General features: G+C 71.5%; 87 protein-coding genes and 3 rRNA genes (2 of these 90 cut by a window edge). 61 read left to right on the top strand and 29 right to left on the bottom strand.

Annotation, left to right across the window (positions count from 1 at the left end; genetic code table 11):
• Positions 1-1379, top strand: the 3' portion of a protein-coding gene (locus DXZ73_RS18710) for an IS1380 family transposase (protein ID WP_116211950.1). Its footprint begins 13 nt before the window's first position; 1379 of the gene's 1392 nt are visible here — the last part of the coding sequence; its start codon lies beyond the left edge, outside the window; its stop codon occupies positions 1377-1379.
• 139 nt (positions 1380-1518) lie between these two features.
• Here the strand turns inward: DXZ73_RS18710 and DXZ73_RS18705 are convergent, their stop codons facing one another.
• The gene (locus DXZ73_RS18705; RefSeq protein ID WP_425315848.1) at positions 1519-2340 is read right to left on the bottom strand and encodes a helix-turn-helix domain-containing protein; all 822 of its coding nucleotides are present in this window, start codon (positions 2338-2340) and stop codon (positions 1519-1521) included.
• Positions 2341-2754: 414 nt separating this feature from the next.
• Between DXZ73_RS18705 and DXZ73_RS38235 the strand changes: the two genes are divergently transcribed.
• The 7 genes from DXZ73_RS38235 (at position 2755) to DXZ73_RS38230 (ending at position 6221) form a co-directional block, all read left to right on the top strand.
• Entirely contained in the window at positions 2755-2910 is a 156-nt protein-coding gene (locus DXZ73_RS38235; RefSeq protein WP_162890249.1) for a hypothetical protein, read from the top strand.
• A 147-nt stretch (positions 2911-3057) separates the two neighbouring features.
• Positions 3058-3297, top strand: coding sequence for a hypothetical protein (locus DXZ73_RS18695; protein ID WP_116212126.1), 240 nt, complete (start codon positions 3058-3060; stop codon positions 3295-3297).
• Positions 3272-3796 carry a DUF6879 family protein gene (locus tag DXZ73_RS18690; RefSeq protein WP_116212125.1) on the top strand — a complete coding sequence of 175 codons (525 nt, stop codon included), beginning with the start codon at positions 3272-3274 and terminating at the stop codon, positions 3794-3796. Before DXZ73_RS18695 ends, DXZ73_RS18690 begins: the two co-directional genes overlap by 26 nt.
• 27 nt (positions 3797-3823) lie before the next feature.
• Positions 3824-4672 carry a helix-turn-helix domain-containing protein gene (locus DXZ73_RS18685; RefSeq protein ID WP_116212124.1) on the top strand — a complete coding sequence of 283 codons (849 nt, stop codon included), beginning with the start codon at positions 3824-3826 and terminating at the stop codon, positions 4670-4672.
• Positions 4673-4779: 107 nt separating this feature from the next.
• A complete protein-coding gene (locus DXZ73_RS40090; protein WP_275898583.1) occupies positions 4780-4911 on the top strand; it encodes a hypothetical protein in 132 nt (43 codons plus the stop codon).
• Between the two features lie 3 nt (positions 4912-4914).
• On the top strand, positions 4915-5103 hold the full coding sequence (locus DXZ73_RS18680) for a hypothetical protein (RefSeq protein WP_116212123.1): 189 nt from the start codon (positions 4915-4917) through the stop codon (positions 5101-5103).
• 317 nt (positions 5104-5420) lie between these two features.
• A complete protein-coding gene (locus DXZ73_RS38230; RefSeq protein WP_162890248.1) occupies positions 5421-6221 on the top strand; it encodes a helix-turn-helix domain-containing protein in 801 nt (266 codons plus the stop codon).
• A 115-nt stretch (positions 6222-6336) separates the two neighbouring features.
• Here the strand turns inward: DXZ73_RS38230 and DXZ73_RS18670 are convergent, their stop codons facing one another.
• Complete coding sequence (locus DXZ73_RS18670) at positions 6337-7869, bottom strand: peptide MFS transporter (protein WP_116212121.1); 1533 nt, start codon at positions 7867-7869, stop codon at positions 6337-6339.
• Between the two features lie 469 nt (positions 7870-8338).
• Here DXZ73_RS18670 and DXZ73_RS18665 point away from each other — a divergent pair, with 469 nt between their 5' ends.
• Together DXZ73_RS18665 and DXZ73_RS18660 are read left to right on the top strand one after the other, a co-directional pair.
• Positions 8339-9019, top strand: a complete 681-nt coding sequence (locus DXZ73_RS18665; RefSeq protein WP_116212120.1) for a response regulator transcription factor — start codon at positions 8339-8341, stop codon at positions 9017-9019.
• Between the two features lie 60 nt (positions 9020-9079).
• Positions 9080-10339 carry an ATP-binding protein gene (locus tag DXZ73_RS18660; protein ID WP_116212119.1) on the top strand — a complete coding sequence of 420 codons (1260 nt, stop codon included), beginning with the start codon at positions 9080-9082 and terminating at the stop codon, positions 10337-10339.
• A 4-nt stretch (positions 10340-10343) separates the two neighbouring features.
• Here the strand turns inward: DXZ73_RS18660 and DXZ73_RS18655 are convergent, their stop codons facing one another.
• Positions 10344-10850: a GtrA family protein gene (locus DXZ73_RS18655; protein ID WP_116212118.1), complete on the bottom strand. Its 507-nt coding sequence runs from the start codon at positions 10848-10850 to the stop codon at positions 10344-10346.
• 204 nt (positions 10851-11054) lie between these two features.
• On the opposite strand from DXZ73_RS18655, the gene DXZ73_RS18650 reads away from it, so the two are divergent.
• From DXZ73_RS18650 to DXZ73_RS18640, 3 genes are read left to right on the top strand one after another with little or no spacing between them, the layout of a single operon-like run.
• Positions 11055-12230 carry a 5-(carboxyamino)imidazole ribonucleotide synthase gene (locus DXZ73_RS18650; protein ID WP_116212117.1) on the top strand — a complete coding sequence of 392 codons (1176 nt, stop codon included), beginning with the start codon at positions 11055-11057 and terminating at the stop codon, positions 12228-12230.
• Positions 12227-12757 (top strand): 5-(carboxyamino)imidazole ribonucleotide mutase, encoded by a 531-nt coding sequence (gene purE / locus DXZ73_RS18645; protein WP_116212116.1) that lies wholly within the window; start codon positions 12227-12229, stop codon positions 12755-12757. Before DXZ73_RS18650 ends, purE begins: the two co-directional genes overlap by 4 nt.
• A 5-nt stretch (positions 12758-12762) precedes the next feature.
• Positions 12763-13947, top strand: a complete 1185-nt coding sequence (locus DXZ73_RS18640) for a dipeptidase (protein ID WP_116215695.1) — start codon at positions 12763-12765, stop codon at positions 13945-13947.
• A 336-nt stretch (positions 13948-14283) separates the two neighbouring features.
• Here the strand turns inward: DXZ73_RS18640 and DXZ73_RS18635 are convergent, their stop codons facing one another.
• Entirely contained in the window at positions 14284-15624 is a 1341-nt protein-coding gene (locus tag DXZ73_RS18635; RefSeq protein WP_116212115.1) for a UDP-glucose dehydrogenase family protein, read from the bottom strand.
• A gap of 206 nt (positions 15625-15830) precedes the next feature.
• Between DXZ73_RS18635 and DXZ73_RS18630 the strand changes: the two genes are divergently transcribed.
• Positions 15831-16991, top strand: coding sequence for an acyl-CoA dehydrogenase (locus tag DXZ73_RS18630; protein ID WP_116212114.1), 1161 nt, complete (start codon positions 15831-15833; stop codon positions 16989-16991).
• A gap of 195 nt (positions 16992-17186) precedes the next feature.
• A complete protein-coding gene (locus DXZ73_RS18625) occupies positions 17187-17975 on the top strand; it encodes a VOC family protein (RefSeq protein ID WP_116215694.1) in 789 nt (262 codons plus the stop codon).
• A gap of 18 nt (positions 17976-17993) precedes the next feature.
• On the opposite strand, the gene DXZ73_RS18620 is transcribed toward DXZ73_RS18625, so the two are convergent.
• A complete protein-coding gene (locus tag DXZ73_RS18620) occupies positions 17994-19286 on the bottom strand; it encodes an LCP family protein (protein WP_116212113.1) in 1293 nt (430 codons plus the stop codon).
• Between the two features lie 119 nt (positions 19287-19405).
• Between DXZ73_RS18620 and DXZ73_RS18615 the strand changes: the two genes are divergently transcribed.
• A complete protein-coding gene (locus DXZ73_RS18615; RefSeq protein ID WP_116215693.1) occupies positions 19406-19954 on the top strand; it encodes an acyl-CoA thioesterase in 549 nt (182 codons plus the stop codon).
• A 42-nt stretch (positions 19955-19996) separates the two neighbouring features.
• Here the strand turns inward: DXZ73_RS18615 and DXZ73_RS18610 are convergent, their stop codons facing one another.
• Positions 19997-21463, bottom strand: coding sequence for an LCP family protein (locus tag DXZ73_RS18610; RefSeq protein ID WP_116212112.1), 1467 nt, complete (start codon positions 21461-21463; stop codon positions 19997-19999).
• 222 nt (positions 21464-21685) lie between these two features.
• Here DXZ73_RS18610 and DXZ73_RS18605 point away from each other — a divergent pair, with 222 nt between their 5' ends.
• Positions 21686-22702 carry a glycosyltransferase family 2 protein gene (locus DXZ73_RS18605; protein WP_116212111.1) on the top strand — a complete coding sequence of 339 codons (1017 nt, stop codon included), beginning with the start codon at positions 21686-21688 and terminating at the stop codon, positions 22700-22702.
• A 54-nt stretch (positions 22703-22756) separates the two neighbouring features.
• On the opposite strand, the gene DXZ73_RS18600 is transcribed toward DXZ73_RS18605, so the two are convergent.
• The 7 genes from DXZ73_RS18600 to DXZ73_RS18570 form a co-directional block, all read right to left on the bottom strand.
• Complete coding sequence (locus DXZ73_RS18600) at positions 22757-23083, bottom strand: DUF4288 domain-containing protein (RefSeq protein ID WP_116212110.1); 327 nt, start codon at positions 23081-23083, stop codon at positions 22757-22759.
• Between the two features lie 9 nt (positions 23084-23092).
• Complete coding sequence (locus DXZ73_RS18595; protein ID WP_162890247.1) at positions 23093-23437, bottom strand: hypothetical protein; 345 nt, start codon at positions 23435-23437, stop codon at positions 23093-23095.
• A gap of 4 nt (positions 23438-23441) precedes the next feature.
• Positions 23442-23903, bottom strand: a complete 462-nt coding sequence (locus DXZ73_RS18590; protein ID WP_116212108.1) for a hypothetical protein — start codon at positions 23901-23903, stop codon at positions 23442-23444.
• Between the two features lie 105 nt (positions 23904-24008).
• Complete coding sequence (locus DXZ73_RS18585; RefSeq protein ID WP_116212107.1) at positions 24009-25727, bottom strand: LCP family protein; 1719 nt, start codon at positions 25725-25727, stop codon at positions 24009-24011.
• A gap of 153 nt (positions 25728-25880) precedes the next feature.
• Positions 25881-27701 carry an LCP family protein gene (locus DXZ73_RS18580; protein ID WP_116212106.1) on the bottom strand — a complete coding sequence of 607 codons (1821 nt, stop codon included), beginning with the start codon at positions 27699-27701 and terminating at the stop codon, positions 25881-25883.
• A 227-nt stretch (positions 27702-27928) separates the two neighbouring features.
• Positions 27929-29215, bottom strand: a complete 1287-nt coding sequence (locus DXZ73_RS18575; RefSeq protein WP_240351405.1) for an LCP family protein — start codon at positions 29213-29215, stop codon at positions 27929-27931.
• Between the two features lie 122 nt (positions 29216-29337).
• The gene (locus DXZ73_RS18570; protein ID WP_116212105.1) at positions 29338-30090 is read right to left on the bottom strand and encodes a TIGR03089 family protein; all 753 of its coding nucleotides are present in this window, start codon (positions 30088-30090) and stop codon (positions 29338-29340) included.
• A gap of 138 nt (positions 30091-30228) precedes the next feature.
• Between DXZ73_RS18570 and DXZ73_RS18565 the strand changes: the two genes are divergently transcribed.
• The 3 genes from DXZ73_RS18565 (at position 30229) to DXZ73_RS18555 (ending at position 33931) form a co-directional block, all read left to right on the top strand.
• Positions 30229-31734 (top strand): peptidoglycan recognition protein family protein, encoded by a 1506-nt coding sequence (locus DXZ73_RS18565; RefSeq protein ID WP_240351404.1) that lies wholly within the window; start codon positions 30229-30231, stop codon positions 31732-31734.
• An 83-nt stretch (positions 31735-31817) separates the two neighbouring features.
• Positions 31818-32900, top strand: a complete 1083-nt coding sequence (locus DXZ73_RS18560; RefSeq protein ID WP_116212103.1) for a nucleotidyltransferase family protein — start codon at positions 31818-31820, stop codon at positions 32898-32900.
• A 128-nt stretch (positions 32901-33028) separates the two neighbouring features.
• Positions 33029-33931 carry a DNA-3-methyladenine glycosylase family protein gene (locus DXZ73_RS18555; RefSeq protein WP_116212102.1) on the top strand — a complete coding sequence of 301 codons (903 nt, stop codon included), beginning with the start codon at positions 33029-33031 and terminating at the stop codon, positions 33929-33931.
• Positions 33932-34098: 167 nt separating this feature from the next.
• Here DXZ73_RS18555 and DXZ73_RS18550 read toward each other — a convergent pair whose 3' ends face one another.
• The 3 genes from DXZ73_RS18550 to DXZ73_RS18540 all read right to left on the bottom strand — a co-directional run bounded on the left by DXZ73_RS18550 (position 34099) and on the right by DXZ73_RS18540 (position 37045).
• Entirely contained in the window at positions 34099-35454 is a 1356-nt protein-coding gene (locus tag DXZ73_RS18550) for a coenzyme F420-0:L-glutamate ligase (protein WP_240351403.1), read from the bottom strand.
• Positions 35451-36419, bottom strand: coding sequence for a 2-phospho-L-lactate transferase (gene cofD / locus DXZ73_RS18545; RefSeq protein ID WP_116212101.1), 969 nt, complete (start codon positions 36417-36419; stop codon positions 35451-35453). The genes DXZ73_RS18550 and cofD overlap by 4 nt, the downstream gene beginning before the upstream one ends.
• A 98-nt stretch (positions 36420-36517) precedes the next feature.
• The gene (locus tag DXZ73_RS18540; RefSeq protein WP_116212100.1) at positions 36518-37045 is read right to left on the bottom strand and encodes a cysteine dioxygenase; all 528 of its coding nucleotides are present in this window, start codon (positions 37043-37045) and stop codon (positions 36518-36520) included.
• Positions 37046-37729: 684 nt separating this feature from the next.
• On the opposite strand from DXZ73_RS18540, the gene DXZ73_RS18530 reads away from it, so the two are divergent.
• From DXZ73_RS18530 to DXZ73_RS18520, 3 genes are all read left to right on the top strand, one after another.
• Positions 37730-37993, top strand: coding sequence for a WhiB family transcriptional regulator (locus tag DXZ73_RS18530; RefSeq protein WP_004952403.1), 264 nt, complete (start codon positions 37730-37732; stop codon positions 37991-37993).
• A 392-nt stretch (positions 37994-38385) separates the two neighbouring features.
• On the top strand, positions 38386-42102 hold the full coding sequence (locus tag DXZ73_RS18525; RefSeq protein ID WP_116212099.1) for a glycosyltransferase family 2 protein: 3717 nt from the start codon (positions 38386-38388) through the stop codon (positions 42100-42102).
• On the top strand, positions 42099-43643 hold the full coding sequence (locus DXZ73_RS18520; RefSeq protein WP_116212098.1) for a DUF5719 family protein: 1545 nt from the start codon (positions 42099-42101) through the stop codon (positions 43641-43643). Before DXZ73_RS18525 ends, DXZ73_RS18520 begins: the two co-directional genes overlap by 4 nt.
• 119 nt (positions 43644-43762) lie before the next feature.
• Here DXZ73_RS18520 and DXZ73_RS18515 read toward each other — a convergent pair whose 3' ends face one another.
• The gene (locus DXZ73_RS18515) at positions 43763-44281 is read right to left on the bottom strand and encodes a metallopeptidase family protein (protein ID WP_116212097.1); all 519 of its coding nucleotides are present in this window, start codon (positions 44279-44281) and stop codon (positions 43763-43765) included.
• Between the two features lie 272 nt (positions 44282-44553).
• Here DXZ73_RS18515 and DXZ73_RS18510 point away from each other — a divergent pair, with 272 nt between their 5' ends.
• The 6 genes from DXZ73_RS18510 to DXZ73_RS18485 all read left to right on the top strand — a co-directional run bounded on the left by DXZ73_RS18510 (position 44554) and on the right by DXZ73_RS18485 (position 50403).
• Complete coding sequence (locus DXZ73_RS18510) at positions 44554-44994, top strand: DUF3499 domain-containing protein (RefSeq protein ID WP_116212096.1); 441 nt, start codon at positions 44554-44556, stop codon at positions 44992-44994.
• A gap of 136 nt (positions 44995-45130) precedes the next feature.
• Entirely contained in the window at positions 45131-46489 is a 1359-nt protein-coding gene (locus DXZ73_RS18505) for a phosphomannomutase/phosphoglucomutase (RefSeq protein ID WP_116212095.1), read from the top strand.
• 153 nt (positions 46490-46642) lie between these two features.
• Positions 46643-46819: a Trm112 family protein gene (locus DXZ73_RS18500; protein ID WP_116212094.1), complete on the top strand. Its 177-nt coding sequence runs from the start codon at positions 46643-46645 to the stop codon at positions 46817-46819.
• Between the two features lie 65 nt (positions 46820-46884).
• The gene (locus DXZ73_RS18495) at positions 46885-48042 is read left to right on the top strand and encodes an SIS domain-containing protein (protein ID WP_116212093.1); all 1158 of its coding nucleotides are present in this window, start codon (positions 46885-46887) and stop codon (positions 48040-48042) included.
• Positions 48043-48142: 100 nt separating this feature from the next.
• Positions 48143-49348 (top strand): mannose-6-phosphate isomerase, class I, encoded by a 1206-nt coding sequence (gene manA, locus DXZ73_RS18490; RefSeq protein ID WP_116212092.1) that lies wholly within the window; start codon positions 48143-48145, stop codon positions 49346-49348.
• Between the two features lie 86 nt (positions 49349-49434).
• Positions 49435-50403 (top strand): cation diffusion facilitator family transporter, encoded by a 969-nt coding sequence (locus DXZ73_RS18485; protein ID WP_116212091.1) that lies wholly within the window; start codon positions 49435-49437, stop codon positions 50401-50403.
• 43 nt (positions 50404-50446) lie between these two features.
• Here the strand turns inward: DXZ73_RS18485 and DXZ73_RS18480 are convergent, their stop codons facing one another.
• The gene (locus DXZ73_RS18480; RefSeq protein WP_116212090.1) at positions 50447-52417 is read right to left on the bottom strand and encodes a fructose-specific PTS transporter subunit EIIC; all 1971 of its coding nucleotides are present in this window, start codon (positions 52415-52417) and stop codon (positions 50447-50449) included.
• Between the two features lie 385 nt (positions 52418-52802).
• Between DXZ73_RS18480 and ahcY the strand changes: the two genes are divergently transcribed.
• The 5 genes from ahcY (at position 52803) to rrf (ending at position 60746) form a co-directional block, all read left to right on the top strand.
• Complete coding sequence (gene ahcY / locus DXZ73_RS18475) at positions 52803-54260, top strand: adenosylhomocysteinase (RefSeq protein ID WP_116212089.1); 1458 nt, start codon at positions 52803-52805, stop codon at positions 54258-54260.
• A 102-nt stretch (positions 54261-54362) separates the two neighbouring features.
• The gene (locus DXZ73_RS18470) at positions 54363-54977 is read left to right on the top strand and encodes a hypothetical protein (protein WP_116212088.1); all 615 of its coding nucleotides are present in this window, start codon (positions 54363-54365) and stop codon (positions 54975-54977) included.
• A 648-nt stretch (positions 54978-55625) separates the two neighbouring features.
• Positions 55626-57149, top strand: a 16S ribosomal RNA gene (locus tag DXZ73_RS18460).
• A gap of 282 nt (positions 57150-57431) precedes the next feature.
• Positions 57432-60556, top strand: a 23S ribosomal RNA gene (locus DXZ73_RS18450).
• Positions 60557-60629: 73 nt separating this feature from the next.
• Positions 60630-60746: ribosomal RNA gene (gene rrf / locus DXZ73_RS18445) — 5S ribosomal RNA — on the top strand.
• Together the 16S, 23S and 5S rRNA genes form the textbook arrangement of a ribosomal RNA operon.
• 137 nt (positions 60747-60883) lie before the next feature.
• Here the strand turns inward: rrf and DXZ73_RS18440 are convergent.
• Positions 60884-62134 (bottom strand): DUF7544 domain-containing protein, encoded by a 1251-nt coding sequence (locus DXZ73_RS18440; RefSeq protein WP_116212086.1) that lies wholly within the window; start codon positions 62132-62134, stop codon positions 60884-60886.
• A 187-nt stretch (positions 62135-62321) separates the two neighbouring features.
• Between DXZ73_RS18440 and mtnA the strand changes: the two genes are divergently transcribed.
• The 7 genes from mtnA (at position 62322) to DXZ73_RS18405 (ending at position 70998) form a co-directional block, all read left to right on the top strand.
• Positions 62322-63479 carry an S-methyl-5-thioribose-1-phosphate isomerase gene (gene mtnA / locus DXZ73_RS18435; RefSeq protein ID WP_116212085.1) on the top strand — a complete coding sequence of 386 codons (1158 nt, stop codon included), beginning with the start codon at positions 62322-62324 and terminating at the stop codon, positions 63477-63479.
• 142 nt (positions 63480-63621) lie between these two features.
• Positions 63622-64299 carry a two-component system response regulator MtrA gene (gene mtrA / locus DXZ73_RS18430; protein WP_003968748.1) on the top strand — a complete coding sequence of 226 codons (678 nt, stop codon included), beginning with the start codon at positions 63622-63624 and terminating at the stop codon, positions 64297-64299.
• Position 64300: 1 nt separating this feature from the next.
• The gene (mtrB, locus tag DXZ73_RS18425) at positions 64301-66364 is read left to right on the top strand and encodes an MtrAB system histidine kinase MtrB (RefSeq protein WP_116212084.1); all 2064 of its coding nucleotides are present in this window, start codon (positions 64301-64303) and stop codon (positions 66362-66364) included.
• Complete coding sequence (locus DXZ73_RS18420; RefSeq protein ID WP_240351402.1) at positions 66354-68174, top strand: LpqB family beta-propeller domain-containing protein; 1821 nt, start codon at positions 66354-66356, stop codon at positions 68172-68174. Before mtrB ends, DXZ73_RS18420 begins: the two co-directional genes overlap by 11 nt.
• 78 nt (positions 68175-68252) lie before the next feature.
• Entirely contained in the window at positions 68253-69068 is an 816-nt protein-coding gene (locus DXZ73_RS18415; RefSeq protein WP_116212083.1) for a ComF family protein, read from the top strand.
• Positions 69069-69317: 249 nt separating this feature from the next.
• Complete coding sequence (gene hpf / locus DXZ73_RS18410) at positions 69318-70007, top strand: ribosome hibernation-promoting factor, HPF/YfiA family (protein ID WP_205519181.1); 690 nt, start codon at positions 69318-69320, stop codon at positions 70005-70007.
• Positions 70008-70254: 247 nt separating this feature from the next.
• Positions 70255-70998, top strand: a complete 744-nt coding sequence (locus DXZ73_RS18405) for a response regulator (protein WP_116212082.1) — start codon at positions 70255-70257, stop codon at positions 70996-70998.
• 178 nt (positions 70999-71176) lie between these two features.
• Here the strand turns inward: DXZ73_RS18405 and DXZ73_RS18400 are convergent, their stop codons facing one another.
• Both DXZ73_RS18400 and DXZ73_RS18395 read right to left on the bottom strand, forming a co-directional pair.
• A complete protein-coding gene (locus DXZ73_RS18400; protein WP_116215688.1) occupies positions 71177-72388 on the bottom strand; it encodes a winged helix-turn-helix domain-containing protein in 1212 nt (403 codons plus the stop codon).
• A 55-nt stretch (positions 72389-72443) separates the two neighbouring features.
• Entirely contained in the window at positions 72444-73034 is a 591-nt protein-coding gene (locus tag DXZ73_RS18395; protein ID WP_116212081.1) for a GNAT family N-acetyltransferase, read from the bottom strand.
• A 281-nt stretch (positions 73035-73315) separates the two neighbouring features.
• Between DXZ73_RS18395 and secA the strand changes: the two genes are divergently transcribed.
• Positions 73316-76141, top strand: coding sequence for a preprotein translocase subunit SecA (gene secA / locus DXZ73_RS18390; protein ID WP_116212080.1), 2826 nt, complete (start codon positions 73316-73318; stop codon positions 76139-76141).
• Between the two features lie 89 nt (positions 76142-76230).
• On the opposite strand, the gene DXZ73_RS18385 is transcribed toward secA, so the two are convergent.
• Positions 76231-76686: an Rv3235 family protein gene (locus tag DXZ73_RS18385; RefSeq protein ID WP_205519180.1), complete on the bottom strand. Its 456-nt coding sequence runs from the start codon at positions 76684-76686 to the stop codon at positions 76231-76233.
• Between the two features lie 325 nt (positions 76687-77011).
• Here DXZ73_RS18385 and DXZ73_RS18380 point away from each other — a divergent pair, with 325 nt between their 5' ends.
• From DXZ73_RS18380 to DXZ73_RS18365, 4 genes are all read left to right on the top strand, one after another.
• The gene (locus tag DXZ73_RS18380) at positions 77012-77515 is read left to right on the top strand and encodes a DUF6912 family protein (RefSeq protein WP_116212079.1); all 504 of its coding nucleotides are present in this window, start codon (positions 77012-77014) and stop codon (positions 77513-77515) included.
• A gap of 73 nt (positions 77516-77588) precedes the next feature.
• The gene (locus DXZ73_RS18375; RefSeq protein ID WP_116212078.1) at positions 77589-78260 is read left to right on the top strand and encodes an HAD family hydrolase; all 672 of its coding nucleotides are present in this window, start codon (positions 77589-77591) and stop codon (positions 78258-78260) included.
• 408 nt (positions 78261-78668) lie between these two features.
• Positions 78669-83696 (top strand): NAD-glutamate dehydrogenase, encoded by a 5028-nt coding sequence (locus DXZ73_RS18370; RefSeq protein WP_116212077.1) that lies wholly within the window; start codon positions 78669-78671, stop codon positions 83694-83696.
• Between the two features lie 84 nt (positions 83697-83780).
• Positions 83781-84971, top strand: a complete 1191-nt coding sequence (locus tag DXZ73_RS18365; RefSeq protein ID WP_162890246.1) for a hypothetical protein — start codon at positions 83781-83783, stop codon at positions 84969-84971.
• Here DXZ73_RS18365 and DXZ73_RS18360 read toward each other — a convergent pair.
• Positions 84899-85411, bottom strand: a complete 513-nt coding sequence (locus DXZ73_RS18360) for a GtrA family protein (RefSeq protein WP_240351750.1) — start codon at positions 85409-85411, stop codon at positions 84899-84901. The two genes, DXZ73_RS18365 and DXZ73_RS18360, sit on opposite strands and share 73 nt — an antisense overlap.
• 223 nt (positions 85412-85634) lie before the next feature.
• Here DXZ73_RS18360 and DXZ73_RS18355 point away from each other — a divergent pair, with 223 nt between their 5' ends.
• The 6 genes from DXZ73_RS18355 to DXZ73_RS18330 are packed head-to-tail and all read left to right on the top strand — an operon-like array spanning position 85635 to position 94344.
• Entirely contained in the window at positions 85635-86714 is a 1080-nt protein-coding gene (locus tag DXZ73_RS18355; RefSeq protein ID WP_116212074.1) for a sugar phosphate nucleotidyltransferase, read from the top strand.
• A gap of 38 nt (positions 86715-86752) precedes the next feature.
• Positions 86753-87559 carry a polyprenol monophosphomannose synthase gene (locus DXZ73_RS18350; protein WP_116212073.1) on the top strand — a complete coding sequence of 269 codons (807 nt, stop codon included), beginning with the start codon at positions 86753-86755 and terminating at the stop codon, positions 87557-87559.
• A 4-nt stretch (positions 87560-87563) separates the two neighbouring features.
• Complete coding sequence (locus DXZ73_RS18345) at positions 87564-89081, top strand: hypothetical protein (RefSeq protein ID WP_162890245.1); 1518 nt, start codon at positions 87564-87566, stop codon at positions 89079-89081.
• On the top strand, positions 89078-90346 hold the full coding sequence (locus DXZ73_RS18340; protein WP_116212072.1) for a glycosyltransferase family 87 protein: 1269 nt from the start codon (positions 89078-89080) through the stop codon (positions 90344-90346). Before DXZ73_RS18345 ends, DXZ73_RS18340 begins: the two co-directional genes overlap by 4 nt.
• Before the next feature lie 3 nt (positions 90347-90349).
• Positions 90350-93205 carry a bifunctional glycosyltransferase/CDP-glycerol:glycerophosphate glycerophosphotransferase gene (locus DXZ73_RS18335; protein ID WP_116215685.1) on the top strand — a complete coding sequence of 952 codons (2856 nt, stop codon included), beginning with the start codon at positions 90350-90352 and terminating at the stop codon, positions 93203-93205.
• Positions 93202-94344: a glycosyltransferase gene (locus DXZ73_RS18330; RefSeq protein ID WP_116212071.1), complete on the top strand. Its 1143-nt coding sequence runs from the start codon at positions 93202-93204 to the stop codon at positions 94342-94344. The genes DXZ73_RS18335 and DXZ73_RS18330 overlap by 4 nt, the downstream gene beginning before the upstream one ends.
• Positions 94345-94391: 47 nt before the next feature.
• On the opposite strand, the gene DXZ73_RS18325 is transcribed toward DXZ73_RS18330, so the two are convergent.
• Positions 94392-96197: a glycosyltransferase family 2 protein gene (locus DXZ73_RS18325; protein WP_116212070.1), complete on the bottom strand. Its 1806-nt coding sequence runs from the start codon at positions 96195-96197 to the stop codon at positions 94392-94394.
• Positions 96198-96271: 74 nt separating this feature from the next.
• Between DXZ73_RS18325 and DXZ73_RS18320 the strand changes: the two genes are divergently transcribed.
• The gene (locus DXZ73_RS18320; RefSeq protein ID WP_240351400.1) at positions 96272-97813 is read left to right on the top strand and encodes a glycosyltransferase family 39 protein; all 1542 of its coding nucleotides are present in this window, start codon (positions 96272-96274) and stop codon (positions 97811-97813) included.
• A 15-nt stretch (positions 97814-97828) separates the two neighbouring features.
• Here the strand turns inward: DXZ73_RS18320 and DXZ73_RS18315 are convergent, their stop codons facing one another.
• From DXZ73_RS18315 to DXZ73_RS18300, 4 genes are all read right to left on the bottom strand, one after another.
• Complete coding sequence (locus tag DXZ73_RS18315; protein WP_116212069.1) at positions 97829-98710, bottom strand: carbohydrate ABC transporter permease; 882 nt, start codon at positions 98708-98710, stop codon at positions 97829-97831.
• Positions 98707-100053, bottom strand: coding sequence for a carbohydrate ABC transporter permease (locus tag DXZ73_RS18310; protein ID WP_116212068.1), 1347 nt, complete (start codon positions 100051-100053; stop codon positions 98707-98709). The genes DXZ73_RS18315 and DXZ73_RS18310 overlap by 4 nt, the downstream gene beginning before the upstream one ends.
• 10 nt (positions 100054-100063) lie before the next feature.
• A complete protein-coding gene (locus DXZ73_RS18305) occupies positions 100064-101455 on the bottom strand; it encodes an ABC transporter substrate-binding protein (RefSeq protein WP_116212067.1) in 1392 nt (463 codons plus the stop codon).
• Between the two features lie 382 nt (positions 101456-101837).
• Positions 101838-105173, bottom strand: coding sequence for an FtsK/SpoIIIE domain-containing protein (locus tag DXZ73_RS18300; RefSeq protein WP_116212066.1), 3336 nt, complete (start codon positions 105171-105173; stop codon positions 101838-101840).
• A 584-nt stretch (positions 105174-105757) separates the two neighbouring features.
• On the opposite strand from DXZ73_RS18300, the gene DXZ73_RS18295 reads away from it, so the two are divergent.
• From DXZ73_RS18295 to DXZ73_RS38220, 4 genes are all read left to right on the top strand, one after another.
• Entirely contained in the window at positions 105758-107518 is a 1761-nt protein-coding gene (locus DXZ73_RS18295) for a serine/threonine-protein kinase (RefSeq protein ID WP_116212065.1), read from the top strand.
• Positions 107519-107713: 195 nt separating this feature from the next.
• Positions 107714-109057 (top strand): serine/threonine-protein kinase, encoded by a 1344-nt coding sequence (locus DXZ73_RS18290; protein ID WP_116212064.1) that lies wholly within the window; start codon positions 107714-107716, stop codon positions 109055-109057.
• Positions 109058-109335: 278 nt separating this feature from the next.
• On the top strand, positions 109336-110442 hold the full coding sequence (prfB, locus tag DXZ73_RS18285; protein WP_116212063.1) for a peptide chain release factor 2: 1107 nt from the start codon (positions 109336-109338) through the stop codon (positions 110440-110442).
• A gap of 224 nt (positions 110443-110666) precedes the next feature.
• Positions 110667-111779 carry an LPXTG cell wall anchor domain-containing protein gene (locus DXZ73_RS38220; protein WP_162890244.1) on the top strand — a complete coding sequence of 371 codons (1113 nt, stop codon included), beginning with the start codon at positions 110667-110669 and terminating at the stop codon, positions 111777-111779.
• A 102-nt stretch (positions 111780-111881) separates the two neighbouring features.
• On the opposite strand, the gene DXZ73_RS18270 is transcribed toward DXZ73_RS38220, so the two are convergent.
• Positions 111882-112076 (bottom strand): hypothetical protein, encoded by a 195-nt coding sequence (locus DXZ73_RS18270; RefSeq protein ID WP_116212061.1) that lies wholly within the window; start codon positions 112074-112076, stop codon positions 111882-111884.
• A gap of 276 nt (positions 112077-112352) precedes the next feature.
• On the opposite strand from DXZ73_RS18270, the gene ftsE reads away from it, so the two are divergent.
• The 4 genes from ftsE to smpB all read left to right on the top strand — a co-directional run.
• Entirely contained in the window at positions 112353-113042 is a 690-nt protein-coding gene (gene ftsE / locus DXZ73_RS18265) for a cell division ATP-binding protein FtsE (protein WP_116212060.1), read from the top strand.
• Positions 113043-113051: 9 nt separating this feature from the next.
• A complete protein-coding gene (gene ftsX / locus DXZ73_RS18260; RefSeq protein WP_116212059.1) occupies positions 113052-113969 on the top strand; it encodes a permease-like cell division protein FtsX in 918 nt (305 codons plus the stop codon).
• Between the two features lie 67 nt (positions 113970-114036).
• Positions 114037-115305: a S41 family peptidase gene (locus DXZ73_RS18255; RefSeq protein ID WP_116212058.1), complete on the top strand. Its 1269-nt coding sequence runs from the start codon at positions 114037-114039 to the stop codon at positions 115303-115305.
• Positions 115306-115323: 18 nt separating this feature from the next.
• A protein-coding gene (smpB, locus tag DXZ73_RS18250) for an SsrA-binding protein SmpB (protein WP_116212057.1) crosses the window boundary here: on the top strand, positions 115324-115343 show its start. The gene runs 493 nt beyond the window's last position; only the first 20 of its 513 coding nucleotides appear in the window; its start codon is at positions 115324-115326; its stop codon lies off the right edge, out of view.

The following is a 115343-nucleotide window of genomic DNA, read 5'->3' as shown; positions in this document are numbered from 1 at the left end:
ACACGCCAGCGGCGGTCTCCGCCGTGTTCGATGACCCGAATCTGATCGCGCATGCCGGGCTGGTCCCGGTGATGCGACTGGCCGGGCGGTGCGGTCTGCCCCGGCTGGTGACGGAGAAGGTGAGGCTGACCGGGGCGAAGAACGGCGCGGGTGCGGCGGCGGACGCCAAGGTCACCAGCATCGTGGCCGGCATGGCCGCAGGGGCCGACAGCATCGACGACCTGGGCGCGCTGCGCCACGGCGCGATGCCGACCGTGTTCCGAGGGATCCGTGCCCCGTCCACCCTGGGCACCTTCCTCCGCTCCTTCACCCATGGCCATGCCCTCCAACTCCACGCTGTCCACCGCAGGTTCCTCGCGGAACTGGCCGCGCACACCCCGCTGCTGCCCGGCTCCGACGAGAAGGCATTCATCGATGTCGATTCCACCCACAAACGCGTCTACGGCCGGGCCAAGCAGGGTGCCGAGTACGGCCGGTTCAAAGGCATCCGCACCCTGCACCCCCTGCTCGCCACGATCTGCACCCCCGCCTCCCGGCCGGTGATCGCCACCGTGCGGATGCGCCGCGGCAAAGCCGCCGACTCCCGCGGCGCCCCGAAACTCGTCAGCGAGGCCCTGGCCACCGCCGTCGAGGCCGGCTGCACCGGCATGCGCATCCTGCGCGCGGACTCGCAGTTCTACAACGCCGGTGTCATCGCCGCCTGCCGCCGGGCCGGCGCCCACTTCTCGGTCACCACCGGCATGAACCCCTCCATCAAACGGGCCATCCACAGCATCCCCGACACCGCCTGGCAGCAGATCACCTACCCGACCGCAGTGCCCGACCCGGAGACCGGCGACCTCATCTCGGACGCCGAAGTCGCCGAGATACCCGTCTACGCCGCCTTCGTCAGCCGCAGGAAAGCCTCGCGGGTCACGGCCCGGCTGATCGTGCGCCGGGTCCGTGACCTCGCCAAACCCGCCACCGTGGGCGAGCAGGGCGAGTTGTTCCCCGTCTGGCGCTACCACCCGTTCTTCACCGACAATCCCGCCCGGACCCTCCAGGCCGAGCAAGAACACCGCCACCACGCCGTCGTCGAACAGGTCATCGCCGACAGCAAAGCCTCCGCCCTGGCCCACCTGCCCTCGGGACACTTCCATGCCAACTCCGCCTGGCTGACCCTGTGGGCGATGACCTGCAACCTGCTGCGGGCGGCCGGCGCACTGGCCTCCGCCTTCCACGCCAAGGCCACCACCGCCACTCTCCGCACCCACCTGGTCCAGGTTCCGGCCCGGATCGCCCGCTCCGCACGACGCATCACCCTGCACCTGCCGCACAACTGGCCCTGGCAGCATGCCTGGACACACCTCTTCGACACCGTCCACGGCCCACCCGGCTGACACGACCAGCCCCTACCCGACCCGCCCACCGCCAGGGCCCAACCGGAACCGAACCCGTGGAAAAGCTGGGCAGACCAGCGACTACAACCTGCCCATGCCCAACCACCGACCTCAAACCGGCTCGAAACCGGTCACAAGATCACTCCCCAAACCACGTCGGTGGATCAGGGCTTAGGAGATCGTAGGCACGGTCACGAGTGGTGAAGTCCGAAGCGTCCTCGAGCAGGGTCCCGGTCGAGATGGACTCCTCGTAGGCCACCTGCGTTCCGTCGCGCAGGGTCATGAGCGTCAGCGTTCCGCCCATCAGGGCGTGACCCCCATGGGCGAAGGGCAGGATTTGCAAGGTGGTGGTGGCTGTGACGGTAAGCCCTGCCAGACGGTCGAGTTGGGCTCGCATGACCGCCGGGCCGCCGACAGTGCGCCGGATCACGGCCTCATCGAGGATGAAGGAGATATCCGGCTCCGGGTCGGCCCGCAACAGAGCTTGCCGCGTCAGTCGAGCCGTCACCAGTTCCTCGATCTCGTGCGGTGTCGCCCGGGGGTTGTACGTCTCGAACAGAGCCCTTGCGTACTCCTCTGTCTGCGCCAGCCCTGGCGCGATCTGCCCGGTGTAGTGCTGGATCAGCCGCGCTCGCGTCTCCAGCTCCATTCGGCGCCGGAACTGATCGGGGTGGATTTCCCGGCGAGCGAGTTTGTACAGCTCCTCGAAAATCCCATCCGTACCGAATGCGTCGTCCAGCTTGCCCGGTAGGTCAGGCGGTGGCATGGCCTCGGCTGTCTCAATGCGGGACAGATGGGACTTGCCGATGGCCACCACGGATGCCAGCCCCTCAAGAGTTATCCCCGCCCGGTCACGCTGCGCACGCATCTTCGCGCCGAACAAGTCGCGGGCGGAGCGGTCCGGTGTCAGCTGGCGCGGTCTTGCCGGCACGTGTGCAACCCCCATCTCCCCAATCGCCATTGGGGACATCGATCTCTAGTGGTCACGCGGAACGGTCGACAACTCTAGGGCTCCATACAGGAGTTGCCCGGCCGTAATGGTCGGGACACGCGGAGGCGGAGCCGATATGAACAGGCGATCGATGAGTCTGGGTGGGTTGGTCGAGGGGCAGGTGGTACGGCATGGGCCCGAGTCGGGCGGAACTGTGGAATGGGGAGCGGCCACAGCTATGGCGCACCCCTTCACATCGCTGCTGGTCGAGTTCGTTGGCCCGTCCGCGACCGTCCACGGCGACCCCAGGACGTGCCCCGAGTGTGTTCGCCTCGACGCGGCGCGCACCCGGGCGTGGGCCAGGCGGGACCCGGTGGCGGAGGCTGCTTGCGGTGAGCGGGTCCTCGGCCACCTCGTGGATGCGCACCGGGTGGTGAGCCCGCGATGATCGACATCAGGACCGTCACTGGCTCAACCCGCTGCCTGGAGTGCTCGAAGATCATTCTGGCGCGGGCGACCGCGCGGCGCGAAGGCCGGTTCAGGGCGGCGGAATCCCTGGACCAGGTCCTCGGACGGCACGCGAAGTCGGCGCACTCCTGATGCCCCGCCGGGGGAGAGGCCGGGTTACCCGGCGTCGCTGTCGTCCCCCGACGTTCTGCAATTCCGTGCACGCCTCCTTGACCGGGTCGGTACGGAAGACCGATGGTCATGCAACCGACCGCAACAGTCTCGACACGGGAGGCAGTTATGGCGCTACGGTTCATCGCGAAAGATCCCCACACCGACGGCAAGGACTGCCCGACAGCTTGGGTGGACGACGAGGCCGAAGAGATCCTCTTCCAAGGCTGGAAGGCCGGGGAGGAGACATTGGCCAAATGCCGGGAGACGGGCCCGATCCCGGAGACCGAGGCGGTGGTGAGGATTCCGTTCCGGATGATCCCCGCCATCAGGGAGGCTTGTGATGTCGCTGAAGGTGTTCGACTTTGACGAGCTGATCAACTCGTCGGAGCGCTCGGCGGTGCACCTGGAGATGCGGGACGCCTATGGCGTGGCCGAGGAGAACGCCGACTTCGCAGCCTGGAAGGCCGGTGACCGCAGCAGTCGGTACGACCGTATGGGACGCCGACGCGAATGGCTGGAGCTCGTAGCTCGCACTCTCGCCCGTGGCGTGGTCATGCGCCGTGCGCGGATCGTCTCCGAGCCGGTGAGTGACTACATCCGGTTCGAGCACGAGGGAACGCAGCTCAACATCGAGGCCGGGGAACAGGTCCGCTGGCTGCCGCGCCGACAAGCATCCGACATCGCGCTTCCGGGTAACGACTTCTGGTTGTTCGACGACCGAGTTGTACGGTTCGGCTACTTCTCCGGAAACGGTCAGTACGTCGGGGAGGACTTCACCGACACCCCCGCCGTGGCGAAGCTGTGCGCCTCCGCGTTCGAGGCGGTGTGGGAGCGCGGTATCCCGCACGAGAGGTTCAAGGTCTGACGGCGGGCGCCAACGGACTGCCGGCTCATGACCGCCTCCCCGTCCTCCAGCGTCCAGGAGGCCCGCAAGTCCATCGCGGAACGCTTGCGGGAGATCCGTCTTGACGCCGGGCTGACCGGACGTGAGCTGGCTTTCCGGTGCGGCTGGCATCCGTCCAAGTCGTCACGGATCGAGAACGTGAAGACTCTGCCGTCGGATGCCGACCTCCGGGCCTGGTGCCTCGCCTGCGGAGCCGAGGACCAGGCCACCGACCTCATCGCCGCTTCGCGTACGGCCAGTTCCATGTACATGGAGTGGCGCCGGTTGCAGCGCACGGGACTTCGCAGGCTCCAGGAGTCGTACGTCCCTCTCTACGAACGGACCAAGCTCTTCCGGGTCTACTGCTCCCACGTCGTTCCGGGTCTGCTCCAGACACCCACATACGCCACGGCGCTCCTGTCCGCCATCACGGACTTCCGCCGTATCCCCAACGACGTCGAGGATGCCGTCAGCGCCAGGATGGCCCGCTCGCATGTCATCCGCGAGGGCGACCACCGGTTCGCCGTCCTGCTGGAGGAGGGCGTCCTACGGCATCGAATCGGGGACGCCGAGACGATGGCCGGGCAGCTCGGACATCTCCTCACGGTCATGTCCCTGCCTCGTGTGTCCCTCGGCATCATCCCGTTCACGGCGGAGCGCCGGATGTGGGTGATCGAGCCGTTCACGATCTTCGACGACGCACAGGCCGGGGTCGAGCTGCTGTCCGCCGACGTGACGCTCACGGCACCCAACGACACGCATCTGTACACCCGGGCCTTCTCCGAGCTGCAACGACTGGCCGTGTACGGCGCTCGGGCCAGGCCACTCATCGCTGCCGCGATCAACGCTCTCGGGTAACTCGCCTGCAATCGCCCGCAACTTCGTGGCCGTCGGCGTTCCTCGGTTCCTAGCGTCTTCGCCACGGCGGCGTGACAACGCGGCCTTGGACCGGAAGGAGCGTGAACATGGGTAAGAAGGACGACGAGTGGGACCCGAACGAGAACAGGGACCAGGTCACCGACCCCGATACGCAGGTGTCCCAGAACGGTAGCGTCTACAGCAGCATGGCCGACGACGAGGAGCGTGAAGGGAAGTAGCGCATGATCCACGGCGAGCACCTGGCGAAGGATCTGCGGCGCGACCATGGGTTCGTGCACATCGGGCGCACCAAGGACGGCAACGCCGTGATCATGCGCAAGGGCGACCGATGGACCGTCGTGCCGCTTAGGTGGCTCACGAGTGACGCCGTGGACACCATCAAGGCCCAGGCCGGAGTCGACCTCGTCTGAGCCGTCCCACAACAGCCCCGCCCGTACGCGCGGACGGGGCTTCTGCTTGTGATGCAAGGGGGATCGGGCCGGCGCCGGATCGACGTTTCCAGGACCCGGTTCGCCGTCAACCGGCAATCCCCGACGTCCCGTTAAAGAAATGGGGGAAAGAACCGAACCACTCCATACCGCACACGTCACCCTATCGGGTGACAAGGTGGCAGGCATGGGCACCGGCGCGGTACGTTCGCGCCACAACTCCCATACAGACGACGGCCCCCGCCGGGACTGGCATCCCGGACGAGGGCCTGATCATCAAGGAAGTCAGACCCTTCCCCATGACTGAAGCGCAGTTTAGCGCGCATACATCTGCGCGCGGAGTGGTCCACGTCCGGCACCGCCACGACGCCAACTTCACCGTCGTCGGCAATCACCTCGCCCAGCACCCCCACCTCTCCGCCGTGGCGATCGGCATCGGGGTGTACATCCAGTCCCTCCCCGACGGGGCGACCATCGGCATCAAGGATCTGACCCGCCGCTTCCGCGAAGGCGAGATCGTGCTGGCACGCGCACTGCGGGAGCTGGAGGCGGCCGGGTATCTGGAGCGGCGGCGGGTGCGGTGCGAGGGCGGGCGGATGGTGACGCGCACCAACTGGTACGAGCATCCCGGCTGCCGCGACGGCAGCGTGCCCCAGCCCCGCCCCCGCCGCCGGGTGGTCGACTTGATCAAGCGAAGGCGGCGGGACGACACACCCCACCCACCCGCCGATGAGCCCGTCGATCAGCCCGCCGCCGACCTCCTCGCGGGCCTGCGCCGCCGCGACCCGCGGCTGATCCTCTCCGAGCGGGACGTGAGGACGCTCGCCCCGGGCGTACGCGCATGGCTCGACCGCGGCGTGGGTCCCACCCAGCTCGCCCGTACGCTCAGCGGCGAGCTCCCCATGGGTGTGATCGCCCGCCCGGCCCGCCTCCTCGGCTACCGCCTGAAGGCGTGGCTGCCGCCCGTACTCCCCGCGCAGCCTCCGGAGCCCTCGGAGCGGCGCGACCGGCCCCTGCCCCTGCGTACCTGTGACGGCTGTGAACGGGCCTTCCGCGCCGCTGCCCCCGGCAGGTGCCGCGACTGCCGCACGGCGGCTTGAACAGCTTGAACAGGCGGAGGGGGCGCGAAGGCGCCCCCTCTACATCCGCCGCAACGCAAAGCGCCCCCGGCGCGTCATCGCGCCGGGGGCACCAAGTGTCACGAAGAGTGACGGGTCAGCGGACGTCGCCCATCAGACCCTCGATCTTCTTGCGGTACATCCACACCGCGAGACCGGCCAGCGTCGCGGCCGCGGCCTGGCCGAGGATCACGCCGTTGCCGTTGAGGTCGACACCGCCCTCGGTCAGCAGGGTCATCGTGCAGTCACCCGCGGTCACCGCGAGGAACCAGACACCCATCATCTGGCTCGCGTACTTCTGCGGCGCCATCTTCGTGGTGAGGGACAGGCCGACCGGGGAGAGGCACAGCTCGCCCATGGTCTGGATCATGTAGATCATCAGCAGCCAGGCCGGGCTGACCTTCGTGCCGTCGGAGGCCATGCCCATCGGGATGGCGAAGACGAAGAACGAGGCACCGATGATGACCATGGCCATCGAGAACTTCACCGTGGTGCTGGGCTCGCTGTTGCGGCGGGACAGCCACAGCCACATCGAGGCGAAGATCGGGGCGATCGCCATGACCCACAGGGGGTTGACCGACTGGAACCAGGTCGACGGGAAGTCGATGCCGAAGACGTTGTCCGCGGTCTTCTTCTCGGCGAAGGTCGACATCGTCGAGCCGGCCTGGTCGAAGATCATCCAGAACACGGCGGCGGCGACGAAGAACCAGATGTAGCCGCTGACCTTGGTCTGCTCGGTCGCGGACAGTTCCTTGTCGCGCTTGATCCGGGTCAGCACCGTGATCGGGATGGCCACGCCGAGCAGGGCGAGCGGGACGGTGGCCCACGACTGCGTGAAGTGGCCGGTGCCCGCGACGACGCCGTAGAAGGCGGCGGCGATGGCGAACCACATCAGGGCCTTCAGGAGCACCGACTTGCGCTCCTCGGCCGACAGCGGCTTCGGGACGACGCTGCTCTTCGGGTCCAGGTGGCGGGTGCCCAGCAGGAAGATGATCAGGCCGAGGCCCATGCCGACCGCGGCGATCGAGAAGCCCAGGTGCCAGTTGACCTTCTGGCCGACCGTGCCGATGACGAGCGGCGCGGCGAAGGCACCGACGTTGACGCCGATGTAGAAGATCGTGAAGCCGCCGTCACGGCGCGGGTCCTGCGGACCGTCGTAGAGGTGGCCGACCATCGTGGAGATGTTGGCCTTCAGCAGACCCGAGCCGATCGCGACCAGCGCGAGACCGGCGAAGAAGGTCGGCTTGCCCGGGACGGCCAGGGCCAGGTGACCGGCCATGATGACGCCCGCCGCGATGGCGACCGTCTTGCGCGGGCCCCAGACGCGGTCGCCGAACCAGCCGCCGGGCATGGCGAGGAGGTAGACCATCCCCACGTAGGCGGAGTAGATGGCCACCGAGCTGGCCTCGGGCATGGCCAGGCCGCCGCCCTGGCTGTCGGGCTTCGCGTCCGGGCCGCCTGCGATCAGGTAGACGACGAGAAGGGCACGCATGCCGTAGTAGCTGAAGCGCTCCCACATCTCCGTAAGGAAGAGGGGGGCCAGGCCACGGGGGTGGCCGAAGAAGGTCTTGCCGCCGGCAGCAGGAGTGGTCTCCTGAGGAGCAGCACCCTTCGTCAGGCTGGACGCCATGGTCGATCCTTGTGTGCTCGGGACGCGCGGTGGAGCTGCTGCGCGCCCGGGTGGGGGTTGGCCGGCACCGGCTACTGCACTGCCCGCCCCCACGCCCTAGGGGTTCGGCCCCTCTGACGAGGGCCCGGCAGGACAGCCGTACGCCGGGATCCACGCCCCCGCGCACCTTCGCGCGGCGGACCCGGCCGACAGGTCATTCACTGTTTTCCAAGGCTGCGGGGGCAGCCCCGTGCACAACAGGGACCTTCGACGCGGTGTTGTTCTGCCGAAGGTCCCCCGATGGTGCTACAGACGTCTGGTCACCATACGTCACACCCCGCCCGCATAAGGAAGGAGTTGAGACATGGATCACAGGTGACGCCGGAACCATTCGCATACGTTCGAAGGTGAGTTTGCTCTTGGAGAAGTGTTGCCCTCGGTAGCTCTGAGTGCACCTCTGACGTGCGCCCGAGCGGACTACCATCAGTCCATGACCCGAGTACTGCTCGCCGAGGATGACGCGTCCATCTCGGAACCGCTCGCACGCGCCCTGCGCCGCGAGGGTTATGAGGTGGAGGTGCGCGAAGACGGTCCCACGGCGCTCGACGCCGGCCTCAAGGGAGGGGTGGACCTGCTCGTCCTCGACCTCGGGCTGCCCGGCATGGACGGCCTGGAGGTCTGTCGGCGGCTTCGCACCGAAGGCCATGGCTTCCCCGTGCTGGTCCTCACGGCCCGCGCCGACGAGGTGGACACCGTGGTCGGCCTGGACGCCGGCGCCGACGACTACGTCACCAAGCCCTTCCGGCTCGCCGAGCTGCTGGCGCGCGTACGGGCCCTGCTGCGCCGCGGCACGGTCGAGTCCCACCAGCAGCCGCCCGCCACCCACGGCGTGCGGATCGACGTCGAGTCGCACCGCGCCTGGATGGGCGACGAGGAACTCCAGCTCACCGCCAAGGAATTCGACCTGCTCCGGGTGCTGGTGCGGGACGCGGGCCGGGTCGTCACCCGTGACCAGCTGATGCGCGAGGTCTGGGACACCACCTGGTGGTCCTCCACCAAGACCCTCGACATGCACATCTCCTGGCTCCGCAAGAAGCTCGGGGACGACGCCGCCAATCCGCGCTACATCGCCACCGTCCGCGGCGTGGGATTCCGCTTCGAGAAGAGCTGAGCCGACCGGCCCAGGGCCCCACTGCCGGGCTGCTTACGTACCACCCGCCCGGAGGGCACAGTGCGCCGCCGACTGATCAATTCCACGCTCGCCGTCGTGCTCGTCGTGATCGCCGTCTTCGGCATCTCGCTCGTCATCGTCGAGACCCGCACGATCGAGAACAGCGCCCAGGAGAGCGTGCAGTCCGAGGCGGTGCGCCTGGAGAGCATCGTCGACAGCCGGCTGGTCGGCGGCGAGCGGGTGGAGTCGGGGATCCTCAGTGAGCAGATCACGCCCGAGCGCTACGCCCGGATCGAGATCCCCGGCCGGCCGGTCATCGAGCTCGGCACCCGGCCCAAGGGCGGCATCATCTCCGCGCAGCTCAAGGGCGGGCAGGGCGAGAGCGTACGGGTCGAGGCGTCCCGCTCCACGGTCAGCCGCGAGGTCGGCCGCACCCTGCTGGTGATCCTGGCGGTGGCCCTGCTGGCCGTGGTGGCAGCCGTCTTCCTGGCCGTACGGCAGGCGAACCGGCTCACCGCGCCGCTGATCGACCTCGCCGAGACCGCCGAGCGCCTCGGCTCCGGCGACCCCCGCCCCCGGCACCGCCGCTACGGCGTGCCCGAACTGGACCGGGTGGCGGACGTCCTGGACTCCAGCGCCGAGCGGATCGCCCGGATGCTCACCGCCGAGCGCAGGCTCGCCGCCGACGCCTCGCACCAGCTCCGCACGCCGCTGACGGCCCTGTCGATGCGGCTGGAGGAGATCACGCTCACCGATGACCCGGACACGGTCAAGGAGGAGGCGACGATCGCCCTCACCCAGGTGGAGCGGCTCACCGATGTCGTCCAGCGGCTGCTCACCAACTCCCGCGACCCCAAGTCCAGCTCGGCCGTCACCTTCGACCTGGACGAGGTCGTCAAGCAGCAGATCGAGGAGTGGCGCCCCGCCTCGCGCAGCGAGGGGCGGGCCATCGTGCGCTCCGGCAAGCAGGGGCTGCGGGCCGTCGGCACCCCGGGCGCGGTGTCGCAGGTGCTCGCGACGCTCATCGAGAACTCGCTGATGCACGGGGACGGCACGGTCGCCCTGCGCACCCGTGTCACCGGCAACCAGGCGGTCGTGGAGGTCACCGACGAGGGGCCGGGCGTTCCGCCGGACCTGGGCGCGCGGGTCTTCGAGCGGACGGTCAGCGGCCGCAACTCCACGGGTCTCGGACTGGCGGTCGCCCGCGATCTGGCGGAGGCGGACGGCGGCCGCCTGGAGCTCCTCCAGGCGAACCCGCCGGTCTTCGCGCTGTTCCTCGGCCGGGAGGCCGACCAGACGGACGGTGGCGGCTCGGCCTGAGCCGCTACTTCGCGTCGATCCGCGCCGGAGAGGTGTCGGTCAGGAAGGACTCCGCCGTCTCCACCGCCTCGCGGGCCGGCAGGGCGCGGAAGACCCAGGTGCGGTAGGACCAGAAGCGGAAGACCGTGCCGATGCCGAGGCCGACGACATTCTTGGCGATGTTGTCCGCGAGCGGGGAGGTCAGGCCGAAGCCGTAGTGGGAGAGCGCCAGGATGCCGTTCTCGATCACCAGGCCGATGCCGCTGAACAGCAGGAACAGGGACAGCTCACGGCTGCGCCGGCTGGTGTCGGCGTCGCGGTACGTCCAGTAGCGGTTGCCGACGTAGTTCGTCGCGATGGCGACGGCCGTCGCGATCACGCCCGAGCGCACCACGGCGAGGTGGAACCCGTGGACGCAGATGTTGAAGACGATGAGATTGACCACGAACCCGATGGCCCCGACCGCGCCGAACTTCGCTATCTCGCGGGCCAGCCTCCGCAGCCGGGAACGCATGGTGTGCCGTTGACTCATAAAGATCGTCAGGCTCCGTCGTGTGGGGCTGTCCGGGACATGGGGCAGCTTTCATGCTATCCAGCGCCTCCGGGCGCCGAGAGACGGAGTCGGTGAACGTGCGGCGAACGCACGCCATATCGGCCATCATGCGAGACACTCGCTCTTCGGATGATCCTCCAAGTGGGTTCGGGAGTGGTTCGCGCGTACGGATACCCTGGGGGCGTGACGTTCCCGGTAGTCGGCATGGTCGGCGGCGGTCAGCTCGCCCGTATGACCCACGAGGCGGGTATCCCCCTCGGCATCAAGTTCAAGCTGCTCAGTGACACCCCGCAGGACTCGGCGGCCCAGGCGGTCAGCGACGTCGTCATCGGCGACTACCGCGACCTGGAAACCCTTCGTGCTTTCGCACAAGGCTGCGATGTGATCACCTTCGATCACGAGCACGTTCCGACCGAGCACCTCCGGGCCCTGGAGGCGGACGGGATCCCCGTCCGCCCGGGGCCCGACGCGTTGGTGCACGCCCAGGACAAGGGTGTGATGCGGGCGAAGCTCGACGCGATCGGGGTGCCCTGCCCCCGGCACCGGATCGTCGAGGACCCCGCGGACGTCGAGCGCTTCGCCGCGGAGCTGGGGGCACCCCCAGCGGTAGCTGGGGGAGGCTTCCCCGTCGTCCTCAAGACGGTCCGCGGCGGTTACGACGGAAAGGGGGTTTGGATCGTCCGCAACGCAGAAGAGGCGGGTGAACCCTTCCGCGCCGGAGTGCCCGTGCTCGCCGAGGAGAAGGTCGCCTTCGTCCGCGAGCTCGCCGCCAACGTCGTCCGCTCCCCGCACGGCCAGGCCGTCTCCTACCCCGTCGTCGAGTCCATCCAGGTCGACGGCGTCTGCGACACCGTCATCGCCCCCGCGCCCGGCCTCTCCGAGCAGCTCTCCGCGCACGCGCAGCAGCTCGCCCTGAAGGTGGCCAAGGAGCTGGACGTCGTCGGCCACCTCGCCGTCGAGCTCTTCGAGATCCGGGACGAGGACGGCAACCCCGCGGTCCTCGTCAACGAGCTGGCCATGCGCCCGCACAACTCCGGCCACTGGACCCAGGACGGCGCGATCACCTCGCAGTTCGCCAACCATGTGCGCGCCGTGCTCGACCTCCCGCTCGGCGACCCGCGCCCGCGGGCCAAGTGGACCGTCATGGCCAACGTCCTCGGCGGCGACTACCCCGACATGTACTCCGCCTACCTCCATTGCATGGCGCGGGACCCCGGCCTGAAGATCCACATGTACGGCAAGGACGTGAAGCCCGGCCGCAAGGTCGGCCACGTCAACACCTACGGCGACGACCTGGCCGACGTGCGCGAGCGCGCCGCCCACGCCGCCGGATACCTGCGAGGAACGATCACCGAATGAGCCACCGCTCCCCCCTGGTCGGCATCGTCATGGGCTCCGACTCCGACTGGCCCGTCATGGAGGCCGCCGCCAAGGCCCTCGACGAATTCGACGTCCCCTACGAGGTCGACGTCGTCTCCGCGCACCGGATGCCGCGCGAGATGATCGCGTACGGGGAGCAGGCCGCCGGCCGCGGGCTCAAGGCGGTCATCGCCGGCGCCGGGGGAGCGGCCCACCTCCCCGGGATGCTGGCCTCGGTCACCCCGCTGCCGGTCATCGGCGTGCCCGTGCCGCTGAAGTACCTCGACGGCATGGACTCCCTGCTCTCCATCGTGCAGATGCCCGCCGGGGTCCCCGTCGCCACCGTCTCCGTCGCGGGCGCCCGCAACGCCGGGCTGCTCGCCGTCCGCATGCTCGCCGCCCACGACGACGAACTGCTGGCCCGCATGCGCCGGTTCCAGGACGAGCTCAACGAGCAGGCGACCGAGAAGGGCCGCCGCCTGCGGGCCAAGGCCACGGGCAACGACGGCTTCGGCTTCGGGAAGTGACCACCGTGAACGACCACCTCGCCCGCGCCCGGGAACTGCTCGCCGCGCACCCCGTCGTCGACGGCCACAACGACCTCCCCTGGGCCCTGCGCCAGCAGGTCCGCTACGACCTCGACCGGCGCGACATCGCCACCGACCAGAGCGCCGACCTCCACACCGACCTGCCCCGGCTGCGGGCGGGCGGCGTCGGGGCACAGTTCTGGTCCGTGTACGTACGGACCGACATGGCCGGTGACGACGCCGTCAGCGCCACGCTCGAACAGATCGACGTCGTGCGCCAGCTGGTCGCCCGCCACCCCGCGGACCTGCGCCTCGCCTTCACCGCGGACGACATGGAGGCGGCGCGCGCGGATGGCCGGATCGCGTCCCTCATGGGCGCCGAGGGCGGCCACAGCATCAACAACTCCCTCGCCACGCTCCGCGCCCTGCACCGGCTCGGCGTGCGCTATATGACGCTGACCCACAACGACAACGTCCCGTGGGCCGACTCCGCCACCGACGCGCCCGTCGCGGGCGGGCTGACCCGCTTCGGCGAGGAGGTCGTGCGGGAGATGAACCGCGTCGGCATGCTCGTCGACCTCTCGCACGTCTCCGCCGACACGATGCGCTGTGCCCTGCGGGTCAGCACCGCGCCGGTGATCTTCTCGCACTCCTCGGCGCGGGCGGTGTGCGACCACCCGCGCAACGTCCCCGACGACGTGCTGGCCTCGCTCGCCGCGAACGGCGGCGTGGCCATGGCCACCTTCGTCCCGAAGTTCATCCTGCCGGAGGCCGTCGCCTGGACCCGGGCCGCCGACGAGAACATGCGCGCCCACGGCCTGCACCACCTCGACACCACGGCCGAGGCGATGGCCGTCCACCGCGCCTTCGAGGCGACCAACCCGCGCCCTCTCGCGACGGCGTCGACGGTCGCCGACCACCTGGACCACATGCGCGAGGTCGCGGGCATCGACCACATCGGCATCGGCGGCGACTTCGACGGCACGGCGTTCACGCCGGCGGATCTGGCGGATGTCGCGGGCTATCCGAACTTGATCGCGGAGTTGCTGCGACGGGGTTGGTCGGAGGGCGACTTGGCGAAGCTGACGTGGGGGAACGCGGTGCGGGTGCTTCGCGCGGCGGAGGATACGGCCCGCTCCCTGGCGGATACGCCCCCGTCGAACGCGACGCGCGAGTCCTTGGACGGCTAGTTCTTCCCCAGCCCCGCCCCTTCCCGAAACCGGGGGAGACCCCCGGACCCCCAGCGCCCTGCGGGCGCGTCCTCAATCGCCGGACGGGCTGGATTTTCCAGCCCGTCCGGCGTTTGAGGACAGCGCGCGAAGCGTGCTTCGGGGTCTGGGGCGGAGCCCCGGTTTCGGGAAGGGGCGGGGCTGGGGAACAAAGCCCGCCGGGCCGCACCCGAGCGGGGGTCCGGGGCGGAGCCCCGGCCTCGGCGGAGCCGAGCATCAGATGCTGCGGGAAGGGGCGGGGTGGGGAACAAGCCCGCCGCAGGCGCCCGGGGTGCGGGGCGGAGCCCCGGAAACCCGCTACGCCCGGGGGCGACCCATCGCTCGGAACGTCCACCCGGCCGAACGCCAAGCGGCGGCGTCCAGCGCATTGCGCCCGTCCAGGACGTGCCGCGACGCCGCCACCGCCCCCAGCGCCGCCGGATCCAGCTCGCGGAACTCGCGCCACTCCGTCAGGTGGAGCACGACGTGCGCGCCCCGCACCGCGTCCAGCGCCGTCGGCGCGTAGGCCAGCGTCGGGAAGAGGCGGCGCGCGTTGTCCATGCCCTTGGGGTCGTAGACCGTGACCTGCCCGCCCTGAAGGTGGATCTGCCCGGCGACGTTGAGCGCCGGGGAGTCCCGTACGTCGTCGGAGTCCGGCTTGAACGCCGCGCCGAGCACCGCGACGCGCTGCCCGAGGAAGCTGCCGCCGACCGCCTCGCGCGCGAGCTCGACCATGTGGCCGCGCCGGCGCATGTTGATGGAGTCGACCTCGCGGAGGAAGGTCAGCGCCTGGTCGACGCCCAGCTCGCCCGCGCGGGCCATGAAGGCGCGGATGTCCTTCGGCAGGCAGCCGCCGCCGAAGCCGATGCCGGCCCGCAGAAACTTCTCGCCGATCCGCTCGTCGTGGCCGATGGCCTCCGCCAGCTTCACGACGTCGCCGTCGGCGGCCTCGCAGACCTCGGCCATGGCGTTGATGAACGAGATCTTCGTGGCGAGGAAGGAGTTCGCGGCGGTCTTCACCAGCTCGGCCGTGGGGTAGTCGGCGACGACGAACGGCGTGCCCTCGCCGATCGGGGTCGCGTACACCTCGCGCAGCAGCTTCTCGCCGCGCTCACCGGCGACGCCGACGACGATCCGGTCGGGGTGCAGGGTGTCCTGGACGGCGAAGCCCTCGCGCAGGAACTCCGGGTTCCAGGCGAGCTCCACGTCCGCGCCCGCCGGGGCCAGTTCGGCGAGCAGCCCCGCGAGCCGGGCGGCGCTGCCCACCGGGACGGTGGACTTGCCGACGACCAGCGCGGGCCGGTGCAGCACGGGGGCGAGGGAGGAGACGGCGGCCTCGACGTAGGACATGTCGCAGGCGTACTCGCCGTGCTTCTGCGGGGTGTTCACGCAGATGAAGTGGACGTCGCCGAATTCGCCGACCTCCTCCCAGGAGGTGGTGAAGCGCAGCCGCCCGGTCGAGCCCTCGATCCCGGCGACGTGGCGGGAGAGCAGCTCCTCCAGACCGGGCTCGTACATCGGGACCCTGCCCCGGCCGAGCATCTCGATCTTCTCCGGCACCACGTCGAGGCCCAGCACCTCGAAGCCGAGCTCGGCCATGGCCGCGGCATGGGTGGCGCCGAGGTAGCCGGTGCCGATCACGGTGATCCTGGGGGCCATGCGGTGCTCCATGTGCTGACGGGCTGGACTGCGCTGCCCGAGCATAGTCGGGGCGGGGGCCGGGAAGGATCTCGGGAGACGCCATGAAGGTCGGGCGCAGCGCGGACCGTCGTGCGGACGCTGTCGGCAAGCTCACGTATACCCGTCCGGAAGCCGCCCCTAGAATCGGGTTACTAAACGGTAGTTAACTCTCAGGGGAGTACGCCTTGGCGGGATCAAAGGACTTCGACCTGTACCGGCCTTCCGAGGAGCACGACGAGCTCCGCAAGGTCGTGCGCTCGCTCGCCGAGGCGAAGATCGCGCCGTTCGCCGCCGAGGTGGACGAGGAGGGCCGCTTCCCCCAGGAGGCGCTCGACTCCCTGGTGGCCGCCGATCTGCACGCCGTGCACGTCCCCGAGGAGTTCGGCGGCGCCGGTGCCGACGCGCTGGCCACCGTGATCGTCATCGAGGAGGTCGCGCGCGTCTGTGCCTCCTCCTCCCTGATCCCGGCGGTCAACAAGCTCGGCTCGCTGCCCGTCGTGCTCTCCGGCTCGGACGACCTGAAGAAGCGCTACCTGAGCCCGCTCGCCAAGGGCGAGGCGATGTTCTCGTACGCCCTCTCGGAGCCCGACGCGGGCTCGGACGCGGCCGGCATGAAGACCAAGGCCGTGCGCGACGGCGACCACTACATCCTCAACGGCGTGAAGCGCTGGATCACCAACGCGGGCGTCAGCGAGTACTACACGGTCATGGCCGTCACCGACCCCGAGAAGCGTTCCAAGGGCATCTCCGCCTTCGTGGTGGAGAAGTCCGACGAGGGCGTCTCCTTCGGCGCGCCGGAGAAGAAGCTCGGCATCAAGGGCTCCCCGACCCGCGAGGTCTACCTCGACAACGTCCGGATCCCCGCCGACCGCATGATCGGCGAGGAGGGCACCGGCTTCGCGACCGCGATGAAGACCCTCGACCACACCCGCATCACCATCGCGGCGCAGGCGCTGGGCATCGCGCAGGGCGCGCTGGACTACGCCAAGGGCTATGTCCTGGAGCGCAAGCAGTTCGGCAAGCCGATCGCCGACTTCCAGGGCATCCAGTTCATGCTCGCCGACATGGCGATGAAGCTGGAGGCCGCCCGCCAGCTGACGTACTCGGCCGCGGCCAAGTCCGAGCGGGTCGACGGCGACCTCACCTTCTTCGGCGCCGCGGCCAAGTGCTTCGCGTCCGACGTCGCCATGGAGGTCACCACGGACGCCGTCCAGCTGCTCGGCGGCTACGGCTACACCCGTGACTACCCGGTGGAGCGCATGATGCGCGACGCCAAGATCACGCAAATCTACGAGGGCACGAACCAGGTCCAGCGCATCGTCATGGCGCGCAACCTGCCGAAGTAGCCTGCCCCGCACCGGCAGCACCACGGCCCCCGGCGATCGCGCCGGGGGCCGTGGTGCTGCCGGTGGGGTGAGGGGGCGGTCCCTCGGCGGTGGCGCCGCGCCCGGACGGGTCAACGCCGGTGGCGGGGCACGGCCGGAGCGCAGAACGTTGAGCCCGTGGGTGCCCGTCCCACCACCGTCTTGGAGGCTCTCGACATGCCCGATGTAACCGGCCCGTACGCACCCGGCACCCCCTGCTGGGTCGACCTCATGGTGCCCGACCAGCAGGCGGCCCTGGACTTCTACCGCGACCTCTTCGGCTGGCAGGGCGAGGTCGGACCGCCGGAGACCGGCGGGTACGCCGTCTGCACGCTGAGGGGCAAGCCGGTGGCCGGCATCATGACCGCGACGTCGCCCGACGGCGGGCCGCCCCCGCCGACCGTGTGGACCACCTATCTCGCGACCGCCGACGTGGACGCCACCGAGAAGAAGGTCGCCAAGGCGGGCGGCACGGTGATGATGCCGGCGATGGATGTGATGACGCTCGGCCGGATGTCCCTCATCTCCGACCCGACCGACGCGGTGGTCGGGCTGTGGCAGGCCGAGGACTTCCCCGGCGCGGGCGTCGTCAACGAGCACGGCGCGCTGATCTGGAACGAGCTCGACACCAGCGACACCGGCGCCGCGACCACCTTCCTCGCCGCCGCCCTCGGCATCCAGGCGGCACCCATGGAGGGCGCGGACGGTTACTTCGCGCTCAACGTCGACGGGCGGACCGTCGGCGGGATGCAGGGGCTCGACAAGCTCCCGGAGGGCGTGCCCTCGCACTGGCTGGCGTACTTCTCGGTGGACGACACCGACAGCACGGTCGACGCCCTGATCCGCGCGGGCGGCAACGTCCTCGTTCCGCCGTTCGACATGGCGGCGGGCCGGATGGCCGTCGTGCAGGACCCGCAGGGCGGCACGTTCGCCGTCATCAACGCGACCGGGCCCGAACCCGCCTGACCCGGGGCGCGCCGGACGTCACTTGTCGGCGGCGGTGACCTTCTCGTCGTTCTTGAGCTGGTCGAAGAGCTGCTTGGCCTTGGCCGTGTCCCACTTGACCGCCACGCCGTCGCTCCGCGTGGGGAGGTTGGGGTTGGAGATCGGCACGGTCAGCTGCTTGCCGTCGCCGCCGGTGACGCCCTTCATCGACCAGAACATCGACATCAGGTCCGTCAGCCCCATGTCCTTGTCGACGACGAGCGTGTCCAGCCCGGAGCCGATGACGGGGTAGAGGCGGAAGGGGTTGAGGATCGTCGACGGCGAGGCCGCCTGCTTGGCGAGGGTGTTCAGGAACTTCTGCTGATTGCGCATCCGCCCCAGGTCCTGGTCGGCCTCCTGGTGGCGCTGGCGCACGAACGCGAGCGACTGCGTGCCGTTGAGCGTCTGGCAGCCCGCCTTGAAGTCCGCACCCGAGTCGCGGTCCTTCACCGGCTTGTCCAGACACATGTCGACACCACCGAGTGCGTCGACCAGATTGCGGAAACCGCCGAAGCCGATCTCCGCGTAGTGGTCGATATGCAGTCCGGTGTTGTACTCGATGGTCTGTGCCAGCAGCTCCGCCCCACCGTCCGAATACGCCTCGTTGAGCTTGTGCGTGGACGCGGGGAACTGCTTGCCGGACTGCGGCCCGGTGAAGGCGGGGATCGTGACGTACGAGTCACGGGGCAGGCTCAGCATCGTGGTGCCGTTGTCGCCGGTGTGCAGGATCATCATCGAGTCGGTGCGCTTGCCGTCCGCGGACCCGGTGTGGAGGTCCTTCTTGTCCTGCTCGGAGAGGCCCTCGCGGCTGTCGGAACCGACGATCAGATAGTTCGTGCCCTTCCCGCCCGAGGGGCGGTCCTTCACCTTGCTCAGGTCGACCTCGCGGCGCATCTTGGAGTCGGCCCAGAAGTACGTGCTGACGGAGACGGCCAGCAGCAGCACGACGAACGCCACGAGGCCGACCGTGATCCGCTTGCGCCAGTTCGGCGGGCTGGTCCGGCCGCCCCGGCCGCCCGGCCCCTGGCCGCCACCACCGCCGGTGCCGCGGTTCGGGCCCACCGGGCCGCCGTGTCCGTAGACCTGGCCCGTGTTGTAGCCGTCACCGGGACGGGCCGCCTGGGGAGTGCCCGCGCCGCCGGAGTTCTGGCCGGGTACGGGCCGGTACTGGCGCGGCGGGGCGTCACGGCGGACATGCGGCATGGCGCGGGCGCCCTCCGGCTCGGCGCTCGCACTGCCGCGTCCGTACCGGTCCTGCCGCTCGTCGGTCCGCCCTTCGGGCCAATCACTCATGAAACCGAGTGTGCCCGCCCGTACCGCCGACAGGCGGTGCGCTACATGATCGGGGCAGGGCTGTTGCAGAGCTGATGCAAATCCGGTCCTCGGGTGCGCCCGGGCATACAGTGGTGGACATGACCATTCAGGACCCGGATCTGGAATCGGACATACCGGGTAAGCCGACGTCCGCTTCACGCACGACCCTCTCCCACATCATGACCGCGGGTGACACCAATCTCCTCGGCACCGTCCACGGTGGCGTGATCATGAAGCTGGTGGACGATGTCGCCGGCGCGGTCGCGGGCCGCCACTCCGGTGGCCCCGCGGTCACCGCCTCCATGGACGAGATGGCCTTCCTCGAACCGGTCAAGGTCGGCGACCTCGTGCATGTGCAGGCGCAGGTCAACTGGACGGGCCGCAGCTCCATGGAGGTCGGGGTGCGGGTGATGGCGGAGCGGTGGAACGAGTCCACGCCCGCGGTCCAGGTCGGCAGCGCGTACCTGGTCTTCGCCGCGGTCGACGAAGCCGGCAAGCCGCGGCGGGTGCCGCCGGTGGAGCCGGAGACGGAGAAGGACCGGCGGCGGTATCAGGAGGCGCAGATCCGCCGTACGCACCGGCTGGCCCGCCGCCGGGCGATCATGGACCTCCGGGAGTCCCGCAACGCGGAGGGTTTGGCCGACTAGGCATCTGTGGACACGGTGGGTGCGCCGGAGCCACAGGGATGCTCAGGGGCACGCGGTCCGGTCGCCCGTCATCACCCCCGGTCCCTCCTGCGCCACCCGCAAACGGACCCCGTGGACCGACGTGAAGTCCGTGCCCAGGGTGACCCGCATCACCGGGCCCTGGCCCGGGGCGGGGCGGAGTTCCGCCATGGGGAGCGCCGCCGCGAGGGAGCGGACCGAGCGGTCCCAGTGCGGGTCGTAGGAGATCACCGTGCGCGCCTGGGCCGGGCCCGTGCCCGCGTCCGCCGGCAGCCCCGTCGTGCTGAAGCCCGTGGCGCGCAGCGCCAGGTCCGTGGCGCGCGCCAGCCCCTGGCGCCCGCTGCCGTTGAAGACCTGCACCCGGACCTCCGAGGGCGCCACCTCCACCGGCGTCGGGGCCTCCTGCTGCCGGGCCTGGCCCTTCGCGTCGTGGACCCGGGACGGCGCGCGCGGGGTGAGCGGCTGGTCGTCGCGCAGGGCCTGGAAGACCTTGGCGGAGGCGGCCTCGTCCCACTTCACGGTCGAGCCGACGTGCGGCACCGGGAAATTCGCGGACGCGATCGGCACCGAGAGGAATTCGGTGTCGGCGGGCTTCAGGTTCCGCATGGCCTGGCCCAGCCCGACCAGCTCGTCGCTGTCGAGGCTCCGGTCGGCCCGCACCGAGTCGAGCAGTGTGCCGACGACCTGCTGGAACATCACGGGGTGCAGCAGCATCCCGCTCTCGGAGACCCGGTGCAGCAGCGACGCGAGGAAGCGCTGCTGCCGCTGCATCCGGCCCAGGTCGGCGGCGCCGTCGAGGTGGCGGGAGCGCACGTACTGCAGGGCCTGGCCGCCGTTGAGGGTGCTGGTGCCCACCGGCAGGTTCAGCCCGCTGAAGGGGTCCTGGAGCGGACGGTCCGTGCACAGCCGTACGCCGCCCACCTCGTCGACGGTCTTCATGAAACTGGTGAAGTCGACCTCCAGATAGTGATCGATGTGGACGCCGGTGAGGTGCTCCACGGTCCGCACGGTCAGCCCGGGCCCGCCCTCCGCGTAGGCCGCGTTCAGCTTCTGCACGTGCGCGGGGTGCGGGCGTCCGGCGTCGTCCAGGTGGTCGGGGATCTCGCTGTAGGTGTCGCGCGGCAGGCTGACCACGGTGGCCCGGTCGTGGTCCGCGGCGAGGTGCACCAGCATCACCGTGTCGGTGCAGTGACAGGGCGCGCCGCCCAGGTGGTAGAGCCTGCGCTCCTCCTGCGTGATCCGGTCCCGGGAGTCCGTGCCGACGACCAGCAGATTGGTCCCCCGGCCGGTCACCGGCCGGTCCGACAGCCCGCGGAAGACGTCGACCCGGCCGATGCCGTGGTCGATCCCGCTGACGACGGCGTGCCCGACGCCCGCGGTGCCGAGGATCACCGCCGCCGCGCCCGCGGCGACGCGCAGCCCCCAGCGTGGTCGGCGGGGAGCGCTGTGGCGCGGTCCGTTCGGGCGGGGCGTGCGGGCCGGTGCGGTCATTCCGAGACCTCCGCGACGGAACGGGATCAGGGGCAGGCCTGGGGCGGGCCAGGGACGGGCAACGGTAGGTCAATACGATCAAAGGGCCGTGCCCCCACGCCGTTCGGGTCACCCGGCCACCCGGCCGGAGAACGCCGGTGTCCGCCATTGGCGGTAACGTGACCGACGATTCCGCCGACCCCGGCCCAGCCGGGTGGGTGACCCCCGTACCCCCGAGGAACCATGCCCGAACAGCAGCCGCCCGCCGTTTCCGTGATCATGCCGGTGCTCAACGAGGAGCGGCACCTGCGCACCTCCGTGCGGCACATCCTGGAGCAGGAGTACGCCGGAGAGCTGGAGGTCGTGATCGCCCTCGGCCCCTCCACGGACCGTACGGACGAGATCGCCGCCGAGCTCGTACGGGAAGACCCCCGCGTCCACACCGTGCCGAACCCCACCGGCCGCACCCCCGCCGCCCTCAACGCCGCGATCAAGGCGTCGCGCCACCCGGTCGTGGTGCGCGTCGACGGGCACGGCATGCTCTCGCCGGACTACATCGCCACAGCCGTGCGCCTGCTGGACGAGACCGGCGCGCAGAACGTCGGCGGCATCATGCACGCCGAGGGCGAGAACGCCTGGGAGACGGCCGTCGCCGCCGCCATGACCTCGAAGATCGGCGTGGGCAACGCCGCCTTCCACACCGGCGGCGCGGCCGCGCCCGCCGAGACCGTCTACCTGGGGGTCTTCCGGCGCGCGGCGCTGGAGCAGCAGGGCGGTTACAACGAGGAGTTCATCCGTGCCCAGGACTGGGAGCTGAACTTCCGGATCCGTGAGGCCGGGGGCCTGATCTGGTTCTCCCCGGAGCTCAAGGTCTCCTACCGGCCGCGCCCGTCCGTGAAGGCGCTGGCCAAGCAGTACAAGGACTACGGCCGCTGGCGGCACGTCGTCGCCCGCTACCACCAGGGCTCGATCAACCTGCGCTACCTCGCGGCGCCGACCGCCGTCGTGGCCATCGCTGCGGGCGTCGTCGTGGGCGCGGCGGTCAGCCCTTGGGCCCTGGTCGTGCCCGGCGGTTATCTGGCCGCCATCGTGGCGGGCTCGGTCCCGGCGGGCAGGGGGCTGCCGCTCAAGGCGCGGGCGCAGATCCCGGTGGCGCTGGCGACCATGCACATGTCGTGGGGCTACGGCTTCCTGACCAGCCCGCGCTCCCTGGCGAAGAAGGTCATCGCCAGCCGCCGCCCGGCGGTCCGCAACGGCTGACCGGCCGGGTGGCCGCGGGGACCGGCATCCGCTCGCCGGCCCCCGCGGCCCCGGTCAGATCTGCTCCCCCGAGAGCAGCGGCTCGAAGGAGCGGTAGGCGGCGTAGTTCCTGAAGTGCCGGGCGTAGAGCTCGGAGCCGTCGGTGAGGCGCTCGTCGAGGACCTCGCCGACGTCGACCACGTGCCGCAGCCGCCAGGTGATCAGCTCGCCGCGCTCGTTCTCGTAAGCCGTCTCCAGGCCCTTGCCGTGCGCGGCCGCCTTCTCGCGCGCCTGTGCCTCGTCCTGTGCCGTCACCAGGACGAAGCTCTCCTGGTAGAGCGGTACGTGGTCCTCGGCGTCGGCCGAGGTCTCGCACAGCAGGACTGCGATGTAAGTGGTCATGTTCCCGCGCTATTTCTTGAAGCGGTTGTCGTTCAGGAGCTTCCAGGCGGTGTTGCACGTGGCCTCCCGGCAGCCCTTGAGGTAGCCGAGGGTGTCGCCGTAGTGCTGTCCCGGGAACACCGACCGGATGGAGCCCTTGCGGCAGCGGGAGATGAAGTTGTTGGCGATCTCCCCCAGGTTCTCGTTCGCCACACAGACGTCGCCGAAATAGCGCTCCGGGGCCATGTGTCCGGTGGCCGCCCCCGCCGCCGCGGGGAGGCCGACCGCCGCGCCGCCCGCGAGGACGACGGCCAGTACGCCATGGGTCACGAGCGTCCGTACGGAGGCACGGCCTCCCCTGTGGTGGGTGCGCATCGGATCAGCAGCCCGCCATCTTCTCGTAGGCGATCCAGACCTCGCCCTTGTTGTTGAGGCTGACGTTCCCGGACTTGTGCAGCCCGGTGTACTTCCCGCGGTATTTCCTGAGCTCCCCGACGGGTGACTCCAGCGTCATGTAGGGGGAGTCGGGCTTCCAGTCCCCGGAGAACTTCGCGTAGACCCCGTCGGTCCCGTCGGTGCCGCTCGCCCAGCAGGCGCGCGAGGGCGAGTACAGCACGAGGTTGCCGTCGTACTGCATCTCCAGCCGGTAGCCGCCGTTCTGGAGGCAGTGGCCGGGGATGAGCCTGTCGGTGAAGGACGTGCCGTCGTTACGGCATCCCTCCCGCACCCGGACGCTGTGAACGGCCTCAGAAGGGGCGGCCGTTGCCTGTCCTGTCACCGTCGCGAGGGCTGCCAGCAGGTTCACCGCGGCGAGTACGCAGACCCGGGAGACGTTCCTCATGCATGCTGCCTTTCGTGAGCGCTTGTGAGCCACAGGCGCAGACGGTATCGGCAGCACTACGCGAAGTCACCGGAATCGCGGATCTCTCACCCGTCACAGGTACGCTCAGAAACGATTCAGCGAGTTGACCTTCATGCAGGCCGAGGTGTCGTTGCCGTTGAGCGGGTCCGCGCTCTCGGGGGCCTTGTTGTCGCCGTCCTTCTTCTTGCCCTTGTCGCCGGACTTGTCGCCGGACGTGCCGGCGTCGCTCTTGTCGCCGCCGTTCTTGTCGGAGGCGTCGTCCTTCTTGTCGTCCGCGCCGGCGTCGGCCCGGTCCTTCGGGTAGGCCGTGCCCGAGCGCCAGTCGGAGCCGATGACCAGGGTCAGCTCCTCCACCGCCGTGGACATGCGCAGCGCGCTGTCCGGCAGCCCGAGGGCCTTGGCCACGGCCTCGGCGTCACCGCGCTGGGACGCCTTGGAGTAGCTCAGCGTGGTGTCGAGCTGCGACCGGGGCGTGGAGTCGGCGCTCGCCTTGGCGAAGCCCTGCTTGACGAGGAACGCGGCGATGTCGCTGCCCCGGCCGGTGGCCACGGGCTGGGCCGCGGTGCCCGTGCCGTTGAAGACCGTCACCGGGATGTTGCCCTTGGGCGCGGCGGGCGTCGACGGGGAGGTCCCGGGGTCCTTCTTCTTGTCCTTGCCGTCGAGCGCGATGTCGTTGCGCACGAGCGAGAACAGCTTGTCCGCGTCGCCGGGCTTGGGGACGACGTGGGCGTCCGGGTCCTGCGGGTCGGAGGCCCACGGCATGGTCGTCATGGTGATCCGGCCGGACGGCACCTGCTTGAGCTCCTCGGCCAGGTCGTAGAGCTTCTTGACCGAGCCGAGGTCCTTGTCGACCGTCAGCGCCTTGGTGGCGGACTCGGCGAGCCCGGTGAGCTGGCCCGGGTCGCTGAGCTTGGTGCCGGACTTCAGCTGGCGGACCATCGCGTTCATGTACATGTGCTGGGCGTGCGTGCGGCCTATGTCGCTGCCGTCCTCGAATCCGTGGCGGGTGCGCAGCCACTGGAGGGCCTGCTCGCCCTTGACCTTGTGCTCGCCCTTGGTCAGCCGCAGCCCGGACTTGTCGTCGTAGACGTTGTTGTCGACGCACACGGGGACGCCGCCGACCGCGTCGGCCATGCTCACCACGCCCGAGAAGTCGATCATCATGAAGTGGTCGACGGGGATGCCGGTGAGCTCTTCCCAGGCGGCGACCGTGCAGCCCGGGCCGCCGTTCATCAGGCTGGTGTTGATGATCTGGCTGCTGGTCTCGCGGTAGACCTTCCCGTCCTCCGGGTCGGTGCACTTGGGGATCGTCGTGCGGGTGTCGCGCGGGACGCTGATGACCGACATGTTGCTGCGGTCCGCCGAGACGTGCACCAGCATCTGGACGTCGGCCAGCGGCTTGCGGTCCGCGTCCTCGCGGGCGCCGCCGAGGGCGACGTTCTCGGGGGTGTTCCGGCTGTCCGAGCCCAGCACGAGGATGTTCAGCGGGCGCTGGCCCTCGGCGTTGGCGGCGCTCCGGTCGAGCCGCTTGTCACCGAGGTTGAGCGCGTCCTTCTTGAGGTTGCCGTTGAGGTGCTGGTAGTAGAAGTAGCCCGCGGCGGAGGTGCCGAGGACCAGGACCGCGAGGCAGAGCGCGGTCCAGCGGGCTATTCGGGCGGCGCGGGCACGGCGGGACGGCGTCTCCCCGGAGGCGGCCCCCTCTTTGCCGGGCTTCCCGGCGGGCGCGCCCTTCTTGCCCCCGCCGTCACGGGCTCCCGGGACGCGGCCGCGCGAGCGCGGCCCCCGCACACTGCTCTGCCGCATCGGGCCTCCCCTGAATGGTGCTTCCGGCCCGATGGGCAGGCATGCCGTCTCTCGTAGCGCTGTGGGCGCGGATCGCTCCGCGCGCACGGCCGGGCCACGCGTCCCACAGGAGGGTGGCCCTACCTGTGAGATGCGTGTGTGCCACGCCTAGGTTCACTTGGCGCAGATGTTCTTGTCGTCCGCTTCGACCTTTTGGATGCCCTCCGGCGCCTTTTCGGGCGCGGCGGGCGCGGTGACCGGGGTGCCCGCGGCCTTGAAGTCGGCCCCGAGCGTGAGCGTCATCTCCGCCATCGGGCCCGCGTCGGCCTTGGTCTCCTTGAGGGCGTCGGCGGAAAGACCCATGGCGTCGGCGAGCCTGCGCGCCTGGTCGGCCTGGTTGGGCGCGAACTCCAGCACGGTCTTGTCGATCTTCTTGCCGCCGGGCGCGTTGCCGCCGTTGCCGGTGCGCGTCATGCCCTTGGAGTTCTGCATCCAGGCGACGGCCTCCTGGGCGGCGCCGATCCGGCCGCTGCCGTTGAGCACCTTGGCCCGGACGTTGACCGGCTCGGCCTTGGGGCCCTTGAGCAGCGCCTGCTGCTTGGCGTCCTCGGCGTCCTGGGCCTTCTTCTCCTTCTCCTTGACCTCGGTCAGGGAGACGTCCTGCTTGACCATGGCCAGCAGCGGGTCGGCCTTGGACTTGTCCAGGATGACGGTCTTGCGGGTCTTGCCGTCGGCCGGGTTGTCGAGGACCGGCAGGGTCGCGAAGGTGATGTTCTTGATGTTGACGCGGCTGAGGTCCTTCGCCAGCTTGGTCAGGTCGCTGACCGAGCCTATGCCCGTGTCGACGGTGAGCGACTTGGTCGCCGCGTCACCGAGGTCGTAGAGCTTCTTGGGGTTGGAGAAGGTGTCCCCGGACTTCATCTTCCGGATCATCGAACTCAGGAACTGCTGCTGGAGCTTGATGCGGTCCAGGTCGCTCTCGAAACCGACGCTGTGCCGGGTGCGTACGAACGCGAGCGCGTCCTCGCCCTGGATGTCGTGCCGGCCCTTGCTGAGCTTCAGGTGCGACTTGGGGTCGTCGATGTCCTTGCCCAGGCACACCTCGACGCCGCCGACCGCGGTGGAGAGCTGCTTGACGGCGTTGAAGTCGGCCATCATGAAGTGACTGACCTTCAGGCCGGTGAGCTGCTCGACGGTCCGCCAGGTGCAGCCGGGGTCGCGGTCCTCCTGGCCCAGGCTCTCGTTGAAGCGGACGCCCTTGGAGCCGGGGATGGCCTTGGTCTTGCCGTCCTGCTTGGTCGTGCACTCCGGGATGTCGGTGATCATGTCGCGCGGGATGGAGATCGCGGTGGCGTTGGAGCGGTCCTCGGAGACGTGGAACAGCAGCGTGGTGTCGGCGTGGCCGACGCTGCCGTCGTCGCCGTAGCCCTCGTTGCCCTTGCCCGAGCGCTTGTCCGTGCCGATGACGAGGATGTTCACCGGGCCCTTGGTGACGGCGGCGTTGTCCACGCCGACGTCGATCTTGCTGAGGTTGTTGTTGAAGTGCTCGTAGAGCAGGTACGCGCCCAGCGAGCCGCCGACCAGGACGAAGGCGAGCGTGCCGCCCGTCCAGAGCATGACCTTCTTCTTCGCGGTCTTCTTCGGCTTGGGCCGTCGCCGGCCCGTCGCCGGTTTGGCCCCGCCCCTGCGGCCGCCGCCGTTGCCGCGCTGGCCGGGCAGCGGACGCCGGCCGGGCTCCGCCCTGGGAGCCTTCGGCCCCGGCCGCGCGACGGACGGAGTGCCGGAGGCCGCGGGGGAGGGGCCCGCGGAGGGGATGAAGGAGCTCGTGGCGGTCGGTGGGGTGGTGAGTGCGGAGGGGGGCGAACCCTGCCCGGAGGCCGGATCAGACCCCTCGGCATGGTCCAGACGCAGCTCGTAGCTGCCGGTCTTGGGGTCGAAGACCCACTGGTCGGCGGGGTCGATGCCGCCCGCCCGCCCACGGCCTTGCGCGTCCACGGTCGCTTGAATCCTCCGTCGGTGCCACGCGGCGCCTGCCCCCCGAGGCGCTCGGTCACGTCGTCTTGCAGTGCGCGATCAGCCCGGCCGTGCGCACCGGATCGCTCACACTATCCGCCCAGTTCAGCGTCCAGCGACGCCGGTGACAAATTCCACTCCCCTACAACTGGGCAATCTGCCCAATCCTTTCGCCGACGCGAAAAACCCGATCGTACGTTTCGGGGGATTCATCCGCAGATGCCGCGTGCGGCGGTGGTTCCCTCGTACGTGGGCGGCGCGGTGGGCGAGGGGGAGGGCGAGGAGGACGTGCCGGGAGAGCCTGCCGGGACGCCCGGATCGGTGGGCGCCTGGGACCCGCCGGGCACCTCCGGCGCCCCGGGGGCGTCCGGTCCCGCGGTCCCCTCCGGCCCCCCGGGCTCCTCGGCCCTGACGCGCCGGGCGGGCCCGCCGCCGGGCTTGCTGTCCGCCGGGCGGACGTTCGCGCTCACCGACACCGGCTTGTCCGCCCGCAGTTGCTCGAAGAGCTGGTCCGCGTCCGGCTGCACGAGCTCGTCGCGGTCGGTGTTGTACGGGTACGGGCGGCGCGGGACCGTCAGGAACTGCACCCGGTCGCTGGGGATGCCCCGCACCGTGCGCACCAGGTCGTACAGCTTCCGCAGCGAGCCGAGCCCGGCGTCCGTGGTGAGCGAGGAGGTCGCGGCGTCGAGCACCGGATAGAGCCGCGTCGGGTTCAGCAGCACGCCGTCGCTCTGCATCTCGTTGAACAGCGCGCCCAGGAACGCCTGCTGTCGGCCCATCCGCTCCGTGTCGCTGCCGTTGCCGAGGCTGTAGCGGGCGCGGACGAAGCCCAGCGCCTGCTCCCCGTGCAGGACCTGACGGCCCGAAGGCAGCTTCAGATGCGCCTCGTGATCGTCGATGGGCTGCTTGAGGCACACCTCGACCCCGTCGACCGCGTCCACCAGCCGCTTGAAGCCGTTGAAGTCCACGACCACATGGTGGGTGATCCGGATGTGGCTGATGTTCTCGACGGTACGGATCGTGCAGGCCGGACCCGCCAGCTCGAAGGCCCAGTTGAACTGGGCGAAGCGCTCGTTGGTCTGGCTGCCGTCCGGCCGGCGGCAGCTGGGGATCTGCGCCATCAGGTCGCGCGGCAGGCTCACCGCCGTCGCGCTGTGCCGGTCGGCGGAGACGTGCAGCAGGATCGTGGTGTCCGAGCGCTGGGTGCCGCTGTCCTCGCCGTACTGGCCGTTGCCGGGGCCGCCCCGGGTGTCGGAGCCGATGATCAGGATGTTCTGCGCCCCGGCCACCAGGGCCGTCGGGCGCTCCCGCTCGTACTGCGCGAGCTCGTTCGCCGTGTCCGTGTCGGTGTGGATGTTGCTGTTGAGCCGCTCGTACAGCACCCAGCCCAGCGCGACCACGGCGAGCGTCAGCACGGCCAGGGCCAGGGCCAGCCAGCGCAGCCAGCGGCGCCCGCGCCGGGGCGCGGGGGAGGGAGCGTCGGTGCCGTAGTCCACAGCTGCGTCCCTCCCTCACGGGGTGGTACGTGCCTCCGTCGGGGCCTTTCCGTGCGGTGCCGGCGGTACCCGCTGCCGGCGCGTACCCCCGATCATCGCGCGGTCGCGGCGATGCGGCAGCGTCAGAGGGCCGTCACGGTGACGCGCTCGCTCTCCCGGCGCTTCTCCAGGCCGCCGCCGGAGAGCCGGTCGAGGTTGCGGCACAGCACCACGGACCCGCCGGCCGCGAGCGGTGCGAACAGCCCGGCCGAGAGGCCGTCCCAGGTGGCGTACGGCAGGCCGGAGAGCATCCGCGAGCCCGCGCCCAGCCCGTGCTGGAAGGCGTCCGTGCGTGCCCGTTCGACCAGCTGGGCCCCCGTCAGCTCCAGGCCGTCCACGGCGAGCGCGGGGGCGTCCGGGTCCACCGGGGCGTACGGGGCGAACCGGTCGCCCTGGCCGGGCACCTCGACGGCGTAGTCGGCGAAGCCCGCCGGCGGCTGGGGGAACCGGCCGCCCAGCGGGCGCAGGGCCAGCGCGACGCGCTCCCCGGAGCAGGCGCGCGCCTCCTCCAGGGTGTCCGGGCCGCTCACGACCAGGTCCGCCGCCGCCGGGTCGCCGCCCACGTCGGCCACCACGCCGACCGAGGAGCAGGCGAGCAGCCAGACGGCCGTCTGCCAGTGGGCGGGCAGCAGCAGCGCGAGCCGGTCGCCGGGCTCGGCGGAGAACTCGCCCTGGAGCAGATTGGCGGTCTTCGCCACCCAATTGGCGAAGGTGGCCACGGACAGTTCCACGCGCTCGCCGGTGGCGTCGTCGTAGAAGGTCACGAGCGGGCGGGCCGGGTCCGCGGCGAGCGCGGAACGCAGCAGGTCGGCGGGGGTGCGATCGGTGGCGTTCATCGCCGCAAGGGTACGCGGGACGGCCGCTGACGGGCAGTCGGGAGAGCGCCGTACGGACCGGCGCGGGGGCCGACTGGCCGTCACTTTCCGGTCCCTTTGAATGGACAGACTTATCGGCATATGTCCAGGATTTCTGTCATGCGTGGAATCCTTGTCTCCTCGACGGTCACCTGCGCCGCCGCCCTCACTCTGCCCTTCCTGGCCACCTCGTCGGGGGCCACCCCCTCGGGCGCCTCCTCCGGTGCGACCTCGTCCACCGGTGCCCCGAACTCCGCCCCCGGCTCGACACAGTCCCTGCCGCTGATCCGCCTCGGCGGCAGCGACCGGGCGCGCACCAACGGGCCCGCCGAACAAGGCGTGCCCCAGCGCGAGGTCAAGCCCTTCTCCCTGATCGGCATCGTGTGGGACGACGCCGCCGCCGAGCTCCGCGGCCGCGCCCAGGTGCGCACCCGCGCCGTGGGCAGCCGGGACTGGTCCGGCTGGCAGGACGTCCAGACCCACGACGACGACCGCCCCGACCTCGACTCCCGCGAGGCGCGGAACGGGCGGCTGCGCGGCTCCACCGCGCCGCTGTGGGTTGGCGCCTCCGACGCCATCCAGCTCCGCGTCCACCCCGACGCCGCGACCGAACGCACACCCGAGGGCCGCGCCCTGCCCGCGGGCATGCGCCTCGAACTCGTCGACCCCGGCGCCGCCCCGGCCCGCCACTCCCGCCGGATCCCCGTCGTGCCGCCGGGCACCGACGAGGAACGCGCCAGCTCCGCCGCCAACGCCCCGCTCGCCCCGCTCGGCGCCACCGAGATCCCCGCCGTCGGCAGGAACGCAGCGCGGTCCGACATCGCCGCCACCGGCACCGGCCGCGTCAAAATGCCCTCGGACGAGCCCGAGGGGGACACCGACAACGACGATTCCAGCGACTGGGGCGACAACGACGACGAAGGCGACCTCTCCGGTCCCCGGGTCAGCGTGGACCCCGACGACGGCTACGACCAGGGCGACACCTCGGACTCCGACCAGGGCGCCGCCCCCGACGGCCGCTTCACCGCCTCCCGCCCGCGCATCGTCACCCGGGCCGGCTGGGGCGCCGACGAATCGCTGCGCGAGCGCGCCTTCGCGTACACCAAGACCGTGAAGGCCGCCTTCGTCCACCACACGGCCTCCGGCAACAACTACAGCTGCTCCGAGTCCGCGTCCGTCATCCGCGGTATCTACCGCTACCACGTGGTGAGCAGCGGCTGGCGCGACATCGGCTACAACTTCCTGGTCGACAAGTGCGGCACCGTCTACGAAGGCCGCGCCGGCGGAGTGGCGAAGCCGGTCATGGGCGCTCACACCCTCGGTTTCAACACCAACAGCATGGGCATCGCCGTTCTCGGAACCTTCGCCAGCTCCAGCCCGCCCAACGCGGCGGTGAACGCCCTGTCCTCCCTCAGCGCATGGAAACTCGGTCTCTTCGGCGTCAACCCGCGCGGCACCGCGACCCTGGTGTCCGGCGGCGGAAACCTGTTCAAGAAGGGAACGTCCGTCAAGCTCAAGGCCATCTCCGGACACCGTGACGGCTACGCCACGGAGTGCCCCGGCGACCGGCTCTACAGCAGGCTCGGGACGACCCGCTCGGCCGCCGCCCGCCTGCAGGGCCGCTGACCGGGGGCGGGCGGCGCCCGCCGGTCTGCATAAACTGGCCGCCGTTCCAAGGCCCGGCCCCAGCAGGAAGCAGAGACGACAAGGTGACTGAAGCGATCCTCCTGGTGGGCGGCAAGGGGACCCGGCTGCGCCCCCTCACGATGCACACGCCGAAACCCATGGTCCCGGCGGCGGGCGTCCCGTTCCTGACCCACCAGCTGGCGCGCGCCCGCGCTGCCGGGGTCGAGCACATCGTGCTCGCCACGTCCTATCTGGCCGAGGTCTTCGAGCCGTACTTCGGCGACGGCTCCGCCCTCGGGCTCCACCTGGAGTACGTCACCGAGGTGGAGCCGCTCGGCACCGGCGGAGCCATCCGCAACGTCGCCTCCCGGCTCCGCTCGGCGCCGGACGAGCCCGTGCTGATCTTCAACGGCGACATCCTCACCGGCCTCGACATCGAGGCGCTGGTCGACACCCACCGCACCACGGGCGCGGACGTCTCGCTGCACCTGACGCGGGTCGAGGACCCCCGCGCCTTCGGCCTGGTGCCCACCGACGCCACCGGCCGGGTGACGGCCTTCCTGGAGAAGCCGCAGACGCCCGAGGAGATCGTCACCGACCAGATCAACGCGGGCGCGTACGTCTTCAACCGCTCGGTGATCGACTCCATCCCCGCGGACCGGCCCGTCTCGGTCGAGCGCGAGACCTTCCCCGGGCTGCTCGCGGCGGGCGCGCACCTCCAGGGCATGGTCGACTCCACGTACTGGCTCGACCTGGGCACGCCCCAGGCCTTCGTACGGGGCTCCGCGGACCTGGTCCTCGGCAGGGCCCCCTCCCCGGCCGTGCCGGGCCGCTGCGGCGACCGGCTGGTCCTGGACACCGCCGAGGTCGCCCCGGACGCCAAGCTCACGGGCGGCACCGTGATCGGCGCGGGCGCCGTCGTGGAGCCGGGCGCGCGGGTCGACGGCAGCACGGTCCTCGACGGCGCGGTCATCGAGGCGGGCGCGCAGGTGCGCGACTCGCTGGTGGGTGCGGGGGCGCGGATCGGGGCGCGTACGGTCCTGGAGGGCGCCGTCATCGGTGACGGTGCCTTCGTCGGCGCGGACAACGAGCTGCGGGCGGGCGCGCGGATCTGGTGCGGCGCGCGGATCGACGCGGCGTCGATCCGCTTCTCTTCCGATCAGTAGGTGGTGGCGGGCTCGTCCAGCCTGTTCCCGGCAACGACCCGTTCGGGTGAATAACGGCGGCGGGGCCACTGCGCCCACTAACCGGATTTAGTGCCTCCGCTGTCGGTCCGCCGACGTACGCTGGCCGGATGGCGACGCGCACCTGGGTCCCGCCGGGCCCGTACGACCTGGGGGCCACCCTCGGCGTCCTCGCGCGCGGCCCCGGCGACCCGTCCTACCAGGTCGCGCCGGACGGCTCCGTGTGGCGGACGAGCCGCACCCCGGACGGTCCCGGCACGCTCCATGTGACCGCGCGCGCCGACGGCGTGCGCGGTCAGGCCTGGGGCCCCGGCGCGGACTGGCTGCTCGACCACCTCCCGGCCCTCCTCGGCGCCACCGACGACCCGGGCGCCTTCGTCCCCCGCCACCGCTTCCTGCACGAGGCACACCGCCGCCACCCCGGCCTCCGGCTGGCCCGCACCGGGCTGGTCCTGGAGTCGCTGATCCCCTCGGTCCTGGAGCAGAAGGTCACCGGCGACGAGGCGTACCGCGCCTGGCGCCTCCTCCTCCAGCGCCACGGCGAACCCGCCCCGGGACCCGCGCCCCGCATGCGCGTCATGCCCGACCCGCGGGGCTGGGCCCTGCTCCCCTCCTGGGAGTGGCACCGGGCGGGCGTGGACGGCAAGCGGGCCGCGACGGTCGTCCGGGCCGCGCGCGTGGCCTCCCGCCTGGAGGAGGCCGCGACCATGGACGAACCGACGGCCACCGCCCGCCTCCAGGCGGTCCCCGGCATCGGCCCCTGGACGGCGGCCGAGACGCTCCAGCGCAGCAACGGCGCGAGCGACGCGGTGACGACCGGCGACCTGCACCTGCCGAGGATCGTCGGCTACGCGCTGACGGGCGCGAGCGACGTGGACGACGCGACGATGCTCGACCTTCTGACCCCGTACGCGGGCCAACGCCACCGCGCGTGCCGCCTCATCCTCCTCACAGGCATCACCCCACCCCGCAGGGCCCCCCGCTTCGCGGTGGGGGACATCAGGGGGTGGTGAAACCAGCCCGTCCGGCGTTTGAGGACAGCGCGCGAAGCGTGCTTCAGGGGTCTGGGGGCTTGCCCCCCACGCGGCGGAGCCGCAAATCGACACAGCCGGGAAGGGGCGGGGTGGGGAACAAGCCCGCCGCAGGCGGCAACGGCGCGTCACCACAGCCCGCCCAAACCTCACCGCACCTCGATGAACTCCGCCGCCGACCGCTCAGGTCGCTCGCGCGGCGGAGCCGCCGCACGCCCCACGGCCACCGCCCCCATCGGGTCCCAACCCGCCGGCAAGGACAGCACTGACCGCACGACATCCGCGCAGAACATCGTCGACGACACCCACGCGGACCCCAGCCGCTCCCCGGCCAGCGCCACCAGGAAGTTCTGGACGGCGGCACCGGCGGCCACCACGAACATCTCCCGCTCGGCCGCGTTGCGCCGCGCGTCCGGATACGTGTGGGAGCCGTCCATGACGAGGCACGGCACGACCAGATAAGGCGCGTTGCGCAGCACGTCGCCGCGCCGGACCCGCTTGGCGATGCTCTCCTCGCCGAAGCCGTCGGCGCGCAGGTCCGAGACCCAGGCGTCGCGCATGGCGTCGAGCAGCCGCACGCGCGAGGCCTCGGACTCCAGCAGGACGAACCGCCAGGGGGTCGTGTGGTGCGGAGCGGGCGCGGTGACGGCGGCGGCGACGGCGCGCCGCACGGCGCCCGGGTCGACGGGGTCGTCGGTGAACTCGCGGACGGTGCGCCGCAGCGTCACCGCTTCCCGTACGGCCTCGGAGGTCCCCAGCCGGAACATGTCGTCGGCGGGGGCACGGACGAGCGCCCTGGCCCCCTCCTCGACACCGGCATCAGCGTCGGCACCGGCACCGGCCACCACATGCGCCAGCCCCCGCACCACGGCCACCGGAAGCCCCGTGGTCTTGCCCTTGACGAGGTCACCGGCTGCGGCCAGCTCGTCTGCGGTGGCCACCGTCGTCACGTTCAGGGGGTTGCCGTGGGTGTCCAGGCCGCCGCGCAGGTCGTCGAGGACGCGCACACCGGCCGCGCCGATGGCGACGTCGGTCAGTCCGCTGCGCCAGGGGCGGCCGAAGGTGTCGGTGATGACGACGCCGACCTCCACGCCCAGCGCGTCCCTGAGCCCGTCCCGCAGCGCGCGGGCGGAGGCGTCGGGGTCCTCGGGCAGCAGCAGTATCGTGCCGGCCTCGGTGTTCGAGGCGTCGACGCCGGCGGCGGCCATGACCAGCCCGAGCCGGGTCTCGACGATGCGGAGGGCGCCGCGCCGGGCCACGACCCGTACGGCCTCGGCGTCGATCGCGGCCTCGCGGTCCGTGGCCTCGAGCATCCGCCCCTCGGCCTTGCTGACGATCTTCGAGGTGACGAGCAGGACGTCGCCGTCGGCGAGGCCGGGCAGCCCGTCCGCGGCGGCCGCGGCAGCGATGATCTTGGTGAGGTCGTCCCCGGCCTGCACCTCGGGGATGCCGGGCAGCGCCCACACCCGGTACGCCGGGACGTCGCCCTCCGGCAGGCCGGTCACGCGCGCACCTCCTCGGCGAGGGCCAGTGCCTGTGCGGCCATCCGGGCGGTGGCCTCGACGTCGGTCATCATCAGCGGGACGGACCGGCAGCGGATCCCGGCGGACTCGACCTCGGCCACGGCGTCCGCGTCGACCGTGTCGACCAGCCAGCCGTCGATCAGCCCGGCGCCGTAGTGCCGGGCGACGGCGGCGGCCGTGGACTCGACGCCGACGGCCTCCAGGACCTTGTCGGCCATGCCGCGCACGGGCGCGTTCCCGACGATGGGGGAGAGGCCCACGACGGGCGCCGCGGCGGACGCGACGGCCTCGCGGACGCCGGGCACGGCGAGGATCGTGCCGACGCTGACGACGGGGTTGGACGGCGGGAAGAGGATGACGTCGGCCGCGGCGATGGCCTCCAGCACGCCGGGCGCGGGCTTGGCCTCCTCCGCGCCGACGGGGACGATCGCGTGCGCGGGCGTGGCCGCGTGCAGCCGCACCCAGTACTCCTGGAAGTGGACGGCCTTGCGGCCCTCGCTGTCGGGGTCGTCGATCAGGACGTGGGTCTCGACGCGGTCGTCGCTCATCGGCAGCAGCCGCACGCCGGGCTGCCAACGGCGGCAGAGCGCCTCGGTGACGGCGCTGAGCGGATAGCCGGCGCCGATCATCTGCGTACGGACGATGTGGGTGGCGAAGTCGCGGTCGCCGAGCCCGAACCACTCGGGCCCCACGCCGTAGGCCGCCAACTCCTCCTTCACGGCGAAGGATTCCCCGGCCCGGCCCCACCCCTGCTCCTCGTGGATGCCCCCGCCGAGGGTGTACATCACGGTGTCGAGGTCGGGACAGACCTTGAGCCCGAAGAGGTGGATGTCGTCTCCGGTGTTCCCGATGACGGTGATGTCCGCGTCGGGGACTGCTGACTTGAGGCCACGGAGGAAGCGGGCGCCCCCGATCCCGCCGGCCAGAACCACAATGCGCTGCTGCATGCGGAACAGTCTGTCAGCCCGTAGGGCTGCCCTTGAGGGGTGGTGGTCGGGTGACGGGTGGGCCTGTCAGCCGGGTCCGACATCCCGAGGTGGGGGCGTCAGCCGCGTACGGCGTCCCGGTCCGTGGCGGGCAACACGGCCGATACGGGCCGCTGATGGCGCATCGGCATCTCCGTGAGGCCGGGGGAGTAGACGTGCAGGCTGACGGCCGGCCCGAGGGAGTCGTTGACGACCTCGTGCGCGTACCCGGGCGCGAAGACGCGCTGGGCACCGGCGCGCAGCCGGCGCCGCGAGCCACCGTGGGCGCCGCTGCCCCAGCTGACCTCGGTGAGCTCCCCCTGAAGGACGGTCAGCACGCCGGAGGACGGCCCGTGGTCGTGCTGCCCGCTGCCCTGGCCGGGCACCCAGCTGAGCAGCCACACTTCATAGCCGGGACCGGTGCGCAGCCGGTGGTACCAGCGGCTCGTGGCGTCGTACTCCACGAGGTGCGCCCAGGAGGCGGTGTCGGCGGCGATGGAGCGGGCCAGCCCCGCGAACTCGGCGATGGTGGCGGGGTGGGCGGGGACGGGCGGCATCAGGTGCGGGATGGCGAGCGGGTCGCCGGCGATCTGGACGTCGCTGTTCATGTGCGGGGTTCCTCGGCGGGTGTGCTGGGGCTGCGCGGTGGGACGCGGTGCGGGGACACGTGTGGACGTGTACGGGCGTGGCGGCGCGGGCCCTGCGGACGGTCGGGAAGGGCGAGCGGGGTGGAGCGGAGAGGAAAGCTCAGCCGGAGCTCGTGGGCATCAACAGCTGGAACAGCGACAGCGTGCCTGCACAGCGCAGCGGGACCCGTAGTCACGGGTCAGGCTGAGCGCGGCGATTGCTGGCATGCCACCAAAGGTGACGGGCGCGACCGCGCTCTGTCAACCGGGTGTCCGTTTTGGGGCTAATCTTTCACCTCATCCGGTAACTGAGGGTGCTGAAAGGTTTGCGGCCCGAGGGCCGCGGACAGGTGGCGCACCAGTCGCGGCGATAAACATGATTCGGCCGGACGGTGCAACGGGATTGCCGTGCGTGACGTCCTCTCCTTCGGGAGAGGGACGGGGCCGCCGAGGCGGGCAGTTGGTTCTGTCCGGACTTGTAATGTTTTGGACACTTTCTGCTTGGCTTTGGTTCCGCAGAGTGAATAAGGGGCCCAATAGCAGATCTCGGCTTGACTGGCCCGGATCGGCACACTTGTAATTTCACCCGTGTTGTTCTGCCGCACTTGATGAAGGCAGCCTTGATGAAGGCAGCACGGGGACGCAAATGACAGACGAGGGGCGCACATGACCGAGCTGTTTCAGCAACTGCTGGTCGAGGAGGCGGACGAGGAGCTCGGCTGGCAGGAGCGCGCGCTGTGCGCTCAGACCGATCCCGAGTCCTTCTTCCCCGAGAAGGGCGGTTCCACGCGCGAGGCCAAGAAGGTCTGTCTCGCCTGCGAGGTCCGCTCGGAGTGCCTTGAATATGCCCTTGCCAATGACGAGCGCTTCGGCATCTGGGGAGGTTTGTCCGAGCGCGAGCGCCGCCGCCTCAAGAAAGCAGCGGTCTGATAGATCGGACAAACAGTTCTGCGGACGGTCTTATTGAAGGCCGCCGGAGAGAAATAGCGCCGCCGTACTCCGCCCATGACGAACGGTCCGCCCGTCGCGTTCCACTGCGAGCGGCGGACCGCCGTGTTCGCGGCCACCGGGCCGTGCCCGGCATATCGACCCGGCCGGGGGCACCCCCGGTATCGGCCTGAGGGAGTCCGAGGACACCCGGCCCGACCGCGTCGAGAGCCCCGGGGGCCCGCCGCCGGTGACGGGACGGGCGGGGGCGCACACCGCCGGAGAGGCCCTAGTGTGGTGGCCCGTCGAGCGCACCGCTCGACCGCAGCCAGCAACCGCACAGCAGTCCTCCGGGGGGCGACCCCCGGATCCCCGGCCGGAGGGCCCGTACCTCGATGTCCGTGCACAGCAATACGGCGGCCCACTACCCGGCCACCTCTGCCACGTTCGACCCCGCCGTCCCCCCGGCGTTCCCGCGCCACGTCGTCACCGCCGTGCTCGTCGCCCACGACGGCGCCCGCTGGCTGCCCGACGCGCTGTCCGGACTGCTCGGCCAGGAACGGCCCGTCCAGAGCGCCGTCGCCGCCGACACCAGCAGCACCGACGACTCCGCGCGGCTGCTCGCCGAGGCCCTCGGCGCGGACCGCGTCCTGCACCTCGCCCGCCGCGCCGGATTCGGCGCCGCCGTCGACGAGGCCGTCCGCTCGGTCCCCGCGCCGGACCCCGAGGAACTGCCGTACCTCAAGCGCTCCAGCGGCTGGGACCCCGTCAGCCGCACCTGGCGCGAGGACTCCTACGACCAGGGCGGCCACACCGACCACCGCCACGACGACCTCGACCCCGTCCAGTGGCTGTGGCTGCTCCACGACGACTGCGCCCCCGACCCCGGCGCCCTGCACGAACTGCTGCGCGTCGCCGACGCGGAACCCGACGCCGCCGTCATCGGACCCAAGCTCCGCAGCTGGTACGACCGCAGACAGCTGCTGGAGGTCGGCGTCTCCATCGCCCGCAGCGGCCGCCGCTGGACCGGCCTGGAGCGCCGCGAACAGGACCAGGGCCAGCACGACCAGGTGCGGCCCGTGCTGGCCGTCTCCACCGCGGGCATGCTCGTCCGCCGCGACGTCTACGAACAGCTCGGCGGCTTCGACCCACGGCTGCCCCTCATGCGCGACGACGTCGACCTGTGCTGGCGCGCGCACGCCGCCGGGCACCGCGTGATCGTCGCGCCCGACGCCGTCATGCGGCACGCAGAGGCCGCCGCCCGCGAACGCCGCCCCGTCGACTGCGCCGGCCGCTCGGCCGTGAACCCGCACCGCGTCGACAAGGCGGGCGCCGTCTACGCCCTCCTCGCCAACACCCGCGGCCCGCTCCTGCCGTACGTCATGCTCCGGCTCGTCCTCGGCACCCTGCTGCGGACCGTCGGCTACCTCCTCGGCAAGGCCCCCGGACAGGCACTCGACGAACTCACCGGACTCTTCGGCACCCTCCTGCGCCCCGGCCGGCTCCGCGCCGCCCGCAAGCGGCGGGGCGCGCCCGCCGTCGCCACGAGCGAGCTGAGACCGCTCTTCCCGCCGCCCGGCGCCACCGTCCGGGCCACCGTCGAACAGCTCGCGAGCAACCTGAGCGGCCGCTCCGAAGCAGACCTCTCCTCCGCCGGACGCCACGGAGCCGTCGAATCCGGACCCGGCGGCGACGACGCGGACTTCCTCGAGGTCGAACAGTTCACCCGGCTGAAGCGCATCGCCCGCAAGCCGGCCCCCGTCCTCTTCGCGCTCCTGCTGCTCGTCTCGGTGGTCGCCTGCCGCGGGCTGTTCGGCGGCGGCTCGCTGTCCGGCGGCGCCCTGCTGCCCGTGCCCGACGGCGTCTCCGGCCTCTGGGCGCGCTACGCCGACGGCTGGCACCCGATCGGCGTCGGCAACACCGGCAGCGCACCGCCCTACCTGGCCGTGCTGGCCGCCCTGGGCACGCTCTTCCTCGGCTCCACCGGCTTCACCCTCACCCTCCTGCTGGTCTGCTCCGTGCCCCTGGCCGGACTCACCGCCTACTTCGCCTCCCGCCCGCTCGTCTCCTCCCGCCTCCTGCGCGCCTGGGCGAGCGTCGCGTACGCCTTCCTGCCCGCCGCCACCGGCGCCCTCGCCACCGGCAGGCTCGGCACCGCCGTCCTCGCCATACTGCTGCCGCTCATGGCCCGCGCGGCCGTGGCCGCCACCGGACTCCGCGTCCCCGGCGCCCGCCCCACCTGGCGCGCCTCCTGGACGTACGCGCTCCTGCTCACCGTCACCACCGCCTTCACCCCGGTCGTATGGCCGCTCGCCGTCGTCCTGGGCCTCGGCGCGCTCGCCGTGCACGCCGTGCGGGGCGGCGGCGCGCAGCTGTCCGTCCACGGGCCGCGCTTCCTCGCGGTGGCCCTCACCCCGGTCCTCGTGCTCGCCCCCTGGTCGCTGGGGCTGTTCGCGCACCCCGGCCGCTTCTTCGCCGAGGCGGGCATCGACTACGGGCACGGCACGACCGCGCCCTGGCAGCTGCTCGCGGGCGACCCCGGCGGCCCGAAGACCTTCGGCGGCCTGCTCTTCACCGGCGTCGTCCTGGCCGCCCTCGCCGCCCTGCTGCGCGCCGACCGGGCCCGCGCGGTCCGTACGGCCTGGGCGGTGGCGCTCGCCGCCCTCCTCTGCGCGGCCCTGGCCAACGGCAGCGGCTGGGCAGGACCCGCCACCCTCGTCCACTGCCTCGCCCTCGTCGCGGCGGCCGTCGTGGGCGCCGAGGGCGCCCGCGAGCGCGTCGCCGCGCTCAGCTTCGGCTGGCGGCAGCCCGTCGCCGCCCTCATCGCCGTCACCGCGGCCGCGGGCCCGCTGGTCGCCGCCGTCGTCTGGATGGTGGCCGGGGCGGACGGACCGCTGGAGCGGCGCTCCCCGGAGCAGGTCCCGGCGTTCGTCGCGGAGGAGGCGGGCACCCGCGACCAGGCCCGCACCCTGGTGCTCGACGGCACCGACGGGCACGTGAACTACACCCTCGTCCGGGGCTCCGGCGCCCGGACCGGCGACGCCGAACTGGCCGCGGCCGCCGGGCGCGACAAGAAGCTCGACACCGTCGTCGCCGGTCTCGTCGCGGGCTCCGGAGCCGACCAGGCGGGCCTGCTCGGCGACTACGCCGTCGGCTACGTCCTCGTGCGCGACAGCGCGCCCGGCGCCATGGGCCGGGTCCTGGACACCACCCCCGGCCTCACCCGGCTCAGCCAGCAGGACCGCAGCTCGCTGTGGCGGGTCGACCGGGCCGTCGCCCGCGTCACCATCACGCCCGGCGACCATCAGGGCGCCGCGCAGCAGTCCGCCCCCGTGACGGTCGCCTCCGGGCCCGTCGAGGCGCACACCACCGTCCCGGACGGCCCCCGGGGCCGCGTCCTGCGCGTCGCCGACAAGGCCGCGCCCGGCTGGCAGGCCACCCTCGACGGCCGCGCGCTCAAGAGCACCACCGTCGACGGCTGGGCACAGGGCTTCGAACTGCCCTCCGGCGGCGGCAAGCTCGCCCTGACCTACCAGGCGCCCCTGACCCACACGGCGTGGCTGTGGACGCAAGGAATCCTCGCGGCCGTTCTCGTGGTGCTCGCCCTGCCGGGCCGCCGCCGCGAGATCGACGACGACCTGCCGGAGACGGCCGCCCCGGCGGCCGCCGCCCCCGCGCCCGCGGCACCGTCCGTACCGGCACAGCCCGCCGCGGGCGAGGGCCGCCGCGCCCGCCGCCTGCGCGCCGCCGCGGAGGCCGACCGCACGGCCGCCCCCGCGCCGCCGGAGCCGCCCGCGGCCGAGCCGACGGCCGACCCGTACGCACAGCCGACGGCCGACCCGTACGCCGCCGTCCCGCAACAGCAGCAGTACGGACAGTGGGGCGACGCCCAGGGCTACGGGACGTACGACCAGCAGCCCTACCAGGAGGGCGCCTACGACGGCTCCTACCAGCAGCAGGGCGGCGGGTACGGGCAGCAGGCGCACTACCCGGCCGATCCGTACGCGGCAGGGCCGTACGACCCGTACAGCTACGGCCAGCAGCCCTACGACACGACGTACGGCGACGGTGGCCACCACCAGCAGCACCGCGACGGGAGCGAGCAGCAGTGAAGCGCACCACCCTGTCCCTGTTCGGCGCGGTGGCGGCGCTCGCCGCCGTCACCGGGGTCGCCGTGTTCGAGGCTCCGGCGGGCACCGCCGGCACGGCCGCGAAGGCGCCCGCCCGGTTGCCCGTGGAGCGCTCGATGCGGCTCTGCCCGGCGCCCACGTCCTCGGACGTGGGGGAGACGGCGTACACCGCGTTCACCCCGGCCGGCGCACCCGGCCGCGCGGGCGCGCGCAAGGCCGCCGCGGACCTGCTGGCGGCGGGCGGGACGGCGGGCTCCGCGAAGAAGGACGACGGCAAGTCCGACGCCAAGGACAAGAAGAAGGACGACAAGGGCGCGGTCGCGGCCGGTGCGACGGTGCTCTCCCTGAAGGAGCCCGGCAAGCCCGCCATCGCCACCGCGGACCGCTCCGACGCGCCCGCCCTCATCGGCACCGCCGACGGCACGCTCGCACCCGGCTGGACCGTGCAGCAGAGCACCGTGGTGAGCGCGGGCAGCGGGCGCGGGCTGCACGGGCTGACCTGCACGGCCCCCGACACGTCCTTCTGGTTCCCGGGCGCGAGCACCGCCAAGAGCCGCCAGGACTACGTCCACCTGACGAACCCGGACAGCACCCCGGCCGTCGTCGACCTGGAGATGTACGGCAAGGACGGCCGGATCAAGGCGGCCGCCGGAGAGGGCATCAACGTCCCGCCGCGCTCCACCGTGCCGGTGCTCCTGTCGACCCTCACGGACGCCCCCACGGAGAGCGCGACGCTCCATGTGGCCGCCCGCTCCGGACGGGTCGGGGCGGCGCTCCAGGCGTCCGACGAGAAGCTCGGCGGCGACTGGCTGCCGTCCTCCGGCGAGGCGTCCCCCGACGCCGTCCTCCCGGGCATCCCGGCCGACGCCACGTCCGTCCGCCTCTACGTCCTCGCGCCCGGCGGGGACGACGCCGACCTGAAGCTGCGCTTCGCCGGGGCCAACAGCGCGATCACCCCGGCCGGTCACGAGACGCTGCACGTCAAGAGCGGCATGACGACGGCCGTCGACCTCGGGGACATCACCCGGGGCGAGGCGGGCTCGCTGCTGCTCACCGGGGACGGCAGCAGGACGCCGGTCGTCGCCGCGCTGCGGGTCACCCGGGGCAAGGACGACAAGCAGGAGACGGCCTTCATCGCCGCCACCCCGCCGATCGACAAGCGCGGCACCGTCGCCGACAACCGCGCGAAGAGCAGCACGCTCGCCCTGGTCGCACCTGGCAAGGAAGCCGCGCAGGTGAAGGTCACGTCCTCGGCGGGCAGCGACGGCGGCACCGCCGTCAGCAAGACGTACACCGTCAAGCCGGGCACCACGCTGTCCGTGGAACCGCCGGAGCCCTCCGGCGCCAAGGGGACCTACGCGGTGACCGTGGAGAAGGTCTCCGGAGGTCCGGTGCACGCCTCGCGGATGCTCGCGCTGCCCAAGGACGGTGTGCCGATGTTCACGATCCAGCCCATTCCGGACGACCGCTCCACGGTGGCCGTCCCGGAGGCCGAGCAGGATCTGTCGATGCTGAACCGGTGACGCGAGGGGGCGGGTTTCTCCGCCTCCGGCCATTGGCGCGTCATCGGCTCCCAAACCTCCGGTGCGGCACGGATCGCCGCCGCGCGCCGCCGCGTTGGGGCCACCGGCCCGCGCGGCGGTCAGTCCTGGCCGTACCGCGGGTCCACCGACTCCGGTGCGAGCCCGAGGAGTTCGGCGACCTGCTCCACCACGACCTCGTGCACGAGCAGCGCGCGCTCGTCCCGGGTCTTGGTGCGGATCTCCACCGGCCGCCGGTAGATCACGATCCGGTCGGGGGCGTCGCCGTGGGCGGCGACGTACCGCCCGAGCGGCACCGTCTCGCCGTCGAACTCGAAGGCGTCGAGCCCCTCGGAGTCGCTCATGGTGCCACGGCCGTCACGGGTGGTGACCGGCACCTCGCGCACGACGAAGTCGACCGCGGACAGCTGCGGCCAGAGCCGCTCCAGCCGCTCCGCGGAGTCGTGCACCAGGTCGACGAACGCCTCGCCCCGGCTGACCGACAGCGGCACTTGGGGCGGGGCGATCGGTCCGCGCATGCCGCGACCATGGCGGTCGCGGTGACGCGGTCGCGGGCCGGCGGGGCTGGGGGGGCTGGGGGCACCTCCGGTGGTGGCCGGAGGGGGTACGGGGCTGTCCATCACTCCCGAGGGTAGCCGTCGCCCGGCCGTGTGCACGTAGTGATCGCATATCAGCCGAATGTCGCTGGATGAACATTTTGGTCATCTCTGCGATCAATTACGGCCATGTGCAGGACGGGGTCGTGCTCGTTGAAGGACACTGTGCAGACAGCTTGATGACAGATTTTCTTGCCGCCGCGCCCTGCCCTCGGGGCCTCCGCGCAGGTCAACCAGGCGGTACGGAAACGGCGTCCACAGGGCGAACGGAGCCGACACGGAGGAGTGAGCCGGGGGTGAGTCGTCGCGGACCGCTCAAGAGTGCGGTACCGTCCAACCTCGTGAGCCCTGTACGTCGCTGTTCGCGCACTGCGTGCGGCCGCCCGGCCGTCGCGACGCTGACGTACGTCTACGCCGATTCGACCGCCGTTCTCGGACCGCTCGCCACCTACGCCGAGCCCCATTGCTACGACCTGTGCGCCGAGCACTCCGAGCGCCTGACCGCACCGCGCGGCTGGGACGTGGTCCGGCTCGCCCTCGACAGCGGCCCCGCCCGCCCCAGCGGCGACGACCTCGAAGCGCTGGCCAACGCCGTGCGGGAGGCGGCCCGCCCGCAGGAGCGCCTGACCGGACCGGCGGGCACCCCCGGCGCCGTCGGGCCCAACGGCCGCGAGGCCGACCCGATGGAGGTCGCGCGCCGAGGCCACCTCAGGGTGCTGCGCTCGCCCGACTCCTGACGCCCCGACGGCCCGGCCCGGGCCCGGTGGCCGTCAACACCCCTCCATACCCGGCCTTCCGCTCGTTCGATACCCGGATTGTCAGTGCCTCCAGGTAGGTTTGTGTCCCCGTAAAGGACTCCAGGAGGGGTTGGCTGTGGCTGATCTGTCGCAGATCGTGAAGGCGTACGACATCCGCGGTGTCGTCCCCGACCAGTGGGACGAGCCGCTGGCCGAGCTGTTCGGCGCCGCCTTCGCCCAGATCACCGGCGCGGACGCGATCGTGACCGGGCACGACATGCGCCCCTCCTCGCCCGGCCTGTCCCGGGCCTTCGCGCGGGGCGCGGCGGCGCTCGGCGTCGACGTCACCGAGATCGGGCTCTGCTCGACCGACGAACTGTATTTCGCCAGCGGCGCACTCGGCCTGCCCGGCGCGATGTTCACCGCCTCGCACAACCCCGCGCAGTACAACGGCATCAAGATGTGCCGGGCCGGCGCGGCCCCCGTCGGCCAGGACACCGGCCTCGCCGACATCCGCGCGCTCGTGGAGGGGTGGACGGAGACCGGGGCGCCCGAACCGGCCGCCACCCCCGGCACGATCACCAGGCGGGACGTCCTCGGCGACTACGCCGAGCACCTGCGCGGCCTCGTCGACCTGTCCGGCATCCGGCCGCTGAAGGTCGTGGTGGACGCGGGCAACGGCATGGGCGGCCACACCGTCCCGACCGTCCTCGACGGACTGCCGACCGAACTCGACGCGATGTACTTCGAGTTGGACGGCACCTTCCCCAACCACGAGGCCAACCCCCTCGACCCGAAGAACCTCGTCGACCTCCAGGCGCGGGTGCGCGAGGTCGGCGCCGACATCGGGCTCGCCTTCGACGGCGACGCCGACCGCTGCTTCGTCATCGACGAGAACGGCGACCCGGTCTCCCCGTCCGCCATCACCGCCCTGGTCGCCGCCCGCGAGCTCGCCAAGCACCCCGGCGGCACGGTCATCCACAACCTCATCACCTCGTGGTCGGTGCCCGAGGTCGTCAAGGAGCACGGCGGCAAGGCCGTGCGCACGCGCGTGGGGCACTCCTTCATCAAGGAGGAGATGGCCCGCACCGGCGCGATCTTCGGCGGCGAGCACTCCGCGCACTACTACTTCCGCGACTTCTGGAACGCGGACACCGGCATGCTCGCCGCGATGCACGTGCTCGCGGCGCTCGGCGGGCAGGACGAGCCGCTCTCGCGACTCGTCGCCCAGTACGACCGCTACGCCGCGTCCGGCGAGATCAACAGCACCGTGGCCGACCAGGCCGGACGGGCGGCCGCGGTCAGGACGGCGTACGCGGACCGCGACGACGTGCAGCTGGACGAGCTCGACGGCCTGACCGTGACGGCCGCCGACTGGTGGTTCAACCTCCGGGCCTCCAACACGGAGCCGCTCCTCCGCCTGAACGTCGAGGCACGCGACGCGCAAACGGTGGCCCGCGTCCGCGACGAGGTCCTCTCCATCATCCGCGCGTAGCGACGGCCCGGGGGCGGGGGCCGCCCGCCCCCGCCCCACCCACCCCGGCACGGAAGCGGAACCGCCGACCCACGACGCCCCGGATATCCGCCACCCCCAGCGGGAGCGACTACGCTGGCCGGGCAAGGGACGTACACGCCGAAGGGAACCCCCATGCCGCTCGAAGCCGGTCTCCTGGAGATCCTCGCCTGCCCGGAGTGCCACGCACCCCTCCACGAGGAGGAGCAGGCCGCCGAGCTGGTGTGCGAGAGCAAGAGCTGCGGTCTGGCCTACCCCGTGCGCGACGGCATCCCCGTCCTGCTCGTGGACGAGGCCCGGCGCCCCGCCTGACCCGTCCGCCCGGCCCGGCACACACCCGTACGGCGTACGCCACGGCGATCGGAGGCTGATCAACGGTGTTCGACGAGTCACTCCTCGACGATCCGGAAGCCCTGTCCCGAGCCGACCTCCACGGCCTCCTGCGCGGCGCCGCGGAATCCGGCGCCCGGGTCCGCACGGCCGCCCGCAACGCCGCGGAAGCGGGCGTCGGGGCGCTCCGGCCGGACGGCCGCCCGCGCGCCGTCCTCGTCGCCGGGCCCACCCCCGCCGCGGGCTGTGCCGCGGACCTCCTGACGGCACTCGCCGGCGGCAGCGCCCCGGTCACCCTGATCCGCCCCACCGGCGTCGCCCCGGCCCCCGGCGCCCTGCGCTGGACCCTCCCCGGCTGGACGGGCCCGCTGGACCTGCTGCTGGTCGCCAGCCCCGACGGCACCGAACCCGGCCTCGCGATCCTGCTGGAGCAGGCGTACCGCCGGGGCTGCTCCGTCGTCTGCGTCACCCCGGCGGGCACCCCCCTCGCCGACGCCACAGAACAGGCCCGCGGCCTGGCCATCCCGCTGACCGCCGCCCCGGGCGGCCCGCGCACCGGCGACACGGAGACCACCGGCGGCAGGGCCGCGCTCCCCATCGGCCCCGGCACCCTCTGGTCCCTGCTCACCCCGCTGCTCGCCCTCGCCGACCGCATCGGCCTGCTCGCCGCCGACCAGGGCGCCATCGAGTCCCTCGCCGACCGGCTCGACCAGGTCGCGGAGGTCTGCGGCCCCGCCCACGCCACCTACAGCAACCCCGCCAAGACCCTCGCGGCCGAGCTCGCGGGCACCCTCCCGCTGATCTGGTCCGAGGGCGACCTCGCCGCCGCGGTGGGCCGCCACTTCGCCACCGTCCTCGCCGCGCTCGCCGGCCGTCCCGCGCTCGCCGCCGAACTGCCCGAGGCGCTGACCGCGCACGGCACGCTGCTCGCCGGGGACTTCGCCGCGGGCGCCGACCCGGAGGACTTCTTCCGCGACCGCGTGGAGGACCCCGAGGCCCTGCACGCCCGCGTGGTCCTGCTCCGCGAGCGCGAACCGGACATCACCTCCCCGGGCCCCGCCGCCCGCGAACTCGCCCTCCAGCGCGAGACCCCCATCAGCGAGCTGGAGGCGACCGAGGGCGGCACGCCCCTGGAGACCGCGGCGGAGCTCCTCGCCATCACGGATTTCGCCGCCGTCTATCTGGCGCTCGCCTCCACCCCGTAGAACGAGGAGGCGGCACGGGCCAGTGACCGACGACCGGGCCCGTGAACACGCCCCGAGCAGGCCGGAACCCAGCCGCACGAACAGTCAGGAACCCGCCCCCATGGACCGCCTCGCCAACACCGTGCGCCCCTACGCCTGGGGCTCCACCACCGCGATCCCCGAGCTGCTCGGCACCACTCCCACCGGCGAACCGCAGGCCGAACTCTGGATGGGCGCCCACCCCGGCGCCCCCTCCCGCGTCGACCGCGGCGACGGGCCCCGGCCCCTGTGCGACACCATCGCCGACGCCCCCGAGGCCGAACTCGGCCCGGAGACCGTACGCCGCTTCGGCCCGCGGCTGCCGTTCCTGCTCAAACTCCTCGCCGCCGCCTCCCCGCTGTCCCTCCAGGTCCACCCCGACCTCGACCGGGCCAGGGCCGGATTCGCCGACGAGGAGGCGCGCGGCATCCCCGTCGACGCCCCGCACCGCACCTACCGGGACGCCAACCACAAACCCGAACTGCTCTGCGCCCTCACCCCTTTCGAGGGGCTCTGCGGCTTTCGCGCCCCCACCGGGACGGCCGAGCTGCTCGCCGCCCTCGACGTCGACTCCCTCAAGCCGTACGTCGACCTCCTGCACGCCCGGCCCGAGGCTGACGCCCTGCGCGAGGTCCTCACCGCCGTCCTCACCGCCGACCACACCGCCATCGCGGAAACCGTCCACGAGGCCTCCGCCGCCGCCGAACGGCTCGCCGCCGAGGACGGCCCGCACCGGGACGCGTACGCCGCCTACGCCTCGATCGCCCGCCACTACCCCGGCGACCCCGGCGTCATCGCCGCCATGCTCCTCAACCACGTGCGCCTCAACCCCGGCGAGGCCCTCTACCTCGGCGCGGGCGTCCCCCACGCCTACCTCGACGGCCTCGGCGTCGAAGTCATGGCCAACTCGGACAACGTGCTGCGCTGCGGCCTGACGCCGAAACACATCGACGTCCCCGAACTGCTGCGCGTCGTCCGCTTCGAGAGCACCGACCCCGCCGTCCTGCGCCCCGAGGCCGACGCGGGCGGCGAAGAGGTCTACGCGACACCGGTCGACGAATTCCGCCTCTCCCGCTACGTCTTCGCACCCTCCTCCGAAACCCCCGCCACCCTGCCCCCGGGCGCCCCCCAGATCCTCCTGTGCACCTCCGGCACCGCGGTCGTACGCGCCGCCGACGGCACCGAGCTGAGCCTTCGCAGGGGCGAGTCCGCGTTCGTACGGGCCTACGAGCGCACCGAACTCACCGGCGACGACGCCACCGTCTTCCGGGCCACGGTCGCCGTCTGACCCGCCTCCCGCCCGGCGGCTGCGACAATGACCCGCCGTAAAGGAAAAGCAAAGCAACAGCCGGGCGGAAGGGACAAGCCGCATTCATGAGTGCATCAGGCGGAACCAAGGCCATCGTCGCCGCGCTGGGGGCCAACATGGCCATCGCCGTGGCGAAATTCGTCGCGTTCGCGTTCAGCGGCTCGTCGTCGATGCTCGCCGAAGGGGTGCACTCGGTCGCCGACTCCGGCAACCAGGTCCTGCTCCTGCTGGGCGGCCGCAAGGCGCAGAAGAAGGCGAGCGAGGAGCACCCCTTCGGCTACGGCCGCGAGCGCTACATCTACGGATTCCTCGTCTCCATCGTCCTGTTCACCATCGGCGGCGTCTTCGCGCTGTACGAGGGCTACGAGAAGATCAAGGAACCGCACGAGCTGGACAACTGGTACTGGCCGGTCGCCGTGCTCGTCTTCGCGGTCGTCGCCGAGGGCTTCTCCTTCCGTACGGCCATCAAGGAGTCCAACGCACTGCGCGGAAAGCAGTCGTGGGGCTCCTTCATCCGCACGGCCAAGGCCCCCGAGCTCCCCGTCGTCCTGCTGGAGGACTTCGGCGCCCTCATCGGCCTCGTCCTCGCACTGTTCGGCGTGGGCCTGACGCTCGCCACCGGCGACGGCGTGTGGGACGGCATCGGCACGCTGTGCATCGGCATCCTGCTCGTCCTGATCGCGCTGGTCCTGGCCGCCGAGACCAAGTCCCTGCTGCTCGGCGAGGCGGCCGGCCCCGAGCAGATCGCGAAGATCCGCGCGGCCGCCGTGGACGGCGACACGGTCACCCGCGTCATCCACATGCGCACGCTCCACCTCGGCCCCGAGGAGCTGCTCGTCGCCGCCAAGATCGCCGTACGGCACGACGAGACCGCCACCGAGATCGCCCGCGCGATCGACGCCGCCGAGTCCCGCATCCGCGAGGCGGTCCCGATCGCCCGGGCCATCTACCTCGAACCGGACATCTACAGCGAGGAAGCGGCAGCGGCGGGCGAGGACCCGGCGGCGACCCCGGGCGGCCCGGCCCGCCACTGAGGGCCACGGTCGCGGAAGGGAGGCCGGGCAGGGCGAAGCGCCCCTATCCGACCTCCCGGAGCACCTCCACGACCGCCCCCGGCCCCTCCGCCGAGAGCAGCCGCTCCCGGAACCCCGGATCCATCAACTTCCGCGACAGCATCGCCAGCAGGCGCAGGTGCTCGTCATCCGCCCCCGCCTCCGGTACCGAGATCATGAAGATCAGCCGGGCCTTCGTGCCGTCCAGCGCCCCCCACTCGACCCCCTCCGCGGAACGGGCGAAGCCGACGACGGGCCCCGAGACCGCCGCCGTCTTCGCGTGCGGAACGGCGATCTCCTCACCGAGCCCGGTCGTACCGAGCTCCTCACGGGCGAGAGCGGCGCGGACGAGCCCGTCGACATCCGTCACCTTGCCGGAGGCCGCGAGCAGTTCGGCCATCTCCCGGATCGCCGCCTCCTTGCCGGTCGCGGAGAGCCGCGTGCGTACGGTCCGCTCGGTGAGGTAACCCGAGAGAGCCGAACCCTCCCCGGCCGACGGAGCCACCGGGGGAACGGGGGCGGAGGGCGCGGTGGGAGCGGCCGCCGTGACCCGGCCGCCGCCCAGCGACATCAGGGTGACCGTCGTCAGCGCCGTCACCGCCATGCCGATGGCGATGGCGACGAAGAACATCGGCACTCCGCCGACCGCCCCCAGCAGCGCCACGATCGGACCGCCGTGCGGCACGCTGTCCTTGACCGCGGCCAGGCCCGCGATCGCACCCGCGACCGCGCCGCCGAGCATGTTCGCGGGAATCACCCGCGCCGGCCGGGCGGCGGCGAACGGGATCGCGCCCTCGGTGATGCCGAAGAAGCCCATGAACAGCGCCGCCAGACCGGTCTCCCGCTCCTGGTCGGTGAACATCCGGCGCCGCAGCAGCGTCGCCAGCCCCTGCCCCAGCGGCGGCACCGGAATGGCCGCCGCACACATCCCCATGATCTCCGGGTTCCTGGAGACCAGGCCGGCGCCGAAGAGGAACGCCGTCTTGTTCACCGGCCCGCCCATGTCGAAGGCGATCATGAGGCCGAGGAGCACACCGAGCAGCGCCGCGCTCGCCCCGGTCAGCCCGCCCAGCCAGCTCGTCAGATGCTCGAACACCCAGGAGATCGGCCGGCCGATGACATAGATGAAGAACAGACCCAGCGCGGACGTCGCCACGATCGGGATCACGATCACCGGCATGATCGGCCGGACGAACTTCGGGACCTCGACCTTCTTGATCCAGCGGACCAGATAGCCGGCCAGGAAGCCGGTCGCGATCGCCCCGATGAACCCCGCGCCCGCCTTGCTGTCGTAGAGCTCCCCGTGACCTGCGATCCAGCCCCCGACCATGCCCGGCACCAGCGCGGGCCGGTCGCCGATCGCATAGGCGATGTAGCCGGAGAGGATCGGGATCATCAAGGTGAAACCGATGGTGCCGATGTCGTTGACGGACCGCCAGAAGGAGTTGTCGAAGACGATCCCCTGGGACGTGGTGTGACCGCCCAGCGCGAGCGACACCGCGATCAGCAGCCCGCCGACGACCACGAAGGGGATCATGTACGAGACGCCGTTCATCAGCGCCTTGTAGACGGCGCCGCGCTCCTTGCCCCCGCCCCCGACGGCCGTCGGAAGGATGCCGCTCCCGCCCCCGGAGCCCGAGTGCACCGGGGCGCTCCGCACCCGCTCGATCAGCCGCTCCGGGTGGTGGATGCCCTCGGCCACCCCCACGGACAGCACCCGCTTGCCGACGAAGCGGCCGAGGTCGACGTCCTTGTCGGCGGCGACGATGATGCCGTCCGCCTGGCTGACATCGTTGTCAGTCAGGACGTTCTCCGCCCCGATCGACCCCTGCGTCTCCACCTTCATCTCATGACCGAGCGCCTGGGCGGCCTGCGCCAGCTTCTCCGCGGCCATATAGGTGTGGGCGATGCCAGTCGGGCAGGCGGTCACCGCCAGCAGCCTGAGCCCCGGCCCCCTGACCCCCGCGCCCTCGGAGGGGTCGGCTGCACTGGTCACATGGATCTCCTCACAGATCGGCAGGCGCGGCGGCGTCGGCGGTTCCCCGCCGTCCGCGCGCTGATCGCATCCTGCAACACGGGGCCTGCGGAGGAAAGCGATCACGGCGCCCGTCGGCGGAACAGGGCCGGGCGGGGCTGGGGTTCACCACCACCATCGGTGTAGATTCGTGACCAGAGCCAGACGTCGCTGCTGATGGCGGTCGGGCGGCCCGCGCGACGGACCGGCCGAGGGAGAGAGGGCCTCCGACGGACTGCGCTGCGGCCAGGGGACAGGTGTATCCGGACAGGTGCCAGCCACCTGCCGGTCGGCCGCCGTCCCGGCAGACTGACCGCGTGCACAGCCGTACCCATCCTCGCTCGCCCCTTCAGGAGGAGCAGCCCGTATGACCACCACCTCCACCGGTCAGGACTTCAAGGTCGCGGACCTGTCGCTGGCCGTTTTCGGTCGTAAGGAGATCACCCTCGCCGAGCACGAGATGCCCGGTCTGATGGCGATCCGCAAGGAGTACGCGGAGGCGCAGCCGCTGGCCGGCGCCCGAATCACCGGCTCGCTGCACATGACGGTGCAGACGGCCGTGCTCATCGAGACGCTGGTCGCACTGGGCGCTCAGGTGCGTTGGGCGTCCTGCAACATCTTCTCCACCCAGGACCACGCGGCCGCGGCCATCGCGGTCGGCCCCGAGGGCACCCCGGAGAACCCGCAGGGCGTGCCCGTCTTCGCCTGGAAGGGCGAGACGCTGGAGGAGTACTGGTGGTGCACGGAGCAGGCGCTGACCTGGCCCGGCATCGCCACCGGCGGCCCCAACATGATCCTGGACGACGGCGGCGACGCCACCCTCCTGGTGCACAAGGGCGTCGAGTTCGAGAAGGCCGGCGCGGCCCCGGACCCGTCGACGGCGGACAGCGAGGAGTACGCGCAGATCCTCACGCTTCTGGGCCGCACGCTGGGTGAGAGCCCGCAGAAGTGGACCCAGCTGGCGTCCGAGATCCGCGGTGTCACCGAGGAGACCACCACCGGCGTCCACCGCCTGTACGAGATGCAGCAGGCCGGCTCGCTGCTCTTCCCGGCGATCAACGTGAACGACGCCGTCACCAAGTCGAAGTTCGACAACAAGTACGGCTGCCGCCACTCGCTGATCGACGGCATCAACCGCGCCACCGACGTCCTCATCGGCGGCAAGGTCGCGGTCGTCTGCGGCTACGGCGACGTGGGCAAGGGCTGCGCCGAGTCGCTGCGCGGCCAGGGCGCCCGCGTCATCGTCACCGAGATCGACCCGATCAACGCCCTCCAGGCGGCGATGGACGGCTTCCAGGTCACCACCCTGGACGAGGTCGTCGAGATCGCCGACATCTTCGTCACCACCACGGGCAACAAGGACATCATCATGGCCGCCGACATGGCCAAGATGAAGCACCAGGCCATCGTGGGCAACATCGGCCACTTCGACAACGAGATCGACATGGCCGGCCTGGCGAAGATCCCCGGCATCGTCAAGGACGAGGTCAAGCCCCAGGTCCACACCTGGACGTTCGCCGACGGCAAGGTCCTGATCGTCCTCTCCGAGGGCCGTCTGCTGAACCTGGGCAACGCCACCGGCCACCCGTCCTTCGTGATGTCGAACTCCTTCGCGGACCAGACGCTGGCCCAGATCGAGCTCTTCACCAAGCCGGAGTCGTACCCGACCGACGTCTACGTACTGCCGAAGCTGCTCGACGAGAAGGTGGCCCGCCTCCACCTCGACGCGCTGGGCGTCAAGCTGACGACGCTCCGCCCGGAGCAGGCCTCGTACATCGGGGTCAAGGTCGAGGGCCCGTACAAGCCGGACCACTACCGCTACTGATACCGCTGCCGTGGCCGCTGACGGCAGCCACCGCAGAAGCCGGCGCACAGGCCCCCGCCCTCCTCGGTGGGGGCCTGTCCCGTTCCCGTCAAGGACCCCACCATGCCCCGCGGCCGCTACTCCCTTCACGACCCGCACGACCACACCCCCCTCGGTGAAGAGCACTTCCACTGCGCCACCGGCCCCTCCGGCTGGCGCTATGTCTCCCAGCTCACCGCCCCCTCCGGCGATCACACCGGCTCCGTCGACCTCACCCTCGACGACCTCGGCCGCCCGATCCGCCTCCAGCTGCACGCGGCGAGCTGGCAGGTGCGGGGCGCGGCCCTCGACGGCGTGACCTGGGTGCGCACCGATCCGACCGGCGAGCACGCCACCGAGGGCAATGTGCCCGCGCACGCCTTCACCGGCGCCTCCCCGGCCTTCCACGTGGCCCTGGCCCGGCTGCTGCGGCTGACGCCCGGCGAGGGCGCGAAACGGATCCGGCTCGTCGGCTTCACCTCCCCCGTGCTGGCTCCCCGCACCTTCGACCAGGCGTGGGCCCTGGTCGACAGGACAGCACACCCGACTGACAACGGGGTGCTGACGGTGGACGAGTACCAGGTCAGCGACCTGGAGACGGGGGAGCAGCACAGCGTGCACCTGGCCGGGGACGTGGTCCTCGCGGCGCCCGGCATCGAACTGGAGGAGCTGGAGAGCCCGCCGTCGTCCTTCGCCTGACCTTCACCTGCCCGACGGACGATGTGCGCCGGGCCGTTCCGGCCTGGTAGTGTCCTACTCGCTTCGCAAAACCCGTTGACACGGGCGGCGCGAGGAGGTAGATTCGAACGGTTGCCGGGAGCTGGACAGCTCCGGTCGCAACGGTTAGAATCTGAATCGCTTCGGTGCCGGATTCAATTCGCACGGAGCACACCTCATCTCCTTATGAGAAGCAAAAAGGCCGATTAGCTCGGCCGAAACGCTTCTGATAAAGTCGGTGAAGCCGGAAAGCGAACAGCTGGAAGGCAAACCCCGCTCCAACAGGGGGCCGGAAACGGAATTCGGACCGACCGCTTCTTCTAGAAGCGGGGGGCACGGAAAACGGATCTGGTAAGGTTGGAAACACGAAATACCGAAGGGAAGCGCCCGGAGGAAAGCCCGAGAGGGTGAGTACAAAGGAAGCGTCCGTTCCTTGAGAACTCAACAGCGTGCCAAAAGTCAACGCCAGACTATAAAATACCCCGTCCCTGGCCTTCTGGTCGGGACGCGGTTCCTTTGAAAAAGTCCTTCCTTAGGGAAGGCACACAGCGAGGACGCTGTGCACGGCCGGGCTTATTCCGCCTGGCTGTGCCGCTCAACGCGAGTGTCGCACCCGATTACGGGTAAACATTCACGGAGAGTTTGATCCTGGCTCAGGACGAACGCTGGCGGCGTGCTTAACACATGCAAGTCGAACGATGAAGCCTTTCGGGGTGGATTAGTGGCGAACGGGTGAGTAACACGTGGGCAATCTGCCCTGCACTCTGGGACAAGCCCTGGAAACGGGGTCTAATACCGGATAATACCTGCCGAGGCATCTCGGTGGGTTGAAAGCTCCGGCGGTGCAGGATGAGCCCGCGGCCTATCAGCTTGTTGGTGGGGTGATGGCCTACCAAGGCGACGACGGGTAGCCGGCCTGAGAGGGCGACCGGCCACACTGGGACTGAGACACGGCCCAGACTCCTACGGGAGGCAGCAGTGGGGAATATTGCACAATGGGCGAAAGCCTGATGCAGCGACGCCGCGTGAGGGATGACGGCCTTCGGGTTGTAAACCTCTTTCAGCAGGGAAGAAGCGCAAGTGACGGTACCTGCAGAAGAAGCGCCGGCTAACTACGTGCCAGCAGCCGCGGTAATACGTAGGGCGCAAGCGTTGTCCGGAATTATTGGGCGTAAAGAGCTCGTAGGCGGCTTGTTGCGTCGGATGTGAAAGCCCGGGGCTTAACCCCGGGTCTGCATTCGATACGGGCAGGCTAGAGTTCGGTAGGGGAGATCGGAATTCCTGGTGTAGCGGTGAAATGCGCAGATATCAGGAGGAACACCGGTGGCGAAGGCGGATCTCTGGGCCGATACTGACGCTGAGGAGCGAAAGCGTGGGGAGCGAACAGGATTAGATACCCTGGTAGTCCACGCCGTAAACGTTGGGAACTAGGTGTGGGCGACATTCCACGTCGTCCGTGCCGCAGCTAACGCATTAAGTTCCCCGCCTGGGGAGTACGGCCGCAAGGCTAAAACTCAAAGGAATTGACGGGGGCCCGCACAAGCAGCGGAGCATGTGGCTTAATTCGACGCAACGCGAAGAACCTTACCAAGGCTTGACATACACCGGAAACGGCCAGAGATGGTCGCCCCCTTGTGGTCGGTGTACAGGTGGTGCATGGCTGTCGTCAGCTCGTGTCGTGAGATGTTGGGTTAAGTCCCGCAACGAGCGCAACCCTTGTTCTGTGTTGCCAGCATGCCCTTCGGGGTGATGGGGACTCACAGGAGACTGCCGGGGTCAACTCGGAGGAAGGTGGGGACGACGTCAAGTCATCATGCCCCTTATGTCTTGGGCTGCACACGTGCTACAATGGCCGGTACAATGAGCTGCGATACCGCGAGGTGGAGCGAATCTCAAAAAGCCGGTCTCAGTTCGGATTGGGGTCTGCAACTCGACCCCATGAAGTTGGAGTTGCTAGTAATCGCAGATCAGCATTGCTGCGGTGAATACGTTCCCGGGCCTTGTACACACCGCCCGTCACGTCACGAAAGTCGGTAACACCCGAAGCCGGTGGCCCAACCCTTGTGGAGGGAGCCGTCGAAGGTGGGACTGGCGATTGGGACGAAGTCGTAACAAGGTAGCCGTACCGGAAGGTGCGGCTGGATCACCTCCTTTCTAAGGAGCATATGGCCGACTGCGAGCGAATGACTCGCACGGTTGCTCATGGGTGGAACGTTGACTATTCGGCACGATCGGTTGGTGAGTGTTAGTACTGCTTCGGCGTGGAACACACTTTGTCAACTGGTCGGGCCGGGCACGCTGTTGGGTATCTGAGGGTACGGAACTTAGGTTTCGGACCTTCGCGATGCCGGCCCCAGTGCACTCGGCGCTTTATGCGGCGGGGTGATGGGTGGCTGGTCGTTGCTTGAGAACTGCACAGTGGACGCGAGCATCTGTGGCCAAGTTTTTAAGGGCGCACGGTGGATGCCTTGGCACCAGGAACCGATGAAGGACGTGGGAGGCCGCGATAGGCCCCGGGGAGCTGTCAACCGAGCTTTGATCCGGGGGTGTCCGAATGGGGAAACCCGGCAGTCGTCATGGGCTGTCACCCGCTGCTGAACACATAGGCAGTGTGGAGGGAACGCGGGGAAGTGAAACATCTCAGTACCCGCAGGAAGAGAAAACAACCGTGATTCCGGGAGTAGTGGCGAGCGAAACCGGATGAGGCCAAACCGTATGTGTGTGATACCCGGCAGGGGTTGCGCATGCGGGGTTGTGGGATCTCTTTTTCATGGTCTGCCGGCCATGAGACGAGTCAGAAACCGTATGGATAGGCGAAGGACATGCGAAAGGTCCGGCGTAGAGGGTAAGACCCCCGTAGCTGAAATCTGTACGGCTCGTTTAAGAGACACCCAAGTAGCACGGGGCCCGAGAAATCCCGTGTGAATCTGGCGGGACCACCCGTTAAGCCTAAATATTCCCTGGTGACCGATAGCGGATAGTACCGTGAGGGAATGGTGAAAAGTACCGCGGGAGCGGAGTGAAATAGTACCTGAAACCGTGTGCCTACAAGCCGTGGGAGCGTCGCTGTATGTGCTTGCACATGCAGTCGTGACTGCGTGCCTTTTGAAGAATGAGCCTGCGAGTTTGCGGTGTGTTGCGAGGTTAACCCGTGTGGGGAAGCCGTAGCGAAAGCGAGTCCGAATAGGGCGGTTGAGTAGCGCGCCCAAGACCCGAAGCGGAGTGATCTAGCCATGGGCAGGTTGAAGCGGAGGTAAGACTTCGTGGAGGACCGAACCCACCAGGGTTGAAAACCTGGGGGATGACCTGTGGTTAGGGGTGAAAGGCCAATCAAACTCCGTGATAGCTGGTTCTCCCCGAAATGCATTTAGGTGCAGCGTCGTGTGTTTCTTGCCGGAGGTAGAGCACTGGATAGGCGATGGGCCCTACCGGGTTACTGACCTTAGCCAAACTCCGAATGCCGGTAAGTGAGAGCGCGGCAGTGAGACTGTGGGGGATAAGCTCCATGGTCGAGAGGGAAACAGCCCAGAGCATCGACTAAGGCCCCTAAGCGTACGCTAAGTGGGAAAGGATGTGGAGTCGCAGAGACAACCAGGAGGTTGGCTTAGAAGCAGCCACCCTTGAAAGAGTGCGTAATAGCTCACTGGTCAAGTGATTCCGCGCCGACAATGTAGCGGGGCTCAAGCGTACCGCCGAAGTCGTGTCATTCCAGCATGAAGGGCCAACGCCCGCTGGGATGGGTAGGGGAGCGTCGTGTGCCGGGTGAAGCAGCCGCGGAAGCGAGTTGTGGACGGTTCACGAGTGAGAATGCAGGCATGAGTAGCGATACACACGTGGGAAACGTGTGCGCCGATTGACTAAGGGTTCCTGGGTCAAGCTGATCTGCCCAGGGTAAGTCGGGACCTAAGGCGAGGCCGACAGGCGTAGTCGATGGACAACCGGTTGATATTCCGGTACCCGCTTTGAAACGCCCAATATCGAATCAGGCGATGCTAAGTCCGTGAAGCCGCCCTGGATCCTTCGGGTGAAGGGGAGTGGTGGAGCCGACGGACCAGACTTGTAGTAGGTAAGCGATGGGGTGACGCAGGAAGGTAGTCCAGCCCGGGCGGTGGTAGTCCCGGGGTAAGGGTGTAGGGCGTTGTCCAGGCAAATCCGGACAGCATGAAGCCTGAGACCTGATGCCGAGCCGATTGTGGTGAAGTGGATGATCCTATGCTGTCGAGAAAAGCCTCTAGCGAGTTTCATGGCGGCCCGTACCCTAAACCGACTCAGGTGGTCAGGTAGAGAATACCGAGGCGTTCGGGTGAACTATGGTTAAGGAACTCGGCAAAATGCCCCCGTAACTTCGGGAGAAGGGGGGCCATTTCCGGTGATGGAATTTACTTCCTGAGCTGGGGGTGGCCGCAGAGACCAGCGAGAAGCGACTGTTTACTAAAAACACAGGTCCGTGCGAAGCCGTAAGGCGATGTATACGGACTGACGCCTGCCCGGTGCTGGAACGTTAAGGGGACCGGTTAGCTCCATTTCGGTGGGGCGAAGCTGAGAACTTAAGCGCCAGTAAACGGCGGTGGTAACTATAACCATCCTAAGGTAGCGAAATTCCTTGTCGGGTAAGTTCCGACCTGCACGAATGGCGTAACGACTTCTCGACTGTCTCAACCATAGGCCCGGTGAAATTGCACTACGAGTAAAGATGCTCGTTTCGCGCAGCAGGACGGAAAGACCCCGGGACCTTTACTATAGCTTGATATTGGTGTTCGGTTCGGCTTGTGTAGGATAGGTGGGAGACTGTGAAGCGGGCACGCCAGTGTTCGTGGAGTCGTCGTTGAAATACCACTCTGGTCGTGCTGGATGTCTAACCTGGGTCCGTGATCCGGATCAGGGACAGTGTCTGGTGGGTAGTTTAACTGGGGCGGTTGCCTCCTAAAGAGTAACGGAGGCGCCCAAAGGTTCCCTCAGCCTGGTTGGCAATCAGGTGTTGAGTGTAAGTGCACAAGGGAGCTTGACTGTGAGACCGACGGGTCGAGCAGGGACGAAAGTCGGGACTAGTGATCCGGCGGTGGCTTGTGGAAGCGCCGTCGCTCAACGGATAAAAGGTACCCCGGGGATAACAGGCTGATCTTCCCCAAGAGTCCATATCGACGGGATGGTTTGGCACCTCGATGTCGGCTCGTCGCATCCTGGGGCTGGAGTCGGTCCCAAGGGTTGGGCTGTTCGCCCATTAAAGCGGTACGCGAGCTGGGTTTAGAACGTCGTGAGACAGTTCGGTCCCTATCCGCTGTGCGCGTAGGAATATTGAGAAGGGCTGTCCCTAGTACGAGAGGACCGGGACGGACGAACCTCTGGTGTGCCAGTTGTCCTGCCAAGGGCATGGCTGGTTGGCTACGTTCGGGAGGGATAACCGCTGAAAGCATCTAAGCGGGAAGCCTGCTTCGAGATGAGTATTCCCACCCCCTTTGAGGGGTTAAGGCTCCCAGTAGACGACTGGGTTGATAGGCCAGGTGTGGAAGACCGGTAACGGTTGGAGCTGACTGGTACTAATAGGCCGAGGGCTTGTCCTCAGTTGCTCGCGTCCACTGTGTAGGTTCTGAAGTAACGACCGTGTTGCTATCCGGTTGGTTAATTTCATAGAGTTTCGGTGGTCATAGCGTTAGGGAAACGCCCGGTTACATTCCGAACCCGGAAGCTAAGCCTTTCAGCGCCGATGGTACTGCATGGGGGACCGTGTGGGAGAGTAGGACGCCGCCGAACAATTTTTAGCCTCAGGCCCCGGGTCATAGACCCGGGGCCTGAGGCATTTTTGCGTTCAGGAACAATGCCTCGAAAACAATGCAGTGAAAAGCGTCGGTCCCGGGATCTCATGATCCCGGGACCGACGCTTTTTTGGGTTATTCGCCCGAGCCCGCGGCGCGTACGAGTTCGAGGTCGAGGGACTCACGGCGGATGCGCTGGTCCGTGTAGAGCAGCGCGGTGACCGCGGCCGTGACCGGGAACGCGAGAGTGGAGCTGATGACCGCGCCGATACCCGCGACGATGAGCGTGGGCCAGCTGGTGCCGTCACTCGTACCGGAGCCGCCCGCCACGAGCGTCTCGACGACGCCCACCGGCAGCTGCGCGATCATGGAGACCACAAAGGTGAGGGCCACGGCGAGGAGCTGTACGCCGAAGACGCGCCACCAGGCTCCCCGCACCAGCTTCGCCGAGCGGCGCATGCTCGCGACGACGCCCTGCTTCTCCAGCATCAGCGCCGGCACCGCCAGGCTGTAACGGATCCACAGCCAGGCACCGGCCACCAGCGATCCCAGGCCGCCCAGCAGCGCGAGCGCGGATCCCGCCGTCTCCGCGCCCGCCGCGGCGACCAGCAGACCGACGCCCAGACCGGCGGCGAAGACGGCGCAGATCATCAGCGGCAGCAACACCAACAGGCCGAACATCCCGGCCAGTTGGGGCCGCGCGCTCCGCCACGCCTCGCCGATCGTGCTCGTACGCCCCAGGATCGCGCGGCTGACCATGACCGTCAGCATGGCCGTGGCGATGATCGAGCCGATCAGGCCGATCGCCCAGGTGACGCCCACGCCACCCAGGCTGCTGCCTATGGCGTCCAGGAGCTCCTTGGGGGTCATGGTCTCGGAATCGGTGAGCGACTGGAGATCCGGGACATCGCGGAACCACAGGCCGGTGACCACGGTCGCCACCGTCTGGGTGCCGACCGCGAGGGCGAGCGAGATCCCCAGGGCCGTACGCCACTGGACGCGTACCGTCCGGATCGCGCCGTCGATGATCTCGCCGACGGCGAGCGGCCGCAGCGGGATCACGCCGGGCTGGGGAGCGCGCACCGGAGGCGTCCAGTTGCCCCAGCCGCCACCCGCCGCCTGCGGTCCCCAGCCGCCGCCGGGCTGCTGCTGCCGCCCGCTGTTGGCGTGGGCGCGCTCCCGGGTGGTGCGGCGGGTCTGCGGGGGAACCGCGGAGGGCGTGGACCACTGGCCGCCGGGCGGCTGCTCCCGGGCCCACTGTGAGCCCCGTGCGTCCTCGCCCGTAGGGGGCACCTGGTCTGCGGGCGTGGGCTCTTCCGGCACGACCGGGGGCTGCTCGTCGGAGGGAGGGGGCCCGGGCGAGTTCCGGCCCGGAGTGTCGTTCATGTGTCTGTCGCTCCTTCTCGGTACCCGTCCGCCGGTGCGGCTCCCGGGCAATTGCCAGCAATCGTGTCACGGTGCCCGGACGCCCGGACGGGACCGCGATCGAACCGTGGCCGGGGAGGGGGCTCGTACGAGGGAGGAATGGAAAGGGGACCTTCAATAGTCGGGTCCCGGCGGGCAGACTGGACAGATGGCTGATCACTTCGCGGCACCCGTGGATCCCGTCGAATGTTCCGTCTCGCCGGCCCTGCGCTGGGACGAGCTGCCGGAGGGGCCCGTGGTCGTGCTCCTCGACCAGCGGCGGCTCCCGGCCGAGGAGGCGGAGCTGCTGTGCACGGACGTGCCCGCGCTGGTGGAGGCGATACGCACGCTCGCGGTGCGGGGCGCGCCGCTGCTCGGCATCGCGGGTGCCTACGGTGTGGCGCTGGCCGCCGCGCGGGGTTTCGACGTGGAGGAGGCAGCCGGGCTGCTGGCCCGTGCGCGCCCGACGGCCGTCAACCTCGCGTACGGGGTGCGACGGGCGGCCGGTGCGTACGAGGAGGCCCTCAAGGGCGGTGCGGACGGTGCCCGGGCCGCCGCGGCCGCGCTCGCCGAGGCCCGGGCGCTGCACCGGGAGGACGCCGAGGCCAGCGCGCGGATGGCGGCGCACGGGCTGGCGCTCCTGGAGGAGCTGCTGCCCGGCGGCGGATATCGCGTCCTCACGCACTGCAACACCGGTGCCCTGGTCTCCGGCGGTGGCGGGACCGCCTTCGCGGTGGCCGCCGCGGCACACAGCGCGGGGCAGCTGAGGCGCCTGTGGGTGGACGAGACGCGCCCGCTGCTGCAGGGCGCGCGGCTGACCGCGTACGAGGCGGCGCGCGCCGGCATGGCGTACACCCTGCTCACGGACAACGCGGCGGGCTCGCTCTTCGCGGCGGGCGAGGTGGACGCGGTCCTGATCGGCGCGGACCGCATCGCCGCCGACGGTTCGGTGGCGAACAAGGTGGGCAGCTATCCGCTGGCGGTGCTGGCCCGCTATCACCATGTGCCGTTCATTGTCGTGGCACCGACCACCACGGTGGACCTGGGAACCCTGGAGGGTGCCGCGATCGAGGTGGAGCAGCGGCCGGGGCACGAGGTGACGGAGTTCTCCGCGCCCGCCGTGGCGGGTGTGACGGCGGAGCCGGGTGCGGGAGTGCCCGCGGCGCCGCTGGGCACCCAGGCGTACAACCCTGCGTTCGATGTCACACCACCGGAGCTGGTGACCGCCGTCGTCACCGAGAACGGGGTGGTCTCACCGGTCACCCGGACGGGGCTGGCCGAGCTGTGCGCCGGGCAGGGAAAGGGAACGGGGAGTGGGCAGGGCTGAATTTCCCGCATGATGTCCGCGGCTGTCGAAGAGGGCCGATGATCTCCGAGGTCAACGGGACACACCGAAGAATGCCGCTCGCCACAGGTGAGCTCGGTCACCCGGCTCTATGGACCGGATGCGAAAATGGGATGATGTCGATATGAAGGGACGCGTCCTTGTCGTCGACGACGACACCGCACTGGCCGAGATGCTCGGCATTGTGCTGCGTGGTGAGGGTTTCGAGCCGTCGTTCGTAGCGGACGGCGACAAGGCACTTGCTGCTTTTCGTGAGGCAAAACCAGATCTCGTACTGCTCGACCTGATGCTGCCCGGAAGGGACGGCATCGAGGTGTGCAGGCTCATCCGGGCGGAGTCCGGGGTACCGATCGTGATGCTGACCGCGAAGAGCGACACGGTCGATGTGGTGGTCGGGCTGGAGTCCGGCGCCGACGACTACATCGTCAAGCCGTTCAAGCCGAAGGAGTTGGTGGCCCGGATCCGGGCACGTCTGCGCAGGTCCGAAGAGCCGGCGCCGGAGCAGCTGACGATCGGTGACCTGGTCATCGACGTGGCCGGGCACTCGGTGAAGCGCGAGGGCCAGTCCATCGCGCTGACCCCGCTGGAGTTCGACCTGCTGGTCGCGCTGGCCCGTAAGCCGTGGCAGGTGTTCACCCGCGAGGTGCTTCTGGAGCAGGTCTGGGGCTACCGCCATGCCGCGGACACCCGCCTGGTGAACGTGCATGTGCAGCGGCTGCGCTCCAAGGTCGAGAAGGACCCGGAGCGGCCGGAGATCGTGGTGACCGTGCGCGGTGTGGGTTACAAGGCCGGGCCGAGCTGACATGTCGGGCAACGGTGCCGCTCCGGAGTGGGGCGCGGGGCGGCCCGTCGATACGGCGGGCGGCATATCTCTCTTCCGGCGGCTGTGGCGCGCCGGACGGCTGCTGCCCGACGGCGCGGCCTCGGGGCCGGTCCATCCGGTGCTGAGGCTGTACGTGCGCTGGGTGAGGCGCCCGCTGCTGCCCGCGATGCGGCTGTGGCGGCGCAACATCCAGCTGCGGGTGGTCGCAACCACCCTGCTGATGTCCGTCGGTGTGGTGCTGCTGCTCGGCCTCGTCGTCATCGGGCAGGTGCGCAACGGCCTGCTGGAGGCCAAGCGGCACGCCTCGCAGAGCCAGGCGGAGGGCGGCTTCAAGGCGGCGCGGGACTTCGCGGACGGTGCCGACAACCGTGGCCAGGACGCCTCGCAGTCCGGCGTTCGCGGCATGGACTCGGGCACCTGGCTGACGACCCTGGTGCAGCAGCTCTCCAGCGGTGGCCAGGGTGTCTACCACGTGGTGGCCCTCAGCGCGGACAGCGGTGGGGCGTCGGCCGTCGGCGCCCGCGGCCCGCGCGCTTCCGGGGACATCGACCCCGAGCACAGCATCCCCGCCGACCTGCGCAAACAGCTGAACAGCCAGACGGGCGCGCTGGAGCGGTCCGCGTCGGTCAAGCACAGCCCCTCGGACGAGGGCGAGCCCGCGCTGGTGGTCGGCAAGCGGCTGTACGACAACAACAACAAGGCGTATCAGCTCTACTACCTCTTCCCGTACACCCAGGAGGAGAAGTCGCTGACCCTGGTCAAGACCACGCTGGCGACCGCCGGGGTGTTCGTGGTGGTGCTGTTGGGCGCCATCGCGTGGCTGGTGGTGCGGCAGATCGTCACGCCCGTGCGGATGGCGGCCGGGATCTCCGAGCGGCTCGCGGCGGGTGTCCTCCAGGAGCGGATGAAGGTCACCGGCGAGGACGACATCGCCCGTCTGGGTGAGGCCTTCAACAAGATGGCACAGAACCTCCAGGTGAAGATCCAGCAGCTGGAACAGCTGTCCCGGATGCAGCGCCGCTTCGTGTCCGACGTCTCCCATGAGCTGCGCACTCCGCTGACGACCGTGCGGATGGCGGCGGAGGTCATCCACGAGGCGCGTGACGACTTCGACCCGGTCACCGCGCGCTCGGCGGAGCTGCTGTTCGGGCAGGTCGACCGCTTCGAGTCGCTGCTGTCCGACCTGCTGGAGATCAGCCGGTTCGACGCGGGCGCGGCGGCGCTGGAGGCCGAGCCCATCGACCTGCGGGACGTGGTGAACCGGGTGGTCGACGGTGCCCTGCCGCTGGCGGAGCGCAAGGGCAGCAAGCTGCTCGTGCGGGGCGACGAGCAGCCGGTGATCGCGGAGTCCGACGCGCGGCGTGTGGAGCGCGTGCTGCGGAACCTCGTGGTCAACGCGGTCGAGCACGGCGAGGGCCGGGACGTGGTCATACGGCTCGCGGCGGCCGGTGGCGCGGTCGCGGTCGCGGTGCGCGACTACGGCGTGGGGCTCAAGCCGGGCGAGGCGACGCGTGTCTTCAACCGCTTCTGGCGGGCCGACCCGGCGCGGGCCCGTACGACCGGTGGCACCGGGCTCGGCCTGTCGATCGCGGTGGAGGACGCCCGGCTGCACGGCGGCTGGCTGCAGGCGTGGGGCGAGCCGGGCGGCGGTTCGCAGTTCCGGCTGACGCTGCCGAGCACGGCCGGGGACACGCTGCGCGGTTCGCCGATCCCGCTGGAGCCCGACGACTCGCGGCGCAACCGCGGTCTGAACGAGGCCGGGGTGCCGCTGGGCGTGTCCGGCCGCGGCGGGGGCGTACCGGCGCAGCCGGGGCCGCAGGGCCCGGTGCCCGCGCCCGTACCGGCGCAGATGCGGAGCGCACCGCCCGCGGTCGATCCGACGGCGCTGCCGGGCAGCGGTGCGCGCGTGGTGGCGCGGCCGGGCGGTGCGACGCCGTACGACAAGGGCGGCGCGGACGCGATGGACAAGGACCTGGCGGACAAGGGCGCCGCCGACGAGGCCGGGGCCGGCCCGGGACGTGAGGGGCAGGCGCGTGGGCGCTGAACGACGGGGACGCCGTCAGCGGCTCGCGGGGATCGTCGCGCTGGTGCTCGGCGGGGCGCTGCTGGCCGGCTGCGCGTCGATGCCGGACAGCGGCGAGGTCACCTCTGTCGACTCCTCGCAGCGCGCCGACGGCGACTCGCAGGTGCGGGTCTACGGCGTGCCGCCGCACAAGGGAGAGCAGCCGCAGGACCTGGTGACGGGCTTCCTGGAGGCCACGACCAGCGACGACCCGGACTACGCCACGGCCCGGATGTATCTGACGAAGAACGCGAAGCGGACGTGGAAGCCGTCCGAGGTGACGACGGTGCTGTCCGAGCCACCGAAGGTGGACGTCTCGCGCACGGGCGAGCGGAAGCAGGACTTCGCCGTCGCCCTGAACGGCAAGCAGGTCGCCAGGGTCGACGACAAGCACGCGTACAAGCCGGACGAGCAGGACTACGGCAAGCAGATCCGGGTCGCCCAGGAGGACGGCGAGTGGCGGATCGACGCGCTGCCGCCCGGACTGGTGCTCGGGCTCGCCGACTTCCAGCGCATCTACCGCTCGGTCAACAAGTACTACTTCGCCGAGCTGGGGGTGAGCGGGGTAGGAGAGGGCCGCAATGTGCTCGTCGCCGACCCCGTCTATCTGCGCAAGCGCATAGATCCGGTGACGTCCTCGGTGAACGCGCTGCTGGACGGGCCGACGACCTGGCTCGACCCGGTCGCGACCACGGCCTTTCGCGAGGGCACGCGCGTGGTCGACCAGCGGCTGTCGCTGGACGACTCCAACGCCTTGAAGGTGCGGCTCAACGGCCGGGCGAACGGCACCAGCGAGGAGCAGTGCCTGCGGATGGCCGCGCAGGTCCTCTACACCGTGCAGGACCAGTCGGCCAAGGTCAGCCAGGTCACGCTGCAGCGCGAGAACGGCTCCCAGATGTGCGTGCTGCCGAGGGATCAGGCGCGGCAGTACGCGCCGGACCAGACGGCGGGTCATCCGGACCGGCAGTATTTCGTCGACGCGCAGCACCGGATGGTGAGCATCGCCGACGGTGAGGACGATCCGCAGCGGGTCGCGGGTCCGTTCGGCGCGGAGGGACCGGTCCAGCTGCGTTCGGTCGCGGTCGCCCGGAACGAGAAGCGGGCCGCCGGGGTGACGGCCAACGGGCAGTCGCTGTACGTCGCCGGGCTGGAGGGCGGAGCGGCCCTGGGCGACCCCCGGCTGACGGTGCGGGGCGGGACCAAGGCGGGGCTGACGGCGCCGAGTTGGGACGGGCTGGGCGACCTGTGGGTCGCGGACCAGGACCCGGACCGGCCGCGTCTGCTGCGCCTGCCCGGCGGTACGGGCACGCCGGAGGAGGTCCAGGTGCCCCGGCTCGACGGCGGGCGGATCACCGGGCTGCGGGTGGCGGCGGACGGGGTGCGCATCGCGCTGCTGGTGACGAAGGGCGACCGGACGACGCTGAAGCTGGGCCGCGTGGAGCGGCACGGCGGTGTGGGCCGGATGACGCTGTCGGTGCAGGAACTGCGTTCCGTCGCGCCGAGGTTGGAGCAGGTCGACGCGGTGTCGTGGGCGGGTGGAAGCCGGTTGCTGGTCGCGGGCAGCGAGCAGAACGGCCTTCAGCAGCTGTTGTACATCGAGACCGACGGCTCGCTGTCGAACGCCTCGGCGCTGCCGGGCATCACCGGGGTGCGGGGGATCGCCGCCGCGGAGAACGCGGCCAAGGCGCCGACGCTGGTCGCGGAGCGCGACGGCGGGATCGTGCGGCTGCTCCAGGACACCAACTGGAAGCTGGTGACCAAGGAGGGGTCGGCCCCGGTCTATCCCGGGTAGCGGGTCTTTCCCCGAGGCGGTGACCAGGAGTTATCCACAGGGGTGGCAGGGGTTGCCGCACGGCGGGACAGTAGGACCATGCGCAGGTGGTGGCAGGAGATCACCGGCCTGGTGCTGCCGGTCGACTGTGCGGGGTGCGGCCGGTGGCGGACCGTGTTGTGCGAGGAGTGCCGCGTGGCGCTGAGCGGGCGCCCGCCGCACCGGGTATGGCCGGACCCGGTGCCTGTGGGGCTGCCGCCCGTGCACGCCGCGGCGCGGTACGGCGACAGGGTGCGATCGGTGCTGCTCGCGCACAAGGAACGGGGCGCGCTGGCACTGGCGGGCCCGCTGGGCGCCGCGCTGGCGGAGGCGGTGCGGTCGGTGGTGGACGGGGCGGGGAGGGGCGAGGGGGAGGTGGGGAGGGGCGGGGGAGGCCCCCTGTTGCTCGTTCCCGTGCCGTCGGCGCGGCATGCCGTCGCGGCGCGGGGGCACGATCAGGGGCGGCGGATCGCGATGGCCGCCGCGGGAGTGCTGCGGCGGGCCGGTGTGCCCGTCCGGACGGTGGCGGTGCTGCGGCAGCGCAGGGCCGTCGCGGATCAGGCGGGGCTGGACGCGCGGCAGCGGTTGACGAATGTGTCCGAGGCCCTGGGGGTAGTCAAGGGGGCAGAGGGGCTGTTGTGCCGGAAGGGTCCGGTGGTGCTGGTGGATGACCTGATGACGACGGGGGCATCGCTGACGGAGGCGGCGCGGGCCGTCTCCCTGGCCGGCGGGTGGCTGCTCGGCGCCGCCGTGGTCGCCACTGTCGAGCGTACGTCCGCCGGGCGCGCCCCGCAGATAAACGGAACCGACCGGGAACGCCACTCGTTGGTGAGGGAAACGGCAGGAAAACACCTGAATGGGGGTACGCCCCGGTAGGGGCTACCGACAGGCGTCCGGGCGAGATATGTTCGGTTGTGAGGAACGGCAAGGGCTATGCCTCATATCTCCGAATGGCGCGTTTCGTGCGCTTTCGCAGAAGCTTGAAGTCGATGGGGTGTAGATCTTGTCGATGGGGGAGGAGGAGGTGAAACCGCCAAGTCGGTGGCTCCGGGGCATCCCCGGGGCTTGTTGCAAGAGGGATGCGCTCCGCACCTTCTGCGGGGCGATCCGGGAACGGAGTTCTGCGTGGACATCGTCGTCAAAGGCCGCAAGACCGAAGTGCCCGAGCGCTTCCGCAAGCACGTGGCCGAGAAGCTGAAGCTGGACAAGATCCAGAAGCTCGACGGCAAGGTGATCAGCCTCGACGTCGAGGTGTCCAAGGAGCCCAACCCCAGGCAGGCCGACCGCTCCGACCGGGTGGAGATCACAGTGCGTTCGCGTGGACCGGTGATCCGTGCGGAGGCGTCGGCAGCCGATCCGTACGCCGCGCTGGACCTGGCCACCAGCAAGCTCGAAGCGCGGCTGCGCAAGCAGAACGACAAGCGTCACACCCGTAGGGGCAACGGACGCATTCCCGCGAGCGATGTCGCGTCGACCGTCATCGGCGCCGCGGAGCTCAACGACAGCGGTGAACTCACTGCGGAGCAGGCGATGGACGGAGTCCCGGTCACCCGGATGGGATCGCTGGAAGTCAGAGGTGAAGGCCCCCTGGTGGTCCGCGAGAAGACCCACACCGCGGCTCCGGTGACGCTCGACCAGGCGCTCTACGAAATGGAGTTGGTCGGCCACGACTTCTATCTGTTCGTCGACTCCGAGACCAAGATGCCCAGTGTCGTCTACCGGCGGCACGCCTACGACTACGGCGTCATCCGTCTCAACGCCGATCCGCTGTTCGAAGCGGAACCCGGCGGGGCGGGCGGAGCGCTCGGCGGCTGAGCCGGGAGGCCCGGCAGGCGGCGGAAGCCTTTCGCGGCCCGCGTCGTAGAGACCCATCCGACGGTGCCCTCGGAGCGCTCAGGCGCTCCCTGGGCACCCTGTGCGACGGCGGGAGCACCGCCCGGTTGCCCGGCATGAAATCATGACGGTCGGCCAACCACCGGCCCGCCGAAACAGGTTGGGACGGCGCAGCACTGTGCAACCGCGAGGGACTCTGGGCCTTCAGGGGTCTTCAGGGGGAGGAACGATGGCGGACAGGTTCGGGCCGGTGCTCGTGCCCGGCGAGGACGACGGCGAGAGCGCCTGCGCGGACCGGGGCGGTGCACGCGAGGAGCCCATCAGGGTCCTGGTGGTGGACGACCACGCGCTCTTCCGCCGGGGGCTGGAGATCGTCCTCGCCCAGGAGGAGGACATCCAGGTCGTAGGGGAGGCCGGGGACGGCGCGGAGGCCGTGGACAAGGCCGCCGACCTGCTGCCGGACATCGTGCTGATGGATGTGCGGATGCCGAAGCGCGGGGGCATCGAGGCCTGCACCTCCATCAAGGAGGTGGCCCCCAGCGCAAAGATCATCATGCTGACGATCAGCGATGAGGAAGCCGATCTCTACGACGCCATCAAGGCGGGGGCGACCGGCTATCTCCTCAAGGAGATCTCCACCGACGAGGTGGCCACCGCGATCCGGGCCGTCGCCGACGGACAGTCGCAGATCAGCCCGTCGATGGCCTCCAAGCTGCTCACCGAGTTCAAGTCGATGATCCAGCGCACGGACGAGCGCCGGCTGGTGCCCGCGCCCCGGCTCACCGACCGTGAGCTGGAGGTCCTGAAGCTCGTCGCCACCGGGATGAACAACCGCGACATCGCGAAGGAGTTGTTCATCAGCGAGAACACGGTGAAGAACCACGTCCGCAACATCCTGGAGAAGCTGCAGCTGCACTCCAGGATGGAGGCGGTGGTGTACGCGATGCGGGAGAAGATCCTGGAGATCCGCTGAGGGCGGGCCGGCCGGCTGCGGTTGCTTCCGGCTGGGGGTCCGGGGGTTACCCCCCGGGAAGGTGCAGTCTGGAGATCCGCTGAGGGCGGGCCGGCCGCGGTTGCTTCCGGCTGGGGGTCCGGGGGTTACCCCCCCGGGAAGATGCAGTCCGGAGATCCGCTGAGGCGCCCGCTCCCGGTCAGGCCAGGGCGCTGACCAGGGCCGCGCCCAGCTTCGTGTCGTCGCAGCGCTCCACGCGTACGGAGTCGCAGCCCACCCACTCGGCCGCCTCCCGCAGGGCCTGCGCCATGGGGGCCACCGCCTTGGGGCCGTCGAGGGACACCTGGCGGGCCACCAGCGTGCTGCCCTCGCGGGCCGGGTCCACCCGGCCCGCGAGCCGTCCGCCGGTCAGCAGGGGCATCGCGAAATAGCCGTGCACCCGCTTCTGCCGGGGCACATACGCCTCCAGCCGGTGTGTGAAGCCGAAGATCCGCTCCGTGCGCGGCCGGTCCCAGATCAGCGAGTCGAACGGCGACAGCAGCGTCGTGCGGTGTCGGCCCCATGCCTCGTCGGCCAGCGCCCGGGGGTCCGCCCACGCGGGCTTGGACCACCCGGCGACCTCGACCGGCACCAGGCCCGTGGCCCCGATGACGGCGTCGACCTGCCCGCCCTTGAGGCGGTGGTAGTCCGCGAGGTCGGCCCGGGTCGCGACGCCCATCGCCGCCCCCGCCTGCGCGACCAGGCGGCGCACGCACTCCTGGTCGTCGAGGTCGTCGTGGAGGAGCGTCTTCGGCACGGCGCGCTCCGCCAGGTCGTACACCCGCTTCCAGCCGCGCCGTTCCGTGCAGACGACCTCGCCCGTGTCGAGCAGCCACTCCACGGCGATCTTCGTCTCGGACCAGTCCCACCAGGGGCCGCCGTTCTTGGCGCCGCCCAACTCCGTGGCCGTCAGCGGGCCGTCCGCCCGCAGCCGGTCGCGGACGGCGGCGCAGGAGCGCTCCGGCTCCTTCATCACGTGCCAGCGGTACCCGCGCGCCTGGATGGCCCGCCGCCGGAACGCGAACAGCGGCCACTCCTCGATGGGCAGGATGCACGCGGCGTGCGACCAGTACTCGAAGCTGTGCGGGGGCTCCGGGGCCCGGTCCGCCGAACGCGGCGTCCAGTAGGCCGACTCGACCGTGGCGCGGCCGACCCCGCCCAGCCGTGCGTACGGCACCAGCTCGTGCGAGCGGGCCAGCACCGAGATCGTGTCCAGCTGCACCGCGCCCAGCCGCCGCAGCACCCCGCGCACCCCGGCCCGCCGGTCGGGGGCGCCCAGCAGCCCCTGCGCACGGAGCGCCATGCGGCGCGCCTCGTCCGCGGACAGGTGGTGTTCGGGCCGGGGGCCTTTGGCAGCGGCGGCAGTTGTCATGCTGGAGACCATGACGCCAGCCTAGGTCCCGGCACTGACAACGCCCCTCGATCCGTCAAGCCCGTTCGGGAAACGGCAGGTAGGGGGTCTCGGACGGCAGTCCCAGGTCCGACGGGAGCAGCGAGCCGGCCCAGGCGTCGCGGCGCGTGCCGGAGTACGGGATCTTCGCGCGGAGGGTGCCCTCCATCCGGAAGCCCACCTTCAGGGCGACCGCCCGGGAGCCCTCGTTCCCGGCCTCCGCGTACCACTCCAGGCGCTCCACGCCCAGCTCCTCGAACGCCCAGCGGGCCACCTCGCGGGCGGCCTCCACGGTGTAGCCGCGGCCGCGCCGCTCCTTGGCCGTCCAGTAGCCCAGCTCGGCCTGGCCGAGGGTGTGCAGCTGCGCGAGCCGCACCAGGCACATCGATCCCACCAGGTGGCCGCCGTCGCGGGTGAACACGCCCCAGGTGTACATGGAGTCCTCGCGCCAGCCGGCCGGGCAGGTCTCCTCGATGAACGTCCGGGCGTCCTCGCGGGTGTAGGGGGAGGGGACGCTGGTGTAGCGCGGGATCTGCGGGTCCTGGCACGCGGCGTGCACGCCGTCGGCGTCGGACGGGGTCAGGGGGCGCAGTGTCAGGCGTTCGGTGGTGAGGCGTACGGGCTCCATGCCGGGGAGTGTGATCGGTGGGTGCCGTCCCGGGCGAGTGATTTTCCCTGTTGACGTCGATCGCGGAGAAATGTCACAGCCCCGGCACCTTCGGGCGGCGCCGTTCGTTCACCGTGCGGGTGACACCTGGCTCAGGCCCTGACGGACCTCCCGGCGCGGTGGGGTCCTCGCTTACGATGGCCGTTGCGGCGGGGACTGTCCCGTCGTGCCCGCGCACCCTTCCCCTGCCTGCGGCGGGGGCAGCCCCAGTGCCAGGCCCGACCGGCAAGGAGTCAGCCTACGTGTCCGTCTTCGGCAAGATCATGCGTGCAGGAGAAGGCAAGATCCTGCGCAAGCTGCACCGCATCGCGGACCAGGTCAATTCCATCGAAGAGGACTTCCTCACCCTCTCCGACGCCGAGCTGCGCGCGCTGACCGACGAGTACAAGCAGCGGTTCGCCGACGGGGAGTCCCTCGACGACCTGCTCCCCGAGGCGTTCGCGACCGTCCGCGAGGCCGCCAAGCGCGTCCTCGGCCAGCGGCACTACGACGTCCAGCTGATGGGCGGCGCCGCCCTGCACCTGGGCTATGTCGCCGAGATGAAGACCGGTGAGGGCAAGACCCTCGTCGGCACCCTCCCGGCGTATCTGAACGCCCTGTCGGGCAAGGGTGTCCACCTGATCACGGTCAACGACTATCTGGCGGAGCGCGACTCCGAGATGATGGGCCGGGTGCACAAGTTCCTCGGTCTGTCGGTCGGCTGCATCCTCGCCAACATGACGCCCGCGCAGCGCCGCGAGATGTACAACTGCGACATCACGTACGGCACGAACAACGAGTTCGGCTTCGACTACCTGCGCGACAACATGGCCTGGTCGCAGGACGAGCTGGTGCAGCGCGGGCACAACTTCGCGGTGGTCGACGAGGTCGACTCCATCCTCGTCGACGAGGCCCGTACGCCGCTGATCATCTCCGGCCCGGCCGACCAGGCCACCAAGTGGTACGGCGACTTCGCCAAGCTGGTCACCCGGCTGAAGAAGGGCGAGCCGGCCAACCCCCAGAAGGGCATCGAGGAGACCGGCGACTACGAGGTCGACGAGAAGAAGCGCACCGTCGCCATCCACGAGTCCGGCGTCGGCCGCGTCGAGGACTGGCTGGGCATCGACAATCTCTACGAGTCGGTCAACACCCCGCTCGTCGGCTATCTGAACAACGCCATCAAGGCGAAGGAACTGTTCAAGAAGGACAAGGACTACGTCGTCATGGACGGCGAAGTCATGATCGTCGACGAGCACACCGGCCGTATCCTCGCCGGCCGCCGCTACAACGAGGGCATGCACCAGGCGATCGAGGCGAAGGAAGGGGTGGACATCAAGGACGAGAACCAGACCCTCGCCACGATCACCCTGCAGAACTTCTTCCGCCTCTACGGCAAGCTCTCCGGCATGACCGGTACGGCGATGACCGAGGCCGCCGAGTTCCACCAGATCTACAAGCTCGGCGTCGTGCCGATCCCGACCAACCGGCCGATGGTCCGCAAGGACCAGTCCGACCTCATCTACCGCACCGAGGTCGCCAAGTTCGACGCCGTCGTCGAGGACATCGCGGAGAAGCACGAGAAGGGCCAGCCGATCCTGGTCGGCACCACCTCCGTCGAGAAGTCGGAGTACCTCTCGCAGCAGCTCGCCAAGCGCGGCATCCAGCACGAGGTGCTCAACGCCAAGCAGCACGACCGGGAGGCGACGATCGTCGCCCAGGCCGGCCGCAGGGGCGCGGTCACCGTCGCGACGAACATGGCCGGCCGCGGCACCGACATCAAGCTCGGCGGCAACCCCGACGACCTCGCCGAGGCGGAGCTGCGCCAGCGCGGCATGGACCCGGTGGAGCACGTCGAGGAGTGGGCGGCCGCGCTGCCGGACGCGCTGGAGCGCGCCGAGGCCGCGGTGAAGGCGGAGTTCGAGGAGGTCAAGTCGCTCGGCGGCCTGTACGTCCTCGGCACCGAGCGCCACGAGTCCCGCCGCATCGACAACCAGCTGCGCGGCCGCTCCGGCCGTCAGGGCGACCCGGGCGAGTCCCGCTTCTACCTGTCGCTGGGCGACGACCTGATGCGCCTGTTCAAGGCCCAGATGGTCGAGCGCGTGATGGCCATGGCCAACGTTCCCGACGACGTGCCGATCGAGAACAAGATGGTCACCCGGGCCATCGCCTCCGCGCAGTCGCAGGTCGAGCAGCAGAACTTCGAGACGCGTAAGAACGTCCTGAAGTACGACGAGGTGCTCAACCGCCAGCGCGAGGTCATCTACGGCGAGCGCCGCCGCGTCCTGGAGGGCGAGGACCTGCACGACCAGGTCAAGCACTTCATGGACGACACCATCGACGACTACATCCGTCAGGAGACCGTCGAGGGCTTCGCCGAGGAGTGGGACCTGGAGCGGCTGTGGGGCGCCTTCAAGCAGCTCTACCCGGTGAAGGTCACCATCGAGGAGCTGGAGGACGCCGCGGGCGACCGCGCGGGCATCACGGCCGAGTTCATCGCGGAGTCCATCAAGGACGACATCCACGAGCAGTACGCCGCCCGCGAGGAGCAGCTGGGCTCCGACATCATGCGTGAGCTGGAGCGGCGCGTGGTGCTGTCCGTGCTGGACCGCAAGTGGCGTGAGCACCTCTACGAGATGGACTACCTCCAGGAGGGCATCGGCCTGCGCGCCATGGCCCAGAAGGACCCCCTGGTGGAGTACCAGCGCGAGGGCTTCGACATGTTCCAGGCCATGATGGAGGGCATCAAGGAGGAGTCCGTCGGCTATCTGTTCAACCTGGAGGTCCAGGTCGACCAGCAGCTGGAGGAGGTCCCGGTCCAGGACCGCGGCGAGCGCACGTCCCTGGAGAAGGAGCCCCAGGAGGCCGTGCCCGCCGGTGCCCGCCCGGAGATCCGTGCCAAGGGCCTCGACGCCCCGCAGCGCCCGGACCGGCTGCACTTCTCGGCCCCCACGGTCGACGGCGAGGGCGGTGTCGTCGAGGGCGACTTCGTCGGCGACGAGGGCCCGACCCGCTCCCCGGCGGACGGCATGACCCGCGCCGAGCGGCGCAAGGCCCAGAAGAACAGCGGCGGCCGCCGCCGTAAGAAGTAACGCCGCACAGCGGCGGATCGCGAGGCGGGGGCGGGGCACACAGGTGCCCCGCCCCCGCCTCGCGCGTACTCCCGCACGGACCGCCCCCGTCACATGCGCGCCCCGCCGAGCTCGACGGCCGAGCACCGCCACCGCCGGTCCGTGTCGTGCTCCAAGCGGAAGGCGAGTGCCTGGAGCCGGTCGCCGGAGACGATCCGGGCGAACGCCTCGATCACCCCGGGCCGGGGCCGGAACTCGTCGCAGCGCCGTACGAACGGGGTCCGGCCCGGTGGCGGGGGCCGCAGCGGCGCCTGCGGGGCCAGCGCGGCGAGCTGGTCGTACGCCGCCCCCACGGTGTGCCCGAGCATCCAGTGCACCGGGCGCTGGCCGCTGAGCGTGAGCAGCAGCCGGTTGGCGAACCAGTAGCGCGGCAGGCCCTCGCGCTCCCGGCGCCGGGCCGCCGGGTCGGGGTGCGGGCGTCCGCTGTCGGCGCGCCGCGGCGGTCCGGTCCTGGCCGCGCGGGCGGTCCTGGCCGGTCCGGTGGAGCCGGTGGTGGTGCGCTGCATGTCGATCGCCCCCGTGATGCCGGGCCCGGTGCCGATACCGGGCGGTGGCCTCGTCGGTGATCTTCTACCGGCGGGCCGCGGAGGGCGGCAAGGACGGGTGGCCGAGGGCGGGGCGGCCGGCCGGTTTCCCCTATCAGGGGCGAGGCGCGGGCGCCGAGGGGGTACCGGGGCCGTTCCCGTGCCTGGTGGGGGCCCTGGCGCAGCCGGGGAGGCGAGCGGGGGAGAGGCGCCTCCACGGGGCCTCCCGGCACTCCGAAGGGGGACTCCCGCCGTATGCTGGCAGCGCGTTCGTTCAGGCTTCAGGATCTTCAGGAAAGCAGCGGTCATGCGCGTCTACGTCCCCCTGACCCTCCCCGGTCTCGCCGAGGCGCACCGGACCGGCCGGCTGGAGCCCGCCCCGCTGCTCGCCTACGCCGTCACCCCCGCGCTGCGCGAGTGGTATCTCTCCGACGACGTCGAGGAGCTGGAGTACGCGGCTCTCGGCCGGGCCGCCGAGGCCTCGCTGCGGATGCTCGCCGGTGCCCCGGGCGCCGCCCGCCGACGTGTCGTCGTCGCGGTCGACGTGGCGGACGGCGCCGCGACCACCGACCCCGACCAGGGCCTGGAGCAGTCCACGCTGGGCCAGGTGCGGCTCGCCGCGGCCGTGCCGCTGGCGAAGGCGGCGGCGGTGCACCTCGACTCCGGCGACGCCGAGGCGGATGTCGCGGCAGCCGCGGCCGCGCTGGGGGCCGCGGACCAGGGCGACGACGACGCCCAGTTCATCGTGGACGGCGCGGAGGACCACGACCTGATGTGGTTCGGCGTCCAGGAGATCCCCGGCCTCATCTGAGAAACGCCCTGGTCACCACGGGTGCCCGGGGCCTCGGGGCGGCTTTGTCGGTGCTGATCGGTACCGTCGTGTCATGGGGAAGCACGGGGCACACATCGTCTGGGACTGGAACGGCACGCTGTTCCACGACACCGAAGCGGTGATGGCGGCGACGAACGCCGCCTTCGCCGAGATCGGCCTGGAGCCGATCACACTGGAGCGGTACCGCGAGCTGTACTGCGTCCCGATCCCGAGGTTCTACGAGCGGCTGATGGGCCGCCTCCCCACCCCGGCCGAGTGGGACCACATGGACCTGGTCTTCCAGCGGCACTACCGCGACCACGCCCCGCGCTGCGGCCTCGCCGACGGCGCCGAGGGCCTGCTGGAGGGCTGGCAGGGCGCGGGCGGCACCCAGTCGATCCTGTCGATGTACGGGCACGACGAGCTCGTGCCCCTCGTCCGCGGCTTCGGCATCGAGCCCAGATTCGTCCGCGTCGACGGGCGTACGGGCCCCTCGGGCGGCAGCAAGGCCGAGCACATGGCCCGCCACGTCGCCGGGCTGGAGGGCATACCGGCGCGGCGGACCGTCGTCATCGGCGACGCCGTCGACGACGCGGTCGCGGCGGCCCACGTGGGCGCCCACGCCGTGCTCTACACCGGCGGTTCGCACAGCCGGAGCAGTCTCGCGGAAGCGGGTGTGACGGTGGTCGACAGCCTGGTGGAGGCCGTCGCCGAGGCGGAGCGGCTCGTCGGCGTCGGGCGCTGAAGCAGCAGGTGGGCAGGGCGGCAGCCGGCCCTGCCGGGGGACAGAAGGGGACAGAGTGCCGGTGGAGTGGAAAGAGCGGCCGCGTCGCTGTCCAGACCGTCAAAGTTCGGGCCCGGGTTTTGTACACAAACGGCTCATGACGGTTTCCCGGGGAAGAGCGATAGCCTTACCAGGTGATCAGCGCGATATCCAGCGGGGGCGACGACGCCCCTGTCCTGCGCCCGGAGTGCCACGGCCCCCGGGCAGCCGCTGATTCCCGCACCTGGGCACCTCTGGCGAATCTCGTCAAGAAACGCCCGGTCACCTCTCATTCCGGCATAACGTCGAAGACGACCGGATACTCCGCGTCGCGGCGTGATGCCTTCACCGTCTATGTCACGCAACGGCGCGCGACAGGAGCCAGAGGACATGCAGACCAAGCTGGACGAAGCCAAGGCCGAGCTGCTCGAACGGGCGGCCCGTGTCGCCGAGACCAGCCCGGCCGGGGGGCAACAACCGACTGGGCCGAAGGGTGAGGGCAGTCTCGACCCCGAGACGTTGACCGCCTTTCTCCAGCGCTACTACCTGCACACCGCGCCCGAGGACCTCGGCGGGCGGGACCCCGTCGACGTCTTCGGCGCCGCGCTCTCGCACTACCGGCTCGCCGAGAACCGGCCGCAGGGCACCGCCAACGTCCGCGTGCACACCCCGACGGTCGAGGAGAACGGCTGGACGTGCAGCCACTCCGTCGTCGAGGTCGTCACCGACGACATGCCCTTCCTGGTCGACTCCGTCACCAACGAGCTCTCCCGCCAGGGCCGCGGCATCCACGTCGTGATCCACCCCCAGGTCGTCGTGCGCCGTGACCTCACCGGCCGCCTCCTGGAGGTCCTCGGCTCCAACTGCGACGCCCACGGCGACGGCAAGGACGCCGTCCTGCCGCACGACGCACTCACCGAGTCGTGGATCCACGTCGAGATCGACCGCGAGACCGACCGCGGCGACCTCAAGCAGATCACCTCCGACCTGCTGCGGGTCCTCTCCGACGTCCGCGAGGCCGTCGAGGACTGGGAGAAGATGCGCGACGCCGCGCTGCGCATCTCGGAGGGCCTGCCCTCCGAGCCCACCGCCGCCGACGTGCCCGAGTCCGAGGTCGGCGAGGCCCGCGAGCTGCTGCGCTGGCTGGCCTCCGACCACTTCACCTTCCTCGGCTACCGCGAGTACGAGCTGGCGAAGGTCGCCACGGACGGCGGCGAGGAGGACGTGCTCAGCGCCGTCCCCGGCACCGGCCTCGGCATCCTGCGCTCGGACCCCACGCACCACGACGAGGGCCACCACGCAGGCCCCCTCGGGGCGTCCCCGTCCTTCAACCGGCTGCCCGCCGACGCCCGCGCCAAGGCCCGCGAGCACAAGCTGCTCGTCCTGACCAAGGCCAACAGCCGCGCCACCGTGCACCGCCCCTCCTACCTCGACTACGTCGGGGTGAAGAAGTTCGACGCCGACGGCAACGTCATCGGCGAGCGCCGCTTCCTGGGCCTGTTCTCCTCCGCCGCGTACACCGAGTCGGTGCGCCGGGTCCCCGTCGTCCGCCGCAAGGTCTCCCAGGTGCTGGCCGACGCCGGGTTCACGCCCGACAGCCACGACGGCCGCGACCTGCTCCAGATCCTGGAGACCTACCCGCGCGACGAGCTCTTCCAGACGCCGGCCGACCAGCTGCGCACCGTCGCCACCAGCGTGCTCTACCTCCAGGAGCGCCGCCGTCTGCGGCTCTACCTCCGCCAGGAGACCTACGGGCGCTACTACTCCGCCCTGGTCTACCTGCCGCGCGACCGCTACACCACGGGTGTGCGGCTGCGGCTGATCGACCTCCTCAAGGAGGAGCTCGGCGGCACCAGCGTCGACTTCACCGCGTGGAACACCGAGTCGGTCCTCTCCCGGCTGCACTTCGTCGTCCGCGTCGAGCCGGGCGCCACCCTGCCCGACCTCACCGACGCCGACGTCGAGCGCATCGAGGCCCGCCTGGTCGAGGCCGCCCGCTCCTGGGCGGACGGCTTCGCCGAGACGCTCACCGCCGAGGTGGGCGAGGAGCGCGCCGCCGAGCTGCTGCGCCGCTACGGCCAGGCCTTCCCCGAGGGCTACAAGGCCGACCACAGCCCGCGCGGCGCCGTCTCCGACCTCGGTCACCTGGAGAAGCTGACCACGGCCGGCGGCGACCGCGACTTCGAGCTCAGCCTCTACGAGCCGGTCGGCGCGGGCCCCGGCGAGCGCCGCTTCAAGATCTACCGCACCGGTGAGCCGGTCTCCCTCTCCGCCGTCCTGCCGGTGCTCCACAGGCTCGGCGTCGAGGTCGTCGACGAGCGCCCCTACGAGCTGCGCTGCTCGGACCGGACGACCGCCTGGATCTACGACTTCGGGCTGCGCATGCCCGAGCGGATCGAGGGCGACGACGCGCGCACCCGCTTCCAGGAGGCCTTCGCGGCCGTGTGGACGGGCGCCGCGGAGAACGACAACTTCAACAAGCTGGTGCTGGAGGCCGGTGTCGACTGGCGCCAGGCGATGGTGCTGCGGGCGTACGCGAAGTACCTGCGGCAGGCCGGTTCGCCGTTCAGCCAGTCGTACATGGAAGACACCCTCAGCAACAACGTCCACACCACGCGCCTCCTGGTCAACCTCTTCGAGGCCCGGATGTCGCCGGCGCTCCAGCGCGCCGGGCGCGAGCTGATCGACGGGCTGCTGGAGGAGCTGGACGGCGCCCTCGACCAGGTCGCGAGCCTGGACGAGGACCGCATCCTGCGGGCCTTCCTCACGGTCATCAAGGCCACGCTGCGCACGAACCACTTCCAGCGCGCCAGCGCGGGAAGCGACGAGAGGGGCCAGCGCACGAGCGCGGGCCTGCCGCACGCGTACCTGTCCATCAAGCTCGACCCGCAGGCCATCCCCGACCTGCCCGCGCCCCGCCCGGCGTACGAGATCTGGGTCTACAGCCCGCGCGTCGAGGGTGTGCACCTGCGCTTCGGCAAGGTCGCGCGAGGCGGTCTGCGCTGGTCCGACCGGCGTGAGGACTTCCGCACCGAGGTGCTCGGCCTGGTCAAGGCGCAGATGGTGAAGAACACCGTCATCGTGCCGGTGGGCGCCAAGGGCGGCTTCGTCGGCAAGCGGCTGCCGGACCCGTCCCTGGACCGCGACGCATGGCTGGCCGAGGGCATCGCCTCGTACAAGACCTTCATCTCGGGTCTGCTCGACATCACCGACAATATGGTCGGCGGCGAGGTCGTGCCCCCGAAGGACGTCGTGCGGCACGACGGCGACGACACCTATCTGGTCGTCGCCGCCGACAAGGGCACCGCGACCTTCTCCGACATCGCCAACGAGGTCGCCGAGTCGTACGGCTTCTGGCTCGGCGACGCGTTCGCGTCCGGTGGCTCCGCGGGCTACGACCACAAGGGCATGGGCATCACCGCCCGCGGCGCCTGGGAGTCCGTCAAGCGGCACTTCCGGGAGCTGGGGCACAACACCCAGACCGAGGACTTCACGGTCGTCGGCGTCGGCGACATGTCCGGTGACGTCTTCGGCAACGGCATGCTGCTCTCGGAGCACATCCGCCTGGTGGCCGCCTTCGACCACCGCCACATCTTCCTCGACCCGACCCCGGACGCGGCCGTCTCCTACGCCGAGCGCCGCCGCCTGTTCGAGCTGCCCCGCTCCTCCTGGGCGGACTACGACACCGGCCTGCTCTCGCAGGGCGGTGGCATCCACCCGCGCACGGCCAAGTCGATCCCGGTCAACGCGCACGTCCGGGCCGCCCTCGGCATCGAGGCGGGCGTCACCAAGATGACCCCCGCCGAGCTGATGAAGGCCATCCTGCGCTCGCCGGTCGACCTGCTGTGGAACGGCGGCATCGGCACGTACGTGAAGGCGTCCACCGAGTCGCACGCCGACGTCGGCGACAAGGCCAACGACGCGATCCGCGTCGACGGCCAGGACCTGCGGGTGAAGGTCGTCGGCGAGGGCGGCAACCTCGGTCTGACGCAGCTCGGCCGCATCGAGTTCGCGCGCACCGGCGGCCCCGACGAGACCGGCGGGAGGATGAACACCGACGCGATCGACAACAGCGCCGGTGTGGACACCTCCGACCACGAGGTCAACATCAAGATCCTGCTGAACGCGCTGGTCTCGGACGGCGACATGACCGTCAAGCAGCGCAACAAGCTGCTCGCGGAGATGACCGACGAGGTCGGCGAGCTCGTCCTGCGCAACAACTACGCGCAGAACGTGGCGCTGGCCAACGCCGTCTCCCAGGCGCCCAGCCTGCTCCACGCCCACCAGCGGATCATGCGCCGGCTGTCCCGCGACGGTCACCTGGACCGCGCCCTGGAGTTCCTGCCCACCGACCGGCAGATCCGCGAGCGCCTCTCCGCGGGCCGCGGGCTGACCCAGCCGGAGCTGGCGGTCCTGCTCGCCTACATCAAGATCACGACGTCCGAGGAGCTGCTGGCCACCGACCTCCCGGACGACCCGTATCTGGAGCGGCTGCTGTACGCCTACTTCCCGCGGGCGCTGCGGTCCTCCTTCGGCGAGCAGATCGACGGGCACGCGCTGCGCCGGGAGATCGTCACGACCGTCCTGGTCAACGACACGGTCAACAGCGGCGGTTCGACCTTCCTGCACCGTCTGCGGGAGGAGACCGGGGCGTCGCTGGAGGAGATCGTCCGGGCGCAGACCGCGGCCCGGGAGATCTTCGGTCTGGGCAAGGTCTGGGACGCCGTCGAGGCGCTCGACAACCTCGTCCCGGCCGATGTGCAGACCCGGATCCGGCTGCACTCGCGCCGCCTGGTCGAGCGCGGCACCCGCTGGCTGCTCAACAACCGGCCGCAGCCGCTCCAGCTCGCCGAGACCATCGAGTTCTTCCGGGACGGCGTGGCGGCGGTCTGGTTCCAGCTGCCGAAGCTGCTCAAGGGCGCCGACAGCGACTGGTGGCAGTCCATCCACGACGAGCTGGTCGCGGCCGGCGTGCCGGACGACCTGGCCGTCCGGGTGGCCGGTTTCTCCTCCGCCTTCCCGGCGCTGGACATCGTGGCCGTCGCGGACCGCACGGGCAAGGAGCCGCTCGACGTGGCCGAGGTCTACTACGACCTCGGTGACCGGCTGCACATCACCCAGCTGATGGACCGGATCATCGAGCTGCCGCGCTCCGACCGCTGGCAGTCCATGGCCCGCGCCTCCATCCGGGAGGACCTCTACGCGGCCCACGCGGCGCTCACCGCGGACATCCTGTCCGTCGGCAACGGCGCCTCCACCCCGGAGCAGCGCTTCCGGACGTGGGAGGAGAAGAACGCGGCGATCCTCAGCCGGGCGCGCACCACGCTCGACGAGATCCGCGGCTCGGACGCCTTCGACCTGGCCAACCTCTCGGTCGCGATGCGGACGATGCGGACGCTGCTGCGGACGCACAGCTGACGCCGGAGTGAACAGGGGGCGGCCCCGGGGAGAAATCCCCGGGGCCGCCCCTTTTGCCGGGTTGAGTCGTGTTAAGAGAGTCCAATGAAGGTCGTCACGCGACTTGCCCCCGCCCCGGCGCCGTTGAAGGCAGCCCTCCCCGTCCACTCCGCGCGCCGGGAGGCGGCCCTGGCAGTCGTCCTCTATCTCGCGGTCGCGGCGGCCGGTTTCGCCGTCCTGCTGCTGATCAACCATCACCTCGGGCGCGGCGTGGAGCAGCTGCTGCGCCGCTGGGACAGCGGGCACTATCTGCACATCGCCAAGCGCGGCTATCCGGGCGAGATCCCCTACGGCCCCGACGGGGAGCCCAAGTTCAGCACGATCGCCTTCTTCCCGCTGGTCCCCGGGCTGATCCGGGTGGTGCACGTGGCCACCGGGATCCCGTTCCCGTACGCGGGGGTGCTGGTCTCCTGGTGCGCCGCGGCGGTGGCCGCGGCGGGGGTGTACCGGCTGGTGCGCACGGTCGGGGGCCGGCCGGGCGCGGGATACGCGTGCGTGGCGCTGTGGGCCTGTTCGCCGTACGCGTTCGCGCTGTGGGTGCCGTACTCGGAGGCGGTCTTCAGCGCCGCCCTCCTGTGGTCGCTGGTGGCCCTGCTGGAGCGCCGCTGGCTGAGCGCCGCCGCGCTGTGCGTGCTGGCCGGTGCCGTGCGGCCGACGGCCTCGGTGCTGATCGGCACGGTGGTGCTGACCGCCGGGTGGGCGGTGATCCGGCGACAGGACGGCTGGCGGCCGTGGGTGGCGCTGTCGACGGCGCCGCTGGGGCTGCTGGGGAGCTGGCTGTTCCTGGGCGGCAAGGTGGGCCGGGTGGACGGGTGGTTCGAGGCGGAGCGCGCCTGGGACCAGCAGTTCGACTTCGGCCGGGCCACCGCGCACCTGCTGAAGGGGATGCTGCTCTACCACCGCGCGGGCCGGACGGGCGACCTGCGCGGCGCCGTCGTGCTGGGCCTGGTGGTGCTGACGGCGATCGGGGTGCTGGCCCTGGCGCTGGACCGGCAGGTGCCGTGGCCGCTGGTCGTGCTGGTCGCGGGGGCGTGGCTGCTGATGGTGGGGACGCCGGGTTCGCCGCTGTCCAAACCACGCTTCATGCTGCCGTTCCTGCCGGTTCTGCTGCTGTTGGCGGCCCGGCCGCTCGCGCGTGCTCCGCTTGGGGTGCGGGTGTGTCTCTACGGTGGAGGTGCGGTGGTCTCGGGGTGGTACGCGGCAGGGTTGCTCGTGCTGTTCGAGGGATCGCCGTGAGCGGAGGGCTCGTCGGTACGGGAGGGGCGGGCCCGGCGCGGCAGCGCGCGGAACACCCAGGCGCGGTAGGACCAGAAGCGGAAGAGGGTGGCCGCGCCGATGCCGAGGAACTTGAACAGGTTGTTCTGGAACGGCGTGTCCCAGCCGAAGCCGTAGGTGGCGACGTAGAGCACGCCGTTCTCGATGACCAGGCCCACGGCGCTGAAGGCGGCGAAGAGGGCGATCTCCCGGCTGCGGTGGCTCTTGTCGCGGTCGCGGTAGGCGAAGTGCCGCAGCCCCACGTAGTTGAAGGCAATAGCGACCACGGTCGCGATCACGCTGCACCGCACGACGGGCAGGCCCGTGGTGGTGCGGCAGAGGTTGAAGACCGCGAGGTTGACGAAGATCCCCAGGCCGCCGACCGTGCCGAACTTCGCGAACTCCCGGCCGAGGGCGAGCAGCCGTGCCGGTCCGGAGGCGGGCGCCCCGCCCGGTGTGCCGGGCGCCCCGGGTCCCGGTGCGCCGGGCGTCCTCGGTCGCAAGGGTCGCAAGGGTCGCAAGGGTCGCAAGGGCCTCTCCCAATACGCTCGCCACGCAAAGCAGACATTTGCCGCAGAGAACCGATTGTAGTGTAAATTGCCGCAAAAAATGACACAGTGCGACGATGACGGCGAGGACAGTGGCATGACAGAGGCGGTACTGCTCGTCGGCGGCAAGGGGACCCGGCTCCAGCCGCTGACCCTCAACACGCCGAAGCCGATGGTCCCTGCCGCCGGGGTGCCCTTCATCGCCCACCAGCTGGCCCGCGCCAGAGCCGCCGGGGTCGACCACGTCGTCCTGGCCACCTCCTACCTCGCCGAGGTCTTCGAGCCCTACTTCGGCGACGGCTCCGCCCACGGCCTGCGGCTCACCTACGTCACCGAGAAGGAACCGCTCGGCACGGGCGGCGCGATCCGCAGCGCCGCGAGCGCCCTGACCGGCGGCCCCGCCGCACCCGTGCTCGTCTTCAACGGCGACATCCTCACCGCCCTCGACATCGAGGGCCTGCTGCGCCGCCACGAGCGGTCCCGGGCCGAGGTCACCCTGCACCTCACCCGCGTCACCGACCCCCGGGCCTTCGGCCTGGTGCCCACCGGCCCCGACGGGCGCGTCCTGGCCTTCACCGAGAAGCCACGGCACCCCGAGGAGATCGTCACCGACCAGATCAACGCCGGCTGCTACGTCTTCCGGCGCGACGTCATCGACACCATCCCCACCGGCCGCCCCGTCTCCGTGGAGCGCGAGACCTTCCCCGGGCTGCTGGCCGCGGGCGCGCTGCTGCACGGCGTCGTCGACGCCTCGTACTGGCTGGACCTCGGCCGCCCCGCCTCCTTCGTCCAGGCGTCGGCCGACCTCGTACGGGGCGTCGTCCGCTCCCCGGCCGTGCCCGGCGAACCGGGGGAGTTCCTGCTGCTGCCCGGCGCCCACGTCGAGGCCGGGGCCGGGCTCGGCGGCGGCACGGTCGTCGGCACGGGGGCGTACGTCGCGGCGGGCGCCGACGTCGAGGGCTCCGTCGTCCTGGACGGCGCGCGCGTCGAGGCGGGCGCCCGGGTGCGCGCCAGCATGGTCGGCCAGGGCGCCCGGGTGGGCCCGCGGACCGTGCTCGACGAAGTGGTGATCGGCGACCACGCCGTGATCGGCGCGGACAACGAACTCCGCGACGGCGCCCGCATCTGGTGCGGCATGACCATCCCCGACGCCGCCATTCGCTTCTCCGCCGTCTGAACCGGACCCCCACCGGCCACACCGACAAGGACAGGCACATGAGTGCAACCCGCACACCCGCCGTGACACCGCTTCCCGCGGAGTGGGGGCGCACCGCGACGACCGTGGTGATGCCCACGTACAACGAGGCGGACAACCTCCCCGCCATGGCCGAGGCCCTCATGGCGCTGCCGCTGGAGGGGCTGCGACTGCTCGTCGTCGACGACAACAGCCCCGACGGCACCGGCAAGATCGCCGAGGATCTCGCGGAACGGTACAACCGGGCGGACCGCACCCGGATGTCCGTCCTGCACCGCACCGCCAAGGACGGCCTCGGCCGCGCCTACGCCGCGGGCATGGCCCGCGCCGCCGGCGAAGGGGCCGCGTACGTCGTCCAGATGGACGCCGACGGCAGCCACCCGGCCGACAAAGTGCCCGAGTTGCTCGGCGTCGCCCTCGCCACCGGCGCGGACGTCGTCGTCGGCAGCCGCTATGTGCCCGGCGGCACCCTCTCCGACGCCTGGGGGGTCCACCGCAAACTGCTCTCCCGCTGGGCCAACGTCTACGCCAGCACGATCCTGGGCACCCGCGTCCGCGACATCACCGGCGGCTTCAACCTCTGGAGCGCGGACGCCCTGCGCGCCATCGACCTCGCCACCGTCGACAGCGCCGGATACAGCTTCCAGGTCGAGATGAAGTACCGGGCCCTGCGCGCCGGGTACACCGTCATGGAGGTGCCGATCCACTTCGAGGACCGCACGGTCGGCGAGTCGAAGATGAACCTGGCCGTGCAGCTCGAATCCGTGGCCATGCCGTGGCGACTGCGCGCGAGGGCCGCCCGTGCCACCGGCGACCGCGCCCGCTGAGCGCATGACCCCGCGCGCCGCCGGGGTCCTCAGGCCGGGCCCGCGCGCCCCGCACCGGGCGGCCGCGGCCTGCGCCCTGCTGCTCGCCGCCCTGCTGCTGCTCATGGTCGTACGGCTGCCGTGGGCCGGTGACCTGGGGATGCACGCGGCCGTCCTGGAACGGCTGCGCGCCGACCCGCTCCACCCCGGCAACCCCCTGGTGCGCGCGGACACCTCCAGCCCCTACTACTCGCCGTGGACGGTCCTGCTGGCCCTGTTCGCCTCCGCGACCGGCTGGGGCACCTTCACCGTGCTGCGCCTGGGCGGGCTCGCCGGACTCGTCCTGCTGGGCACCGGCGTCGGGGCCTTCGTCCGCACCTTCACGCGCGCGTGGGCGGCGGTTCCGCTGGCGCTGCTGTGCGTCCTCTTCCTCGACGGCGTGCGGCTGTTCGCCTGGAGCGGCTTCCCCGGACTGGTCTCGCTGTCGCTGACCCTCGCCTACCCCAGCACCCTCGCCCTCGGCCTCGCCTTCCACCTGTGGGCGCTGCTGCGCAAGGCACTGACCGGAGGCGGACGGGGGCTGCCCCGCCTCCTCGCGCTCGGGCTGCTGCTGGCGTGCGTCCTGCTCACCCACCAGTTCACGGGCGCGGTCGCCGTGCTCGGCGCCGCCGCGATCCTGCTCGGCGCCCGGCCCCGGCCCTGTGCCGCGGTGTGGGCGCGGGTGGGCGCGGCGGCCGCCCTGGCCGCCGTGGTGCTCGCCTGCTGGCCGTACTACTCCTTCTTCGCGCTGCCCGGCGCGGGCGCCCTGGACGACATCCACCGGCCGCTCTACGACCACCTCGCGACGAAGTTCGGCCTCGCGGCCCTCGGCGTGCCCGCGCTCGTGGCCCGCCGGCGGCGCGACCGCCGCGACCCCCTGGTGATCTTCTTCGTGCTCGGCCTCCTGGTCTTCGCCGCGGGCGGCGCCCTCGGCCACCAGGCGTGGGGCCGGATCCTGCCCGCCGCGCTCCTGCCCGCCCAACTGGCCCTCGCCGTCGAGGTGGCCGACGGCGCCCACCGGCGGCTCCGCGCCGCCCTCCTCCCGCTGACGGCGGCCGCCCTGCTGGCCGGCGCGTGGACCCAGGCCGGCGCGCTCTCGTACGTGCTGCGGCCCGCCGCCCTCCCGCCCCCGCTGCGCACGGTGCACGCGATCGCGCTCTGGCCGCAGTTCCGCTGGGCGGCGCGCGCGATGCCCAAGGGCGCCACGGTGATGACCGACAACTACTACGCGCTGCGGACGATCCCCGCCTACGGCCCGTACACCGTCGCCCCCGCCTACCCCGACGTCTTCCTCCGCGACGAACGGCACCGCCGGGACGCGACCCGCCGCTACTTCTCCCCGGCCGCCTCCCGGGCCGAACGGCTCGGCATCCTCAAGGAGTTCGGCGCGCGCTGGGTGCTGCAGAGGAACGGCGGTCCGGGGCTGCCACCGGACGACCCCGCGCTCAGGAAGGCCGCGCGGGGGCCCGGTGGCTTCGTCCTGTCGGAGGTGGTCGACCGGTGAGCGATCCCCGCGGCGCGCCGGACGTCGTCCACTCCCGGTGGCCGGGCTCCGCCGACGTCCTCGGCCGGTGGCTGCGCGGGCGCGCGCCCCGCCCGCTGCTCGGCGCGGCCCTGCTGGTCCTCGCGCTGGACGTGGCGCGGGTGCTGGCCGGTACGCGCGCGGGCATCGACAACGCCGTCGTCGTGCGCGCGGCGCGGACCCTGCTCGACGGCGGCTCGCCGTACGCGGACAAGCGCTTCCTCTACCTGCCGGGCGCGGTTTTCGCGGCGCTGCCGCAGACCCTGGCCGGTGACCGCGTGCTGTTCTACGCGGTGCCGGTCGCGACCGCCCTGCTCGGCCTGGTGGGCGTGCTCGCCGCCTTGCGGGTCTTCGGCGTACGGGCCGACAGCCGGCTCGCGGCCGCCCTGGTCGCCGGGCTGGGGCTGTTCGAGCCGTTCCACGGTCTGGTCAGCCTCGGCAACTGGACGGTCCTGTCCGCCATCGCCTTTCCCGTCACCCTGCTGCTCGCCCGGCGCGGGCACTGGTGCGCGGCCGCCGTGGTGACCGGCGCGGCCATCGCCCTGAAGCCGATGCTCGTGCCCCTGCTGCTCCTGTTCGCGCTGGCCCGGCGGTGGCGGGCGCTGGCGTGGGCCGTCGGCGTCCCCGCGGCGGTGTCGCTGGCGGCGGCGTCGGCCATGCCCCGGCCGGGGCGGTTCTTCACCCGGACGCTGCCGTTCCTGCTGCACGGCCAGGACTCCTACGCCCGGCCGTTCGACGCCTCCTGGACGACCGTGCTGCCCCGGCTCGGGGTGCCGTCGCCCCTGGCCTTCGCGCTCGCGGGCGCCGCGGCGCTGACGGTGCTCGCCCTGGCCCGGGTGCGCTGGCGGGCCGGGGGAGACGAGGGGCTGCGGCTCGTGGAGTGCGCGTCACTGCTGATGCTCGCGGCGTTCCTGGTGTCCCGGCCGTCGTTCCAGCACTACATGCTGGTCGTCCTGCCCTCGCTCGTGGCCTCGGTGGTGGTGCGCGGGGCGGCGGCCCGCTCGGTGTGGTTCTGGCTCCCCCTGCTCCCGGAGCTCGCCGCGGTGCGCTGGCCGTATCTGGACAGCGCGCGGAGGCATGCCTTCCGGGACATCGTCATGATCACGGGCGTGGCGGCGGTGCTGGCCGTACGGGCCTGGCGCGGGCGGGCGCGACCCGGGCGCGAGGTCACTGTCAGTGGTCGCGTCTACTCTTTCCGTAGTGATCCCGAGGCCGGGAATCACGTGGACCGCTCGGAAACGGGGTGAGTGATGAGCGCTGCGCGACGGCCCTGCCGTGAGGGCCCGGATGTCAGTGTCGTGGTGATCGCCTACAACGACGCCGAACGGCTGCCGCGCGCCGTGCGGTCCGCGCTCGGGCAGTCGCTGCGCGCCCTCGAAGTGATCATCGTCGACGACTGCTCGACCGACGGCACGTCCGCCGCCGCCCGCGAACTCGCCGGAGCCGACCCGCGGGTGCGCGCCCTGCGGCTGCCCGCCAACAGCGGAGGCTGCGGAGCCCCGCGCAACGCGGGCATCGACGCGGCCCGTGCGCCCTATGTGATGTTCCTCGACAGCGACGACGAACTCCCCCACCACGCCTGCAAATCGCTGCTGCTCACCGCCGAGGAGACCGGCGCCGACCTCGTCACCGGCGAGGTCACCCGCCTCTTCGAGGAGACCGGTACCACCGGCCTGTGGTATCCCGAACTCTTCGACGACGTCCACGTCTTCGACGGCATCCGCGCCGCCCCCCGGTACTTCCTGGACGCCCTGTCCACCAACAAGCTCTACCGCGCCGGCTTCCTCGCCCGGCACGGCCTGCGCTTCCCCGAAGGCGTGCACTACGAGGACTCCCTCTTCAGCGCCCAGGCCCTCACCCTCGCCCGCCGCTTCGCCGTCGTCCCCTGGACCGTCTACACCTGGTGGCTGGCCGCCGACCCCGCCACCCCGTCCATCACCGCCGGCCGCCACCGCGTCGAGAGCGTGCGGGACCGCGTCACCGTCGCCCGGCTCGTCGACACCTTCCTCGAGGAGACGGGCAACACCGACCTGCGCACCGCCAAGGACGAGAAGTTCCTCCGCCACGACCTCCGCCTCTACCTCGGCGACCTGCCCTTCCGCGACCACCGCTGGACCGCGGAATTCGCCGCCGCCGTCACGCCCTACCTGCGCACCCTCACCCCCGAGGCCCACGCCGCGATGCCCCGCGAACAGCAGATCTGCCACTACCTGCTGGGCGCCGGCCGGTTCGCCGAGGCCGCCGAGTGCGCCCGCACGCTCGACCGCCCCCACCTCGCCCCCCGCCACGTCGTCCGCCAGGGCGGCCGGATGTACTGGGGGCCGCTCCTTCCGGCGGACCCCGAGGCGGCCGAAGGGCTCGACATCACCGCATGGCACCTGGACCGGCAGCCGTTCACCGGGGGACCCCTGCGCCACGAGGTCGCGCACATCGCCCCCGAAGGGCCCCTGCTGAGAATCCTCCTGCACACCTACGACCCCGCGCGGCTGCTCCCCGACGCCGGGCCCCTCACCGCCGAGCTGCGCGTCGCCACCACCGCGGACCCCCTCGCCGTGCCCTTCCGCTACGACCCGGCCCCCACCGGCACGGACGGCCCGGCCGCCCCCCGCACCGCGACGATCGTCCTCGACCCCCGGCGGATCCCCCTCGGCGTCAAGGGATTCCGCGGCCGCCGCCACCCCGTGATCGCCCTCGCCCGGATGGGCCTCACCCGCACCGACCCCCTGCTGGCCCTCGACGACATCACCACCCTGACCCTGCGCCTCGCGCGGCACCGGCTGCGCGTCGGCCGCGAGGGCCAGGGCGCCGGGCGGCTCGAACTCACCTGGGAACGCACCGGAGTCCTCGGCCACGCCGAGGCCGCGGCCCCGCGCCTGGCGACCGTCCACCGCGGGATCCACCGGCTCACCCGCCGCGTCACCGGCCCGCGCGCCAAGGCGCTCACCTACCACGAGCTGCAAAGGCTGCCCATCGACGACGAGCTGGTCGTCTTCGAGGCCATGGAAGGCCGTGGCTACACCGACAGCCCCCGCTACCTCCACGAGGAACTCCTGCGCCGCGGGCTCCCGCTGCGCGCCGTCTGGTCGTACGCGGGCAGCCGCTCCTCCTACCCCGAGGGCACCCCCCTGGTCCGGCGCGGCAGCTGGGAGTACGTCCGCACCGTCGCCCGCGCCCGCTACTGGGTCGACTCGCACGGCTTCCCCCTGCTCTACGGCAAACGCCCCGGCGCCCGCTATCTCCAGACCTGGCACGGACAGGCCTTCAAACACATGGGCTTCGACGTGCCCGAACTCCGCCTCGCGGGCCCCGAACGCAGGCGCCGGCATCGCGAGACGGTGGCCCGCTGGGACGCCCTCATCGCCCCCAGCGAGGAGTTCGAGAAGACCTTCGTCCGCGCCAACGGCTACACCGGCGAACTGCTGCGCACCGGCCTGCCCCGCAACGACCCGCTCGTGCGCGCGCACGAACCCGAACAGCGCGAGCGCGCCGCCACCGCCCGGGAGCGGCTCCAGATCCCGCCCGGCCGCAAGGTGCTGCTCTACGCGCCCACCTTCCGCGACGGGGCGCGCGGGGCCGGCGAGTCGATCCGCGTGGACCTGGCCGAGCTGGTGCGGCACACGGGCGAGGAGTGGACGGTCGTCGTCCGCCCGCACTACTACGAACGCTTCACGGTCCCCCGCGAGCTGGGCCACGCGGTGCGCGACGGACGGGAGTTCATCGACGTCAACGACCTGCTGCTCGCCTCCGACGCGCTGCTCACGGACTACTCCTCGGTGATGTTCGACTACGCGAACCTGGGCCGGCCCATCCTCTTCTACGCCGACGACTACGCCGCGTACCGCTCCCTGGCCCGCGGCACCTACTACGACCTGGCCGAGATCGCCCCCGGACCGCAGCTCGGCACGGTGGCCGGGCTGGCGAGGGCGCTGACGGACCTGGACGCGGTGCGGGAGGAGTGGGCGCGGGCGTACGAACGGTTCAGGAGGCGCTTCAACCCCTACGCGGACGGGCACGCGAGCGAGGGCGTGGTGAAGCTGTTCTTCGAGGGCGGCGGCCCGCCGCGACCCGGCCCGGGCACCGACAGGCCGGGAGGGGAAGGGCGATGACGTCGCGCAATCTGTTCCTCGTCGGCATCGACGTCGACTCCATGGGCGGCTCCCAGCGCGTCCTGCACACCCTCGCCCAGGGCTTCGCCGAGCGCGGCCACCGCGTGGAGCTCATCGGGATCCGGCCGAGCCCCGAACCCCACGTCTACACCGCCGACCCCGCCTACGCGCACACCGTCCTCCACCGCTCACCGGCGGCCCTGCCCCGGCCGGCCACCTCCTTCGCCGAGCGGCTGAGCCCCGCCCGGACCCGCGCCGCCCGCGCCGGGCGGCGGGAGCGCGACCTGGCCCGCGGGCGACTGGCCGCGCGCTTCGCGCAGGTGCCGGACGGGCTGGTGATCATCGGCTCGCCCTGGGCGGCGGACTGGCTGGACGCGGTGGAGTGGCCGCACCTCAAGGGCATCGGGCAGTACCACGAGTCCTTCCTCCAGGCGTGCGCCTCCGAGAACCTCCAGCTGATCCTGCGGCACTACCCGGCGCTGGAGAAGTCGGTGTTCCTGAGCGAGCCGGACGCGGCGGAGTTCCGCCGCAGGCGGCTGCCCAACGCGACCGTCCTGCCCAACCCCCTGCCCTTCGACCCCGGCCCGCCCGCGCCCCTGGACACCCGCCGGATCGGCGCCGTAGGGCGGCTGGAGGAGGTCAAGCGGCTGGACCGGCTGCTCGACGCGTTCGCCGCGGCGGGCACGGCCGAGCCGGGCTGGGAGCTCCACTGCTTCGGCGACGGCCCGCTCGAGCCCGAACTGCGGGCCCGCGCCGGGCGGTTGGGCATCGGGGACCAGGTGCGGTTCCGCGGGAGCGTACGGGACATGGCCGCCGCCTACCGCGAGCTGTCGGTCCTGGCCCTCACCAGCGAGCGCGAAGGGCGCCCCATGGCGCTGGCGGAGGCATCGGCCGTGGGCGTCCCGTGCGTCAGCTTCGACCTGTCCGGCGGCGTACGGGAGCTGATCGCCCACGGCCGCACCGGCACCCTCGTCCCGCCCGGGGACACCACGGCCTTCGCCGAGGCGCTCCGGCAGCTGATGGCCGACGCGCCGCTGCGCTCGCGCTACGGGCGGGCGGCCCGGTCGCACGTCGCGCCGCTGCGGCTGGGGGAGGTGCTGGAGAGGTGGGAGGCACTGTTCGCGGAAATCGACCGGTAGGCGGTGGCCGGGCGGCTGTGGGTACGGGTTTGTTGCCGGGTACGAATTCAGCCCGTCCGGCGTTTGAGGACAGCGCGCGGAGCGTGCTTCGGGGTCCGGGGCGGAGCCCCCACGCGGCGGAGCCGCAAATTGACACGGCCGGGAAGGGGCGGGGGAGGGGAACAAAGCCCCCGCCGGGCCGCACCCGAGCGGGGACCCGGGGCGGAGCCCAGGCCGCGGAGCCGCCGGAGCCGCCGCCAGGCGAAAGCCGCCGCCGCGAGCGGGCCCGCGGCCACGCGGAGGGCGAGCGAGCCGGCCGCCGTCGCGTACGGCCGGGCCAGCAGGACGCCGAAGCGGCGGCTCGGCAGGGCGAGCCGCCGCAGCGCCCGCCCCGTCGCGCGGACGGACGTGCGGAAGGAGCCGCCCGACGCGAGGTGCGGCCGCACGCGGATGTCCCAGGACTGCGGCGCGGCGCCCGCGCCGTCGCGGATCCCCAGCCGGGCGAGCCGGGCGAGGCGCAGCGGCAGCCGTACGGTCCAGGGCGGGCCCCCGTCGGTCAGGGGGACGCCGCAGCGCAGGGCCGCCGTGCCGTTCCTGTGGCGCAGTTCGACGTCGATGGTGCGGGGCGGGTCGGCGGTGAGCCGCCCGTGGAGATCGTGGACGCTCAGGCGCAGTTCGGCGCGCAGGGGCCGCAGTTCGGCGTCCACCGTCACCGGGAGCTGGGCGAGGGGGACGACCGCCGGGTCCGTGAGCCCGTCCAAGGGGGCGGCCGGGAGGTCGGGCGCCCAGACCGGGTCGCCGTCGTGCCGCGCGTAGGGCGGTGGCAGGCGGGCCGGGCGGGCGGCGAGCTGGGAGAGGCGGGCGAGGTCGCGCGGCGCGTCGGAGGCCAGGATCACGCGGGCGATCCAGCGGGCCGGGGCCCGGGCCGCGCGGAGCTCCGCCTCCTCGTACGCGGCCAGATAGCCGCGGGTGATCCGCCACCACGCGTGCTGGTACCCGGGGCTGCGGGTGGGCAGTTCGCGGACGTACATCCGCAGGTCGTGGTCGAGGAACTTCACCCGCGCCGCGCGGGCCAGCGGCTTGCTGCCCGCGTCGCGGAAGACGGCCACGCTGCGCCGGTGGGCGCCGACGCGGGCCTGCCAGTTGGCGATGCGCTCGCGGTCCAGGGAGATCGAGGGCGCGGCGGCGTCGCGGCGCACGTGCCAGACGTAGACCGTGTCGGGCACGGTCGCGATGCGGGGCGCCGCCGCCAGCACCTGCGCGGTGAAGACGAAGTCCTCGTAGACGAACGGCCCTTCGGGGAAGGCGATGGCGTGCTCGGCGAGGAAGGCGCGCGAATAGAGCTTGTTGACGCACAGGGTGTCGTGGAGGAGCGCCGGGCGGTCCTCGGGCGCGCGGGCGCCGGCCCGCCGGTAGAGGCCGGGCTGCCAGCGGGTCTCGCGGCCCTGCGGCAGCTCACGGCGTACGCACAGGCCCGCGGCCACCGGCGCCCGGTGCCGCAGCGCGGCCCGCAGCAGGGCCTGCGCGGCGCCGTCGGGCAGCGTGTCGTCGCTGTCGAGGAACATCACGTACGGCGCGGTGGCGGCCCGTACGCCGTCGTTGCGCGGGGCGCCGCAGCCACCGCTGTTGACGGCGCGGTGGATGACCCGCAGGCGCGGTTCCCGGGCGGCGAGCGCGTCGAGCACCTGGCCGGTGCCGTCGGTGGAGGCGTCGTCCACGGCGATGACCTCGGCCACGGCGGGCCCCTGGGCGAGGGCCGAGCGCACGGCGTCGCCGATGTGGGCCGCGTCGTCGAAGCCGATGACGATCACGCCGACCTGCGGGGCGGTGGGCGGTTTCCGGGACTCGCTGACGTCTGCCTCCACGAAAGCCATTTTTACCTACAAATCATCGCCATCGGGGATATTCGCCGCCCGGGCGTGGCCGGGCGGGACATGGAGGGGCCGGGATGCGGACAGTGCTGGTGAGGCGGGCCGGTGCGGCCGGCGAGGAGTCCACGGCCCCCGGGGCGGTGCCGGAGCCCGTGCGGCGCGGCGCCCGGCGGGCGGCCGTGCTCGTCCCCGCGGCCGCGATGCTCGGCGTCGGGCTGTGGGGGCTCGACCGGGGCACGATGTGGCGGGACGAGAGCGCCACCTTCCAAGTGGCGCGCCGCTCGGTGGCGCAGATATGGGACCTGCTCGGCACGGTCGACGCCGTCCACGGCCTCTACTACCTGCTGATGCACGCGGTCCTCGCCATCCGCGCCGACGAGGTCGCGCTGCGGCTGCCCTCCGTCGTCGCCTCCGCGGCCACCGCCGCGCTCGTCGGCGCGCTCGGCTGCCGCCTCGCCCGCCCCCGCGTGGGCCTGTGGGCCGGGCTGCTCTACGCCGCCACCCCCTTCGCCGGTCACTACGCCCAGGAGGGCCGCTCCTACGCCCTGGTCGCCGCCGGTGCCGCGCTGGCGACCTGGCTGCTCGTCCGCGCCGTGGAGGACGGCGGCCGCGGGCGGTGGGCCGGGTACGGCGCGGTGGTCGCGGTCACCGCGCTGCTGCACGAGTTCGCGGTCCTGCTCCTCGTCGCGCACGCGCTGACCCTGCTCGTCTCCCGGATATCCGGGCGGACCTGGCGCGCCTGGGGCTGCGCGGCCGCCGCCGCGTGCGGGGCACTGGCCCCGCTGGCGGTGCTCTCGCGCGGCCAGAGCGCCCAGGTCTCCTGGATCAGGACCCCCGGGCCCGCGGAGGCGGAAGCGCTCCTGCGCGCCTTCGCCGGGCCCCGGGACCTGGTCCTGGCCGGCACCCTGCTGCTGGTCGCCGTGGCCCTCGCCGCCCCGGCGCCCCGCACGGGCCGCCTCCACCTGAACGCCGTCGCCCTGCCGCTCGCGCTCGCACCCCCCGTCCTGCTCTACGCGGCCGCGCAGGTCCAGCCGCTCTTCCTCGACCGCTATCTGCTGTTCTGCCTCGCGGGAGTGCCGCTGCTCGCCGCGGCCGGGGCCGACCGGATCCTCGGGCCGCTGCCGTGGCGGCGCGCCGTGGCGGTGGCCGGTGCCGCCGCCGTCCTGGCAGCCTTCCTGTGGCAGCTGCCGCAGCAGGAGCGCGAGCGGCTCCCCGTCAGCCGCGGCGACGAACTGGCGCCCGTGGCCCGTCTGGTCGGCCGCCGGGCCGGGCCGGGCGACGCGGTGCTCTTCCTCCCGCTGTACGAGCGCCGCGTCGCACTCGCCTATCCGAAGGACTTCACGGGCCTCGGCGACCTCACGCTGAAACGGTCGGCGGCCGCGTCCGGCACCCTCTTCGGCGAGGAGGTCACGGCGCGGGAGCTGCGCGCCCGGCTGGCCCGGCTGCGCCCGGGGGCGCGGGTGTGGGTGGTGGCGGACACCAACACGGTGGGCACGCGGTGGTTCCGGGCCCAGCCTGCGGAGTCCGCCAAGTGGGGCGGACTCCGGGAGTTCTGCCGGGAGGAGTCCTCGGTGTACGTGCGCGGGGGAGCGGTGACGCTGTACGTACGCCGTGCCTGAGGTCCGGGGGTCCCGCTACTTCACCGCCCCCGCCATCACCCCGCTCACGAACTGCCGCTGGAACGCGAAGAAGACCGCCAGCGGCACCACCATCGACAGGAACGCGCCCGACGCGAGGATGTCGATGTTGTCGCCGAACTGGCGCACCTGCTGCTGGAGCGCCACCGTGATCGGCGGGTGCCCGCTGTCCGCGAAGATCAGGGCGATCAGCATGTCGTTCCACACCCACAGGAACTGGAAGATGCCCAGGGAGGCGATCGCGGGCCCGCCCAGCGGCAGCACGACCCTGGTGAACAGCCGCAGCTCGCCCGCCCCGTCCAGCCGTGCCGCCTCCAGCAGTTCGCGGGGGATCTCCGCGAAGAAGTTGCGCAGCAGGAAGACCGCGAACGGCAGCCCGAAGGCCGTGTGGAAGAGCACCACGCCCGGGGTGCTCTCGAAGATGCCCAGCTTGTCGAAGAGCTTGGCCACCGGGATCAGCGCCACCTGCACCGGCACCACCAGCAGTCCCACCACGGCCATGAACCACCAGTCGCGGCCCGGGAAGTCGAGCCAGGCGAAGGCGTATCCGGCGAGCGCCCCGATCAGGATGACCAGCACCGTCGCGGGCACGGTGATCAGCGCGGTGGTCAGCAGGGACCGCATCACCGTGTCGTTGTGGAAGAGGTTGCTGTAGCTGTCGGTGGTGAGCTGCGCGGGATGGGCGAAGACCTTCCACCAGCCCGAGCCCGCGATGTCGGTCTTGTCGCGGAGGGACGACAGCAGCAGCCCCACCGTGGGCGTCAGCCAGAACAGCCCGACGACGATCAGGAAGAGGCGCATGGCGCCCCCGCCCAGCCGGGCGGCGATCCGTGCGGGCACCGACCGCCTGGCCCGTACGGCCGTGTCCACCGTGGTCATCGCTGCCGCTCCTTCCGCATCCGGCGGATATTCACCAGCATCACCGGCAGCACGAGCACCAGCAGGAAGACCGCGATGGCGCTGCCCACCCCCTGGTTGACGTCCGTGCCGAACGACGACTGATACAGCTGGAGGGCCAGGACGTTCGCCTTGTCGAGGCTCGCGCCCGGCGCGATGATGTAGACGAGGTCGAAGATCTTCAGCACATTGATCATGAGGGTGATGAGGACGACCACCAGGACCGGCGCCAGCAGCGGCACGGTAACCCGGCGGAAGACCTGCCACTCGTTCGCGCCGTCCACCCGCGCCGCCTCCAGCAGTTCGCGCGGCACGCTCGCGAGCCCCGCCGCGATGAGCACCATCGCGAAGCCCGCCCACATCCATACGTACGCCCCGATGATCGACGGGGTGACGAGCGAGGGGCCGAGCCAGTCGATGCCGTTGTAGTGCGAGGCGAAGTTGGCGGCGGGCAGCCGCAGCCGCGCGCCGTCCGCCGACGCGGGCAGCGTGAAGGTGCCGTCGGCCTCCGTCGTGGCCGAGGCGACGGTCGTGCCGTCCTTGACGGCCTCGACCTTCACCCCGCCGAGCGCCTTCTCGCCCGCGTCGATCATCCCGGGGGTCCCGCCGCCGCCCCGGGTGAAGTCCATCCACACCGTGCCGGTGACCTTCCCGGCCACGCCCCGCGCCGGGATGGCGTCCTTGGCGCCGCCCAGGTCCTCCGGCTTCACGCCCACCAGCGGCAGCGCGACCGGGGTGCCCGCCTTGACCACCGACCGGGTGGTGAAGGCCCCGCCGCTCGCCGTCAGGAGCTTGTCGTTCACGGGGTGCGCGCCCGGGAAGGGCGCGGGCGCGGTGAAGGTGTCGTGGATGCCCACCCACACGGCGTTCGCCACGCCACGGTCGGGGTTCTGCTCGTAGACCAGCCGGAAGATGATGCCCGCGGCGAGCATGGAGATCGCCATCGGCATGAAGACGACCAGCTTGAACGCCGTTCCCCAGCGCACCCGTTCGGTGAGCACCGCGAAGATCAGGCCGAGGGCGGTGGCCACCGACGGTGCGACGATCACCCAGATGACGTTGTTCTTCAGCGCCGTGCGGATCCGTTCGTCGGTGAACACCTCGTGGTAGTTGTCGACCCCCACGAAGCCGTTGCCGGAGGCGTCGAAGAGGCTACGGTAGACGGAGTAGCCGATGGGATAGACGACGAGCGCGCCGAGCAGGGCCAGCGCGGGCAGCAGGAAGCAGGCCGCCACCCACGGCCGGGTGCCCAGCACGCTGCGGGACTTCTTCGGGGGCGGTGCGGGCGCCGGGGCCGCGGCGCCGCCCGCTGTCGCGGTCGACATGGGGCTCCCGTCAGTTCTTGAACGCCTTGGCCGCGTCGGACTCCAGCCGCGCCTGGGTGCCCGCCACGTCACCCGGGTTCTTCAGGAAGTCCTGGAGGTCCTTCCACTCGCCCTGGCCCGGCTTGGCGCCGAAGGAGGCGGGCGCCTGGTCGGACATGTCGAACCGGAAGTCGTCGCCCGCGGCGACGAGGGACTTGGCGATGGTCCGGAGCACGTCGTCGGGGTAGGCGGCGAGGTCGAGGTTCTTGTTGGCGGACAGGAAGCCGCCCTGGTGCGCCCAGATCGCCGCCGCGTCCGGCGAGGCGAGGAAGGTCAGCAGCGCCTGGGCGGCCCGGCCGTCCTTCAGGGCCACGCCCACGTCGCCGCCGGTCACCACCGGAGCCTGGGGGCCCACGGCGGGGAACGGGAAGACCTTGGCGTCCTTGCCCAGCCGCGCCTTGGCCCCGGCGATGTTGACGGCCGCGAAGTCGCCCTCGAAGACCATGGCGGCCTTGGCCTTGTCACCGCCGATGAAGGTCTGGGTGACGGAGTCGGGGAACTGGGTGTTGATCGCGCCGCTGTTGCCGCCCGCCAGCAGCTCCTTCTTGCCGAAGAGCTGCCCGAGGGTGGTCAGCGCGTCCTTCACGGACGGGTCCGTCCACTTCAGGGAGTGCTTGGTGAGCTGGTCGTACTTCTCCTTGCCCGCCTGGGAGAGGTAGATGTTCTCGAACCAGTCGGTGAGCGTCCAGCCGTCCGCGCCGGCGACCGACACGGGGGGGACGCCGAAGTCGGCGATCACCTGGGCGGTGCGCAGGAAGTCCGGCCAGGTCCTGGGCTCCTTCGCGCCCGCCGCGTCGAAGATCTTGGTGTTGTACCAGACCAGGGACTTGTTGGTGGCCTTGAAATAGACGCCGTACTGCTTGCCGTCGTGCGAGCCGAGGTCCTGCCAGCCCTTGGCGAAGTTCTTGTTCAGCTGCGCGGTGACCTCCCCGGAGAGCGGTTTCAGCCAGCCCTTCTGCGCGAACTCGTTCAGCACGCCCGGCTGCTGGAGCATCGCCACGTCCGGCGGGTCGCCGCCCGCGACCTTCGAGCCGACGAAGGACGCCATGTCGTCACCGCTGGGCACGAACGCCACCTCGGCGCCCGTGCGCCTGCTGAACTCGTCCAGCACCTTGGTGAAGTTCTTCTGCTCGTCACCCGTCCAGACGGCCGTGACCTTGAGCTTCTGCCCATTGAGCTTGGGGAGTTGGACGGTCTGCGGGATCGCGTCGGAGCTCCCGCTTCTGCTCGCCGACGGCTTGTCGTCGCTCTTCCCGCCGCCCCCGCCGCCCCCGCAGGCGGCCGCCGTCAGGGCCAGCGCCCCCGCCGCGACCAGTGCCAGTGCCCCGCGCGCCCCGCGCGCCGTACGAAGCGATGTGCGCATTGCCGCCCCTCCCGTACGCAGACGGCCGCGCCGCGTACCGGCCTGTCTCCCGTGCGACAGGTCTACGCCCGGTCGGGGGCTGCCGCAATACCGTGTTCTGCGTCAACGGGGTGATCGTGACAGGGCTGTGATGAGCCGTCAGGTAGTTGGCGCCTGCGGCGGAGCACCCTGCGGGCGCGTCCTCAAACGCCGGACGGGCTGAATTCGCACCTGGTTGTGGGCAATCGTTCCGCGAGGCGGAACGGGTGGGCACAACCAGCCACCGGCCCGCACCCGGGCACGGGTCCGGGGCGGAGCCCCGGCCGCGGCGGAGCCGCGCATCAGATGCTGCGGGAAGGGGCGGGGTGGGGAACAAGCCCGCCGCAGGCGCAACGCACCCCTCTCAAAGAAGCGGCGGCGCCGCCTCCGCCCCAGCCGACTGCGCGGCGCGCTGAAGCGCGCTCGCCAGCAGCGCCAGATCCGTGGGCCCGTTCCCCAGCTCGCGCAGCGGGCGGCGGGTCGGGGGGTCGCCCATGCGCGCCCAGTCCAGCGGCACGACCGTCGGCCGGAGCGTCGCCGTGCGCGGGATGCGGCCGGTGACCCGGCCCGCCTGGAAGGGGGTCGTGGCGTCGTCGTCCGGGCGCATCAGCCGGCCGCGGCCCGGCGCGGGCTCGCCCGCGGCGCCGCCGTCGCCCGGCGTCCCGTCGGCCGACGGCGGGGCGATCTCCAGGGTCGCGCGCAGCCCGGCGCGCTCGACGGCCGCCGTGTCGGCCGTACGGTCCGGGCGGCCGGACGCGGCCACGAGGTGCACCCCGAGCCGCTCGCCGTCCCTGGCGACGGCCTCCAGGGCCCGCACGACCGAACCCGCCGCGGGGCGGCCCGTGCTGCCGAGAGCCGGGGCGACCAGGGCGTCGAAGTCGTCGACCAGGACGACGAGCCGGGGCAGCGCCGTCTCGGCCGTGCGTGACGGACCGTCCTTCTGCGTACGGAGCTTGAGGGTGCCGCTCGGGGCCGGGTCCAGGTCGCCGGAGGACGCGTCCGCCGGGCGCCGGGGCGCGACGACCTGCGGGGCGGCCGGCGCGGACGCCTGCGCGTGCCATGCGGCGAAGTCGAGCCGCCCCAGCAGCTCGGCCCGGCGCTTGAGCTCCGAGCTGAGCGCCTGCGCGAACTCCCGCATCCGCATGGGGTCGGCGGCCGCGAGATACGTCGAGACGTGCGGCAGGTCCGTGCACAGCCGCAGGCCCTCGCCGCGCTCGGCGCCCGCACCGTCGACCAGCACCAGCGAGAGCCGGTCGGGGCGGTCGGCGGCCGCGAGCGAGGCGGCCAGCGAGCGCAGCAGCTCGGTCTTGCCGCTGCCCGGCCCGCCCTCCACGAGCAGGTGCGGCCCGTCGGCCGCCAGGTCCACCGCGAGCGGGCCGTGCGGTCCGGCGCCGAGCACGGCGACGGCGCGGCCGCCCGGCCGGGCGCCGCGGTCCGTGGCCGCCGCCCAACGGGCCGTCAGGGAGGCTGGGGTGGCCCGCGCCAGCCCCAGCTCGTCCAGCAGCCGGGCCGTCCGCGGCAGCGCCGCCACGACCCGGGACGCCTGCCCGTCCGTACCGCCGGTGTCCGCCATCCGCAGCGGCGCGAGCGCCCGCGCGAACCGCTCGGCCCACGCGCCCGACACGGCGTCGACGGCCGCGACCACGGCGGCGCCGACGGGCTGTTCGCCCTGGCCGTCGTGGGCCGTCACGGCGCCACCGAGCGCGGTGGCGTCCGCGCGCGCGTCCTGGTGCAGGCCGTAGGGGTCCGGGCGGCCGTGCAGCGGTTCCACGGCGGTGCCGGGGGCGGCTCCCGTCCCGTACGGCCCCTCCGCGTCGTACGCGCCGCTCGCCGCCGGGGCCGGTGCCCGGTGGATGACCTGCACCACCGTGGCCACGTCGCCGCTCAGCAGCGCGACCACCCCGCAGTACGGGAACGCCGGTGACGCGGCCCGCGCCGTGGCCAGCGTGGCCGAGACGGGGGAGGCGGGCGTGGTGGCCGGGGCGTCGGCCAGACAGATGAGGTGGATGCCCGCGGCACGGCCGCCCGTTGCCAGCCGCGAGACCGTCTCGCGGAGGTCCGCGGAGCCGGGGTCGCCGTCCACGATCAGGACCGTGTGCGCGCCGGTGTGCCGCTCCGCGGCCGCGGCGACGGCCGCCGGGGGCGCCGCCGCCCAGTGCGGTCCCAACGGGCCCTCGTCCAGGCGGCGCACGAGCTCGGCGACGCGGGCCACGGCCTGCTCGCGGTCGTACGCCACCAGCAGCCGGCAGTCCTGGCCGCGCACCGGCCGCAGCTGCGGCAGCCAGCTCAGCCAGGACCACTCGGCGAGCCGCTCCTCCGGCGTGCGCGAGCGGTCCGCGCTGATGAGGACGAACTCCAGGGCCGCGGGCGAGTGCAGCGCGGCGAGCTGGGCGAGGACGGACCGGGTCAGGCCCGACAGCCGTCCCCGGGGCCCGGCCAGGCCGAGCGAACCGGCCTGCCGCAGGCCGACCGTCACCGGCACCGAGGTGAGCGGTGCGCTGCCGTCGGCGGTGTGGCGGTCGGCGGTGCCCAGCCGGACGGTCAGCAGGTCGGGGTGGTCCGGGCCGCGCTCCCACAGCCGCGGGCCCGGCCCGAGGACGGTCAGCAGCACGCTCGCCGGGTCGGGCCAGCGCTCCCGCAGGACGGCCGATTCCGCGCGGGCGCGCTCGGCCGCGTCGTCGGCGTCCCACTCGTCCGTGGTCAGGGGGCGGGCGACCGCGCTCCGCCCGCCGGCCAGCCGCCGGGCCCATGCGCCTATGCCGCGATTGCGGGCGCCGCGCCTGCGCGCGTCGTCCGGGGCCTCCTGGTCGCCCTCCGCGTCCGCGGCGGCGCCCAGGGGGACACCACGCCCGCCATGGGTGACGGGGCTGTCGAGCGGGTGGGCCGCCGCGCCGTCCGTACCGAGGACCGCCGTGCCGACGGAGGTGGCGCCCGTCCGCGCGTCCGCCTGCGCGGGCCCGCCGGGGCCGCCCAGCCACGACCCCGCCACGGGCGCCTGCACGGGCCCGTGGGGCGCCTCCACGACGCCCACCCGCAGGTGGCCCTCGCCGTCGGGGGCGGCCGGGAGCACGCTCGGGGCGGCGTCCCGCGCGCTGTGCAGGCTCAGCACGGACTCGCCGACCCGCAGCAGCGCGCCGGACGGATACGGAAGCGGCTGTTCCCCCACGGCTTCGCCGTCCAGGGTGGTGCCGTTGGTCGACCCCAGGTCCCGCAGGGTCACCGTGCCGTCGTCGGACAGGGTGACCGCGCAGTGCAGCCGGGAGACGTCCGGGTCGTCGAGGGGCACGTCGGCGGCGGTGGAGCGGCCGACGCTGACCTCGCCGCCGTGCAGCAGGTGCACACCGCCCGCGTCCGGGCCCGAGACGACGTGCAGCCGGGCGGCGGCCTCCGGGGTGCCGGAGAGCAGCACGCCCGCGTGCCGCTCGGGGTCGGCCGGGGCGCACAGGGAGAGGACGGCGCCGTCGATCAGGGGCGGCTCGCCGAGCGCGCAGCGCTGGGCGTCGAGCCGCTCCGCCCCCGCGTAGACGACGACGGCACCGCTGCCGAGGTCGGAGCCGGCCGCGGCGACGGCCGCCGCGAGCCCGCTGGTCACACTGGCGAGGGCGGTGCCCGTGGGGGCGGTCACCAGGACGTCACAGGCGCGTGTGGCGTGCGTGGTGTGGCCGCTGAGCGGCCCGAGGACGGTCAGCCTGATCTGCATCGCCGTCAACGGTCCCTTCCTGCCCCTGACGCGGCGGGGGCAGCGGGCTCGCGCGCGCCCTCCCCCACCGTGCACGGGCGCGTCGGCACGTACAGGTCACCACGTCGCGCGGGGCCCTGCGCTCCCTCCCCACCGCATCCGTGCTGCGAGCATCCTCGCACCTGCCACCGACAACTCGCCCGGCGAGAGCCAATTCGTGATCTTGAACGACGATCGGGGGGTGGGAAAAATGCGGATGGTGACCGAGTAAGGGCGAGGCCGACCGGAGAACCGCTCACCGAAAGGTCATTTATTGCCGCTTGATGACGCCCATTGGCAAGTTTTTCCACGGCCGTTGCCCTGCCGTTCCCGGCACCTCTTTCGGGTCACCTCACACCACCCCGCCGCCCCACGGCAACCAACTGTCCGGAACGCGCGTCTTTACCCCAAGCCCCCCGGATTTCGGCAGGCCGGTGGTCCGTACGACGGCACTACAGTGGGCGAAGGGCCGCGGCGACACGAGGCGTCACGACGACGCCGGCGGCCGTCACCAGCGTGGATCACGACAGCAGATCACGGCAGAACACGACCAGGGAGCGCATGACGTGCGGCCGGTAGGCAGCAAGTACCTCCTCGAGGAGGTGCTCGGACGCGGGGCGACGGGCACCGTTTGGCGGGCCCGCCAGCGCGAGACGGCCGGTTCCGAGGCCGCCGTGGCCGGGCAGCCCGGCGAGACCGTCGCGATCAAGGTGCTCAAGGAGGAGCTGGCGAACGACGCGGACGTCGTCATGCGCTTCCTGCGCGAGCGCTCCGTCCTGCTGCGGCTCACGCACCCCAACATCGTCCGCACCCGCGACCTCGTCGTCGAGGGCGATCTGCTCGCCCTCGTGATGGACCTGGTCGACGGCCCGGACCTGCACCGCTACCTCCGGGAGAACGGCCCCTTCACCCCGGTCGCCGCCTCCCTCCTCACCGCCCAGATCGCGGACGCCCTCGCCGCCAGCCACGCCGACGGCGTCGTCCACCGCGACCTCAAGCCCGCGAACGTCCTGCTCTCCGGCGCCGACGGCCAGTTGATGCACCCGATGCTCACCGACTTCGGCATCGCGCGCCTCGCGGACTCCCCGGGCCTCACCCGCACCCACGAGTTCGTCGGCACGCCCGCCTATGTCGCGCCCGAGTCCGCCGAGGGCCGCCCGCAGACCTCCGCCGTCGACATCTACGGCGCGGGCATCCTGCTGTACGAACTGGTCACCGGGCGGCCCCCGTTCGCCGGCGCGACCGCGCTCGAAGTCCTCCACCAGCACCTCAGCGCCGAGCCGCGCCGCCCCACGACCGTGCCCGAGCCGCTGTGGACGGTCATCGAGCACTGCCTGCGCAAGCGGCCCGAGGAGCGGCCGAGCGCCGAGAACCTCGCCCGCGCCCTGCGCGTCGTCGCCGCGGGCGTCGGTGTGCACGCCTCCCCGGCGCAGGCCGAGGCCGCGCTCGGCGTCGCCGCCCTGCTCGCCCCCGACCCCGAGCCCGCGCGGGTGCCCGGCAGCGGTGACGGCTCGCCGTCCCCTGCCGGTGACGCCGACCCCACGCAGGTGCTGCCGTCGAACGCAGGCTCCTACGACCCGAACGCCGCGACCAGCATGCTGCCCAGCACCTCGGGCGGCGCTCCCGGCGCCGACCCCACGCAGGTCCTGCCCGCCGGTTCAGGCCCGGGCCGCGGCGCCGACCCGACCCGCGCCATGCCGCCCGTACCGCCGCTGCCCCCCGAGGGCGACGACAGCCCGCACCCGTGGCAGAGCCAGATGCGCGCGGCGCGGGACCGCAACGACCAGACGCAGGTGCGCTACCTCGACCCGAGCGAGGACCCGCTGCGCCGCCGCCCGCACCGGCAGCCGGCGCAGCCACAGCAGTACCAGCAGCCCCCGCAGCCTCCCCAGCAGCAGTACGGGCAGCAGTACGCGCCCCCTCAGCAGCCGTACGCCCCGCAGCCGCAGCAGTACGCCCCGCAGCGTCCGCCCCGGCGGCAGCAGCAGCGCCCCCAGGCGCGGCCCCAGCCGCAGCAGGCCCCGCAGCACTACCAGGAGCCGCAGCCGCAGCGGTACGCCCCGGAGCCGCCGCCCGCGCGCCGCGAGCCCCGTCCGCCCCGGCAGCGCGGCGCGAATCCGATGCGCATCCCCGGTCTCGGCTGCCTCAAGGGCTGCCTGTTCATGATCGTGGTGCTGATCATCGGCTCCTGGCTGGTCTGGGAGTTCACCCCGCTCAAGGACTGGGTCGCCGACGGCAAGAGCTTCTGGGACGCGGCCTGGGGCTGGATCGTCGACATCAAGGACTGGGTGTCGAACCTGGGCTCGTCCTCCGGCGGCAACGGCTGACCGGGGCGGTGCCGGTCCCGGTGCCGCACCGGCCGCACGGCCGAATCGATATGTCGACACCCCAGGGGTGTTTTACGCCGCAGAAGTGACAGTTGGTGCGGGATCGGCGCCCCCAACCCCCGCGCGGCCGCGTAGCTTGGTCGCCAGCGCCCCCTTGTCGGACGTCGGAGGACCCGGAAAGGAACCCGAACAGCCTTGGCACGGAAGATCGGCAGCCGGTACACCGCCCACCAGGTCCTGGGACGCGGCAGTGCGGGCACGGTGTGGCTTGGCGAGGGCCCCGAGGGTCCGGTCGCCATCAAGCTCCTGCGCGAGGACCTCGCCTCCGACCAGGAGCTCGTCGGCCGGTTCGTGCAGGAGCGCGCGGCCCTCCTCGGGCTCGACCACCCGAACGTGGTGGGGGTCCGCGACCTCGTCGTCGACGGCGCCGACCTCGCGCTCGTCATGGACCTCATCCGCGGCACGGACCTGCGCACCCGCCTCGACCGCGAGCGCCGGCTCGCGCCCGAGGCGGCCGTCGCCATCGTCGCGGACGTCGCGGACGGCCTCGCGGCCGCGCACGCGGCGGGCATCGTGCACCGCGACGTGAAGCCCGAGAACGTCCTCCTGGACATGCAGGGCCCCCTGGGCCCCGGCGGCGCCCACCCGGCGCTCCTCACCGACTTCGGCATCGCCCGGCTCGTGGACTCCCCGCGCCCGGCCGCCCGCCCGGCCGAACCCACCGTGCCGCGCCCCGCGGGACCGGGGCGCGCCCCGAGCCCCCGCAGCGTCATCGGCACGCCCGACTACCTCGCCCCCGAGATCATCGAGGGCCTGCCGCCGCGCGCCTCCGTCGACGTCTACGCCCTGGCGACCGTGCTGTACGAGCTGCTCGCCGGCTTCACGCCCTTCGGCGGCGGGCACCCCGGCGCGGTGCTGCGGCGGCATGTGACCGAGACCGTGGCGCCGCTGCCCGGCATCCCCGACGAGCTGTGGCAGCTCCTCGTCCAGTGCCTGGCCAAGGGGCCCGCGTCCCGGCTGCGCGCGTCCGAGCTCGCCGCCCGGCTGCGCGAACTGTTGCCCGGCCTCGCCGGGATCCCGCCGCTCGACATCGACGAGCCCGAGGACGAGGCGGAGGCTGTCACGGCCGGGGTCGCCGAGCGGGAGGCCGCGTACGGCGACGGGTCCGCGTCCTCCGGCGTGGCCACCGCGCCCCGGCGGCGCGGCGCCGTGCCGCTGGTGCCGGGGGCCGTCGCCGACTCCAGCCGCGAGACCCACACGAGCATGCGGGTGCCGACCCCCGCCGAGCTCGCGGGCGGTGCGCACGGCACGGCCCGCGCTCCCCGGGCGGCCGGTCAGCGCCGGGCGGGCTCGGCGCGCCACCGCTCCCCGGAGGAGACCCGGCGCCGCCGCATCAAGCTGGGCGCGGCGGCGGTCGCGCTGGCCGCGGCGGCGGGGGTGGGCGGCTGGTTCGCGGTCACGTCCCACGAGGCGAAGTCCCCCGCGCCGGGCGTCCACCACGAGGACCACCCCCCGTCGGACCCGGATCCGTTGCCGTAGCGGCCGCCTGCGGGTTCGTCGCGCCTGCGGCGGGCTTGTTCCCCTGCCCCGCCCCTTCCCGAAACCGGGGAGACCCCGGACCCCGACCGCGCTTCGCGCGGTGTCCTCAATCGCCGGACGGGCTGAATTCGTCGGCTACGGTCCGCGAAATCCAGCCCGTCCGGCGATTGAGGACGCTCCCGAAGGGAGCTCCCGCCGCAGGCGGCAACGGACCCGCGGCCGGGAACGGGCGCACCCATCGGACACCCGCAGCCCGGCGCAGCCGTTAGGCTGGGTGCGTGGCAGTCGTTGATGTATCCGAAGAGCTGAAGTCCCTCTCCTCGACCATGGGGTCGATCGAGGCCGTCCTGGACCTCGACAGGATGAGGGCTGACATCGCCGTGCTCGAGGAGCAGGCGGCCGCCCCCTCCCTCTGGGACGACCCGGAGGCGGCGCAGAAGATCACCAGCAAGCTGTCGCACCTCCAGGCGGAGCTCCGCAAGACGGAGACCCTGCGCGGCCGCATCGACGACCTCGCGGTCCTCTTCGAGCTCGCCGAGGCCGAGGGCGACGCCGACGCGCTCGCCGAGGCGGAGACCGAGCTGGGCGACGTCCGCAAGGCGCTGGCCGAGATGGAGGTCCGTACGCTCCTCTCCGGCGAGTACGACTCCCGTGAGGCGCTGGTCAACATCCGCGCCGAGGCCGGCGGCGTCGACGCCTCCGACTTCGCCGAGCGCCTCCAGCGCATGTACCTCCGCTGGGCCGAGCGCCACGGCTACAAGACGGAGGTCTACGAGACCTCGTACGCGGAAGAGGCCGGCATCAAGTCGACCACCTTCGCCGTCCAGGTGCCGTACGCCTACGGCACGCTCTCCGTCGAGCAGGGCACCCACCGCCTCGTGCGCATCTCGCCCTTCGACAACCAGGGCCGTCGCCAGACGTCCTTCGCGGGCGTCGAGGTGCTGCCGGTCGTCGAGACGACCGACCACGTCGAGATCGACGAGTCCGAGCTGCGGGTCGACGTCTACCGCTCCTCCGGCCCCGGCGGCCAGGGCGTCAACACCACCGACTCGGCGGTGCGCCTGACGCACATCCCGACCGGCATCGTCGTCTCCTGCCAGAATGAGCGCTCGCAGATCCAGAACAAGGCGACCGCGATGAACGTCCTCCAGGCCAAGCTCCTCGAGCGCCGCCGCCAGGAGGAGCAGGCCAAGATGGACGCGCTCAAGGGCGACAGCGGCGGCTCCTGGGGCAACCAGATGCGTTCGTATGTCCTGCACCCGTACCAGATGGTCAAGGACCTCCGTACGGAGTTCGAGGTCGGCAACCCCACCGCCGTCCTCGACGGCGACATCGACGGCTTCCTGGAGGCCGGCATCCGCTGGCGCAAGCAGCGGGAGAAGTAGCCTCAACCGGCCGTATAGGCGGACATACCTGCTCGTAACTTCCTTGACGCTGCCTCAAAAACTGGACAGGCTGACGCGCGGCATGCGTATCACCGGGGTGCGTGTGGCGGGGGGCGAGCGGGTCCGGCCGATCCGGCCGGTGCGGCCGCTCTCGCCCCCCAGAGGCGCCACCGCCCCGTGCATAGCTGCTCCAATGACGATCAGCTACTGGGGGTAGCAGGTATATGACCAAGAAGACGCGGCTGCGCGTCGCGCGCATAGCCGCCGGCGCGGTTGTCGCCGCGGGTGCTTCGCTGACCGCGGCCGGTGCGGCCTCGGCCGCGGGCGTCCATGTCGCCGGAGTCGGCGCGCAGACGAGCGGTGTGCACAGCGCCGCCCATGTCGCCGTCGACGGCGACCCCGACCAGATCCCGCAGCCGCCGGTGGGCGGTGACACGAGCGGTACGACGACCGGGTCCACGACTGGGTCCACGACCGGCTCGACGACGGGTTCGACGGGTTCCACGACCGGTGGTCCGTCCTCGGGCGGTCAGACGGACGGTGGCCAGACGACCGGTTCGACGACCGGTGGTCCGTCCTCCGGTGGTCAGACCGACGGCGGTCAGACGACGGGTTCCACGACCGGTGGTCCGTCCTCCGGTGGTCAGACCGATGGTGGTCAGACGACCGGTTCGACGACCGGCGGCCCGTCCTCGGGCGGTCAGACCGACGGCGGCAAGACCACCGGCGGCACGACCGACGGCGGCACCACCACGGGCGGCAAGACGGACGGTGGCACCACCACCGGCGGTCAGACGGACGGTGGCAAGACGACCGGCGGTCAGACCGACGGCGGCACCACCACGGGTGGTCAGACCGACGGCGGCAAGACCACCGGCGGCACGACCGACGGTGGCAAGACCACGGGCGGTCAGACGACCGGCGGCCAGACCGACGGCGGGAAGACCACCGGCGGTTCCACCGACGGCGGCAAGACGACCGGTGGTCAGACGACCGGCGGCGGGACCGGTGGCAGCACCGGCGGTGACCACAGCGGTTCCACCGGCGGCGACGGCTCCACCGGCGGCGACCACAACGGCGCCACCGGCGGCGACCAGGGCGACAGGCCCGGCGAGGGCCGGACCTGCCCCGTGGACACCAACAGCAACTGCGGCACCAACACGGACACCGACAGCGCGGGCGCCAAGCCCGTGCAGCAGGCCAAGCCCAAGGAGCAGCTCGCCGAGACCGGCGCGGGCCAGACGACCTTCCTGGTCGTCGGCGCCGCGACGATGATCGCGGGCGGCATCGGCTTCCGGCTGCTGCCGCGCCTGATGACCCGCGCCACCGCGGCCTGACGGCCGGGACGCCGGCACGGATACGGCAGAGGGCCCGGAGCGCGCTTCAGCGCTCCGGGCCCTCGTGCGTACGCGGTGAGGCGCGGCCGCGTGACCGGGTGACTACCCGGCGAAGCCGTGCGCCAGGACGGCCACCGCTATCAGCGCCACCAGCAGCGCGAGCAGCGTGGCCGGGGTCAGTGCGGCGAAGACGCCTTCCTGGTGCTGCAACCGCTCCCTGCTGGCCCGGCACACCGGACAGCGGCCCTCACTGACGGGGGCCGCGCAGTTGGCGCACACCAGTCGGTCGCATGTCATGCGATCTCCTCCTCCGGTACGTCCAACGCGCGGGAGAGCCGAGCGGTTCCCCTTACCACTGTGCCAGCTTCCGCGCCGTTCGGCGCGGCCGGTCGGCCGAACCCGGGATCGTGGACCCGATTGCCCCAGTTTTGTCCCCCGCCGGGCCGGTGACAAACGCGCCAAGACCGGACGCCGACTGCGCGTACACCGGTGGTTCGCGTATGGTCACGCACACCGACGGGAGCCGCGCGCGGTGTTCCGTGCCCTCTATCCAGGTCGACGCGTGGTGCACTCGTGATCCGATTCGACAACGTCTCCAAGTCCTACCCCAAGCAGAACCGGCCGGCGCTCCGCGATGTCTCGCTGGAGATCGAGAAGGGCGAGTTCGTCTTCCTCGTCGGCTCGTCCGGTTCCGGCAAATCCACCTTCCTGAGACTGCTGCTGCGCGAGGAGCGCGCCAGCACCGGCCAGGTCCATGTGCTGGGCAAGGACCTCGCCAGGCTGTCCAACTGGAAGGTGCCGCAGATGCGCCGCCAGCTGGGGACGGTCTTCCAGGACTTCCGCCTGCTGCCCAACAAGACGGTCAACGAGAACGTCGCCTTCGCCCTGGAGGTCATCGGCAAGCCGCGGGGCGAGATCCGCAAGGCCGTGCCCCAGGTCCTGGAGCTGGTCGGCCTCGGCGGCAAGGAGGACCGGATGCCCGGTGAGCTCTCCGGCGGTGAGCAGCAGCGCGTCGCGATCGCCCGCGCGTTCGTCAACCGCCCGATGCTGCTGATCGCGGACGAGCCCACCGGCAACCTCGACCCGCAGACCTCCGTCGGCATCATGAAGCTGCTGGACCGGATCAACCGGACCGGGACCACCGTCATCATGGCCACCCACGACCAGCAGATCGTGGACCAGATGCGCAAGCGCGTCATCGAATTGGAACAGGGCCGTCTCGTGCGCGACCAGTCGCGCGGCGTCTACGGCTACCAGCACTGAAAGGACGCCATGCGCGCCCAGTTCGTCCTGTCGGAGATCGGCGTCGGTCTCCGCCGTAATCTCACGATGACCTTCGCGGTGATCGTCTCCGTCGCTCTGTCGCTCGCGCTCTTCGGCGGGTCTCTGCTCATGCGCGAGCAGGTCAGCACGATGAAGGGCTACTGGTACGACAAGGTCAACGTCTCGATCTTCCTCTGCAACAAGACCGACGCGGAATCCTTCCCCTCCTGTGCCAAGGGTGCGGCGACGGAGGACCAGAAGAAGGAGATCCGCGCCGACCTGGGGAAGATGACGGACCTCGTCCAGAGCGTCCAGTTCGAGACGGCCGACGAGGCGTACAAGCACTACAAGGAGCAGTTCGGCAAGAGCTCCCCGATCGCGGGGTCCCTGACGCCGGACCAGATGCAGGAGTCCTTCCGCGTCAAGCTCAAGGACCCCGCGAAGTTCGAGGTCATCTCCAGCGCCTTCTCCAAGCGGCCCGGCGTCCAGACGGTGCAGGACCAGAAGACGCTGCTGTCCAACCTCTTCAACCTCCTCAACGGCATGAACTTCGCGGCGCTGGGCGTGATGTTCCTGATGCTGATCGTGGCGCTGATGCTGATCGTGAACACCGTCCGGGTGTCCGCGTTCAGCCGCCGCCGGGAGACCGGCATCATGCGGCTGGTCGGCGCGTCCAGCTTCTACATCCAGATCCCGTTCATCATGGAGGCGGCCTTCGCGGGGCTGCTCGGCGCGGGCTTCGCCTGCGTCCTGCTGGTCTGCGGCCAGTACTTCCTGGTGAACAACTGGCTGGTGCACCACATCGACGTCATCCAGTTCATCGGCTGGGACGCGGTGCTGGCCAAGCTGCCGCTGGTGCTGGCCATCGGGCTGCTGATGCCCGCGCTGGCCGCTTTCGCCGCGCTGCGGAAGTACCTCAAGGTCTGAACAGTGGCCGAGGCGCCGTACGGGCAACTCCCCGTACGGCGCCTTCTGGTGTCCTAGACTCACGCGCATGCCCGGCCCGTCGATGTTCTTTCCGCAGCGCCGCGCCCGGCGCGGTGCCGCACTGACATTGGTCTTCGCGGGCGTGCTGGCGACGGGCGCCGCGGCCGGTTCCTGGAGCGCGGACGCACAGGGTGGCCAAAAGCCCATGGAAGCCCGTCCGCCGTCGCGCACGGCCGCGCGGCCCGCCGGTGAGGCCGTCGACGAAGCCATGGCGGAGAGCGAGCGCCTCGTCGACCGCCGTGCCGTCGAGGAGGCCGCCGAACAGGCCGAGCAGGACGGCAAGTCCGGCGCCGAGGCCGCGGCCGAAGTGGTCGGCCGCGCCGGCGACCGCTGGAGCTCCGTCTACAGCTCCCAGGAGTACGAGGGTTTCGAGCGCGCCCTGGACGGGGCGTACATCGGCGTCGGGCTCTCCGCCCGGCGCGCGGGCGACGGCCGGACCGAGGTCGATGGCGTCCGGCCCGGCGGCCCCGCGGAGCGCGCGGGCATCCGCGCCGGGGACCAGCTGCGCACGGTCGACGGCGTGGAGACGGCGGGCCGTCCGGTCACCGAGGTCGTCGCCCGGCTGCGCGGCGACGGGGCGGCCGACGAGAGCGCGGGCGCCCCGGCCGGTGCGGGCACGCCCGTGCGGGTCGGCCTCGGGCGGGCCGGGCGGTCGTGGGAGCGGACCCTCCACCGTGAGCGGCTGGTCACCGAGAGCGTCGTCGTGGAGCGGCTGCCGGACGGGCAGGCAGAGGGGCCCGCGGCCACCCGGATCAAGGTCGACTCCTTCACCCGGGGAACGGGCGAGCGGATCCGCCGGGCGGCCCGCGCGGCCGCGCGCGGCGAGGGCATCCTGCTCGACCTCCGGGGCAACTCCGGTGGGCTGGTCGACGAGGCCGTCACCGCGGCCTCCGTCTTCCTCGACGGCGGCCTGGTCGCCACCTATGACGTACGGGGCGGGCAGCGCGCCCTTCAGGCCCGGCCCGGCGGCGACACCGGGCCGCCGCTCGTGGTGCTCGTCGACGGCGGCACCATGAGCGCCGGCGAGCTGCTGGCCGGGGCCCTCCAGGACCGCGGCCGGGCGGTCGTCGTCGGCACCCCCACCTTCGGCAAGGGCTCGGTGCAGGTGCCCGGCCGGCTCCCGGACGGCTCCGTCGCGGAGCTCACCGTCGGCCACTACCGCACCCCCTCCGGCCGGTCGGTCGACGGCCGGGGCATCGCCCCCGACCTGGTCGTACGCGGCGATGCGGAGCGGCGGGCCCGCACAGTATTGAGTGGCCTCAGGGGTGGGTCGTAGTGCGAGAATGACCGCGCTATGGCTAAAGAGAAGAAGGC

The sequence above is a fragment of the Streptoverticillium olivoreticuli subsp. olivoreticuli genome, from assembly GCF_003391135.1.
Lineage (GTDB): Bacteria > Actinomycetota > Actinomycetes > Streptomycetales > Streptomycetaceae > Streptomyces > Streptomyces blastmyceticus.
The sequence above is the reverse complement of the archived record's forward strand: the minus strand, read 5'-3'. Positions and strand labels throughout refer to the sequence as shown.

Excerpts from the sequence above, each read along its gene's own strand:
- DXZ73_RS18705 (WP_425315848.1), bottom strand. The coding sequence starts at position 2,340 with ATGGCGATTGGGGAGATGGGGGTTGCACACGTGCCGGCAAGACCGCGC.
- DXZ73_RS38235 (WP_162890249.1), top strand. The coding sequence starts at position 2,755 with ATGATCGACATCAGGACCGTCACTGGCTCAACCCGCTGCCTGGAGTGC.
- DXZ73_RS18695 (WP_116212126.1), top strand. The coding sequence starts at position 3,058 with ATGGCGCTACGGTTCATCGCGAAAGATCCCCACACCGACGGCAAGGAC.
- DXZ73_RS18690 (WP_116212125.1), top strand. The coding sequence starts at position 3,272 with ATGTCGCTGAAGGTGTTCGACTTTGACGAGCTGATCAACTCGTCGGAG.
- DXZ73_RS18685 (WP_116212124.1), top strand. The coding sequence starts at position 3,824 with ATGACCGCCTCCCCGTCCTCCAGCGTCCAGGAGGCCCGCAAGTCCATC.
- DXZ73_RS40090 (WP_275898583.1), top strand. The coding sequence starts at position 4,780 with ATGGGTAAGAAGGACGACGAGTGGGACCCGAACGAGAACAGGGACCAG.
- DXZ73_RS18680 (WP_116212123.1), top strand. The coding sequence starts at position 4,915 with ATGATCCACGGCGAGCACCTGGCGAAGGATCTGCGGCGCGACCATGGG.
- DXZ73_RS38230 (WP_162890248.1), top strand. The coding sequence starts at position 5,421 with ATGACTGAAGCGCAGTTTAGCGCGCATACATCTGCGCGCGGAGTGGTC.
- DXZ73_RS18670 (WP_116212121.1), bottom strand. The coding sequence starts at position 7,869 with ATGGCGTCCAGCCTGACGAAGGGTGCTGCTCCTCAGGAGACCACTCCT.
- DXZ73_RS18665 (WP_116212120.1), top strand. The coding sequence starts at position 8,339 with ATGACCCGAGTACTGCTCGCCGAGGATGACGCGTCCATCTCGGAACCG.
- DXZ73_RS18655 (WP_116212118.1), bottom strand. The coding sequence starts at position 10,850 with ATGAGTCAACGGCACACCATGCGTTCCCGGCTGCGGAGGCTGGCCCGC.
- purE (WP_116212116.1), top strand. The coding sequence starts at position 12,227 with ATGAGCCACCGCTCCCCCCTGGTCGGCATCGTCATGGGCTCCGACTCC.
- DXZ73_RS18635 (WP_116212115.1), bottom strand. The coding sequence starts at position 15,624 with ATGGCCCCCAGGATCACCGTGATCGGCACCGGCTACCTCGGCGCCACC.
- DXZ73_RS18625 (WP_116215694.1), top strand. The coding sequence starts at position 17,187 with ATGCCCGATGTAACCGGCCCGTACGCACCCGGCACCCCCTGCTGGGTC.
- DXZ73_RS18620 (WP_116212113.1), bottom strand. The coding sequence starts at position 19,286 with ATGAGTGATTGGCCCGAAGGGCGGACCGACGAGCGGCAGGACCGGTAC.
- DXZ73_RS18615 (WP_116215693.1), top strand. The coding sequence starts at position 19,406 with ATGACCATTCAGGACCCGGATCTGGAATCGGACATACCGGGTAAGCCG.
- DXZ73_RS18610 (WP_116212112.1), bottom strand. The coding sequence starts at position 21,463 with ATGACCGCACCGGCCCGCACGCCCCGCCCGAACGGACCGCGCCACAGC.
- DXZ73_RS18605 (WP_116212111.1), top strand. The coding sequence starts at position 21,686 with ATGCCCGAACAGCAGCCGCCCGCCGTTTCCGTGATCATGCCGGTGCTC.
- DXZ73_RS18600 (WP_116212110.1), bottom strand. The coding sequence starts at position 23,083 with ATGACCACTTACATCGCAGTCCTGCTGTGCGAGACCTCGGCCGACGCC.
- DXZ73_RS18595 (WP_162890247.1), bottom strand. The coding sequence starts at position 23,437 with ATGCGCACCCACCACAGGGGAGGCCGTGCCTCCGTACGGACGCTCGTG.
- DXZ73_RS18590 (WP_116212108.1), bottom strand. The coding sequence starts at position 23,903 with ATGAGGAACGTCTCCCGGGTCTGCGTACTCGCCGCGGTGAACCTGCTG.
- DXZ73_RS18585 (WP_116212107.1), bottom strand. The coding sequence starts at position 25,727 with ATGCGGCAGAGCAGTGTGCGGGGGCCGCGCTCGCGCGGCCGCGTCCCG.
- DXZ73_RS18570 (WP_116212105.1), bottom strand. The coding sequence starts at position 30,090 with ATGAACGCCACCGATCGCACCCCCGCCGACCTGCTGCGTTCCGCGCTC.
- DXZ73_RS18565 (WP_240351404.1), top strand. The coding sequence starts at position 30,229 with ATGCGTGGAATCCTTGTCTCCTCGACGGTCACCTGCGCCGCCGCCCTC.
- DXZ73_RS18555 (WP_116212102.1), top strand. The coding sequence starts at position 33,029 with ATGGCGACGCGCACCTGGGTCCCGCCGGGCCCGTACGACCTGGGGGCC.
- cofD (WP_116212101.1), bottom strand. The coding sequence starts at position 36,419 with ATGCAGCAGCGCATTGTGGTTCTGGCCGGCGGGATCGGGGGCGCCCGC.
- DXZ73_RS18540 (WP_116212100.1), bottom strand. The coding sequence starts at position 37,045 with ATGAACAGCGACGTCCAGATCGCCGGCGACCCGCTCGCCATCCCGCAC.
- DXZ73_RS18530 (WP_004952403.1), top strand. The coding sequence starts at position 37,730 with ATGACCGAGCTGTTTCAGCAACTGCTGGTCGAGGAGGCGGACGAGGAG.
- DXZ73_RS18525 (WP_116212099.1), top strand. The coding sequence starts at position 38,386 with ATGTCCGTGCACAGCAATACGGCGGCCCACTACCCGGCCACCTCTGCC.
- DXZ73_RS18515 (WP_116212097.1), bottom strand. The coding sequence starts at position 44,281 with ATGGACAGCCCCGTACCCCCTCCGGCCACCACCGGAGGTGCCCCCAGC.
- DXZ73_RS18500 (WP_116212094.1), top strand. The coding sequence starts at position 46,643 with ATGCCGCTCGAAGCCGGTCTCCTGGAGATCCTCGCCTGCCCGGAGTGC.
- manA (WP_116212092.1), top strand. The coding sequence starts at position 48,143 with ATGGACCGCCTCGCCAACACCGTGCGCCCCTACGCCTGGGGCTCCACC.
- DXZ73_RS18485 (WP_116212091.1), top strand. The coding sequence starts at position 49,435 with ATGAGTGCATCAGGCGGAACCAAGGCCATCGTCGCCGCGCTGGGGGCC.
- ahcY (WP_116212089.1), top strand. The coding sequence starts at position 52,803 with ATGACCACCACCTCCACCGGTCAGGACTTCAAGGTCGCGGACCTGTCG.
- DXZ73_RS18470 (WP_116212088.1), top strand. The coding sequence starts at position 54,363 with ATGCCCCGCGGCCGCTACTCCCTTCACGACCCGCACGACCACACCCCC.
- DXZ73_RS18440 (WP_116212086.1), bottom strand. The coding sequence starts at position 62,134 with ATGAACGACACTCCGGGCCGGAACTCGCCCGGGCCCCCTCCCTCCGAC.
- mtnA (WP_116212085.1), top strand. The coding sequence starts at position 62,322 with ATGGCTGATCACTTCGCGGCACCCGTGGATCCCGTCGAATGTTCCGTC.
- mtrA (WP_003968748.1), top strand. The coding sequence starts at position 63,622 with ATGAAGGGACGCGTCCTTGTCGTCGACGACGACACCGCACTGGCCGAG.
- mtrB (WP_116212084.1), top strand. The coding sequence starts at position 64,301 with ATGTCGGGCAACGGTGCCGCTCCGGAGTGGGGCGCGGGGCGGCCCGTC.
- DXZ73_RS18415 (WP_116212083.1), top strand. The coding sequence starts at position 68,253 with ATGCGCAGGTGGTGGCAGGAGATCACCGGCCTGGTGCTGCCGGTCGAC.
- DXZ73_RS18405 (WP_116212082.1), top strand. The coding sequence starts at position 70,255 with ATGGCGGACAGGTTCGGGCCGGTGCTCGTGCCCGGCGAGGACGACGGC.
- DXZ73_RS18400 (WP_116215688.1), bottom strand. The coding sequence starts at position 72,388 with ATGACAACTGCCGCCGCTGCCAAAGGCCCCCGGCCCGAACACCACCTG.
- DXZ73_RS18395 (WP_116212081.1), bottom strand. The coding sequence starts at position 73,034 with ATGGAGCCCGTACGCCTCACCACCGAACGCCTGACACTGCGCCCCCTG.
- DXZ73_RS18385 (WP_205519180.1), bottom strand. The coding sequence starts at position 76,686 with ATGCAGCGCACCACCACCGGCTCCACCGGACCGGCCAGGACCGCCCGC.
- DXZ73_RS18380 (WP_116212079.1), top strand. The coding sequence starts at position 77,012 with ATGCGCGTCTACGTCCCCCTGACCCTCCCCGGTCTCGCCGAGGCGCAC.
- DXZ73_RS18375 (WP_116212078.1), top strand. The coding sequence starts at position 77,589 with ATGGGGAAGCACGGGGCACACATCGTCTGGGACTGGAACGGCACGCTG.
- DXZ73_RS18370 (WP_116212077.1), top strand. The coding sequence starts at position 78,669 with ATGCAGACCAAGCTGGACGAAGCCAAGGCCGAGCTGCTCGAACGGGCG.
- DXZ73_RS18365 (WP_162890246.1), top strand. The coding sequence starts at position 83,781 with ATGAAGGTCGTCACGCGACTTGCCCCCGCCCCGGCGCCGTTGAAGGCA.
- DXZ73_RS18355 (WP_116212074.1), top strand. The coding sequence starts at position 85,635 with ATGACAGAGGCGGTACTGCTCGTCGGCGGCAAGGGGACCCGGCTCCAG.
- DXZ73_RS18350 (WP_116212073.1), top strand. The coding sequence starts at position 86,753 with ATGAGTGCAACCCGCACACCCGCCGTGACACCGCTTCCCGCGGAGTGG.
- DXZ73_RS18345 (WP_162890245.1), top strand. The coding sequence starts at position 87,564 with ATGACCCCGCGCGCCGCCGGGGTCCTCAGGCCGGGCCCGCGCGCCCCG.
- DXZ73_RS18335 (WP_116215685.1), top strand. The coding sequence starts at position 90,350 with ATGAGCGCTGCGCGACGGCCCTGCCGTGAGGGCCCGGATGTCAGTGTC.
- DXZ73_RS18330 (WP_116212071.1), top strand. The coding sequence starts at position 93,202 with ATGACGTCGCGCAATCTGTTCCTCGTCGGCATCGACGTCGACTCCATG.
- DXZ73_RS18325 (WP_116212070.1), bottom strand. The coding sequence starts at position 96,197 with ATGGCTTTCGTGGAGGCAGACGTCAGCGAGTCCCGGAAACCGCCCACC.
- DXZ73_RS18320 (WP_240351400.1), top strand. The coding sequence starts at position 96,272 with ATGCGGACAGTGCTGGTGAGGCGGGCCGGTGCGGCCGGCGAGGAGTCC.
- DXZ73_RS18315 (WP_116212069.1), bottom strand. The coding sequence starts at position 98,710 with ATGACCACGGTGGACACGGCCGTACGGGCCAGGCGGTCGGTGCCCGCA.
- DXZ73_RS18310 (WP_116212068.1), bottom strand. The coding sequence starts at position 100,053 with ATGTCGACCGCGACAGCGGGCGGCGCCGCGGCCCCGGCGCCCGCACCG.
- DXZ73_RS18305 (WP_116212067.1), bottom strand. The coding sequence starts at position 101,455 with ATGCGCACATCGCTTCGTACGGCGCGCGGGGCGCGCGGGGCACTGGCA.
- DXZ73_RS18300 (WP_116212066.1), bottom strand. The coding sequence starts at position 105,173 with ATGCAGATCAGGCTGACCGTCCTCGGGCCGCTCAGCGGCCACACCACG.
- DXZ73_RS38220 (WP_162890244.1), top strand. The coding sequence starts at position 110,667 with ATGACCAAGAAGACGCGGCTGCGCGTCGCGCGCATAGCCGCCGGCGCG.
- DXZ73_RS18270 (WP_116212061.1), bottom strand. The coding sequence starts at position 112,076 with ATGACATGCGACCGACTGGTGTGCGCCAACTGCGCGGCCCCCGTCAGT.
- ftsX (WP_116212059.1), top strand. The coding sequence starts at position 113,052 with ATGCGCGCCCAGTTCGTCCTGTCGGAGATCGGCGTCGGTCTCCGCCGT.
- DXZ73_RS18255 (WP_116212058.1), top strand. The coding sequence starts at position 114,037 with ATGCCCGGCCCGTCGATGTTCTTTCCGCAGCGCCGCGCCCGGCGCGGT.